At 70.2% G+C, this 115,343-nt stretch carries 91 protein-coding genes, 3 tRNA genes and 1 pseudogene (1 of these 95 only partly in view); 46 read left to right on the top strand and 49 right to left on the bottom strand.

Translation table 11 applies throughout. The features are described 5' to 3' along the window. The first annotated feature begins 402 nt into the window (after nt 1–402). Together uvrA and ABKA19_RS12875 are read left to right on the top strand one after the other, a co-directional pair. Nucleotides 403–3,351 (top strand): excinuclease ABC subunit UvrA, encoded by a 2,949-nt coding sequence (gene uvrA, locus ABKA19_RS12880; protein WP_353689234.1) that lies wholly within the window; start codon nt 403–405, stop codon nt 3,349–3,351. Next, nucleotides 3,348–3,767, top strand: a complete 420-nt coding sequence (locus tag ABKA19_RS12875) for an acyl-CoA thioesterase (RefSeq protein WP_162378347.1) — start codon at nt 3,348–3,350, stop codon at nt 3,765–3,767. The genes uvrA and ABKA19_RS12875 overlap by 4 nt, the downstream gene beginning before the upstream one ends. A 93-nt stretch (nt 3,768–3,860) precedes the next feature. Here the strand turns inward: ABKA19_RS12875 and ABKA19_RS12870 are convergent, their stop codons facing one another. Then, nucleotides 3,861–4,319, bottom strand: coding sequence for a copper chaperone PCu(A)C (locus ABKA19_RS12870; RefSeq protein ID WP_353689233.1), 459 nt, complete (start codon nt 4,317–4,319; stop codon nt 3,861–3,863). Between the two features lie 45 nt (nt 4,320–4,364). Here ABKA19_RS12870 and ABKA19_RS12865 point away from each other — a divergent pair, with 45 nt between their 5' ends. Beyond that, nucleotides 4,365–5,141, top strand: coding sequence for an enoyl-CoA hydratase/isomerase family protein (locus ABKA19_RS12865; RefSeq protein ID WP_353689232.1), 777 nt, complete (start codon nt 4,365–4,367; stop codon nt 5,139–5,141). A gap of 143 nt (nt 5,142–5,284) precedes the next feature. Here ABKA19_RS12865 and ABKA19_RS12860 read toward each other — a convergent pair whose 3' ends face one another. From ABKA19_RS12860 to ABKA19_RS12850, 3 genes are all read right to left on the bottom strand, one after another. Further along, nucleotides 5,285–6,151: a sulfurtransferase gene (locus ABKA19_RS12860; RefSeq protein WP_353689231.1), complete on the bottom strand. Its 867-nt coding sequence runs from the start codon at nt 6,149–6,151 to the stop codon at nt 5,285–5,287. Continuing rightward, nucleotides 6,148–6,978, bottom strand: a complete 831-nt coding sequence (locus ABKA19_RS12855) for a CoA pyrophosphatase (RefSeq protein WP_353689230.1) — start codon at nt 6,976–6,978, stop codon at nt 6,148–6,150. The genes ABKA19_RS12860 and ABKA19_RS12855 overlap by 4 nt, the downstream gene beginning before the upstream one ends. A gap of 125 nt (nt 6,979–7,103) precedes the next feature. Further along, nucleotides 7,104–7,805, bottom strand: coding sequence for an FKBP-type peptidyl-prolyl cis-trans isomerase (locus tag ABKA19_RS12850; protein ID WP_162378342.1), 702 nt, complete (start codon nt 7,803–7,805; stop codon nt 7,104–7,106). Nucleotides 7,806–7,978: 173 nt separating this feature from the next. Between ABKA19_RS12850 and ABKA19_RS12845 the strand changes: the two genes are divergently transcribed. The 3 genes from ABKA19_RS12845 (at nt 7,979) to nth (ending at nt 9,953) form a co-directional block, all read left to right on the top strand. Continuing rightward, a complete protein-coding gene (locus ABKA19_RS12845) occupies nt 7,979–8,761 on the top strand; it encodes an enoyl-CoA hydratase/isomerase family protein (protein ID WP_353689229.1) in 783 nt (260 codons plus the stop codon). A 14-nt stretch (nt 8,762–8,775) separates the two neighbouring features. After that, nucleotides 8,776–9,198, top strand: a complete 423-nt coding sequence (locus ABKA19_RS12840; protein WP_353689228.1) for a hypothetical protein — start codon at nt 8,776–8,778, stop codon at nt 9,196–9,198. Nucleotides 9,199–9,317: 119 nt separating this feature from the next. Next, nucleotides 9,318–9,953 (top strand): endonuclease III, encoded by a 636-nt coding sequence (gene nth / locus ABKA19_RS12835; RefSeq protein ID WP_162378340.1) that lies wholly within the window; start codon nt 9,318–9,320, stop codon nt 9,951–9,953. 64 nt (nt 9,954–10,017) lie between these two features. Here the strand turns inward: nth and ABKA19_RS12830 are convergent, their stop codons facing one another. Further along, nucleotides 10,018–11,313 (bottom strand): OprO/OprP family phosphate-selective porin, encoded by a 1,296-nt coding sequence (locus ABKA19_RS12830; RefSeq protein ID WP_353689227.1) that lies wholly within the window; start codon nt 11,311–11,313, stop codon nt 10,018–10,020. Between the two features lie 212 nt (nt 11,314–11,525). Between ABKA19_RS12830 and pstS (ABKA19_RS12825) the strand changes: the two genes are divergently transcribed. The 10 genes and pseudogenes from pstS (ABKA19_RS12825) to rnt all read left to right on the top strand — a co-directional run bounded on the left by pstS (ABKA19_RS12825) (nt 11,526) and on the right by rnt (nt 20,555). Then, the gene (pstS, locus tag ABKA19_RS12825; RefSeq protein ID WP_502945785.1) at nt 11,526–12,620 is read left to right on the top strand and encodes a phosphate ABC transporter substrate-binding protein PstS; all 1,095 of its coding nucleotides are present in this window, start codon (nt 11,526–11,528) and stop codon (nt 12,618–12,620) included. Between the two features lie 197 nt (nt 12,621–12,817). After that, nucleotides 12,818–13,909: pseudogene (pstS, locus tag ABKA19_RS12820) on the top strand (phosphate ABC transporter substrate-binding protein PstS); the annotation flags it as partial. Nucleotides 13,910–14,047: 138 nt separating this feature from the next. Further along, entirely contained in the window at nt 14,048–15,022 is a 975-nt protein-coding gene (pstC, locus tag ABKA19_RS12815; RefSeq protein ID WP_162378336.1) for a phosphate ABC transporter permease subunit PstC, read from the top strand. Beyond that, nucleotides 15,022–15,921, top strand: a complete 900-nt coding sequence (gene pstA / locus ABKA19_RS12810) for a phosphate ABC transporter permease PstA (protein ID WP_353689225.1) — start codon at nt 15,022–15,024, stop codon at nt 15,919–15,921. Before pstC ends, pstA begins: the two co-directional genes overlap by 1 nt. Beyond that, nucleotides 15,914–16,768: a phosphate ABC transporter ATP-binding protein PstB gene (pstB, locus tag ABKA19_RS12805; protein ID WP_374317595.1), complete on the top strand. Its 855-nt coding sequence runs from the start codon at nt 15,914–15,916 to the stop codon at nt 16,766–16,768. The genes pstA and pstB overlap by 8 nt, the downstream gene beginning before the upstream one ends. A 127-nt stretch (nt 16,769–16,895) precedes the next feature. Continuing rightward, the gene (gene phoU / locus ABKA19_RS12800; RefSeq protein WP_353689224.1) at nt 16,896–17,612 is read left to right on the top strand and encodes a phosphate signaling complex protein PhoU; all 717 of its coding nucleotides are present in this window, start codon (nt 16,896–16,898) and stop codon (nt 17,610–17,612) included. 131 nt (nt 17,613–17,743) lie between these two features. Then, entirely contained in the window at nt 17,744–18,154 is a 411-nt protein-coding gene (locus tag ABKA19_RS12795) for an HvfA family oxazolone/thioamide-modified RiPP metallophore (protein ID WP_353689223.1), read from the top strand. Nucleotides 18,155–18,257: 103 nt separating this feature from the next. Further along, nucleotides 18,258–19,121, top strand: a complete 864-nt coding sequence (locus ABKA19_RS12790; protein WP_353689222.1) for an HvfB family MNIO-type RiPP peptide maturase — start codon at nt 18,258–18,260, stop codon at nt 19,119–19,121. Then, nucleotides 19,114–19,860: an HvfC family RiPP maturation protein gene (locus tag ABKA19_RS12785; RefSeq protein ID WP_353689221.1), complete on the top strand. Its 747-nt coding sequence runs from the start codon at nt 19,114–19,116 to the stop codon at nt 19,858–19,860. The genes ABKA19_RS12790 and ABKA19_RS12785 overlap by 8 nt, the downstream gene beginning before the upstream one ends. A 98-nt stretch (nt 19,861–19,958) precedes the next feature. After that, entirely contained in the window at nt 19,959–20,555 is a 597-nt protein-coding gene (gene rnt / locus ABKA19_RS12780; protein ID WP_502945798.1) for a ribonuclease T, read from the top strand. Nucleotides 20,556–20,561: 6 nt separating this feature from the next. On the opposite strand, the gene ABKA19_RS12775 is transcribed toward rnt, so the two are convergent. From ABKA19_RS12775 to rnr, 4 genes are all read right to left on the bottom strand, one after another. Beyond that, nucleotides 20,562–23,606 carry a diguanylate cyclase gene (locus ABKA19_RS12775; RefSeq protein WP_502945784.1) on the bottom strand — a complete coding sequence of 1,015 codons (3,045 nt, stop codon included), beginning with the start codon at nt 23,604–23,606 and terminating at the stop codon, nt 20,562–20,564. 41 nt (nt 23,607–23,647) lie between these two features. Next, nucleotides 23,648–24,394 carry a 23S rRNA (guanosine(2251)-2'-O)-methyltransferase RlmB gene (gene rlmB, locus ABKA19_RS12770; RefSeq protein WP_353689218.1) on the bottom strand — a complete coding sequence of 249 codons (747 nt, stop codon included), beginning with the start codon at nt 24,392–24,394 and terminating at the stop codon, nt 23,648–23,650. Between the two features lie 66 nt (nt 24,395–24,460). After that, nucleotides 24,461–24,949 carry a GFA family protein gene (locus ABKA19_RS12765; protein WP_353689217.1) on the bottom strand — a complete coding sequence of 163 codons (489 nt, stop codon included), beginning with the start codon at nt 24,947–24,949 and terminating at the stop codon, nt 24,461–24,463. Nucleotides 24,950–24,955: 6 nt separating this feature from the next. Continuing rightward, the gene (gene rnr / locus ABKA19_RS12760) at nt 24,956–27,268 is read right to left on the bottom strand and encodes a ribonuclease R (RefSeq protein ID WP_353689216.1); all 2,313 of its coding nucleotides are present in this window, start codon (nt 27,266–27,268) and stop codon (nt 24,956–24,958) included. 250 nt (nt 27,269–27,518) lie between these two features. Here rnr and ABKA19_RS12755 point away from each other — a divergent pair. From ABKA19_RS12755 to ABKA19_RS12740, 4 genes are all read left to right on the top strand, one after another. Beyond that, nucleotides 27,519–27,603 (top strand) — tRNA-Leu (locus ABKA19_RS12755). Between the two features lie 128 nt (nt 27,604–27,731). After that, the gene (locus ABKA19_RS12750) at nt 27,732–29,549 is read left to right on the top strand and encodes an SLC13 family permease (RefSeq protein ID WP_162378326.1); all 1,818 of its coding nucleotides are present in this window, start codon (nt 27,732–27,734) and stop codon (nt 29,547–29,549) included. A gap of 53 nt (nt 29,550–29,602) precedes the next feature. Beyond that, nucleotides 29,603–31,849 (top strand): DNA topoisomerase IV subunit A, encoded by a 2,247-nt coding sequence (gene parC / locus ABKA19_RS12745; protein ID WP_353689215.1) that lies wholly within the window; start codon nt 29,603–29,605, stop codon nt 31,847–31,849. 206 nt (nt 31,850–32,055) lie between these two features. Then, entirely contained in the window at nt 32,056–32,712 is a 657-nt protein-coding gene (locus tag ABKA19_RS12740) for a thiopurine S-methyltransferase (RefSeq protein WP_353689214.1), read from the top strand. Nucleotides 32,713–32,790: 78 nt separating this feature from the next. On the opposite strand, the gene bfr is transcribed toward ABKA19_RS12740, so the two are convergent. Next, the gene (gene bfr, locus ABKA19_RS12735; protein ID WP_162378323.1) at nt 32,791–33,282 is read right to left on the bottom strand and encodes a bacterioferritin; all 492 of its coding nucleotides are present in this window, start codon (nt 33,280–33,282) and stop codon (nt 32,791–32,793) included. A 176-nt stretch (nt 33,283–33,458) separates the two neighbouring features. Here bfr and ABKA19_RS12730 point away from each other — a divergent pair, with 176 nt between their 5' ends. Together ABKA19_RS12730 and ABKA19_RS12725 are read left to right on the top strand one after the other, a co-directional pair. Further along, complete coding sequence (locus ABKA19_RS12730) at nt 33,459–35,837, top strand: penicillin acylase family protein (RefSeq protein ID WP_353689213.1); 2,379 nt, start codon at nt 33,459–33,461, stop codon at nt 35,835–35,837. A 109-nt stretch (nt 35,838–35,946) separates the two neighbouring features. Continuing rightward, nucleotides 35,947–36,261, top strand: coding sequence for an I78 family peptidase inhibitor (locus tag ABKA19_RS12725; protein ID WP_353689212.1), 315 nt, complete (start codon nt 35,947–35,949; stop codon nt 36,259–36,261). 99 nt (nt 36,262–36,360) lie between these two features. Here ABKA19_RS12725 and asnB read toward each other — a convergent pair whose 3' ends face one another. Further along, nucleotides 36,361–38,055, bottom strand: coding sequence for an asparagine synthase B (gene asnB, locus ABKA19_RS12720; protein ID WP_353689211.1), 1,695 nt, complete (start codon nt 38,053–38,055; stop codon nt 36,361–36,363). A 377-nt stretch (nt 38,056–38,432) separates the two neighbouring features. Here asnB and ABKA19_RS12715 point away from each other — a divergent pair, with 377 nt between their 5' ends. Next, on the top strand, nt 38,433–40,106 hold the full coding sequence (locus ABKA19_RS12715; protein WP_353689210.1) for an ABC1 kinase family protein: 1,674 nt from the start codon (nt 38,433–38,435) through the stop codon (nt 40,104–40,106). Between the two features lie 101 nt (nt 40,107–40,207). Here ABKA19_RS12715 and dapE read toward each other — a convergent pair whose 3' ends face one another. From dapE to map, 5 genes are all read right to left on the bottom strand, one after another. After that, nucleotides 40,208–41,335 carry a succinyl-diaminopimelate desuccinylase gene (gene dapE, locus ABKA19_RS12710; RefSeq protein WP_353689209.1) on the bottom strand — a complete coding sequence of 376 codons (1,128 nt, stop codon included), beginning with the start codon at nt 41,333–41,335 and terminating at the stop codon, nt 40,208–40,210. A 172-nt stretch (nt 41,336–41,507) separates the two neighbouring features. Next, on the bottom strand, nt 41,508–41,867 hold the full coding sequence (locus ABKA19_RS12705) for an arsenate reductase (protein ID WP_353689208.1): 360 nt from the start codon (nt 41,865–41,867) through the stop codon (nt 41,508–41,510). 135 nt (nt 41,868–42,002) lie between these two features. Next, on the bottom strand, nt 42,003–42,902 hold the full coding sequence (dapD, locus tag ABKA19_RS12700; protein WP_353689207.1) for a 2,3,4,5-tetrahydropyridine-2,6-dicarboxylate N-succinyltransferase: 900 nt from the start codon (nt 42,900–42,902) through the stop codon (nt 42,003–42,005). Beyond that, nucleotides 42,902–45,571 (bottom strand): [protein-PII] uridylyltransferase, encoded by a 2,670-nt coding sequence (gene glnD / locus ABKA19_RS12695; protein WP_353689206.1) that lies wholly within the window; start codon nt 45,569–45,571, stop codon nt 42,902–42,904. Before glnD ends, dapD begins: the two co-directional genes overlap by 1 nt. Nucleotides 45,572–45,579: 8 nt before the next feature. Further along, nucleotides 45,580–46,380: a type I methionyl aminopeptidase gene (gene map / locus ABKA19_RS12690; RefSeq protein WP_353689205.1), complete on the bottom strand. Its 801-nt coding sequence runs from the start codon at nt 46,378–46,380 to the stop codon at nt 45,580–45,582. Nucleotides 46,381–46,728: 348 nt separating this feature from the next. On the opposite strand from map, the gene ABKA19_RS12685 reads away from it, so the two are divergent. The 16 genes from ABKA19_RS12685 (at nt 46,729) to bamA (ending at nt 64,754) form a co-directional block, all read left to right on the top strand. After that, the gene (locus tag ABKA19_RS12685) at nt 46,729–47,235 is read left to right on the top strand and encodes a Csu type fimbrial protein (protein WP_353689204.1); all 507 of its coding nucleotides are present in this window, start codon (nt 46,729–46,731) and stop codon (nt 47,233–47,235) included. Between the two features lie 88 nt (nt 47,236–47,323). Continuing rightward, nucleotides 47,324–48,082 (top strand): fimbrial biogenesis chaperone, encoded by a 759-nt coding sequence (locus ABKA19_RS12680; RefSeq protein ID WP_353689203.1) that lies wholly within the window; start codon nt 47,324–47,326, stop codon nt 48,080–48,082. Continuing rightward, nucleotides 48,033–50,480, top strand: a complete 2,448-nt coding sequence (locus ABKA19_RS12675; RefSeq protein ID WP_353689202.1) for a fimbria/pilus outer membrane usher protein — start codon at nt 48,033–48,035, stop codon at nt 50,478–50,480. The genes ABKA19_RS12680 and ABKA19_RS12675 overlap by 50 nt, the downstream gene beginning before the upstream one ends. Continuing rightward, the gene (locus ABKA19_RS12670) at nt 50,477–51,463 is read left to right on the top strand and encodes a Csu type fimbrial protein (RefSeq protein WP_353689201.1); all 987 of its coding nucleotides are present in this window, start codon (nt 50,477–50,479) and stop codon (nt 51,461–51,463) included. The genes ABKA19_RS12675 and ABKA19_RS12670 overlap by 4 nt, the downstream gene beginning before the upstream one ends. A 180-nt stretch (nt 51,464–51,643) precedes the next feature. Next, nucleotides 51,644–51,937 carry a hypothetical protein gene (locus tag ABKA19_RS12665; protein WP_353689200.1) on the top strand — a complete coding sequence of 98 codons (294 nt, stop codon included), beginning with the start codon at nt 51,644–51,646 and terminating at the stop codon, nt 51,935–51,937. 62 nt (nt 51,938–51,999) lie between these two features. Next, on the top strand, nt 52,000–52,674 hold the full coding sequence (locus tag ABKA19_RS12660) for a fimbrial biogenesis chaperone (RefSeq protein WP_353689199.1): 675 nt from the start codon (nt 52,000–52,002) through the stop codon (nt 52,672–52,674). Between the two features lie 314 nt (nt 52,675–52,988). Then, nucleotides 52,989–53,807, top strand: coding sequence for a 30S ribosomal protein S2 (gene rpsB / locus ABKA19_RS12655; RefSeq protein ID WP_162378308.1), 819 nt, complete (start codon nt 52,989–52,991; stop codon nt 53,805–53,807). A gap of 162 nt (nt 53,808–53,969) precedes the next feature. After that, nucleotides 53,970–54,845 carry a translation elongation factor Ts gene (tsf, locus tag ABKA19_RS12650; protein ID WP_162378307.1) on the top strand — a complete coding sequence of 292 codons (876 nt, stop codon included), beginning with the start codon at nt 53,970–53,972 and terminating at the stop codon, nt 54,843–54,845. Between the two features lie 164 nt (nt 54,846–55,009). Then, a complete protein-coding gene (locus ABKA19_RS12645; protein ID WP_353689198.1) occupies nt 55,010–56,491 on the top strand; it encodes an HDOD domain-containing protein in 1,482 nt (493 codons plus the stop codon). Between the two features lie 78 nt (nt 56,492–56,569). Continuing rightward, nucleotides 56,570–57,292 carry a UMP kinase gene (pyrH, locus tag ABKA19_RS12640; protein ID WP_162378305.1) on the top strand — a complete coding sequence of 241 codons (723 nt, stop codon included), beginning with the start codon at nt 56,570–56,572 and terminating at the stop codon, nt 57,290–57,292. Between the two features lie 99 nt (nt 57,293–57,391). Continuing rightward, a complete protein-coding gene (gene frr, locus ABKA19_RS12635) occupies nt 57,392–57,949 on the top strand; it encodes a ribosome recycling factor (RefSeq protein ID WP_162378304.1) in 558 nt (185 codons plus the stop codon). 16 nt (nt 57,950–57,965) lie between these two features. Beyond that, on the top strand, nt 57,966–58,721 hold the full coding sequence (gene uppS, locus ABKA19_RS12630; RefSeq protein WP_353689197.1) for a polyprenyl diphosphate synthase: 756 nt from the start codon (nt 57,966–57,968) through the stop codon (nt 58,719–58,721). Next, entirely contained in the window at nt 58,718–59,590 is an 873-nt protein-coding gene (locus tag ABKA19_RS12625) for a phosphatidate cytidylyltransferase (protein WP_353689196.1), read from the top strand. The genes uppS and ABKA19_RS12625 overlap by 4 nt, the downstream gene beginning before the upstream one ends. A gap of 32 nt (nt 59,591–59,622) precedes the next feature. Then, nucleotides 59,623–60,825 carry a 1-deoxy-D-xylulose-5-phosphate reductoisomerase gene (gene dxr / locus ABKA19_RS12620; protein WP_353689195.1) on the top strand — a complete coding sequence of 401 codons (1,203 nt, stop codon included), beginning with the start codon at nt 59,623–59,625 and terminating at the stop codon, nt 60,823–60,825. Nucleotides 60,826–60,867: 42 nt separating this feature from the next. Then, nucleotides 60,868–62,226 carry an RIP metalloprotease RseP gene (gene rseP, locus ABKA19_RS12615; RefSeq protein ID WP_353689194.1) on the top strand — a complete coding sequence of 453 codons (1,359 nt, stop codon included), beginning with the start codon at nt 60,868–60,870 and terminating at the stop codon, nt 62,224–62,226. A gap of 71 nt (nt 62,227–62,297) precedes the next feature. Further along, nucleotides 62,298–64,754, top strand: coding sequence for an outer membrane protein assembly factor BamA (gene bamA, locus ABKA19_RS12610; protein ID WP_162376829.1), 2,457 nt, complete (start codon nt 62,298–62,300; stop codon nt 64,752–64,754). Between the two features lie 130 nt (nt 64,755–64,884). On the opposite strand, the gene truD is transcribed toward bamA, so the two are convergent. The 7 genes from truD to ABKA19_RS12575 all read right to left on the bottom strand — a co-directional run bounded on the left by truD (nt 64,885) and on the right by ABKA19_RS12575 (nt 71,503). Then, entirely contained in the window at nt 64,885–65,922 is a 1,038-nt protein-coding gene (gene truD / locus ABKA19_RS12605; protein WP_353689193.1) for a tRNA pseudouridine(13) synthase TruD, read from the bottom strand. After that, nucleotides 65,919–66,410 (bottom strand): 2-C-methyl-D-erythritol 2,4-cyclodiphosphate synthase, encoded by a 492-nt coding sequence (ispF, locus tag ABKA19_RS12600; RefSeq protein WP_353689192.1) that lies wholly within the window; start codon nt 66,408–66,410, stop codon nt 65,919–65,921. Before ispF ends, truD begins: the two co-directional genes overlap by 4 nt. Before the next feature lie 129 nt (nt 66,411–66,539). Further along, complete coding sequence (gene ispD / locus ABKA19_RS12595; RefSeq protein WP_502945783.1) at nt 66,540–67,235, bottom strand: 2-C-methyl-D-erythritol 4-phosphate cytidylyltransferase; 696 nt, start codon at nt 67,233–67,235, stop codon at nt 66,540–66,542. Then, on the bottom strand, nt 67,235–67,582 hold the full coding sequence (ftsB, locus tag ABKA19_RS12590; RefSeq protein WP_353689191.1) for a cell division protein FtsB: 348 nt from the start codon (nt 67,580–67,582) through the stop codon (nt 67,235–67,237). Before ftsB ends, ispD begins: the two co-directional genes overlap by 1 nt. A 13-nt stretch (nt 67,583–67,595) precedes the next feature. After that, nucleotides 67,596–68,888 carry a phosphopyruvate hydratase gene (gene eno, locus ABKA19_RS12585; RefSeq protein ID WP_353689190.1) on the bottom strand — a complete coding sequence of 431 codons (1,293 nt, stop codon included), beginning with the start codon at nt 68,886–68,888 and terminating at the stop codon, nt 67,596–67,598. A gap of 552 nt (nt 68,889–69,440) precedes the next feature. Then, nucleotides 69,441–71,102, bottom strand: coding sequence for a CTP synthase (gene pyrG, locus ABKA19_RS12580; protein ID WP_353689189.1), 1,662 nt, complete (start codon nt 71,100–71,102; stop codon nt 69,441–69,443). Between the two features lie 137 nt (nt 71,103–71,239). After that, entirely contained in the window at nt 71,240–71,503 is a 264-nt protein-coding gene (locus ABKA19_RS12575) for a hypothetical protein (RefSeq protein WP_353689188.1), read from the bottom strand. Between the two features lie 221 nt (nt 71,504–71,724). Between ABKA19_RS12575 and parE the strand changes: the two genes are divergently transcribed. After that, entirely contained in the window at nt 71,725–73,614 is a 1,890-nt protein-coding gene (gene parE, locus ABKA19_RS12570; protein ID WP_353689187.1) for a DNA topoisomerase IV subunit B, read from the top strand. 518 nt (nt 73,615–74,132) lie between these two features. Here the strand turns inward: parE and ABKA19_RS12565 are convergent. From ABKA19_RS12565 to araD1, 9 genes are all read right to left on the bottom strand, one after another. Then, the gene (locus ABKA19_RS12565; protein WP_353689186.1) at nt 74,133–76,892 is read right to left on the bottom strand and encodes a tetratricopeptide repeat protein; all 2,760 of its coding nucleotides are present in this window, start codon (nt 76,890–76,892) and stop codon (nt 74,133–74,135) included. A 24-nt stretch (nt 76,893–76,916) separates the two neighbouring features. Next, complete coding sequence (locus tag ABKA19_RS12560; RefSeq protein WP_353689185.1) at nt 76,917–77,474, bottom strand: ECF-type sigma factor; 558 nt, start codon at nt 77,472–77,474, stop codon at nt 76,917–76,919. A 109-nt stretch (nt 77,475–77,583) separates the two neighbouring features. Then, nucleotides 77,584–79,734 carry a glycoside hydrolase family 43 protein gene (locus ABKA19_RS12555; protein WP_353689184.1) on the bottom strand — a complete coding sequence of 717 codons (2,151 nt, stop codon included), beginning with the start codon at nt 79,732–79,734 and terminating at the stop codon, nt 77,584–77,586. Further along, a complete protein-coding gene (yjfF, locus tag ABKA19_RS12550) occupies nt 79,731–80,741 on the bottom strand; it encodes a galactofuranose ABC transporter, permease protein YjfF (protein WP_353689183.1) in 1,011 nt (336 codons plus the stop codon). Before yjfF ends, ABKA19_RS12555 begins: the two co-directional genes overlap by 4 nt. Next, complete coding sequence (locus ABKA19_RS12545) at nt 80,738–81,793, bottom strand: ABC transporter permease (protein ID WP_353689182.1); 1,056 nt, start codon at nt 81,791–81,793, stop codon at nt 80,738–80,740. The genes yjfF and ABKA19_RS12545 overlap by 4 nt, the downstream gene beginning before the upstream one ends. Next, a complete protein-coding gene (locus tag ABKA19_RS12540; RefSeq protein ID WP_353689181.1) occupies nt 81,790–83,313 on the bottom strand; it encodes a sugar ABC transporter ATP-binding protein in 1,524 nt (507 codons plus the stop codon). The genes ABKA19_RS12545 and ABKA19_RS12540 overlap by 4 nt, the downstream gene beginning before the upstream one ends. Before the next feature lie 64 nt (nt 83,314–83,377). Next, nucleotides 83,378–84,355: an ABC transporter substrate-binding protein gene (locus ABKA19_RS12535; RefSeq protein WP_353689180.1), complete on the bottom strand. Its 978-nt coding sequence runs from the start codon at nt 84,353–84,355 to the stop codon at nt 83,378–83,380. Nucleotides 84,356–84,450: 95 nt separating this feature from the next. Beyond that, on the bottom strand, nt 84,451–85,890 hold the full coding sequence (locus ABKA19_RS12530; RefSeq protein WP_353689179.1) for an aldehyde dehydrogenase family protein: 1,440 nt from the start codon (nt 85,888–85,890) through the stop codon (nt 84,451–84,453). Nucleotides 85,891–85,944: 54 nt separating this feature from the next. After that, on the bottom strand, nt 85,945–86,952 hold the full coding sequence (araD1, locus tag ABKA19_RS12525; RefSeq protein WP_353689178.1) for an AraD1 family protein: 1,008 nt from the start codon (nt 86,950–86,952) through the stop codon (nt 85,945–85,947). A 153-nt stretch (nt 86,953–87,105) separates the two neighbouring features. Here araD1 and ABKA19_RS12520 point away from each other — a divergent pair, with 153 nt between their 5' ends. Then, entirely contained in the window at nt 87,106–88,068 is a 963-nt protein-coding gene (locus ABKA19_RS12520; protein WP_502945782.1) for a LysR family transcriptional regulator, read from the top strand. 44 nt (nt 88,069–88,112) lie between these two features. Here ABKA19_RS12520 and ABKA19_RS12515 read toward each other — a convergent pair whose 3' ends face one another. Together ABKA19_RS12515 and ABKA19_RS12510 are read right to left on the bottom strand one after the other, a co-directional pair. After that, the gene (locus ABKA19_RS12515) at nt 88,113–89,054 is read right to left on the bottom strand and encodes a Gfo/Idh/MocA family protein (RefSeq protein WP_353689177.1); all 942 of its coding nucleotides are present in this window, start codon (nt 89,052–89,054) and stop codon (nt 88,113–88,115) included. A gap of 79 nt (nt 89,055–89,133) precedes the next feature. Continuing rightward, nucleotides 89,134–90,192, bottom strand: coding sequence for an aldose epimerase family protein (locus tag ABKA19_RS12510; protein ID WP_353689176.1), 1,059 nt, complete (start codon nt 90,190–90,192; stop codon nt 89,134–89,136). A gap of 228 nt (nt 90,193–90,420) precedes the next feature. On the opposite strand from ABKA19_RS12510, the gene ABKA19_RS12505 reads away from it, so the two are divergent. Together ABKA19_RS12505 and ABKA19_RS12500 are read left to right on the top strand one after the other, a co-directional pair. Continuing rightward, on the top strand, nt 90,421–92,145 hold the full coding sequence (locus ABKA19_RS12505) for an IlvD/Edd family dehydratase (RefSeq protein WP_353689175.1): 1,725 nt from the start codon (nt 90,421–90,423) through the stop codon (nt 92,143–92,145). 72 nt (nt 92,146–92,217) lie between these two features. Next, the gene (locus ABKA19_RS12500; RefSeq protein ID WP_353689174.1) at nt 92,218–94,665 is read left to right on the top strand and encodes a glycoside hydrolase family 127 protein; all 2,448 of its coding nucleotides are present in this window, start codon (nt 92,218–92,220) and stop codon (nt 94,663–94,665) included. A gap of 96 nt (nt 94,666–94,761) precedes the next feature. On the opposite strand, the gene ABKA19_RS12495 is transcribed toward ABKA19_RS12500, so the two are convergent. From ABKA19_RS12495 to uvrB, 3 genes are all read right to left on the bottom strand, one after another. Next, nucleotides 94,762–96,312, bottom strand: coding sequence for an alpha-N-arabinofuranosidase (locus ABKA19_RS12495; protein WP_353689173.1), 1,551 nt, complete (start codon nt 96,310–96,312; stop codon nt 94,762–94,764). Between the two features lie 402 nt (nt 96,313–96,714). Further along, nucleotides 96,715–96,789: transfer RNA gene (locus tag ABKA19_RS12490), tRNA-Val, on the bottom strand. 233 nt (nt 96,790–97,022) lie between these two features. Beyond that, nucleotides 97,023–99,053 (bottom strand): excinuclease ABC subunit UvrB, encoded by a 2,031-nt coding sequence (uvrB, locus tag ABKA19_RS12485; RefSeq protein WP_353689172.1) that lies wholly within the window; start codon nt 99,051–99,053, stop codon nt 97,023–97,025. 365 nt (nt 99,054–99,418) lie between these two features. Between uvrB and ABKA19_RS12480 the strand changes: the two genes are divergently transcribed. Both ABKA19_RS12480 and ABKA19_RS12475 read left to right on the top strand, forming a co-directional pair. Continuing rightward, on the top strand, nt 99,419–99,961 hold the full coding sequence (locus ABKA19_RS12480; protein ID WP_353689171.1) for a GspH/FimT family pseudopilin: 543 nt from the start codon (nt 99,419–99,421) through the stop codon (nt 99,959–99,961). A gap of 93 nt (nt 99,962–100,054) precedes the next feature. Then, nucleotides 100,055–100,131, top strand: a tRNA-Asn gene (locus ABKA19_RS12475). Nucleotides 100,132–100,219: 88 nt separating this feature from the next. On the opposite strand, the gene ABKA19_RS12470 is transcribed toward ABKA19_RS12475, so the two are convergent. The 11 genes from ABKA19_RS12470 to grxD all read right to left on the bottom strand — a co-directional run bounded on the left by ABKA19_RS12470 (nt 100,220) and on the right by grxD (nt 113,868). Beyond that, nucleotides 100,220–100,630, bottom strand: coding sequence for a type IV pilin protein (locus ABKA19_RS12470; RefSeq protein ID WP_353689170.1), 411 nt, complete (start codon nt 100,628–100,630; stop codon nt 100,220–100,222). A gap of 41 nt (nt 100,631–100,671) precedes the next feature. Further along, a complete protein-coding gene (locus tag ABKA19_RS12465) occupies nt 100,672–104,340 on the bottom strand; it encodes a pilus assembly protein (RefSeq protein WP_353689169.1) in 3,669 nt (1,222 codons plus the stop codon). A gap of 10 nt (nt 104,341–104,350) precedes the next feature. Beyond that, the gene (locus ABKA19_RS12460) at nt 104,351–104,878 is read right to left on the bottom strand and encodes a pilus assembly PilX family protein (RefSeq protein ID WP_353689168.1); all 528 of its coding nucleotides are present in this window, start codon (nt 104,876–104,878) and stop codon (nt 104,351–104,353) included. 4 nt (nt 104,879–104,882) lie between these two features. Beyond that, on the bottom strand, nt 104,883–105,944 hold the full coding sequence (locus ABKA19_RS12455) for a PilW family protein (RefSeq protein ID WP_353689167.1): 1,062 nt from the start codon (nt 105,942–105,944) through the stop codon (nt 104,883–104,885). Further along, entirely contained in the window at nt 105,941–106,429 is a 489-nt protein-coding gene (gene pilV, locus ABKA19_RS12450) for a type IV pilus modification protein PilV (RefSeq protein WP_353689166.1), read from the bottom strand. The genes ABKA19_RS12455 and pilV overlap by 4 nt, the downstream gene beginning before the upstream one ends. Then, nucleotides 106,426–106,932 (bottom strand): GspH/FimT family pseudopilin, encoded by a 507-nt coding sequence (locus ABKA19_RS12445; protein WP_353689165.1) that lies wholly within the window; start codon nt 106,930–106,932, stop codon nt 106,426–106,428. The genes pilV and ABKA19_RS12445 overlap by 4 nt, the downstream gene beginning before the upstream one ends. Before the next feature lie 143 nt (nt 106,933–107,075). Next, a complete protein-coding gene (ppnN, locus tag ABKA19_RS12440) occupies nt 107,076–108,461 on the bottom strand; it encodes a nucleotide 5'-monophosphate nucleosidase PpnN (RefSeq protein WP_353689164.1) in 1,386 nt (461 codons plus the stop codon). A gap of 131 nt (nt 108,462–108,592) precedes the next feature. Next, nucleotides 108,593–111,943, bottom strand: coding sequence for a TonB-dependent receptor (locus tag ABKA19_RS12435; RefSeq protein ID WP_353689163.1), 3,351 nt, complete (start codon nt 111,941–111,943; stop codon nt 108,593–108,595). Between the two features lie 259 nt (nt 111,944–112,202). Beyond that, nucleotides 112,203–112,796 (bottom strand): YhgN family NAAT transporter, encoded by a 594-nt coding sequence (locus ABKA19_RS12430; protein ID WP_162376799.1) that lies wholly within the window; start codon nt 112,794–112,796, stop codon nt 112,203–112,205. Then, nucleotides 112,793–113,545 carry an SDR family oxidoreductase gene (locus ABKA19_RS12425; protein WP_353689385.1) on the bottom strand — a complete coding sequence of 251 codons (753 nt, stop codon included), beginning with the start codon at nt 113,543–113,545 and terminating at the stop codon, nt 112,793–112,795. The genes ABKA19_RS12430 and ABKA19_RS12425 overlap by 4 nt, the downstream gene beginning before the upstream one ends. A 2-nt stretch (nt 113,546–113,547) precedes the next feature. Then, nucleotides 113,548–113,868: a Grx4 family monothiol glutaredoxin gene (gene grxD, locus ABKA19_RS12420; protein WP_162376798.1), complete on the bottom strand. Its 321-nt coding sequence runs from the start codon at nt 113,866–113,868 to the stop codon at nt 113,548–113,550. 115 nt (nt 113,869–113,983) lie between these two features. Between grxD and ABKA19_RS12415 the strand changes: the two genes are divergently transcribed. Further along, the gene (locus ABKA19_RS12415) at nt 113,984–114,562 is read left to right on the top strand and encodes a superoxide dismutase (RefSeq protein ID WP_353689162.1); all 579 of its coding nucleotides are present in this window, start codon (nt 113,984–113,986) and stop codon (nt 114,560–114,562) included. A 187-nt stretch (nt 114,563–114,749) separates the two neighbouring features. Here ABKA19_RS12415 and ABKA19_RS12410 read toward each other — a convergent pair whose 3' ends face one another. Further along, nucleotides 114,750–115,343: the 3' portion of a 5-(carboxyamino)imidazole ribonucleotide synthase gene (locus ABKA19_RS12410; RefSeq protein WP_353689161.1), read on the bottom strand. It continues 552 nt past the right edge of the window; the window shows 594 of its 1,146 coding nt (coding positions 553–1,146); its start codon lies off the right edge, out of view; the stop codon is at nt 114,750–114,752.

Raw genomic sequence — 115,343 nt, 5'->3', positions numbered from 1 at the left:
TATTGTGGTCGCTCTGCCGCCATCGAGGACGGACAGGAGCGGGATTATAGGTAATTCAGCGACTTGGGCGCAACCGACCCAGGCGGCCAGTCCATCGCCCCTCCCCCCTCCCCTTGAGCCGGCGGGCCGACCCCCACTCCCCGGCGGCCTGCCAGGGCCGGCGGCCGGCCGCACACATTCGCCTTTCATCCGGAGCGTATGGAGGCACCCTGGATTTGCGACCCTGCCGGGTACCCCGCCCCGTTCCGGCTCCCCGCCGACGCCGCGATCCGACGCGCAACTGAACGTCGCGCATCCTGCGACTGGCATCCAGTCCAATTGCCCCCAAATCGGCAGGCCGGTAGGCTGATCGATTGGTCGTCCTGCACGACCTCCCCCGCCCCCCAACGGACCCCCTGCCCGATGGCGATGGACACGATCCGCATCCGCGGCGCCCGTACCCACAACCTCAAGAACATCGATCTCGACCTGCCGCGCGAAAAGCTGATCGTGATCACCGGCCTGTCCGGCTCCGGCAAGTCGTCGCTGGCCTTCGACACGATCTATGCCGAAGGCCAGCGCCGCTACGTCGAATCGCTGTCGGCCTACGCCCGGCAGTTCCTCAGCGTGATGGAGAAGCCCGACGTCGACCACATCGAGGGCCTGTCGCCGGCGATCTCGATCGAGCAGAAGTCGACCTCGCACAACCCGCGATCGACCGTGGGCACCATCACCGAGATCTACGACTACCTGCGCCTGCTTTACGCCCGCGTCGGTACGCCGCGTTGCCCGGACCACGGCTATCCGCTGGAAGCGCAGACGGTGGGCCAGATGGTCGACCAGGTGCTGGCGCTGGACCCGGAGCAGCGCTGGATGCTGCTGGCACCGGTGGTGCGCGACCGCAAGGGCGAGCATGCGCAGGTGTTCGAGCAGCTGCGCGCGCAGGGCTATGTGCGGGTGCGGGTGAATGGCGAACTGCACGAGATCGACGCGGTGCCGGCGCTGGCGCTGCGCCAGAAGCACACCATCGAGGCGGTGATCGACCGCTTCCGCCCACGCGAGGACATCAAGCAGCGGCTGGCCGAATCCTTCGAGACCGCGCTCAAGCTCGGCGACGGCATGGCCATCGTGATGTCGCTGGACAATGCCGGCGCGCCGCCGCAGCTGTTTTCGTCCAAGTACTCCTGCCCGGTCTGCGACTACTCGCTGCCCGAGCTCGAGCCGCGCCTGTTCTCGTTCAACGCGCCGATGGGCGCGTGCCCGTCGTGCGACGGCCTGGGCGTGGCCCAGTTCTTCGACCCGGCGCGCGTGGTAGCCCACCCGGAGCTGTCGGTGGCCGCCGGCGCGGTGCGCGGCTGGGACCGCCGCAACGCCTACTACTTCCAGCTGGTCAACTCGCTGGCCAAGCACTACCGGTTCGACGTGGAGGCGCCGTGGCAGAGCCTGCCGGAAACCGCGCGCCAGGCGGTGCTGTTCGGCAGCGGTGATGACGTCATCACCTTCTCCTACCTCACCGAGAGCGGCGGGCGTACCCAGCGCAAGCACCGCTTCGAGGGCATCATCAACAACCTCGAGCGCCGCTACCGCGAGACCGAGTCGCCGGCGGTGCGCGAGGAGCTGGCCAAGTACATCAGCGAGCGCCCCTGCCCCGATTGCGGTGGCGCGCGCCTGAACCGCGCCGCGCGCAACGTGTTCGTCGCCGACAAGCCGCTGCCGGCGCTGGTGGTGCTGCCCGTGGACGAGGCCCTGGCATTCTTCCAGGGCCTGAAGCTGGCCGGCTGGCGTGGCGAGATCGCGGCCAAGATCGTCAAGGAGATCAACGAGCGGCTCGGCTTCCTGGTCGACGTCGGCCTGGATTACCTGACCCTCGAGCGCAAGGCCGACACCCTGTCCGGCGGCGAAGCGCAGCGCATCCGCCTGGCCAGCCAGATCGGCGCCGGCCTGGTCGGGGTGATGTACGTGCTCGACGAGCCGTCCATCGGCCTGCACCAGCGCGACAACGAACGCCTGCTGGGGACCCTCACCCGCCTGCGCGACCTGGGCAACACGGTGATCGTGGTCGAGCACGACGAGGATGCGATCCGCGCGGCCGACCACATCCTGGACATCGGACCCGGCGCCGGCGTGCACGGCGGCGAGATCGTCGGCGAAGGCACGCTGGCCGACATCCTCAAGGCGCCGCGCTCGATCACCGGCCAGTACCTGTCCGGCAAGCGCGGCATCGAGGTCCCGGCCAAGCGGCACAAGGCCAACCCGAAGATGACCCTGCGCCTGCGCGGCGCCTCCGGCAACAACCTCAAGGACGTGGACCTGGAGATCGGCGCGGGCCTGATGACCTGCGTCACCGGCGTCTCCGGCTCGGGCAAGTCGACCCTGATCAACGACACGCTGTACGCGCTGGCTGCCAACGAGATCAACGGCGCCTCGCACGCGCCGGCACCGTACCGCGACATCGAGGGCCTGGACCTGTTCGACAAGGTCGTGGACATCGACCAGTCGCCGATCGGGCGCACGCCGCGCTCCAACCCGGCGACCTACACCGGCCTGTTCACGCCGCTGCGCGAGTTGTACGCGCAGGTGCCCGAGGCGCGTGCGCGCGGCTACTCGCCGGGCCGCTTCAGCTTCAACGTGCGCGGCGGCCGCTGCGAGGCGTGCCAGGGCGACGGCCTGATCAAGGTCGAGATGCACTTCCTGCCCGACGTGTACGTGCCCTGCGACGTCTGCCACGGCAAGCGCTACAACCGCGAGACGCTGGACATCCTCTACAAGGGCCACAGCATCCACGACGTGCTGGAGATGACGGTGGAGGACGCGCTGAAGCTGTTCGAACCGGTGCCGGCGATCGCGCGGAAACTCGAGACGCTGGTCGACGTGGGCCTGAGCTACGTCAAGCTCGGCCAGAGCGCGACCACCCTGTCCGGCGGCGAGGCCCAGCGCGTGAAGCTGTCCAAGGAACTGTCCCGGCGCGACACCGGCCGCACCTTGTACATCCTCGACGAGCCGACCACCGGCCTGCATTTCCACGACATCGAGCACCTGCTCGGCGTGCTGCACCGCCTGCGCGACGAGGGCAACACGGTGGTGGTGATCGAGCACAACCTGGACGTGATCAAGACCGCCGACCACGTGGTCGACCTGGGCCCGGAGGGTGGCCACCGTGGCGGCCAGGTCATCGCCACTGGCACGCCCGAGGAGATCGCCGCCAACCCGGCTTCGCATACGGGGCGCTTCCTCGCCCCGCTGCTGCCGGCGTCGAAGGCGGCCAAGGGCAGCAAGCCGGCGGCGGTGGCCAGGCCCGACGTGCTTCCGCCGCGCAAGTCCGCAACCAAGGCCGCGGCCAAGCCGGCGGCGAAGAAGAAGGCGACCCGATGAGCGATACCTCCCCGGCCGCGCGCAAGCAGCTGGCCCGCATCCCCATGAGCGTGCGCTGGCGCGACATGGACGCCATGGGCCACGTCAACAACGCCAAGTACGTCTCCTACCTGGAAGAGGCGCGCGTGCGCTGGATGCTCGGCGTGCCCGGCGCGTCGATGACCGACCGCATCGCCCCCGTCGTGGCCGCGACCAACGTCAACTACCGCGCGCCGATCGTGTGGCCCAACGACATCGTCGTGGAGCTGTTCGTCGAGCGCCTGGGCAACAGCAGCGTCACCATCGGCCACCGCATCGTCGACCAGAAGGACGAGCGCGTGCTGTACTCCGACGGGAATGTCGTCGTCGTGTGGATGGATACGCAGACCGGCAAGAGCGCGCCGCTGCCCGACGCCATCCGCAACGCCTCGACCTGATCGCGCGGCGGGCCGCGTAGCCGGCACCGGTCCCGTGGCGGACATCGGGATGCTCGCCACGGCACCGCCTTACAGATCCGCCGGGCGAGCCGCCTAGGGCGCGGCCTTGCGCACCGCCAGCGTCGCCGGCACTTCGCTGCCATCGGCCAGCACCAGCACCAGCGGCACGCGCTCACCCTCGACCAGGGTCGCATCGGGCTGCATCAGCATCAGGTGCAGCCCGCCGGGCTGCATTACCGCTTCGCCGCCGGCGGCGACAGGCAGGCGCTCGATCCCGCGCATCCGGCTGACGCCGTCGACCATGCGCGTCTCGTGCAGCGATACCTCGCCGAAGCGCGGGCTGCGCACCGCGACCAGCTCGCGTGCGCCGGCGCAGCGGTTGATGATGCGACCGAAGCCGGCCAGCATCGGCCGCGGCGCCGGCGGCAGCCGGACCCAGCCATCCTCGATGGAAAGGCACATGGCCTTGGGCGTCGACGCCGCCGGCGCCGCCCATGCCGACGGGGCCAGCAGCAGCAGCGGGAGGGCCAGCAGGATCGGTCGGATGCGCATGCGCCTATGATAGCGGCCACGCTCCAGGCCGCGACCGGACAGGACATGAACACCTACGTGCAGACCATCGACCACGGCCGGATCCGCGAGGTGCGGCTGGCCCGCCCGCCGGTCAACGCGCTCGACCCGGCTCTGTGCCGCGGCCTGATCGCCGCACTGGATGCTGCGGTGTCCGGGGAGGCCGAGGCGGTCGTGCTGTCCGGGGCGCCGGGCATCTTCTCCGCCGGCCTGGACGTCCCGCACCTGCTGTCGCTGGGCCAGGACCGGCACGCGCTGCACGCCGCCTGGGGCGCGTTCTTCGGCGCCGCGCGCACGCTCGCCGCGCTGCGCATCCCGGTGGTGGCCGCGATCACCGGCCATGCGCCCGCCGGCGGCTGCGTGCTGGCGCTGTGCTGCGACTACCGGGTAATGGCGCGCTCGACCGATCCGCAGAAGCCCTACGCGATCGGCATGAACGAAACCCAGGTCGGGCTCGCGGTGCCGGAGGGCGCGCAACAGCTCATGCGGCGGGTGGTCGGCCAGCATCGCGCCGAGCGCCTGCTCGTGGCCGGCGACATGATCCCGGCCGAGGAGGCGCTGCGGATCGGGCTGGTCGACGAACTCGCCGACGCCGGACACGTGGTTCCGCGCGCGATTGCCTGGCTGGAGCCGTTGCTGCGTTTGCCGCGTGCGCCGATGCTGCAGACCCGCGCGCTGGCGCGCGCCGACCTGGTGCAGGCGCTGGAGCCGGACCGCCTGCACCTGGATCGCTTCGTCGAGGCCTGGTACGAGCCGGACACGCAGGCCGGCCTGCACGCGCTGCTGGCAAAGCTGCGCAAGTGAGTAGAGCGGGGCTTGCCCCGCTGCTTCCGGGAGCTCGGACGTAGAGCGGGGCTCGCCCCGCTGTCCCGCCCTTTGCCCGCGCACTGGTAAAGCAGCGGCGCAAGCCCCGCTCTACGGGCGCGCGGTCGAACGTGATGCGGCGGTCATGCCGCGCCGGTGGCCACCGGGCGCGCCGGATCGGCGATCCAGCCGCTCCACGAGCCGGCGTAGACGCGGGCGCCGTGCAGGCCGGCATGCTCCATCGCCAGCAGCAGGTGGCAGGCGGTCACGCCCGAGCCGCAGCTGAGCACCACCTGCGACGGATCGTTGCCCTGGAGCAGCGCTCGCAGCTCGGCGCGCAGGACGTCGGCGGAGCGGAAACGGCCCGCTTCCACGTTCTGCGTGTATGGACGGTTGAGGGCCCCGGGAATGTGCCCGGCGACCGGGTCGATCGGCTCGACCTCGCCGCGGAAGCGCTCGCCGCCGCGCGCGTCGAGCAGCCAGCCCGGCGCCTGGCCGAGTCTGGATTCGACCTCGGCCGCGGTGGCGATCCGGCTGCGGTCGAAATCGGCAACGGGATAGGGCGGCAACGCCGGCGGTGGCTCGACCGCCGCAGTCTCGGGCAGGCCGGCCGCGCGCCACGCCGCCAGGCCACCGTCGAGCACCGCGACCTGGCGATGGCCAAGCAGGCGCAGCAACCACCAGAACCGCGCGGCGGCCATGCTGCCGTCGCCGGCGTCGTAGACGACCACCCGGTGCTGCGGCCCGATGCCCCACTCGCCCAGGCGACGCGCGAAGTCGCCGGGCGAAGGCAACGGATGCCGGCCCTGCGCGGGCACCGAATGGTCGGACAGGTCGCGGTCCAGGTCGGCGTGTATCGCGCCGGGCAGATGCGAGGCCTCCCAGGCCGCACGCCCGGCTGCCGGGTCGGCCAGCACGGCGCGCGCGTCGACCAGGCGCAACGCCGGATCGCCCAGCACCGCAGCCAGGGCCTCGACCGGTACCAGCGTCCCCGCGGTGGTGATCGTCATGCCGCCTCCTCCAGCCGTCGCCTCAGGTTGTACAGGATCGCCGCGGTCGCGCCCCAGATGCGTTGGCCGGGCCAGTCGTATTCGAGCACGCTGCGGCGGCGGCCGCGGAACTCCATCTCGACCTGGTGCAGGTGCGAGGCCGACATCAGGAACTCGAACGGCACCTCGAACACTTCTGCCACCTCGTCCGGATGGGGCTGCGGCACGTAATCGGGATCGATCGCCGCGACCACCGGCGTGACCCGGAACCCGCTGACGGTCAGGAACGGGTCGAGATAACCCAGCGGCGCCACCTGCACGGCGGCCAGGGCGATCTCCTCGTGGCTTTCGCGCAGGGCCGCACCGAGCACGCCGGCATCGTCGCGCTCCACGCGGCCGCCGGGGAAGCTCACCTGGCCGCCGTGGTGGCGCAGCGCGTCGGTGCGGCGGGTCAGCAGTACCTGCGTACCGGCCTGGCGCGGCACCAGGCCCACCAGTACGGCCGCTTCCGCCAGCGCGCCCGCGTCCGGCAGCAGGTCGTCGAGCTCGGAGCGGTTCCAGCCGTCGCCGGCGGGCGGGTGCCGCAGCGGATGGAGCACGCCCCCCACCCGCTCGCGTTCGCGCAGGCGGTCGAGGAAACGGTAGCGTTCGCGCTTGCGGTCGGCCAACACGGTCTCCATCAGGTGCCGCCGTTCCGCCTCGCCGAGGCGGGACCAGCAGGCGATCTCGTCGCCGGTGCGCAGGCAGCCGCGGCACAGGCCGTCGCCGTCGATCCGGCATGCGCGGATGCAGGGACTTGTTGGCGCGGCGGGATCGACGCTGACAGGCGGTAACGGGATCGACAGCACGGCAGTGGCGGAACCTGGAAGGAGCAAGCGTAGCGCGTCCGGTGCCGTGCAGGGCGCGAGCCACCCCGCAAACGACTGCGCCGGCATCGAGCCGGCGCAGAAGGACGATCATGCAGCGGAGGCGATTACTTGATCGCGACCAGCTTGATCTCGAACACGACGGCCACGTTCGGCGGGAACGGCGTGCGCGGGTCGGCACCGTAGGCCTTGTCCGCCGGCAGCGCCACTTCCCACTTCGAGCCGGCCGGCATCTGCAGCAGCACTTCGCGCATGGCGGCCATTTCCACTTCGCTGACCTTGATGCTCGGGATCTGCTGCGCCGGACGGGCCTGCTCCGGACGCTGGCCGAACGGGAACGGACCGGCCACTTCCAGCTGCACGTTGCTGGCCTGGGTCGGCTTGGCGCCGGTGCCGGTCTCGAGGATGCGGTACTGCACGCCGCTGGGCAGGGTCTGCACGCCGGCCTTGGCCTTGTTCTGGGCCAGGAACTGGTCGGACTTGGTCTTGTTCTCGGCGGCGGCCTTGTCGTACTGGGCCTTGGCCTGCTGGGCGCGGGCCTGCTCGCGCTTCTGGAACGCCTCCAGGGCCGGCTTGAGCTGGTCTGCCGTGATCGCCGGCTGCTTCTTGGCCAGCGCGTCCTGCAGGCCCTTGACCACCGACGCGGCGTCGATCTGCTCTCCGCGGCCCTGCAGCTCGGCAAGGTTGTTGCCGTAGTCGTAGCCGAAGTAGTAGCTCAGCTTGCCCTTCTCGGACGTGGTGTCCTGGGCGAAGGCACTGCCGGCCAGGGCCAGGGCCGCAATGGCGACAGCGATAGGACGCAACTTCATCTGGATCGTTCTCCGGAAGGGTGGCGCCGGGACCTCGGGTCCCGGCAGTAGCGGACGCGCTAGGATAGCCGCCGCACCGGCGGCCCGCCAGCGCGGGTCAGGGCTTCGGACCGCCCGCCGGACGGGAAGTTCCAGCCCCGTGCCTTCACATTCCCGACCAGGAGTTCACCGCCATGACGGCCAGCCCCGTCCTCAGCCGCGACGCCGACGGCGTCCGGGTCCTGACCATCGACCGCCCGGACAAGCTCAACGCCCTGAACCGGCAGACCCTGGAGGCCCTCGACGCGGCGTTCGCCGCCGCCGGCGAGGATCCCGCCGTCCGCGCCGTGGTCCTCACCGGCAGCGGCGGCAAGGCTTTCGTCGCCGGCGCCGACATCGCCGAGATGAATGCGCTGACTGCGATCGAGGGTCGCGAGTTCTCCCTGCTGGGCCAACGCCTGATGCGCCGGATCGAGCGCCTGCCCAAACCGGTCATCGCGATGGTGAACGGCTACGCACTGGGCGGCGGCCTGGAACTGGCCATGGCCTGCCACCTCCGCGTGGCCGCCGACAGCGCCCGCCTCGGCCAGCCGGAGGTGAACCTCGGCCTGATCCCCGGGTTCGGCGGCACCCAGCGCCTGCTGCGCCTGGCCGGCCGCGCGGCCACCCTCGAGCTGTGCCTGCTCGGAACGCCGATCGATGCGGCCCGTGCGCTGCAGCTGGGACTGGTCAACCGGGTCGTGCCGGCCGCGGACCTCGAGTCGGAAACGCTGAAGCTGGCGGCGCAGCTGGCCTCGGCTGCTCCGCTGGCCCTGCGGGGCGTGCTCGACGCGGTGGTGCTGGGCGGCGAATGCGGCATCGAGGAAGGACTGCAGTTCGAGACCGCGCAGTTCGCGCTGCTGTTCGCCAGCGAGGACATGCGCGAAGGCACCGACGCGTTCCTCGCCAAGCGCAAGCCGCAGTTCCAGAACCGCTGAGCCACGCCCCGGCCATGGCCCCGTCCACCGAAGTGACCGCCGCACGGGCTGCACTGCGCCAGCGGTTGCTGGCGCTGTTGCACGCGAGCGACCTCGATGGCGCCTTGGAGGCCGGCCTGATGGACTACGCCCCCGGGGACGACGAGGGGGATGCGCCCATCGCCGAAACGCAGGCGCGGCTGCGCAGCGCCTGGGCGGCGCGCGAACGCCATCGCGCACGCGAATCCCGGCTGGCCGGGCGTGCGGCCGCGCGCGCCGCGCGACGTTCGGCCACGAGGCCCGCGGCCACCACCAGCGACGCGCCGGGCGCGCAGGCGTCGGCGGCTGTTCCGCCCGCGGCCGGCGCGCCGGCCGCCGCAGGACCGGCCCTGCCCGCGGCCGCCGCCGCCGCGCTGGCGCGTGCGCGTGCACGCGCAGCCGGGAAACCAGCGGAATGAGCGTGCGCAAGAGCGATGGCGGCCGCCGCCACGCAGGCAAGCCGGGCGCGCCTGCGACGAAGTCCGCCGCCGGCAGGCCGGCCGGCGCACGCAGGCGCGCCGCGCCGCGGGTCGCCCCGATGAAGGCCGCCGAGATCGAGGAGATGTTCGCGCGCCTGCAGGAGCTCAACCCGCATCCGACCACCGAGCTGGAATACACCACGCCGTTCGAGTTGCTGGTCGCGGTGATCCTGTCGGCGCAGGCCACCGATGTGGGCGTGAACAAGGCCACCCGCCGGCTGTATCCACTGGCCAACACGCCGCAGGCGATCCTGGCGCTGGGCGAGGACGGGCTGAAGAAGCACATCGCCACGATCGGCCTGTTCAACGCCAAGGCGAAGAACGTGATCGCGACCTGCGCGATCCTGGTCGAACGGCACGGCGGCGAAGTGCCGCGCGACCGCGCCGCGCTGGAGGCGCTGCCCGGCGTCGGCCGCAAGACCGCCAACGTGGTCCTCAACACCGCGTTCGGCGAATCCACCATGGCGGTGGATACGCATATCTTCCGCGTCGCCAACCGCACCGGCCTGGCGCCGGGCAAGGACGTGCGCGCGGTCGAGGACGCGCTGTTGCGCCGGGTGCCGCCGCCATACCTGCAGGACGCGCACCACTGGCTGATCCTGCACGGCCGCTACGTGTGCAAGGCGCGCAAGCCCGATTGCCCGCAGTGCGTGGTCCGCGACCTGTGCCACTGGCCGGACAAGACGCCCGCCTGACCCGCGAATAAAGAAAAGCGCCCCGCGTTGCGGGGCGCTTCCGTGGCGGTGAGCCGTGGGCGGCTTACCAGGCGAACTGCGTGCGCAGCGCGTACTGGCCGGTCTCGTCGCCGGTCACCTCGTTCTCGCCCTGCGTGTAGTTGAACATGAAGCGCAGGTTGGCGTTGACGTAGTAGTTGACGCCGAGGATCACGCTGGTCGCCTCGCGGTCGGCGATGTCCTTGTTCTCGATGGTGTCGTAGCGCGCGGTCAGCTCCCACAGGCCCTTGTCGACCTTCGGCGAACCGAACACGCCGGTAGCCGCCTTGTACGGCTTGTGGCCGCCGTTGAGCAGCCAGCTGCCCTGCAGGTACCAGGTGGACACGTCCTGGTCGCCGCCGATCGGCTGGCCGAAGGTGGCGTTGGCGTACTCGCCCTGGAAGAACAGCGGGCCGAAGGCGCCGGCCGCTTCCAGGCCGTAGGCGGTGATCGTGTTGCGGCTGGCGCCGGTGGTGGTGGCGATGGCCTGCGAGGGGCCGCGCCGGCCGGCGTAGTTGGCCACCGCCGACATGTCGGCCGAGCCCTGGTTGGCGTTCTCCTGGCTGGCCCAGCCACCGAAGTGCAGGGTCTCGTTGTCGTTGTTGATCGGCGCCCAGGTGACGCGGCCCGATGCGCCCATGCCCTCGTTGCGGGTGCCCGAGGCGCCGCGCAGGTTGAACACGGTGAAGCCGGCGGTGTAGTTGTCGCCCGAACGCTGGTAGCCCACGCCCTGCTGGAACTGGCGGCCGCTGAACAGGCCGGTGGCCGACGCGAACGGACGCTCCATCATCAGGATCTCGTTGGAGCTGGTCAGCTCCTCCATCGAGCGGTAGGGCTTGAAGTGGCCGATGGTGGCCTTGCCGCCCCACAGGCCGGTGGCGATGTAGGCATCGCGCAGGCCGTCGAGGTTGGTGCCGGCGGAGAAGTCCTGCTCGAGCTTGTAGTCCCAGCCCAGCGCCTTGCCGGCCAAGGTCAGGCGGGCGCGGCGGAACTCGCTGGTGCCGGTGGTGTCGGCGATGTCGCGGTCGAAGGCGTAGGCATCGAAGTGGATGCGGCCGCCGATGGAGGCCTCGAACTTCTTGTCCGGCGAGGTGATCTTGATGCCGCCCTTGGTCTCGACCTTCGGCGTGGTCGCCGCGATGTTCTCGATGCTCTGCTGGGTGCCCACGTTGATGTCGGACTGGGCGTCGGTGCGCGTCTCGAGCTCGGCGACCTTGGCCTGCAGCTCGGCCAGCTGCGCCTTCAGCGCGGCCAGTTCGACGTTCTCGGCGGCGGCCGCATCGAAGGCGGCGGTGGTGCCCAGGGCCGCGGCGAGGGCGACGGCCAGATAGGAATAACGCATGGAGGAACTCCGGTGGGTGGTGGTCTGGCGTGAGCGGTGCCGTTCCGCCTGGGGAACGTGAAGCACCCGTTAAACGCCGCGCAGCTTGCGACCGCGATCTGACAGGGACGCGACGGCGACATGACAGAACGGTGACCGGCCGCTCGCCGCCGCCCGCAGCGCGGTGTCACCCCGCGGTCACGTGGATTACGCGGCGCTGTCACGGATCGGTTATGGAATGGCCGCCGCTGGATGCGTCGGCTTCGCGTCCGCCACCACCCACCCGCTGCTTACGGAGTTGCCCCGTGAACTTCACGTTCAAGACCCGCGCCGCCGCTGCACTGATCGCGGCCGCTTCCTCGATCTCCCTCGCCCACGCCAACGACGTGACCGGCGCCGGGGCTTCCTTCATCTATCCGGTCATGTCGAAGTGGTCGGCCGACTACAAGGGTGCGACCGGCAAGCAGGTCAACTACCAGTCGATCGGCTCCGGCGGCGGCATCGCCCAGATCAAGGCGGCCACGGTCGACTTCGGCTCGTCCGATGCGCCGCTCAAGCCCGAGGAGCTGGCCAAGTACGGCCTGGCGCAGTTCCCGTCGGTGATCGGCGGCGTGGTGCCGATCGTCAACGTGCAGGGCGTGGCCCCGGGCGCGCTGAAGCTCGACGGCCCGACCCTGGCCAACATCTTCCTGGGCAAGATCGCCAAGTGGAACGATCCGGCCATCGCCGCGCTCAACCCGGGGCTGGCCCTGCCCGACCAGAAGATCACCGTCGTCCACCGCTCCGACGGCTCGGGCACCACCTTCAACTTCGTCAACTACCTGTCCAAGGTCAGCCCGGAATGGAAGGACAAGGTCGGCGAAGGCACCTCGGTGCAGTGGCCGGCCGGCATCGGCGGCAAGGGCAACGAGGGCGTGACCGCCTACGTCAAGCAGGTCAAGGGCGGCATCGGCTACGTCGAGCTGTCCTACGCGCTGCAGAACAAGCTCTCGCACGCGGCCCTGAAGAACGCCGCAGGCCGCTTCGTGCAGCCCAGCGAAGAGAGCTTCGCCGCCGCAGCCGCCAGCGCCGACTGGGCCAAGGCCAAGGATTTCTACCTGGTGATGACCAATGCGCCGGGCGAGAACTCCTGGCCGATCACCGCCACCAACTTCATCCTCATGTACAAGCAGCCGAAGGACGCGGCCGGCGCCAGGAACGCGAAGACGTTCTTCCAGTGGGTCTATGCCAACGGCGACGCCCAGGCGCGCCAGCTCGACTACGTGCCGCTGCCCGATGCGCTGGTCAAGCAGATCGAGGCGTACTGGGCGCAGCACATGAAGTACTGAGCGGCGGGCTCTCTCCCCTCGCCGTTCACCCGGGAGCGCGGACTTCGGTCCGCGCTCTTTTTTCTTGAAATACAGTCGGTTGCAATGCAACCGGGGGCGGCCGGGCAGAACGCCGGGGGCGCGTCATACGGTTGTCACAAAAACATCATTTCATGTGCCCATCCGCCGGCCCGCCGGCCCAGCCCAGAAACGAGCCCATGAAGCCCTTCCCGCTCCGCCCCCTCGTCCTGTCCCTGGCCGCCAGCCTCGCCCTGGCCGCGTGCTCTGCCGGCGGCGACGCCGACAACGCCGCCACCGCACCGGCCACGCAAGGCGCCGACGCGCCGGCGGCCGGCGAGCAGGTGGCCGCGCAGATCTCCGGCGCCGGCGCGTCGTTCATCTACCCGCTCGTGTCCAAGTGGTCGGCCGACTACAACGCGGCCACCGGCAACAAGGTCAATTACCAGTCGATCGGCTCCGGGGGCGGCATCGCCCAGATCAAGGCGGGTACGGTGGACTTCGGTTCCTCCGACAAGCCGCTGCCGAGCGACGAGCTGGCGGCCGCGGGCCTGGGCCAGTTCCCGTCGGCCATCGGCGGCGTGGTGCCGGTATTCAACCTCGAAGGCATCCAGCCCGGCCAGTTGCGCCTGACCGGCCCGCTGCTGGCCGACATCTTCCTCGGCAAGGTCGCCATGTGGAACGACCCGGCCATCGCCGCGGCCAACCCGGGCGTCGCGCTGCCTGCCGAGAAGATCACCCTGGTGCACCGTTCCGACGGTTCCGGCACCACCTTCAACTTCAGCAACTACCTGTCCAAGGTCAGCGGCGAGTGGAAGGAGAAGGTCGGCGAAGGCACCTCGCTGCAATGGCCGGCCGGCGTCGGCGGCAAGGGCAACGAGGGCGTCGCCGCCTACGTCCAGCAGATCAAGGGCGGCATCGGCTACGTCGAGCTCGCCTATGCGCTGCAGAACGCCATGCCCTACGCTTCCCTGCAGAACGCGGCCGGCCAGTGGGTGCAGCCCAACGCGGACACCTTCGCGGCCGCGGCCGCCAGCGCCGACTGGACCAGCGCCAAGGACTTCAACCTGGTGATCACCAATGCGCCGGGCGAGCAGGCGTGGCCGATCACCGCCACCAACTTCATGCTGATGCCCAAGCAGCCGAAGGATCCGGCACGCAGCCAGGCCACGCTCGCCTTCTTCAAGTGGGCCTTCGAGCAGGGCCAGCCGCAGGCACAGGCACTGCACTACGTGCCGCTGCCGCCGGAGCTGGTGCAGCAGATCGAGGCCTATGGGGCTGCCGAGTTCAAGTACCGGGACAGATCCGGGGCGGCTTCGACGGAAGCCGCCCCTCCACGCGCCGCGGAGCCGGCGGTCCGCACTCCCTCCCACCGGACCGCCGCGCTCCGCCGCTTCCCGCAGCGACGCCCGCCCCGCGCCGAAGACCCGATGAACACGACGACATTCGAAGCTGCACCGGCCGCCCCCGCCGGGCGCGACCTGCGCGACGCCCGCAACGACCGGCTGTTCCGCTACGCGCTGGTGGCATGCGTGGTGTTCGTCCTGGTCGCGCTGGCCAGCGCCGCCCTGTCGATGCTCTGGGGTGGTCGCCACGCCCTGGAGATGCAGGGCCTGAGTTTCTTCTATTCGGCCGAGTGGAACCCCGTCGAGAACAAGTTCGGCGCGCTGGCGCCGATCTACGGCACCCTGGTCACCGCCCTGATCGCGATGGTGATCGCCGTCCCGGTCAGCTTCGGCATCGCCTTCTTCCTCACCGAAGTGGCGCCTCGCTGGCTGCGCGGCCCCGTCGGCACCGCGATCGAGCTGCTCGCGGGCATCCCCTCGATCATCTACGGCATGTGGGGCCTGTTCGTGCTCGTGCCGGTGATGACGGAGTACGTGACCCCGTTCCTCAACGACACCCTGGGTGAATGGCCGCTCGTCGGCCCGTTGTTCCAGGGCCCGCCGCTCGGCATCGGCATGCTCACCGCCGGTTTCGTGCTGGCGATCATGGTGATCCCGTTCATTTCCTCGGTGATGCGCGAGGTGTTCCTGACTGTGCCCACGCGCCTGAAGGAGTCGGCCTATGCACTCGGCTCGACCCGCTGGGAAGTGAGCTGGGACATCGTCCTGCCGTATACCCGCTCGGCGGTGATCGGCGGCATCTTCCTCGGCCTGGGCCGCGCCCTGGGCGAAACCATGGCGGTGGCGTTCGTGATCGGCAACAGCGTGCGCCTGTCGCCGTCGCTGCTCGAGCCGGGCACCACCATCGCCGCGCTGATCGCTAACGACTTCGGCGAGGCGACCGAAACCTACCGCTCCGCGCTGCTGCTGCTGGGCTTCGTCCTCTTCATCGTCACCTTCGTGGTGCTGGCCATCGCCCGCCTGATGCTGATGCAGCTCTCGCGCCGGGAGGGCAACTGATGGCCGCCCCCGCCGCTTCCGCTTCCGCTTCCGCTTCCGCTTCCGTTGCCGGGCGCCTGTACCTGAAGCGTCGCATTGTCAACGTGCTGGCGCTGGTGCTGTCCTGCGCCACCGCGTTGTTCGGCCTGTTCTTCCTGGGCTGGATCCTGTGGACCCTGGTGGCCAAGGGCATCGCCGGGATCGACTGGAACCTGTTCACCCGGATGACGCCGCCGCCGATGGAAGAAGGCGGCCTGGCCAACGCGTTCTTCGGCAGCGCGGTGATGTGCGTGCTGGCCATCGCCATCGGCACGCCGCTGGGGATCGCCGCGGGCACGTGGCTTGCCGAGTACGGCAACGCGCGCAAGGCGGGCACGGTGGTGCGCTTCGTCAACGACATCCTGCTGTCGGCGCCGTCGATCGTGCTTGGCCTGTTCGTCTACACCCTGTACGTGATGCAGACCGGCGGCAACTTCTCCGCGTTCGCCGGCGCGCTCGCGCTGGCGTTCATCGTGCTGCCGGTGGTGGTGCGCACCACCGACGAGATGCTGCGCCTGGTCCCGGTGCAGATGCGCGAGGCGGCGCTGTCGCTGGGCATCCCGCAGTGGAAGGTGACCGTCCAGGTGCTGTACCGCAGCGCCTCGGCCGGCATCGTCACCGGCGTGCTCCTGGCCCTGGCCCGCATCTCCGGCGAGACCGCGCCGCTGCTATTCACCGCGTTCGGCAACCAGTACTGGAACACGAACATCTTCCAGCCGATGGCGTCGGTGCCGGTGGTGATGAACCAGTTCGCGGCCAGCCCCTACGAGTCCTGGCAGGTACTGGCCTGGGCCGGCGCGCTGGTACTGACCGTTTTCGTGCTGCTGGTCAGCCTCGGCGCTCGCGCCCTGCTGTTGCGCAACAGGATCACCCATGACTGACCTTTCCCGGAACCCGGCCATGACCGACCACGCCTCCGCCGCACCGATGCAGCGCATCGCGGTGACCGCACACGCCGAGCCGGCCACCGCCGCGCCGGTCAAGCTCGCCGCGCGCGGCCTGGACTTCTATTACGACAAGTTCCACGCGCTCAAGGGCATCAACCTGGAAATACCCGAGAAGCGGGTGACCGCGCTGATCGGTCCCTCCGGCTGCGGCAAGTCCACCCTGCTGCGCATCTTCAACCGCATCTACGCGCTGTATCCCAAGCTCGAGGCGCGCGGCGAAGTGCTGCTGGACGGGGAGAACATCCTCTCGCACAAGTATCCGATGAACCGGCTGCGCTCCAAGGTCGGCATGGTGTTCCAGAAGCCGGTGCCGTTCCCGATGACCATCTTCGAGAACGTGGCCTACGGCATCCGCCACCACGAGAAGCTGTCCAGGGGCGAGATGGCCGACCGCGTCGAGCACGCGCTGCGCCAGGGTGCGCTGTGGGACGAGGTCAAGGACAAGCTGGGCCAGAGCGCACTGGGCCTGTCCGGCGGCCAGCAGCAGCGCCTGTGCATCGCGCGCGCCGTGGCGCTGCGCCCGGACGTACTGCTGCTGGACGAGCCGACCTCGGCGCTGGATCCGATCTCGACCAGCCGCATCGAGCAGCTGGTCGAGGAGCTGAAGAAGGACTACACGATCGTGATCGTGACCCACAACATGCAGCAGGCCGCGCGCGTGTCCGACTACACCGCCTTCATGTACCTGGGCGACCTGATCGAGCACGACCGCACCCAGGTGATCTTCTCCAGTCCCTCCAGGCAGCAGACCGAGGACTACATCACCGGACGGTTCGGTTGAGGCGCGCCGCGCGGCACCGCCGCGCGACGTGCCCAACGCCCGGCCGTCGATCGCCGGGCCGGGCGATCCGGAGCCTGCGCCGTCGCGCCAGGGACGGCCACCACAACCCAACGATGCGGACAACACCATGACCACGACCCCTCCCCACGAGCACATCGTCAAGAGCTACGACGAGGAGCAGCGCCACCTGGTCGAGGAAATCGTGCAGATGGGCCACGTCGCCGTGGTCCAGCTCGAAGCCGCGCTGGACGTGGTCGACCGCCGCGACGACAGCGCCGCGCGCCGGATCGTCGCCAACGACGAGTCCATCGACGCGGCCGAACGCCGGATCAGCCACGACGTGATGCTGCTGGCGCTGCGCGGACCGATGGCGCGCGACCTGCGCGAGATCCTCGCCGGCCTGCGCATCCCGGCGGACATCGAGCGCATCGGCGACTACGCCGCCAACGTTGCCAAGCGCTCGATCGCGCTCAACGCCGCGCCCCCGCTCCCCCACACCTCCGGCCTCCGTGCCCTGGGCATGCTGGCCGCCGGCCAGGTCCGGCTGGCGCTGCGCGCCTACCAGACCAGCGACAGCGAGCTCGCCCTGCAGGTCCGCGAGAACGACGCACGGCTGGACGAGCAGTACACCGCGCTGTTCCGCGAACTGCTGACCTACATGATGGAGGACCCGCGCAACATCACTCCGTGCACGCACCTGCTGTTCATGGCCAAGAACCTGGAGCGGATCGGCGACCACGCCACCAACATCGCCGAGAACGTGTGGTTCCTGGTCCATGGCGAACAGCCGCTGCCGCCCCGCGAGAAGCGCGACGACACCAGCACCACCGTCAGTGCGCCCTGAGCCGCCGCCCGGGCGCCGCCTTCCCCGGCGCCGGGCCCGCCACGCCGTGATAACGAACCGGGGGTAGACTTGGGGACCCCCCGGCGGCGGGCGCGCCGCTTCCCGCGCCCCAGACTTCACGGAGCACAGCCATGTCCAAGCAGAAACCCGCCGCCATCGCGCTCGGTACCGCGCTCGCCGGCCTGACCTTCACCGGCGCCGCCTTCGCCATGGAGCCGCTGGCGCAGGGCTACATGCTCGCCGCCGGCGAGACCGCGAAGGCGCAGGAAGGCAAGTGCGGCGAGGGCAAGTGCGGCATGGACAAGGTCGACGCCGACAAGGACGGGCGCGTGTCGCAGGCCGAGTTCGTCGCCGCCCACCCCGCCAAGGCCGACCAGTTCGCGAAGATCGACGCCAACCAGGACGGCTTCATCGACGAGGCCGAGCGCAAGGCGCACCACGCCGCCAAGGGCGCCGAAGGCAAGTGCGGCGAGAAGAAGGCCGGCGAAGGCAAGTGCGGGGAAGGCAAGTGCGGCGAGGGCAAGTGCGGCGGCGCGGCATAGGCGCCAGTCCTCGATGCGAGCCACTCACGGGAGCCCGCACATCCAGGTGCGGGTCATCAAGGGATCGGATTCCTTTGCCTGGTGGGACTGCTCCTGACCTCCGATGACTTTGCCTGACGCCAGCGCTGGCCTGGGCCTGCGGCGCGCGATGCTCGACGAGCTCCGCGCCGCACCGGCAGGCGCGTTCGATTTCCTCGAATGCGCGCCGGACAACTGGATCGGCGTCGGCGGGCGGCTGGGGGAGGCGCTGGACGAGCTGTCCGATCGCCATCCCCTTACCTGCCACGGACTGTCCTTGTCGCTGGGCGGGACCGAACCGCTGGACGACGTGTTCCTGGGCCGGACCCGCCGGTTCCTCGACCGCCACCGGGTGCGCCTGTACAGCGAACACCTGAGCTGCTGCACCGACGACGGCCACCTCTACGACCTGATGCCGATCCCGTTCACCGACGAAGCGGTGGCCCATGTCGCCGCGCGGATACGCCAGGTGCAGGACGCGCTCGGCCGCCGCATCGCGGTGGAGAACGTCTCGTACTACGCCGCCCATCCACAACCCGCCGGGACGCAGGCGATGGACGAGGCCACGTTCGTCGCCGCTGTGCTCGCGGAAGCCGGCTGCGACCTGCTGCTCGACGTGAACAACGTCTACGTCAACGCGGTCAACCACGGCTACGACCCGCACGCGTTCCTGGCGCGCATGCCCGGCGACCGGATCGCCTCCTACCACGTCGCCGGCCATTACGACGAAGCCGTGGACCTGAAGGTCGACACGCACGGGGCGCCGGTGAAGGGCGATGTGTGGGACCTGCTCGCCGAGGCCTACCGCCTGCACGGCGTGCGCCCCACCCTGCTCGAGCGCGACTTCAACCTGCCGCCGCTGGCGGTGCTGCTGGAAGAGGTCGAACGCATCCGCCAGCTGCAGCAGGCGGCCGCCTCCGGCGTGGCGACGGGCAGGCTCCATGCCTGACCTGCGCCAGCAGCAGTCCGCCTTCGCCGCGCACCTGCGCGATCCGGCCGCGAATCCGCCGCCCCCGGGGATCGAGCCGCGGCGCATGGCCATCTACCGCGACCTGTTCTTCAACAACATCGCCGGCCTGCTCGCCGCGAATTTCCCGGTGATCCGGCGCACGCTCGGCGAGGACGCCTGGCGGGCCCTGGTACGCCGCTTCTACTCCACGCACCGCAGCCGCACGCCGCTGTTCCCGGAGCTGGCGCGCGAGTTCATCCGCTTCCTCGAGCAAACCCCCGATCCTGGCGATCCACCGTGGCTGCGGGAACTGGCGCATTACGAGTGGATCGAGCTGGCGGTGCAGATCGACGACAGCCCGGTGCCGGCGCATGACCCGGCGGGCGACCTGCTGGACGGCATCCCGGTGCTGTCGCCCTGGATGCGCGCGCTGGCCTACGACTGGCCCGTGCACACGATCGGCCCGGACCACGTTCCGCCCGCGGCGCCGGCCGCACCGACCCTGCTCCTGGTCCGGCGCGACGGCGATGGTAGCGCGCGTTTCGCCGCGATATCGCCGCTGGTGTACCGCCTGCTGGAGCTGCTCGGCGAAGGCGGCCACAGCGGCCGCGCCCGGCTGCAGGCGCTCGCGGCCGATGCCGGCGTCGATGCGGATGCCGGGTTCCTCGCGCAGGGCGCGGCGATGCTCGAGCGGATGCGCGCGGAAGGCACCATCAAGGGCACCGTGCCGCGCGCCTGATCCGTCGGCCACGCGCGCTCTGCTACCCTTCGCGCATGAGCGACGCCGATCTGGAAGATCCCTCCCGCGCCGAACCGCCCGCCGCGCCGCCCGGCGCGATGGCCCGCCGCTTCCGCGGCTTCCTGCCCGTGGTCGTGGACGTGGAGACCGGCGGCTTCGACTGGAACCGGCACGCCCTGCTGGAAATGGCCGCCGTGCCGATCGAGCTCGACGAGCAGGGGCTGTTCGTGCCCGGGCAGACCGCGAGCGCGCACTTCATCCCCGCGCCCGGCACCGAGATCGACCCGAAGTCGCTGGAGATCACCGGCATCGACCTCGACCACCCGTTCCGGCTGGCCAAGCCCGAGCGCGACGCGCTCGGCCACGTGTTCAACCAGGTCCGCGCCGCGGTGCGCCGCCACGGTTGCCAGCGCGCGATCCTGGTCGGCCACAACGCCCACTTCGACCTCAACTTCGTCAACGCCGCGGTGGCGCGCACCGGCCACAAGCGCAACCCGTTCCACCCGTTCAGCGTGTTCGATACGGTCACCCTGTCCGGCATCGCCTACGGCCAGACCGTGCTCGCGCGCGCGATGCACGCCGCCGGCTTCGACTGGAACGCCGAGGATGCGCACTCGGCGGTGTACGACGCCGAACAGACCGCGCGGCTGTTCTGCCGCATCGCCAACGCCTGGCCGTCGCCACTGCAGGGCTGAGCGCCTTCAACCGGCCTGCAGGCGGTCGCGGCCTTCGTCCTTGGCCCGGTACAGGGCCGCGTCGGCGCGTTCGAGCAGCGAAGCGGCGGTGTCGGTCGGCCGGCAGGCGACCACGCCCAGGCTGAAGGTGACCCGCAGGCCCTCGATGCCCGCCCACCCCACCCGCTCGCGGAAGGTCGAATGCAGGCGCCCGCAGACCAGCAGCGCCTCGTCCAGCAGCGTGTCCGGCAGCAGCACCGCGAACTCTTCGCCGCCCAGCCGCGCGAGCAAATCGCAGGCGCGACTCTCGGCGGCGAGCACCTGCGCGGCCTCGCGCAGCACCGCATCGCCCACGCTGTGCGACCAGGTGTCGTTGATCCGCTTGAAGTGGTCGATGTCGAGCAGGGCCAGGCACAGCGGATGGCCGCCGCGACGGACCAGGGCCAGGTCGCGGGCCAGCACTTCGTCGAAGTGGCGGCGGTTGGGCAGCCCGGTCAGCGCGTCTTCGCGCGCCTGGCGGCCGTAGGCCTCGGCCTGCTCGCGCAGTTTCTCCAGCAGTTCGCTGCGCTCGCGGTCGGCGGCCACCAGCCGTTCGGCCTGGGCCTGCAGGTCGGCGGTGCGCTCCCGGACCAGGCGCTCGAGGCGGCGGTTGCGCGCGTGGTAGCGGCGCAGGCGCCAGCGGTACAGCGCGAACAGGCCACCCAGCACCGCCAGTGCCGCCAGCAGCCGCACGTACGGGCGCTGCCACCACATCGGACGCACGCTGAAGCTCCAGCGCGCCGGCCGCGGACTCCAGGCCCCGTCCGGATGTGCGGCGTCCACCTCGAGGGTGTAGTCGCCGGGCGGCAGGCCGATGAACTCGACATTGCGCTGGGTGCCGCGCTCGATCCAGTCGCTGTCCAGGCCCAGCAGGCGCGTGCGATAGCGGATACGCTCGGGCAGCAGGTAGCTGAGACCCGCGTAGCTGACGGCGATGCGGCCGCCACCGGCGAGCGCGTGCCGGGTGGTCCAGTCCACCGGCTGCCCGTCGCGATGGACCGATTCGATCACCGCCGGCGGCGGCTGGCGATCCAGGTAACGCGGCAGGCGCGCCGGATCGGCGCGCGCCACGCCGGCGGCCGTGGCCAACCACAGCGTGCCATCCCGGCGCAGGATCGCCGGCGGCGAGGAGCTGCCGTTGCCCTGCGCGCTGGGCAGGCCGTCGATCTCGGTATGCAGGCGCGCGCGCGGCAGCATCGGCAGGCGGCCGTCCGCGACCAGTTGCAGCGCATCCATCGGCACGCGGATCACCCCGCGATTGCTGCTCAGCCAGGCCTCGCCCTGGCGGTCGGGGACCAGCTGGAACACCGCGTCCACCGGCAAGCCTTGCTCCAGTCCCACGCGCGAGACCCGTCCATCGCGGTAGCGGTACAGGCCGCGATCGGTGGAGATCCATACCGCATCGTCCACCTGGCGGAACCCGAACACCGAGCGCGCGCCGCCGCCGGCCGCGTCCAGGTCGATCTTCTCGACCCGGCCGCCACGCAGCACGCTGGCGCCCTCCACCGAGCCGATCCACAGGTCGGCACCGATGCCCGCCAGCGCGGTCACCAGCCCCTGCGGCAACCCCGGCACCGCGGGCGGCGGCTGCACGCCGTCGGCACCGGCCTCCGCGTCGATCCTGACCACCCCGCGCCGACTGCCGATCCAGACCGTGCCGTCGGCGGTGACGCCGATCGCGCGCACGTGCCCGCTGGGCAGGCCATCGGCCTGGGTGTAGTGGCGCAGCAATCCATCGCCGCGCACGCGGTAGACACCGTCGGCGAAGGTGCCGACCCACAGGTCGCCGGTAGTGCCCTCGGCCAGGCTGAGCACCGAAGGTTCCTCGCCGCCGGCTCCCGGCAAGGCCACGTGGTCGAAGCGGCCGTCCCCGGACTGCCGGTCCAGGCCGCCGCCATTGCCCACCCACAGCACGCCATCGCGATCCTCCAGCACCGCGCGCACGTAGTCGCTGGCGAGTCCGTCGCGCCGCGTGAAGCCGGTGAACAGCGTCTCGCGCAGGCGGAACAGGCCGCCGTTGGCGCCGACCCAGATGCTGCCCTCGGCATCCTCCAGCAGGCTGGCGATGCGCCCCCGCGGCAGCACGCCTCCCGGCGGCAGCCAGTCCGCGCCCCTGCCGTCGATGCGGGCGATGCCCCGGTTCTCGGTGCCGACCCACAGCGCGCCGCTGCGGTCGACCAGCATCGTGGTGACGTGGCCCGAGTCGGGCAGCGCGTGCGCGGCGACGATGCGATCGCCATCCACCCGGAACAGCGCGCCTTCCGCTGCGAGCCAGACCGTGCCATCCGGCGCCAGGTAAGGCCAGACCAGGCCCGCCGGCAGGCCCTCGCCCCGGCCGAAACGGTGCCACGTGCCCGCGGCATCGAGCATCACCAGGCCATCGAGCGTGCCGATCCAGACCCGTCCGCGCGCATCGACCGCCATGTGCGGGAAGCTGGCCCGCAGCGGAATCCCGGCCGGGGGCGGGATGTACGCGAGGCGGCCATCCGGCTCCACCCGGCCCAGTCCATGGCCTTCGAACAGCAGCCACATGCGCCCCTGCCCGTCCATCGCCATGTCGTGGACCAGCGCCTGCGGCCATTGCGGCATGCGCTCGACGTAGGCCCAGCGACCGTCCGCCTCCAGCCGCCCGACATTGCCGCGCGAATCGCTGATCCACAGCCGGCCGCGCGGATCCACGTACAACGCACCGACGCCGTTGTCGCGCAGGGCCTGCTCGCTGCCGCGGTCGAACACGGTGAACGCCACGCCGTTGTAGCGGACCACGCCTTCCCAGGTCGCGAACCACAGGTAGCCATCCGGGGTCTGCGCGATGTCGCGCAGGGAGTTGTGCGGCAGCCCGTTGCGCGTGGTCCAGGCATCGATGGCGTAGTCGCGCAATGCCGGCGCATGTGGCGCCCCACTGCCGGCGGCCGCCGCAGCCGCAAGCCAGGGCAGCGAGGCAAGCAGCAACGCCACCACGAAGCGCCAGGCCCGCACCCTCCGGCGCCGTCCCGCCGGCCGCGACCGGCATCCCGCTTCCGAGTCCGACATTCCCGCTCCCCCGAGCCGCGAGCCCCCGCGCCGCACGGCCGTCAGGCGCGCTGGCGCACCGCCTCGAACAGGCAGACGCCGGCGGCCACCGACACGTTCAGGCTTTCGATGTCGCCCGGCATCGGGATGCGCACCAGCCCGTCGCAGTGCTCGCGGGTCAGCCGGCGCAGGCCTTCGGCCTCGCCGCCCAGGACCAGGGCCACGTTGCCCTTCAGGTCCAGCGAATAGAGCGATGGCTCCGCCTCGCCGGCCAGGCCGTAGATCCACACGCCCAGCTTCTGCAGCTCGCGCAGCGTGCGTGACAGGTTGGTCACGGACACCACCGGCAGCCGGTCGGCCGCACCGGCCGATGTCTTGCGCACGGTGGCGTTCACCGGGGCGGACTTGTCCTTGGGAATCACCACCGCGGTCGCGCCGGCGGCCGCGGCGCTGCGCAGGCAGGCGCCGAGGTTGTGCGGATCCTGCACGCCATCGAGCACCAGCAGCAGCGCCTTGCCCGCGGCGGCCTCGACCAGGCCGGCCAGCTCGTGCTCGTCCCAGGTCTTCGCCGCGGCATAGCGCGCGGCCACGCCTTGGTGGCGGACGCTGCCGCCGATGCCGTCCAGGGCCTGGGTGGCGACCTTGCGTACGTCGATGCCGCGGCGCCGCGCCTGCTCTTCGATCTCGACCAACCGCGGGTTGCGCGCACCGGACTCGACCAGCACCTCGCGCACGTGCTCGGCGTCGTTCTCGACGGCCGAGGCCACCGCATTGACGCCGACGATCCACTGGTTCTGCTTGCTGCTCATGCGCGGGGCCGCCGAAGGGAAGCCGGCATTATCGCATCCGGGAGCCGGCACGAGCCGGCCTCGCGTTCACGCCCCGGTGCGCGGCGGCCAGTGTCCGGTGTCGTGGTCCGGATGCTGGAAGGACACGATCCGCGACAGGAAGTCCGCGACCGCCTCGTCCTCCTCGGTGCGACGGGCCGGCAGGGCGGACAGCCCCTGGACATACGGCAGGCGACCCTCGATCCCGTACTGGATCCATGGCGCCAGCCCCGCCGGGTCGTCGAACGCGCCGGCGGCCAGCGCCACGCCATCGGGGGCCTCGTAGGTCAGCGGGGTCCCGCAGTCGCCGCAGAACCCGCGCCGGACCAGGTTCGAGGACTGGAACCGCTTCGGCTCGCCGCGGGTCCATTCCAGCCGCGCGCCGCGGGTGGACACCAGCGGCGCGTAGTAGGCGCCGAACGCCTTCTGGCACATCCGGCAATGGCAGATCGAGGCGTCGTCCAGCGGGCCGGTGACGCGGAAGCGCACCGCCCCGCACTGGCAGCCCCCCGTATGCACCGCCGGTTCGCTGGCCACGGCGACTCAGTACTTCTGCTTGGTCCGCTTCGCCGGCTGCCCGCGCGGCGGCAGCGGCGGCAGGCCGGTGTCGCGCTCCTTGTCCTCGACCAGGCGGAAGTCGATCTTGCGCTCCTCCAGGCTGGCCTTGAGCACGATGATCCGGACCCGGTCGCCGAGCCGGAACTGCATGCCGCGGCGTTCGCCGGACAGGGTCTTCCGCACCGGGTCGAAGTGGTAGTAATCGTGCGGCAGCTGGGTGACGTGGACCAGGCCGTTGACCTTGGACTGGTCCAGCTCGACGAACAGGCCGAAGCTGGTCACGCCGCTGATCACGCCGTCGAACTGGCCGCCGACGTGCTGCTCCATCCAGGCGGCGCGGTAGCGCTCGTCCACCTCGCGCTCGGCCTCGTCGGCGCGGCGTTCGCGCTCGGAGCACTGCAGCGCCAGACCCGCCATGTCGCGCGGCGCGTAAAGGAAAGCGTCCGGCTTCCGCCTCGACAGCGCGTGCTTGATCGCGCGGTGCACCAGCAGGTCCGGGTAGCGGCGGATCGGCGAAGTGAAGTGCGCATACGCCTCCAGCGCCAGGCCGAAATGGCCCGCGTTGTCCGGCGAGTAGACCGCCAGGCTCTGGCTGCGCAGCAGCACCGACTCCAGCAGTGCCGCGTCGGGGCGCTCGCGGACCTTCTTCAACAGGCGGGTGTAGTCGCCGGGCTGGACCTTGCCCCATGGGGGCAGGCTGAGCTTGAATTCCTTGAGGAACTCGAGCAGGTCCGCGTACTTGCCTTCCGGGGGCTTCTCGTGGATGCGGTAAGGCGCCGGCACGCCGGCCTTGATCAGGTGCCGCGCCGCCTCGACGTTGGCGGCGATCATGCATTCCTCGATCAGCTTGTGCGCGTCGTTGCGCACCAGCATGCCGGCCTGGGTGACCTCGCCGCGGTTGTCCAGGACGAAGCGGACCTCGGAGGTCTCGAACTCGATCGCGCCGCGCTTCGCGCGCGCCTTGGCCAGGACCTGGTAGAGCTGGTGCAGGCGCTCGACGTGCGGCAGCACCGGCGCGATCTCGGCACGGGCGTCGTCGTCATCCTCGCCCACCGCCTTCCACACCTGAGTGTAGGTCAGGCGCGCATGCGAGTTCATCACCGCCTCGTAGAACTTCGACCGCGTGACCTGGCCGTCGTGGTCGACCTGCATGTCGCAGACGAAGCACATGCGGTCGACGCGCGGGTTCAGCGAGCAGATCCCGTTGGACAGCGTCTCCGGCAGCATCGGCACGACGAAGCCGGGGAAGTAGACCGAGGTGGCGCGCTTCTGCGCCTCGTCGTCGAGCGGCGTGCCCGGCCGCACGTAGTGCGACACGTCGGCGATGGCCACCACCAGGCGGAAGCCATGCCTGTTGGCCTCGCAGTAGACCGCGTCGTCGAAGTCCTTGGCGTCCTCGCCGTCGATCGTCACCAGCGGGGTGGCGCGCAGGTCCACGCGGTCGCCGACCATCGACGGCTCGACGGTCAACGGCACCGCCGTGGCTTCGTCCAGCACCTCCGGCGGGAACTCGTGCGGCAGGTTGTGGCCGTGGATCGCCGCCTCGACCACCAGCGACGGGGTCAGGCTGTCGCCGAGCACCGCGATCACCTTGCCGATCGGCGGACGCCGCGCGTCGGGGGCCTGGACCAGTTCGCAGACCACCAGCTGGCCGTCGCGCGCGCCGCCGGTGGCGTCCTGCGGCACCTGGATGTTGCGCTGCAGGCGCTTGTCGTCCGGAACCACGAAACTGATCCCGGCCTCGGTGCCGAAGCTGCCGATCAGGCGGCTGATGCCGCGCTCGAGCACGCGCGCGATGCTGCCCTCGCGGCGTCCGCTGCGGTCGATGCCGGTGACATTGGCCAGCACGCGGTCGCCGTGCATGGCCTTGCGCATCTCGTACGGCGGCAGGAACAGGTCGTCGCCGCCGCCGGCATCCGGGCGCAGGAAGCCGAAGCCGTTGGGATTAGCGATCACCGTGCCGGGGATCAGGTTGGTGTGTTCGACCGGGGCGAAACCGCCGCGGCGGTTCTGCACCAGCTGGCCGTCGCGGACCATCGCGCCCAGGCGCTTGCCCAGCGCGTCGAAGCGGTCCTCCGCGGTCAGGCCGAGGGTCTGCGCCAGCTCCTCGGCGGTCTGCGGCCCGCCTGCGTCCTCCAGGGCGGCGAGGATCGCCTCGCGGCTGGCGATGGGGTTGGCGTAGCGCTCGGCCTCGCGCGCCGCATGCGGGTCATGGTGCCTCTTGCGGGGCGCCGCCTGGTGCGCGGTCCCGGCCGGGGCTGGCGGCCGGCCGCCAGCCCGTGGCGGCGGCTCCGGCATCCACGGCGGCAGCTTGCGTGACGCCGCGGGTTTGCCTGGGGTCTTCTTCGTCCGTGACGCGTCCCCGCCAGCCCTGCCGGGGCCGGCGTCCTTGCGGCCTGAGCCGCCCGCGGCCTTCCCGCCGCGCTTGCCTGTGTTTTTCATGCGCGGATCGTACACCCCACCCGGCTCACGGCCGCGTGCAGGCATGCGGGCGCCAACGGGGCGTTGACAAGATTTCGGCCACCCTCCAGAATGCGCGGCCTCACCTGCCCAGGTGGCGGAATTGGTAGACGCACTAGTTTCAGGTACTAGCGGGTAAAACCGTGGAGGTTCGAGTCCTCTCCTGGGCACCAGACATCGCAGGCACGCCTGCCTGAAGACCCCCGCCAGACGCGGGGGTTTTTCTTTTCCGGCCGCCAACGCAGGCCCGTGCCCTCCCACCGGCTACGATGCGGATCGGTCACCGGACGCCCCGCCGCGCATGGATACGCAACAGATCCTCTTCCTGGCCATCCTCGCCACCACCCTCGCGCTGTTCATCAGCGGCCGGATGCGCGTGGACGTGGTCGCGGTCCTGGCCCTGCTCGCGCTGGCGCTCACCGGCATCCTCGATGCGAAGCAGGCCCTGGCCGGGTTCTCCAGCGAGCCGGCGATCATCGTCGCGGCGGTGTTCGTGCTTTCGGCCGGGCTGGCCGCCACCGGGATCACCGACCGCATCGGCGCGGCGATCGGCCGGGCCGCCGGTGGCAGCGAGTGGCGCACGGTCGCGGTGGTGATGCCCGCGACCGCAGCGCTGGCCGCCTTCTCGCACCACCTGATGGTGACCGCGATGATGCTGCCGATCCTGATGCGCCTGGCGCGCGAGCAGAAGCTGGCGGCCTCGCGGCTGCTGATGCCGATGTCGCTGGCCGCCTCGCTGGGCACCACCCTGACCCTGTTCAGCGCGCCCGCCTTCCTGCTGGCCAGCGACCTGCTCAAGCGCGACGGCGGCGCCGGGCTGGACATCTTCGCCATCACTCCGATCGGCGCGGTGCTGGTCCTGCTCGGCACGGCCTACATGCTGCTGGGCCGCTGGCTCCTGCCGCGGCGCATGGGCGAATCGCCGCAGGGCGACTACCTGCGCCTGGAGCGCTACTACACCGAACTGCTGGTCGAGCCGGACTCGCCCTGGGTCGGCCGCACACGGCAACAGTTCGAGGACGCCTTCGCCGAGCGCCTGCAGGTGGTGGACTGGCTGCGCCACGGCATGCGCCGCCGGCAGCAGGCCGGCGACCGGCCGCTGGCGGCCGGCGATGTCCTGCTGGTCCGCGCCTCACCCGACGAGATCGCCTCGATCAAGGACGAGCCAGGGCTGGCCCTGCACGCGGTCGCCAAGTACGGCGACAAGCCGCGCGAGGACCCCGAGACCGAAGTGCTGGGCGAGGAACGCCTGGTCCAGGCGGTGGTCGCCCCGAATTCGGAGTTCATCGGCCGCAGCGTGGCCGGGATCGACTTCCTGCGCACCCTGGGCGTGGTAGTGGTCGGCCTGTGGCGGCGCGAGGGCTGGCTGCACGGCGAGCTGTCGGAGATGCGGCTCGAGGAAGGCGACCTCCTGGTGCTGTGGGGCCGCGAGCAGGACCTGCAGCCGCTGGCCGCGCACCACGGCTTCCTGATGCTGATGCCGTTCCAGGGCCAGCAGAAGAGCCGGCGGCGTGCGCCGATGGCGCTGGCGATCATGGCCGCCACCGTCGCCGCGGCCGCCACCGAACTGCTGCCGCCGCAGATCGCCTTCCTGGCCGGCGCGGCGGCGATGGTGCTGACCCGCTGCGTGGCGATCGAACAGGCCTATGCGCAGATCGACGTGCGCATCTTCGTGATGATCGCCGGCGTGATCCCGCTGGGGATCGCGATGGAGCAGACCGGCACGGCCGCACTGGTGGCGCAGTTCCTGCTCGCCCATTCCGCCGAGTGGCCGGTTTTCGTCCTGCTGCTGGTGATGTTCGGCACCGCGGCGCTGCTGACCCAGATACTGTCCGACGCCGCGACCACGGTATTGCTGGCGCCGATCGCGCTGGCGCTCGCGCATGGCCTGGACCTGCCGCCCACGCCGTTCGTGGTGTGCACGGCGATGGGCGCCGTGGCCTCGTTCCTGACCCCGATCGGCCACCACGGCAACCTGCTGATCCTCAATCCCGGCCAGTACACCTTCGGCGACTTCCTGCGCGTGGGCATCCCGCTGACCATCGCCATCGCCCTGGCCACCGCCTGGATGGCGCGCGCGCTCTGGCTGGGCGGCCCGCTGCTGCCCTGGGCGGGCTGATCCGGGGGCAGGCGGACGGGTAGAATCGTGGCCTGTCCCCCGCAGTGCCCGCAATGACCGAGACCATCCGCCCCACCTTCCACGGCTTCGAACAGATCCCGCTGCGCGAGTACGCCGAGCGCGCCTACCTGGATTACTCGATGTACGTGGTGCTGGACCGCGCCCTGCCCTTCGTCGGCGACGGGCTCAAGCCGGTGCAGCGGCGCATCGTCTATTCGATGAGCGAGCTCGGCCTGAACGCGGCGGCCAAGCCGAAGAAGTCCGCGCGCACCGTCGGCGACGTGATCGGCAAGTACCACCCGCACGGCGACAGCGCCTGCTACGAGGCGCTGGTGCTGATGGCCCAGCCGTTCTCCTACCGCTACCCGCTGATCGAGGGCCAGGGCAACTTCGGCTCCACCGACGACCCCAAGTCGTTCGCGGCCATGCGCTACACCGAATCCAGGCTCACCCCGATCGCCGAGGTCCTGCTCGGCGAACTGGGCCAGGGCACGGTCGACTGGGTGCCCAACTTCGACGGCACCCTCGAGGAGCCGAGCTGGATGCCGGCGCGGCTGCCGCACCTGCTGCTCAACGGCACCACCGGCATTGCCGTGGGCATGGCCACCGACGTGCCGCCGCACAACCTCAACGAGGTGGTCAGCGCCTGCGTGCGCCTGCTCGACGACCCCGACGCCACCGTCGCCGACCTGTGCGAGCACGTGCGCGGGCCGGACTATCCCACCGCCGCCGAGATCATCACCCCGGCGACCGACCTGCGCACGATGTACGAGACCGGCAACGGCAGCGTCCGCGCCCGCGCGACCTGGCTCAAGGAAGGCACCGGCAACTTCGTGGTCACCGCCCTGCCCTACCAGGTGTCGCCGTCGAAGGTGATCGAGCAGATCGCCGCGCAGATGCGCGCCAAGAAGCTGCCATGGCTGGAAGACATCCGCGACGAATCCGACCACGCCAACCCGGTCCGGGTGGTGCTGGTGCCGCGCTCCAACCGGGTCGACGCCGAGCAGCTGATGGGCCACCTGTTCGCCACCACCGACCTGGAGAAGAGCTACCGGGTCAACCTGAACGTGATCGGCCTGGACGGGAAGCCGGCGGTCAAGAACCTCAAGGCGATGCTGGACGAGTGGCTGGTGTTCCGCACCGACACCGTGGCCCGCCGCCTCAAGCACCGCCAGGAGAAGGTCGAGCGCCGCCTGCACCTGCTGGAAGGCCTGCTGGTCGCCTTCCTCAACCTGGACGAGGTGATCCGCATCATCCGCACCGAGGACGAGCCACGGGCCGCGCTGATCGCGCGCTTCGCCCTGTCCGAGGAGCAGGCCGACTACATCCTGGAGACCCGGCTGCGGCAGCTGGCGCGACTGGAGGAAATGAAGATCCGCGGCGAGCAGGACGAGCTGGCGAAGGAACTGGAGCGCATCGTCGCCATCCTCGGCAGCAAGGCCAAGCTCAAGAAGCTGGTCAAGGACGAACTGCTGGCGGACGCGAAGAAGTTCGGCGACGAGCGCAGCTCGCCGCTGGTCCAGCGCGGCGCCGCGCAGGCGATCGACGAGACCGAGCTGGTGCCCAGCGAGCCGATGACCGTGGTGCTGTCGGAGAAGGGCTGGATCCGCGCGGCCAAGGGCCATGATGTCGATGCCGCCGGGCTGTCGTACCGCGAAGGCGACAGCCTGCTGGGCGCGGTGAAGAGCCGCAGCACCCAGCAGGTGGCGTTCCTGGACTCGACCGGCCGCAGCTACTCGACCGCGGTGCACACCCTGCCGTCGGCGCGCGGCAACGGCGAGCCGCTGACCGGCCGCTTCTCACCGGCCGCGGGCGCCTCGTTCCAGGCGCTGGCCAGCGGCGACAACGACACCCGTTTCGTGCTGGCCTCCTCGCACGGTTACGGCTTCGTCACCCGTTTCGAGAACCTGACCGGCCGCAACAAGGCCGGCAAGGCGATGCTCAACCTGACCCCGAACGCGCGCGTGTTGCAGCCGGCGGCGGTGGCCAGCGTCGAGACCGACCGGATCGTGGCGGTGACCAGCGCCGGCCACCTGCTGGCCATCGCCGCGAGCGACCTGCCGGAGCTGGACAAGGGCAAGGGCAACAAGCTGATCGACATCCCCAAGGCCAAGCTCGGCACCGAGCGCGTGGTCGCGGTGGCCGCGGTGGCACCGGGACAGAAGCTGCAGGTGCTCAGCGGGCAGCGCACGATGACGCTGTCGTTCAAGGAACTGGACGAGTACCTGGGGGCGCGGGCAACGCGGGGCGGCCTGCTGCCGAGGGGCTGGCAAAAGGTGGATAGCCTCGCTGTCGAGTGATCCGTTGATGCCGCAGCGCGCGGCGGCGCGTCAGAAGCCGTCGCAACCGACTCGCGCAGGGGCGCGGCAGAAGGTGGATGGACTGGCGGTCGAGTGACTTGCGTAGAGCGGGGCTTGCCCCGCCGCGCAGGTGCCGCAATCAGGCAGGAAGAAGCGGGGCGAGCCCCGCTCTACGGGCACCGGCGGTGCCTGCACCGGAGTGACGGATGGACGCTGATTTCTGGCTGCAACGCTGGCGGGAAGGCCAGATCGGATTCCATCGCGGCGAAGTGATGCCGCTGCTGGAGCAGTACTGGCCCTCGCTCGCCGTACCGGCCGGCAGCCGCGTGTTCGTGCCGCTGGCGGGCAAGACGCTGGACATGCACTGGCTGGCCGCCCAGGGCCTGCAGGTGCTGGGTTGCGAACTGTCGCCGCTGGCGGTGGAGGCGTTCTTCGCCGAGGCCGGCATCACCCCGCAGGTCCAGCGTGACGCCGACGGACTGCACCATCGGGCTGGCGCCATCGACCTGGTCCAGGGCGACGTGTTCGCGTTGCGCGAGCAAACGCTGGCGACGATGGATGCGTTCTACGACCGCGCCGCGCTGATCGCGCTGCCGGCCGGCATGCGCCGGCGCTACGTGGACGAGGTCTACGGCAGGCTGCCGGCGGGTTGTCGCGGCCTGCTGATCACCCTGGAATACCCGCCCGGCGAGAAGGACGGCCCGCCGTTCCCGGTTCCCGAGGCGGACGTGCATGCGCTGTTCGCGCCGCACTGGGACGTCGAACGACTCACCCGGCGCGACATCCTCGCCAGCGAACCGCGCTTCATCGCCGAGGGCGTGACCGCGCTTGCGACCGCCGCGTACCGGCTGCAGCGGCGCTGACCGCCGGTCGCCGCCGGCTGCGCCGCGACCGGCACCGGCAGGGGCAGCGGGGCGAGCCCCGCTCTACGGAAAAGCGGCTCAGCCGTGCGGTGGCGCGCCGTCGCCGCCGATCTTCGACAGCTGGTAGTTCTCCAGGCCGATGCGCTTGATCAGGCCCAGCTGCTGCTCCAGCCACCAGGCGTGGTCTTCCTCGGTGTCCTTGAGCTGGGCCAGCAACATGTCGCGGCTGACGTAGTCCTGCTTCTGCTCGCACAGCTTCATCGCCGCGGCCAGGTTGGCCCGCACCTGGTACTCCACCCTGAGGTCGGCCTCGAGCATCTCCACCACGGTCGTGCCCGGGGTGAACGCATGCGGGCGCATGTCCGGGTCGCCTTCCAGGAACAGGATCCGGCGCAGGATCGCGTCGGCATGCTCGGTCTCTTCCTGCATCTCGTGGCCGATGCGCTCGTAAAGCGCCTTCAGGCCCTGGTCCTCGTAGCGCCGCGAATGCAGGAAATACTGGTCGCGCGCGGCCAGCTCGCCGCGCAGCAGCTCTTTCAGGCAGTCGATGACTTCGGGATGGCCTTTCATGGGTCGGTGCTCCGGACTGGCTTGCGGGGCGCAGTGTGCCGCAAGCCGGCGGCCGGTGTTCCAATCGGAATCAGTCGCATTGGGCCGCGGCCGCCACGCCGCGGCATGGAATAATCCGCTGCGGCGGCGCGATCGGGCGCCGCGCCATCCACACCTAGCCACTGAAGGGGAAATGCATGCTTCGCTGGATCCGACGCCTGGCGGTGCTGGCCGCGCTGCTGGCCGCCTGTGCGGCGCTGCTGGCCTGGTGGCTGCTGCGCGGCAGCCTGGCCCCGCTGGACGGCGAGCTCGCCGTTCCGGGCCTGGCCGCGCCGGTGTCGGTCGAGCGCGATTCGCTGGGCGTCGTCACCATCCAGGCCGGCAGCGAGGCCGACGCCATGCGCGTCCTGGGATACGTGCATGCGCAGGAGCGCTACTTCGAGATGGACCTGATGCGGCGCAATGCGGCCGGGGAGCTGTCGGAGCTGTTCGGGGCGGTGGCGCTCGATGTCGATCGCCAGCAGCGCGTCCATCGCATGCGCGCCCGGGTCGACGCGCACCTGGACGCGTTCGCCGGCGACCGCCTGCCGCAGCTGCAGGCCTACACCGACGGCGTCAACGCCGGGCTCGGCGCGCTGAGCGTGCGGCCTTGGCCGTACCTGCTGCTGCGGCAGGCGCCGCGCCGCTGGCAGGTGGCCGATTCGGCGCTGGCCGGCTACGCGATGTACTTCGACCTGCAGGATGCGCAGAACCTGCGCGAGCTGCGCCTGTGGAAGCTGCGCCAGCACGTGCCGGCGGCGCTGTTCGGCCTGCTCGCGCACGATGGCACGCAATGGGACGCGCCGCTGTTCGGCGTTGCGCGCGGCAACGCGGCGCTGCCGGGCCCGGCGCAGGTCGACCTGCGCACGCTGCCGGTGCCCGATGGCGACCGGCCCAGCCGGCTGGCCGACAAGGGCACCCCGGGCAGCAACAACTGGGCCGTGGCCGGCGCGCTCACGGCCGATGGCCGTGCCATCGTCGCCGACGACATGCACCTGGGCCTGCGCGCGCCGAACATCTGGTTCCGCGTGCGCCTGCGCTATCCCGACAGCCGCGCGCCGGATGGCCGCGTCGACGTGTCCGGCTTCAGCCTGCCCGGCCTGCCGGCGGTGATCGTCGGCAGCAACGGGCACGTGGCCTGGGGCTTCACCAACAGCTATGCCGACACGGCCGACTGGCAGCCGGTCCGGCCGTGCGCGGCGGCGGGCGGGCCCGGGTGCGAACCAGTCGTGCGCCACGACGAGACGATCCGCGTCGCCGGCGCCGATCCGGTGGCGTTCCCGGTCGAGGAGACGCGCTTCGGCCCGATCCTGCATCCGGCCGATGCGCAGGGAACCGCACTGGCGCTGCGCTGGGTCGCCCACCAGCCCGGCGCGCTGAACTTCGGCCTGGCCGACCTGGCGATCGCCTCGGACCTGGACGATGCGCTGGCGATCGCCGCCGGCGCCGCGACCCCGGCGCAGAACCTGGTGCTAGCCGATCGCGGCGGGCGGATCGCCTGGCGCATCCTCGGGCCCCTGCCGGTACGCGATGGCCGCTGCCCGGCACCGTTGCAGGACGCCGTCTCCGCACCCGCGACCGACTGCGCGCCGTGGAGTATCTCGACCACGCGGTCGCCGGTGCTGGCCGATCCCGAAAACCATCGCCTGTGGACGGCCAACGCCCGCGTCCTGGATGGAGAGCCGCTGGCGGTGGCCGGCGACGGCGGCTACGCCCTGGGCGCCCGCGCCGCGCAGATCCGCGATGGCCTGCTGGCGAAAGACCGGTTCGACGAAACCGACCTGCTGGCGATCCAGCTCGACGACCGCGCCGTGTTCCTGCGGCGCTGGTGGCAGCTGCTGCAGGACGAGGCCAAGGGTGCGCCGGCCGGCTCGGCGTTGCATGGCCTGGCCGAGGCGGGCGCCACCTGGCAGGGCCGCGCCTCGGTCGATTCGGTGAGCTACCGCCTGGTGCGGGCATGGCGCCTCGCCGTGCACGCGCGGATCGCCGACGGCCTGGCGGCCCCGGCGCAGGCCGCGCTGGGCGATGAGTTCGCCATGCCCGACCTGCCGCAGCTGGAGGGCGTGGCCTGGCCGCTGCTGGAGCAGCGTCCGCCCCACCTGCTGTCGCGTCGCTACGACAGCTGGAGCGCGCTGCTGGAGGATGCGGCGCAGGAAGTGCGCGACGAACTGGCCGGGAAGGGCCCGCTGTCCGAACGTACCTGGGGCGAGCGCAACACGGCGCGGATCTGCCACCCGCTCGCCAACGCCCTGCCGGGCTTCTTCAGGACCCGCCTGTGCATGCCCGGCGCGCCCCTCCCGGGCGACGGCTCGATGCCCCGCGTCCAGGGCCCGGCGTTCGGCGCTTCGCAGCGGATGGTGGTCTCGCCCGGCCACGAGGCGGACGGCATCGTGCACATGCCCGGCGGACAGAGCGGCCATCCGCTGTCGCCGTTCTGGGGTGCCGGCCACGACGACTGGGTAGAGGGCCGGGCCACGCCCTTCCTGCCCGGCCCGGCAAGGCATACCCTGACCCTGGCGCCGGCCGCCCCGCAGTGACGCCACGCCGGGAGCTGGCCCCTGCTCGCTACTTTCGCTACCCGGCTGGCAAGAACCAACGCGCAAACCGATCGCCACATGCCGATCGCCACCACGGAGAACCGCCGCGATGACCCTGCGTTCCGCTGCTTCCTTCGCACTCCTGGCCAGCATCGTGCTGGCCGCCTGCAGTTCGGTCCAGCCGGATCCGGGCACGCCGGGCCGCAACGCGGCCGCCGCCGGCGCCTGCAATGCAGGTCCGGTCGCATGGGCGGTCGGCCAGCAGGCCGAACAGGACGTCATGGCCCGGGTCTGGCGCGAAAGCGGCGCCGGGCTGATCCGTCCGATCGGCCCGGGCCAGGTCGTGACCCGCGACTTCCGGCCCGACCGGGTCAACGTCGAGATCGACGCCAACAACACCATCACCCGCATCACCTGCGGCTGAGGGCCCGCCGTAGGAACCGGTTCATCGGCGACACGGGCGTCGGAATCACGAACGGGTCGCCTGTGTCGACGGCGTCGCGTCGCCGATAAGGATCGGCTCCTACGAAGCGTGCGCGGCCTCGTGCACGCCGGCCACCGCCCGCCCCGACGGGTCGGCCATCTTCGCGAAGCTCGCGTCCCAGGCGATCGCCGCCGGCGAGGAGCAGGCGATCGACTTGCCGCCCGGCACCGTCTCGGCCGCGGCCGGCGTCGGGTAGAAGCGCTCGAACACCGTCCGGTAGAAGTACGCCTCCTTGGTCTGCGGCGGATTGACCGGGAAGCGCTTGTCGGCCGCGGCCAGCTCGCGGTCGCTGACCTGCGCTTCGGCATGCGCCTTCAAGCCGTCGATCCAGCCATAGCCCACGCCATCGCTGAACTGCTCCTTCTGCCGCCACAGGATCTGCTCGGGCAGGTAGCCGTCGAAGGCCTGGCGCAGCACGCCCTTCTCCATCCGCTGGGGGCCTGCCTCGCCCTTGCGCACCATCTTGTGGCTGGCGTCCATGCGCATGGCCACGTCCAGGAACTCGCGGTCCAGGAAAGGCACGCGCGGCTCCACGCCCCAGGCCATCATCGACTTGTTGGCGCGCAGGCAATCGAAGTTGTTGAGCGCGTCGAGCTTGCGCACGAGCTCCTCGTGGAACTCGCGCGCGTTGGGCGCCTTGTGGAAGTACAGGTAGCCGCCGAACACCTCGTCGCTGCCCTCGCCCGACAGCACCATCTTCACCCCCATCGCCTTGATCCGCCGCGCCAGCAGGAACATCGGCGTGGAGGCGCGGATCGTGGTGACGTCGTAGGTCTCGATGTGGCGGATCACTTCCGGCAGTGCGTCCAGGCCTTCCTCGAAGGTGTATTCGAAACCGTGGTGCACGGTGCCCAGGGCCTCCGCCGCGATCTTCGCCGCCGCCAGGTCCGGCGAACCCTTCAGGCCGATGGCGAACGAATGCAGGCGCGGCCACCAGGCTTCCGTGCGGTCGCCATCCTCGATGCGGTGGCGGGCGTAGCGCGCGGCGACCGCGGCGACCAGCGAGGAGTCCAGGCCGCCGGACAGCAGCACGCCGTAGGGCACGTCGGTCATCAGCTGGCGGTGCACGGCCGCCTCGAACGCTTCGCGCAGTTCCCGCGGCGATACTTCCACGCCTTCGACCGCCTCGTACTTGCGCCAGGGGCGCTCGTAGTACTTCGCCAGCGTGCCGGTCGCGGTGTCGTACCAGTGGCCGGGCGGGAACTGGGCCACGTCGGCGCAGTCGTCCACGAGCGATTTCATTTCCGAAGCCACGCGCAGCCGGCCCTCGCGGTCGTGGCCCCAGTACAGCGGGCAGACCCCGATCGGGTCGCGGGCGATGATCGCCCGGCCCTTCGCCTTGTCCCACAGGGCGAAGGCGAAGATGCCATTGAGCCGGTTGAGGAACGAAGCCGGTTCGTCCTCCACGTACAGCGCGTTGATCACCTCGCAGTCCGACGCGGTCTGGAACGCATAGGGCCGGGTGAGTTCATCCTTCAGCGCGCGGTGGTTGTAGATCTCGCCGTTCACCGCCAGCGCCAGCTGGCCGTCTTCGGACAGCAGCGGCTGCGAACCGCCGGCAGGATCGACGATGGCCAGGCGCTCGTGCACGAGGATCGCGCCGTCGTCGACGTACACCCCGCTCCAGTCCGGGCCGCGGTGGCGCTGCCGCTGCGACAGGTCCAGCGCCTGCCGGCGCAGCGCCTGCAGGTCGTCGCCCGGCTGCAGGCCGAAGATGCCGAAGATCGAACACATGGGAAGCTCCTGGGTCTGGTGGGGTGTTACGGATTCCTTCGCGGATCGCGGCCAGGCGCCCGGCCCTGGCCGGCCAGCCGCCGGGCACAAAAAAACCCGCATCGGCCGGATGCGGGTTCGATGGTGGCCGGGCTGTGCTGCTCTAGCTCCGGTCGCGCTCCCGCATCGGTCGCGCACGGTTATTGGCCGCATTGTTGTTGCGGTTGCAATTGGCCGTGTTGGCGAGGCGGAACGGGTGCATGGGCCGACGTTAACCCGCTGCGCGGACCGCGCGCAACCGTTGCCGCGGCAACTGACACCCCGCTCACGCGGGCCGGCCAATACTCCCCGTGCCCCTCATCCCAGCGCGGATTTCCGCCGTCACCGGAGAGCCGACCTTGCCCGACACCACCCAACGTCTGACCCGGACCGGCCAGGTCCTGGCCCGCCTGGCGCGCCATCGCCGGATCCTGACCGGCCTGGACTGGAGCCACGCCCCGCCGGCCGAGCCGACCATCGCCCACGCCTCGGGGATCGCCGAGGCGCAGGCCTTCGCCGCCGACCTCGAATCGCTCGGCCCGGCCTTCATCAAGCTCGGGCAATCGCTGTCCACGCGACCGGACCTGGTGCCCCCGGCCTACATCGACGCACTGGACCGCATCCAGGACGAAGTCGCGCCGGTACCCACCGAGGTGATCGAGAAGATCATCGAGGAGGAACTGGGCGCCAAGATCAGCCGCCTGTTCGCTTCTTTCGACCCGGTGCCGCTGGCGGCCGCTTCGCTGGCCCAGGTCCATCGCGCGGTACTGCGCGACGGCCGCGAAGTCGCGGTGAAGGTGCAGCGCCCGGGCATGGACGCGGCCATCCGCCTGGACCTGGAGGTGCTGTCCGGCTTGGCCGGCACCGCCGATGCGCTGACCGAGACCGGGCGTCGCCTGCATTTCGCCGGCTGGATCGCCGAGTTCCGCAAGATCCTGCTGCTGGAGCTGGACTACCGGCGCGAGGCCGAGAACCTGGAGCGCTTCGGCGAACGCCTGTCCGCCTACCCGATGCTGTACGTTCCGGCGCCGGTGTGGGGCCTGTCGACCCAGCGCGTGCTGACGATGGAGCTGGTGCATGGGGCCAAGGTGACCACCGTCACCGGCCTGCGCCGCACCGAGACCGACCTGGCCACGCCGGCCGGCCAGCTGATGCGCGCCTACCTCGACCAGGTGTTCGTGCACGGCGACATCCACGCCGACCCGCACCCGGGCAACGTGCTGCTGTGCCAGGACGGAAGGCTGGCGCTGATCGACCTGGGCATGGTGGCGCAGGTACCGCCGCGCATGCGCGAACGCCTGCTCAAGCTGCTGTTCGCCGCGGTGGACGCGCGCGGCGAGGACGTGGCCCGCGAACTGGTGGCCATCGGCACGCGGCTGGAGCAGTTCGACGACGCCGCCTTCAGCCGCGACACCGGGCAACTGGTGGCGCGCTATGCCACCGGCGGCCGCCGCACCTCCGAAGGCCGCCTGCTGCTGGAGCTGGTCGGCTGCTCGGCCGAGCACGGACTGCGGGTGCCCGCCGAAATCAGCCTGCTCGGCAAGACCCTGCTCAACCTGGAACGGGTGGCCGACGCCCTGGATCCGCAGATGGACGTGCGCGAGCTGGTCGAGTCGCACCTGCAGTCGATCATGCGCGCGCAGCTGCGGCGATCGTTCTCCACCGCCAACCTGGCCAGCGAGGCGCTGGAGGTACAGGCCCTGCTGCGCGACGCGCCGCGCAAGATTTCCGACACCCTGTCGCTGCTGGCCGAGAACCGGCTGCAGGTGCGCCTGGACGGGCTGGAGAATTCGCGGTTGCTGGAGAACATGCAGAAGATCGCCAACCGCATCGCCGCCTCGGTGGTGACCGCCGCGCTGCTGCTGTCCTCGGCGATGCTGATGCGGGTGGAAACCAAGGCCCAGCTGTTCGGCTATCCCGCCCTGGCGGTGCTGCTGTTCCTGGTGGCGACGGCGCTGGGCCTGACCATCGCTCTGAGCGCGTTGCTGAGCGACCGCAAGGCCAGGCCCAACGAGCAGCGCGGGCCGCACTGAGCCTGCGCACGGGTGGATCGCAGGAGGAACATTCGGCCGCGTAGAGCCGGGCTTGCCCGGCTGCCGGCACCACGAACGAAGGCAGCGGGGCAAGCCCCGCTCTACAGGAGCAGGCGCTCGATCAGGCGCACATAGAGGTCAGGCAGCGCCTCCAGCTCGTCGACCCGGACATGCTCGTCGACCTGGTGGATGCTGGCATTGACCGGGCCGACCTCGATGCACTGCGCACCCAGCGGCGCGATGAACCGCGCGTCGGAGGTGCCGCCGCCCGTGCTCTCCTCCGGTGGCGCTCCGGCGAACTGGCCCAGCACTTCGCGCGCCACCGCGCGCAGCGTGCCTTCGGGCGTGTAGAACGGCTCGCCGCTGCGATGCCAGCGCAGGTCGTAGTCCAGGCCATGCCGGTCCAGCAGCGCGGCGACCTCCGCTTCCAGCGCCGGGGCGTTCCAGTGCGGGTTGTAGCGCAGGTTGAACAGCACCTGCAGCTCGCCGGGGATGACGTTGTTGGCGCCGGTGCCGGCATGGATGTTGGAGACCTGCAGCGAGGTCGGCGGAAAGCTCTCGTAGCCGTCGTCCCACACCTTCGCCGCCAGTTCGGCCAGCGCCGGCGCGGCCTGGTGGATCGGATTGCGCGCCTTGTGCGGGTAGGCCACGTGGCCCTGCACGCCCTTGACCGTCAACGTGCCGGACAGGCTGCCGCGGCGGCCCACCCGCAGCAGGTCGCCGAGGCGCGCGGTCGAGGACGGCTCGCCCGTGACGCACCAGTCTATGCGCTGGCCGCGCTCGCGGAACGCCTGCGCGACCTTGCGCACGCCGTCGATCGCATCGCCTTCCTCGTCGGCGGTCAGCAGGATCGCCAGGGTACCGGCGTGCGCCGGGTGCGCGGCGACGAAACGCTCGGCGGCGACGACGAATGCCGCCACGCTGCCCTTCATGTCGGCCGCGCCGCGCCCGTAGAGCACGCCGTCGCGCACCTGCGGGACGAACGGGTCGCTGGTCCACGCCTCGCGCGGGCCGGGCGGCACCACGTCGGTATGGCCCAGCAGCACCAGCACCGGCGCGCCGCTGCCGTGGGTGGCCCACAGGTTCTCGACCGCGCAGAAGCGCAGGTGCTCGCAGGCGAACTCGGCGCGTTGCAGCCGCCCGGCGAGCAGCATTTGGCAACCAGCGTCATCCGGGGTCACCGAAGGACGGGAAATCAGATCGCAGGTCAGGTCCAGCACTTCGCTCATGGTCGGCCGTTGCTCCTTGTGCAACGCAGGATACGTCAGCGGATCAGCCGCGCGTACGCCACGCCCTCGTAGAGCGTGGCTTGCCCGCTGATTCCTGCATCGTGGTCGGGAGAAGCGGGGCAAGCCCCGCTCTACGAACCCACCACACTCGCAGCAACGGCGCGCGTGCCGCTCAGCCGACGCCGAACAGCTTCTTGAAGCCGTTGTCGGAGAAGCCCTGGCTGAAGGTGCCGTCGTCCCTGACCACCACCGGGCGCCGCACCAGCTGCGGGTGCTCGCGCAGCAGCAGCTTCCACTCGGCCTGGCTGCCGGGCGCCTTGCGACCGTCGGGCAACTGCCGCCAGGTGGTCGACGACTTGTTGACCAGGGCATCGAAGCCGCCGGCCTTGCCGGCCCACTCCACCAGCGTTTCCGGTGACGGCCTGTCGTCGCGGTAATCGACGAATGCGTAGGGCACGCCGAAGCGGTCCAGCCACTTCGTCGCCTTCTTGCAGGTGTCGCAGTTCTTCAGGCCGTAGATCGTCGTGGTCATGTCTTCTTTTCTTCCAGGCCGAGGGTTGCCATCCATGGCGCTAGGTCGCCAGCTTCGGCGAGCCGGCCCGGCCATTGATGGTCGCGTTCGCTGCCCTGCCGACCGTCGACAGGACGGTCGCCAGGCGAGCGCAGCTCAGCCACGCAGGAGGTCGTTGATGCTGGTCTTGGAACGCGTCTTCGCGTCCACCTGCTTGACGATCACGGCGCAGTAAAGCGAGTGGCTGCCGTCGGCGGCCGGCAGCGAGCCGGAGACCACCACGCTGCCCGGCGGGACGTAACCGTAGGAGATCTCGCCGGTGGCGCGGTTGTAGATCCGGGTCGACTGGCCGATGAACACGCCCATGCCGATCACGCTGTGGTGGCCGACGACCACGCCCTCGACCACTTCCGAACGCGCGCCGATGAAGCAGTGGTCTTCCACTATCGTCGGGCTGGCCTGCAGCGGCTCGAGCACGCCGCCGATCCCCGCGCCGCCGGAGATGTGGCAATGCTTGCCGACCTGGGCGCAGGAGCCGACGGTGGCCCAGGTGTCGACCATGGTGCCCTCGCCCACATGCGCGCCGATGTTGATGAAGCTCGGCATCAGCACCACGTCCTTGCCGAAATGGGCGCCGCGCCGGGCGATCGTGCCTGGCACCACGCGCACGCCCAGCTTGCGGAACTCGGCTTCGCCGTAGTCGCCGAACCGGGCCGGCACCTTGTCCCAGAATGGCGCCGGCTGGCCGTCCATCACCACCATGTCGTTGACCCGGAAGTAGAGCAGCACGGCCTTCTTCAGCCACTCGTTGACCTGCCAGCCGCCCTTGCCGTCCGGCTCGGCCACCCGGAACTCGCCCGACTCCAGGCCACCGATCACGCGCTCCACCAGCGGCCGGGTGGAGCCGTCGATCTCGTCCAGGGTCAGGGCGGCGCGGCGCGCGAACGCGCTTTCGATCGAGAACTTCAATTCGTCCAGGCCGGGGCCGGCAGGCGCAGCCGGGCGCTTGCGCGCGGTCTTGCGGGCAGGGGTCTTCTTCGGCTTCTGCGCGGCCATCAGCGGGGGGCTCCTCGGTTCGGGTTTTCGGGATCGAGCCGTGCACGCAGTTCGGCGCGCAGGACGTCCTGCGCGGCAGCGTCCAACGGCCGGTCGTGTTCGTCGGTGATCTGGAACAGGTCTTCGGCGCGCTCGCCGAAGGTGGCGATGCGGGCGTCATGCACCCGCAAGTGGCTGGCACGCAGCGCCTGGGCGACATCGGCCAGCAGCCCGGGGCGGTCGGGGCAGACCAGGCCGAACAGGCTGCGGCGCCCGTCGGCCGTGGTGCTGAAATCCACCCGCGGCGGGAAGCGGAAATGCCGCAGCTGCCTTGGCGCGGCGCGGCGCGGCGCGCGCACCTGGTCCAGTGCGCCCGACAGCGCCCCGCGCAGCGCCAGCTCCAGTTGCGCCGGCTCGCCACAGGCGTAGCTGTCGGCCGGCAATATCTCGAACGTGTCGAACACGGTGCCATGCGGGCCCATCAGGATCCGCGCCTGGTGCACGGCGTAGCCGTGGCGGTCGAGGGTGGCCACGATCGCGGCGAACAGGCCATCGCGGTCGGGCGAATGCACGAACACCTCCAGCGCGCCGCCGTGCTCGCCGGCGGCACCGCCGATCGGCCTGACCACGACCTGGGTCTCGCCCATCCGCACCTCGACCAGCGCCGCTGCCTGCCAGGCCAGCTGCTCGGGGCGGAAGCGCAGGAAGCTCTCGTCCGGCATCTCGGCGAACTGCCGCTCGATGGTGGCGTCGTCATGGCCTTGTTCGCGAAGCAGGAGCCGGGTGGCTTCGCGCGCCTCGGCCACGCGTGCCTCGGCGTCGACCGGCGCTTCCAGGCCTTCGCGCAGCACCCGGCGCGTCGCCAGGTAGAGGTCGGCCAGCAAGCGGTCCTTCCAGGCATTCCAGAGCTTGGGACTGGTGCCGGCGATGTCGGCGCAGGTCAGCAGGTAGAGGTAGTCCAGGCGCTCGCGGTCGCCGACCAGGGTGGCGAAGGCGCGGACCACTTCCGGGTCGGAGATGTCCTGCTTCTGCGCGGTCACCGACATGCGCAGGTGCTGCTCCACCAGCCAGACGACCAGCCCGGTGTCGGCCTCGCTGAGGCCGTGGGCGGCGCAGAAGGCGCGCGCGTCGACCGCGCCCAGTTCGGAATGGTCGCCGCCGCGTCCCTTGGCGATGTCGTGGAACAGGCCCGCCAGCAGCAGCAGCTCCGGCTTGCGCAGGCGCGGCCAAACTTCGTGAGCGATCGAGAAGCGCTCGTCGCCGTCGCCGGCGCCCGCGCTGGCGCTGGCGAAGCCCTCGATGTTCCGCAGCACCATCAGCGTGTGCTGGTCCACGGTGTAGACGTGGAACAGGTCGAACTGCATTCGCCCGGACACCTGCGCGAACGCCGGCAGGTACTGGCCGAGCACGCCCAGCCGCGCCATCCGCGTCAGTGTCTGCACCGGTCGCGGGCCGCGCAGCAGCGCCATGAAGCGCTCGCGCGCCGCCGGGCCTGCATCGGCATAGGCCGGCAGCTGCCGCAGCGACTCGGCCAGCGCGCGCGCGGTCTGCGAATGCAGGCCACGCACTTGCGGATGGGCGGCCCAGGTCGAGAACAGCGCCAGCACTTCGCGCAGGTCGCCCTCGGGCCAGTAGCCGGCCGCCGCGGCCAGGTAGCCGCGGCGCAGGACGAAGTCCGGGTTCAGCGGCTCGGGCTTTGCTTCACCATCGAAGGTCTCTTCGAAGCGCTGCAACAGGCGGTCGCTGATCCGGCGGACGATCGCCGCGCTGCGGTAGAAGCCCTGCATCATCTTCTCGACGCCGAGGCTGTGCTCGTCGTCGTCGTAGCCCAGCCGCTGCGCCAGCGCCTTCTGGTAGTCGAAGCGCAGCCGCTCTTCCGGTCGCCCGGCGACCAGGTGCAGTCCGAAGCGCAGCCGCCCGAGCGAGCGTCGCTCGCGGGCCAGCGCCGCCGCCTCGTCGGCGCCCAGGTGGCCGAGGCCGACCACCGCCTCCAGTTCGCGCACGCCGAACGCGCGCTCGGCCATCCACCCCAGCGTATGCAGGTCGCGCAGGCCGCCGGGGCCGTCCTTGATGTTCGGCTCCAGGTTGTCCGAGGTATCACCGTGGCGACGATGGCGCTGCTGCAGCTCCTCGCGCTTGGCCAGGAAGAAATCGCGCGGCGGCCAGATCCGGCCGGGTGCGATCGCCGCGGCGAGCGCGGCCATCGCCTCCGGCCCCGCCGCGACCGGACGCGCCTCGAGCAGGGCGGTCATCACGGTCTGGTCTGCCGCCGCCGTCGTGCATTCCTGCGCCGAGCGCACCGCGTGCCCGATGGGCAGGCCGGTGTCCCAAAGCAGGGCGAAGAACCGCGACAGCGAGGCCTGGTGCGCCTGCTGCGCGTCCGGCTCTGCCAGCACCAGCAGGTCGATGTCCGAGCGCGGGAACAGTTCGCCGCGGCCATAGCCGCCCACGGCGATCAGCGACAACCCCGCGCCTTCCGGGATGCAGTGGTGCCAGGCGCGGCGCAGCAGGTCGTCGACCAGGCGTGCGCGCAATGCGAGCAGGCGGTCGATGTCGACGTCGCGGCCGTACCGCTTGAGCAGGCGCGCGTCGCCATGGGCGAGCAGTTCGCGCGCGCGCGCGGCCCAGCCGGCATCGTCGGCCGCGCCGCCGTCGCCGTGGACATCGGCCCCCGTCGGATCGACGCCCATGCCGGCGCTCACGCCGGCGGCGTCTGGCCGGAGGCCGGTGGCGGCACGTCGTCGGCGCCCAGTGTCAGCACGTCCACGCCATCCTCGGTCACCGCGACCATGTGCTCCCACTGCGCCGAAAGCTTGCGGTCCTTGGTCACCACGGTCCAGCCGTCGGGCAGCACCTTGGTGTAGCGGGTGCCCTCGTTGATCATCGGCTCGATGGTGAAGGTCATGCCCGGCCGCAGCACCAGGCCATCGCCCGGGCGGCCGTAGTGCAGCACCTGCGGTTCGTCGTGGTAGACCTTGCCGATGCCGTGCCCGCAGTACTCGCGCACCACGGTGAAGCGCTCGGCCTCGGCGTAGCTCTGGATCGCATGGCCGACGTCGCCCAGGGTCGCGCCCGGCTTCACCGCGCGGATGCCGCGCCACATCGCCTCGAAGGTGGTTTCGACCAGGCGCCTGGCCATGACCGACGGGGTACCGACGTAGTACATGCGGCTGGTGTCGCCATGCCAGCCGTCCTTGATGACGGTGACGTCGATATTGAGGATGTCGCCTTCCTTGAGGACCTTGCCGGGGCTGGGGATGCCGTGGCAGATCACGTTGTTGACCGAGGTGCAGACCGTCTTGGGGTAGCCGCGATAACCGACGTTGGCCGGGATCGCGCCCTGCACCTTGACGATGTGGTCGTGGCAGAGCCGGTCCAGCTCCTCGGTGGTCACGCCCGGCTTCACGTGCGGGGCGATCATCTCCAGCACTTCGGCGGCCAGGCGGCCGGCGATGCGCATCTTCTCGATTTCCTCGGGGGTCTTCAGGTGCAGGGTCATGCGCGGATTATCGCCGATCCCGCCCGTTCCTGAACGCGCGCGCTTCCGGTCGCGGGCCAAGCCGGCGGATTGACTCGAATCAACGCCTGCGACCCATCGGCCAACCATACTGTGCCGAATCCTAAACCGTTCACGCCAATGAACTGACGCGACGGGTCACTTTTTGCGGTCCGTGCCCGCCTTAATACGCGCACCGTGTCACAATATCCCCATTCAGGAAGGTGGCGATCCCGTCAAATCCTGCTTCCACGGACCGGAAGGCCCTGCGTCGGAGAGCTGGCACGCTTCCTGCTCAATCCCCTGCCAGTACCACCACCCATCCAACACCAGACACTTCCGGAGTCCCCGATGAACCTGTTCAAGAGCACCCTGATCGCTACCGCCCTGGTCGCCGCCGGCGTCGCGGGCACCGCCAACGCCGCCACCGTCAACAGCACGTTCCAGGCGAAGATCGTCATCACCGAATCGTGCGCCTTCAGCTCCGCCGCCACCGACGTCGACTTCCTCACCAAGGCGCGCGGGTCGGCCGGCAACGCCGACGCCACCGGCACCCTGGTGGTGACCTGCACCAACGGCACCCCGTACACGATCGCCCTCAACGCTGGCAGCTACCCGTCGGCCACGGTCACCTCGCGTCGCATGAGCAGCGGCGCCAACAGCATCCCGTACGGCCTGTACCGCAACGCCGCCCGCGACCAGAACTGGGGCAACACGCAGGGCACCGACACCGTCGCCGGCACCGGCAACGGCAACCCGCAGAGCGTTTCGGTCTTCGGCCGGGTGCTGAGCGCCGACACCGTCGCTGCGCCGGCCGGCACGTATACCGATACCATCCAGGCAACGATCACCTACTGATCGACGGGCGAGGTCGGGAATGGGCCCGATGACATGGCAGGACAGGGGGCGCTCCCGGCGGGTGCGCCATCCGCGGATCGGACGCTGGATGCTGGTTGCCGCCCTGGCGGCGGCGGGCACGGCCGCACAGGCGGCCGACCTGCAGGTGAACCCGATCATGGTCGAGTTCGCCACCGGCGAGCAGTCGCAGGCCATCTGGCTGACCAACACCGGGACCGAGCCCCTCAAGGCCCAGGTCCGGGTGTCCAGCTGGTCCCAGGCTGATGGCACCGACCGGCTCACGCCCACGCGCGACCTGATCGCCAGCCCGGCGATCCTCGAGGTCGCGGCAGGCGAGCAGCAACTGGTACGGCTGATCCGGCCGCGCACCGAGGCCTCGCAGTCCGAGCTCGCCTATCGCCTGGCGATCGACGAGTTGCCGGCCGACGCGGCGGCGCCGCGCGACCCGGGCCTGCAGTTCCTCCTGCAGTACTCGGTGCCGGTGTTCGTGCTGGCCGAGGGAACCGAGCCGCTGAGTCCATCGCGCCGTACCGCGACGACGCCGGAAGCGGCCGGCGCCCCGGCCGGGTTGTCCGCCAGCCTCGCGTCCCAGGGCGATGCCAGCCTGCTCAGCATCGCCAACCCCGGGCGACAGCGGGTCCGGTTGAGCAACCTGGCGTGGGTCGACGGGACCGGGAAGCGCACCGAGCTGGTGCCGGGTCTTTTCGGCTATGTGCTGGCCGGCCAGCGGATGCAATGGGAAATCCCGCTGTCCCCACAGCTGCGAGCGGGTGGGGGCAGCCTGAAGGTCAGGTTCAATGACGATCCGAACGACCAGACATTGCCGCTGGAAACTCCTGGCAGCTAGCATCGCCGCGGCCTGCGCGCCCGGCGCGCTGGTGGCCGCCCCCGCTCCCAATCCTTCGCCCGCGGGCTATGCGGCCCCGGGCAACCTGGACCTGGTCCAGTCGGGTGAAGCCGATATCGAAGCCTCGGCGGGTTCCCAGGAGCTGTACCTGGAAGTGTCGCTCAACGAGTTCGCGACCGGGCGCCTGGCGCGGTTCGTGATGGTCGACGGGCGCCTGCATGCCAGTGTCGCCACGCTGCGCGAACTCGACCTGCGGTGGCCGGGAAGCGAAAGCGCCGACGGCCTGGTCGCGCTGGACGACATCCCGGGACTGCAATCCCGCTACGACGCCGCCAGCCAGCAGCTCGCGCTGACGGCACCGCTCGAACTGCTGGCCGGGGAGCGCGAGCTCTTCAGCGAGGGCGAGCAGCCGATTCCGCGCATCGACCCGGCTACCCGCGCGCCCGGCCTGCTCCTCAACTACGACCTGTACGCCCAGGGCGACAGCGACTACCGCTCGTTCAGCGGCTGGACGGAGCTGCGCCTGTTCGGCGCCGGGCCTGGCGTCTGGAGCAACAGCATGGTCAGCCGGCTCGACAGCGCCCCGGGACGCGGCGACGAGCACGACATGGTCCGCCTGGATACCTTCTGGCAGCTGGACCTGCAGGACAGCATGGTCTCGGTCGTGGCCGGCGATACCTTCAGCGGCTCCCTGGGCTGGACCCGGACCACGCGCATCGGCGGCGTGCGCGCGTCGACGAATTTCGCGCTGCAGCCGTACCGCGTCACCACGCCCCTGGCGTCCTTCGCCGGCGACGCTGTGCTGCCCTCGACCGTGGACCTCTACATCAACGGTATCCGGCAGTCGAGCCAGCAGGTCCGGCCCGGCCAGTTCCAGATCGACACGATCCCGACGGTCAACGGCGTCGGCCAGGCGCAGATGGTGGTCACCGACATCAACGGCCAGAGCCGGATCGTGAACTTCTCGCTCTACAACACCGGGCAACTCCTGCAGCAAGGATTGACCGACTGGTCCGTCGAGGCCGGCAAGGTGCGACGCGACTACGGCCTGCGCTCGTTCTCCTACGGCGACGACACGATGGGCAGCGCCTCGGTCCGCCACGGCCTGAGCAACCAGGCCACGCTGGAGGCGCACGCCGAGGCCACCAACGGCCTGCAGATGGCGGGCGCCGGCGGCGTCTGGCTGCTCGGCGACCGCGGCGGCGTGCTCGACGCCTCCCTGGCCGGAAGCCGTTACCAGGGCGAATCCGGCCACCAGTACGGCTTGGGCTACCAGTGGAACTCCTCGATATTAAACGTGGGCCTGGCCACGCTGCGGCGCACCGCGGATTTCGCCGACGTCGCCAGCCTCGAGGAGGCGGTGCTGCCGCGGCGCATGGACAGCGGCTTCGCCGGAATCAACTGGGGCGTCGCCCAGATCGGCGCCAGCTACGTGCGCCAGGACATCGTGGGCCAGCCTTCGGCGCGCTACGCCAGCCTGACCTGGTCCCGGCAGTTGCCGCACAACGGCTACCTCAGCCTGAGCGTGAGCCGTGACCTGGAGAACCGCGACGCCGACAGCGCCTTCCTGTACTGGTCGATGCCATTGGACCGCAGCACCTCGCTGTCGGCCTCGGCCCGGCACAGTCGCAGCGCGGACAACCTCAGCGTGGAGGCCAACCGCCAGGTGGACAGCGACCTCGGCGGACTGGGCTGGCGGGTCCAGTCCACCGTCGGCGACCGCCCGGCGGCGCAAGCCCAGCTTTCCGGCCTGGGCAGGTACGGTGCGTGGAATGCCGGCCTCCTGTACCAGCGCGGCGAAGGCGCGATCCCCGACAGCACGACCGGTTTCGCCGGCGCCAGCGGCAGCGTGCTGCTCATGGAGAAGCACCTGTTCGCGATGCGGCGGGTCGATGACGCCTTCGCACTGGTGTCCACGGACGGCGTGGCCGGCGTACCGATCCTGCAGGAAAACCGCCTGGTGGGATTCACCGACGAAGATGGCCTGCTGCTGGTCAACCGCCTCAATGCCTGGCAGAACAACCGCCTCTCGATCGATCCCCTGCAGGCGCCGACCGACGTGCGCCTGGGGCGCACCGACATGCTGGCCGTACCGGCGAGCCGCAGCGGCATGCTGGCCCGGTTCCCGATGCGGCCGACCCTTTCGATCCAGGCCACCGTCACCGACGTCGACGGCCGGCCCATCGCCGCGGGCAGCTCGGTGTGGACCGCCGACGCCGACCCGGCTACGGCACCGGCACTGACCGTCGTCGGTTACGACGGCCTGCTGTACCTGCAGGACCTGACGCCAGGGGCCGGCATCAGGATCCGCCACAATGGCGGCTACTGCGAAGTGGCCCTGCCCGAGCTGGCGAAGCCGACCGGCTTCGTCGAACTGGATGGAGTGGTCTGCCGATGAACCGCAATCCCGATGCCACAGCGACAGGATCCTGCCTGGCCAGCGCCGCCCTGGCGCTGGTCCTGGCCTTGGCCGGCTTCTGGCCGGCGCCGGCGCGGGCCGACAACGAGTGCAACATCGACGGCTCCAACCCGATCGCCTTCGGCACGGTCGGCGCCGGCGGCGCGACCACCACCGGCTCGGTCCGCTTCTACTGCCAGAACGACGGGCCGGCGGTGCGCACCTTCCGTGCGTGCCTGTACATGAATCCGCAGGTGCTACCGGGCGTGGATCCGCGCCGGATGATCCAGTGGTGGCCGCTGGACACCCTGGATTACGACCTGTACGCGGACCCGGCCATGACCCAGCTGATCGGTTCGACCACCAGCGGCCATGCGGTCTACAGCATCACCATGACCACCACCAGCGTCGGCCGGACCTACAGCTCGATGCCGGTCTACGCGCGCATCCCGCCGCAGAGCGTGACCGCCGGCAACTACATCTCGCAGATCAGCACGCAGATGCGCAGCACCTCCAACAGCGGCTCCGCGGCGCCGACCGTCGCCCAATGCGCCACCGCCCCCATCACCGGCACCAACTACACCGAGGTCAGCGCGACCTTCGCCAACACCTGCTACATCAGCACCGCCACCGACATGGACTTCGGTTCGGTGGTCAACCTGGGCGCCTCACGCGACCAGACTTCGACCATCAGCGTGCGCTGCCCGACCGGCAGCAGTTACCGGATCGCGCTCAACTTCGGGGTCAATACCACTGGCGGAGCCGTGCGGCGGATGGCCGGCCCCGGCGGCAACTTCCTGGACTACCAGCTGTACCGCAACTCCGGCCGCAGCCAGGTCTGGGGCAACACCAGCGGCAGCGATGTCAGCGGCACCGGCAACAACACCATCCAGAACTACACCGTGTACGGACGGGTGCCTGCCCAGCCGGTCGGCGCGGCGGGCGCCTACGCCGACACCATCACGGTGACCCTCACCTACTGAGGGCCCCGCCGCCGGGAGTCGTGGACGCGGCGCCTGACCGTGGCGACGCGCCGTTTGCGTGATCCAGAGCACAGATCACGCCGCGCAAACGCCAGCGGGCGAACAATCGGCTCAACTTACCGAGGCATTTGCCGAAAGCGTGGCTGAAGACCGGTCTCCCAGACCGGGGAGGAGCCGCCGATGCACGCCTGCAGAACATTACTGGCCGTGGCAGGCCTGGCCCTGGCGATGGGCGCCGTGCAGGCGTCCAGCCAGCGGTCCACGCTGCGGATATCGCTGACCATCGTCGACCGTTGCGATGTCAGCGGCGCCAGCGCCCGACCGAGCGTCGACTGCTCGGCCGGCGTGCCCTGGACCGTGGCCCCGCCGGGCGCGGCGCCCTCGCTGGTCGCCGATGGAACCTCCGCCCGGCACTACCCCGTTCCACATAGCGGCCCGGTGGACGAGGCCCGGGTCACCACCATCGTCTTCTGATGATGGCGCGGCGCTGGCCCCGGTCCTGGCTGGTCGCGCCGTTGGCGTGGCTGGGCTTCGCCATGTCCGCGGCCTCGGGCGAGCTGCGCCTGGAGCCGGTGTCGCTGGCACTCCAGCCGGACGAACAGGCCACCACGTTCTGGCTCAGCAATACCGGCCGGGAGCCTTTGCAGGCACAGGTGCGCGTGTTCTCCTGGACCCAGGACGATGGCGGCGAAGTGCTGGCGCCGACCCGCGACGTGGCCGTCAGCCCACCCCTGCTGGAAGTGCCTCCGCTCGGCCGGCAGAGGGTGCGGGTCGTGCGCCTGGCGGCCGACCCACCTTTCGCGGAAACCGCCTACCGGCTGGTCGTGGACGAGTTGCCGCAGACCGCCGCTGCGGCGGGGGAGCAGCCGCTCCTGCGTTATTCGATACCTGTCTTCCTGCTGCCCGTCCCCGCCCCCGCGGGCCCTCTGCTGAGCGCGCGGATCGAGGAGGACGCCAGCGGACAGCGCCTGCTGCGCCTGGAGAACAGCGGCGACCGCCATGCCCGGGTCGCCGCCCTGCGCTACATCGGCACCGGCGGGCGCCGCCATGAGCTGGCACCGAGCCTGGCCGGCTATGTCCTGGCCGGCCGGTACAAGCACTGGCCATTGCCCGAAGACGCCGGCCGGCCGCCTTACGGACGCTTCGAGGCCGAGGTGAACGGCCAGGCGCAGGTCCTGGTCCCGGCCGCGGACCTGCTCTCGGGCCGCTGACCGGTTTGCCCGGCACCGCCGCGCCGGCTATACTCCCGCGGCTGTCCTCCGCCCTGCCTCCTGGCCGGGCCGCCCACGCCGGGCGGGACGGCGCCGGCTTCGACCGGCCCAGGCGAATACACACCTGACGCCACCCCCCGTGCCGGGGTGCCCGGGCTGGTTTTCCAGCCGCGGGTTCGGACACGGAAGCGCCAGGGAGGCCCAACCCCGGAATCGTTGGTGCGCGCCCTTCGCAAGGGCCCGCATGTTCCACGCGCGGACCTACCAAGAAAAGCCGCGCCTGCGAAGCGATTCCACCACCAGGAGTTACAGCAATGCCCCAGATCACCATGCGCCAGATGCTCGAAGCAGGCGTCCACTTCGGCCACCAGACCCGTTACTGGAACCCGAAGATGGCCCCGTACATCTTCGGCGCGCGCGGCAAGATCCACATCATCAACCTCGAGAAGACCGTTCCGCTCTTCTCCGACGCGATGAACTTCATCTCGGCCATCGCCCAGAAGCGCGGCACCATCCTGTTCGTCGGCACCAAGCGCAGCGCGCGCGAGGCGATCAAGGAAGAAGCCGAGCGTTGCGGCCAGCCGTACATGACCCAGCGCTGGCTGGGCGGCACCCTGACCAACTTCCGCACCGTCAAGCAGTCGGTGTCGCGCCTGAAGGAGCTGGAAGCGGCCGAGACCGACGGCACCTTCGAGAAGCTGGTCAAGCACGAAGTGCTGGGCCTGCGCCGCGAGCGCGAGAAGCTGGAAGCCTCGCTGGGCGGCATCAAGGAGATGAACCGCCTGCCCGACGCGCTGTTCGTGATCGACATCGGCCATGAAGACATCGCCATCAAGGAAGCCAAGAAGCTCGGCATCCCGGTGATCGCGGTGGTCGACACCAACTACGACCCGGCCCTGGTCGACTACGCCATCCCGGGCAACGACGACGCCATCCGCGCCGTGCAGCTGTACGCACGCGCCGCCGCCGATGCGGTGCTGGAAGGCAAGGCCGCCGCGCCGCACGCGGCCACCGTCACCGAGGGCGACTTCGCCGAAGGCGACGCCGAGAAGGCCCCGCGTCGCGCCCCGGCCAAGAAGGGCGCGCCGCGCAAGGACAAGGCCGAAGGCGGCGAAGCCGCGGTCGCCGAGTGACCCACCCCGGCGGCCGCCACGCGGCCGCCACTCCGCCGGGCGGCCGCACCTGCGCGCCGTCCGCGGCCCGGGCCTGGCGCCCGGTACGCGCCGCAGGCGCTGCCGGCCGCCGGCCCCGCTCCGCGCCGCGGAGCCACATTCATCACATAACGAGGTAAACCCGTGGAAATCACTGCTTCCCTGGTCAAGGAACTGCGCGAGCGCACCGGCGCCGGCATGATGGAGTGCAAGAAGGCGCTGACCGAGAACGGCGGCAACATCGACGCCGCCGGCGAGTGGCTGCGCAAGTCGGGCCTGGCCAAGGCCGACAAGAAGGCCGACCGCGTCACCGCCGAAGGCCGCATCGCCGTGGCCCAGGCCGGCGGCAAGGCCGTGCTGGTCGAGATCAACTCCGAGACCGACTTCGTCGCCAAGGACGCCAACTTCATCGCCTTCACCGACGCCGTCGCCGCGGCGGCGCTGGCTGCCGGCGCCAAGGACATCGAATCGCTCAAGACCGCCAAGCTGCCGTCGGGCGAGACCGTCGAAGAGGCCCGGGCGGCCGCCATCGCCAAGCTGGGCGAGAACATGCAGGTCCGCCGCATCGTCGCCATCGACAGCGCCCACAACGTGGCGGCGTACGTCCACGGCGGCCGGATCGGCGTTCTGGTCGAGGTCAACGGCGGCGACGCCGAGCTGGCACGTGGCATCGCCATGCACGTGGCCGCGATGAACCCGCCGTACAACAAGGCCGCCGACGTGCCGGCCGAGTTCGTGCAGAAGGAGAAGGAGATCGAGCTGGCCAAGATGTCCGAGAAGGACAAGTCCAAGCCGGCCGAGATCCTGGAGAAGATCATCTCCGGCAAGATCAACAAGATCGTCAACGAAGTGACCCTGTACGGCCAGCCGTACGTGCTGGACGGCGACAAGACCGTCGAGCAGGCGGTCAAGGCCGCCGGTGCCGACGTGGTCGGCTACCAGCGGCTGGTGGTCGGCGAAGGCATCGAGAAGGTGGTGGAGGACTACGCCGCCGAAGTGGCCAAGGCGATGCAGGTCTGACCCGAGCCGCGACGTCCAGCCGCCGCAAGCAAGCGAGGAAGGCCGCGGGAATCCCGCGGCCTTCCTGCTTTCCGGCCCGGGCGACGCGCGGCGCCGGCAAAACTGCTGACTGACGCACGCTTTTGCCGGCATACTCCGGCTGATTACCGTCCCGATCGCACCTGATGCACCCCGACCTGGAAGCCCACCTCCTGCATTGCCGCAACCTGCCGTCACCGCCGGCAGTGGCCTTGCGGATCATCGAACTGGCGCAGGATCCGGGGGCGGACCTCAATGCGACGGCGCAGGCCATCGGCGTGGACCCGGCGCTGACCGCGCGGATGCTGCGGGTCGCCAATTCGCCGCTGTACGCGGGCAGGCGCCGGGTCGACAACCTGCCGCAGGCCCTGACCCTGCTCGGATTGAACGCCACCATCAGCCTGGCCCTGGGCTTCTCGCTGGCCCAGGGAATGCGCGGTACAGGCGACGCCCGCGACCAGGAGCGCATCTGGCGGCGCAGCGTGCTGGCCGCGCTGGCCGCGCGCCTGCTGGGCAACCACGCCGGCGTCAAGCGCCTGGAAGACCTGATGCTGGCCGGCCTGCTCCAGGACATCGGCGCGCTGGCCCTGCTCCAGGCCAAGCCGGAGGAGTATCCGGCGCTGCGGGCGCAGGCGGACGGCAACGACGCGCTGCTGTCGCTGGAACGGGCCGCGTTCGGCGCCGACCACGCCGAGGTGGGCGCGTGGCTCGCACGCCACTGGCGCCTGCCCGCGTACCTCGCCGATGCGATCGACGGCAGCGAGTCGGCGCCGGTCGCCGACGACGCTTTCCAGGCCTGCGTGCAGGCCTCCGGCGTCATCGCCGACCTCTGGCTGGCCGAAGGCGACGTCGACGCGCTGCGCGAACGCGCGCTCGCGCTGGTATCGGCCTGCGCCGCCGACGGCACCCGGCTCGACGACCTCCTGGTACGGATCGCCACCGCGCTGCCGGAAATCAGCGCGATGTTCGACGTCCACATCGCCCATCCCGGCCACCTGGCCGCGATCGCCGACCATGCCAAGGAGCTGCTGATCCTGCGCAATTTGCGCGAGATCCAGGATGCCGCGCGCGCGCGCAGCGAGGCCCAGGCATCGGAAGCGCAGGTGCGCCAGCTGACCGAGCAGTCGCGGCGAGACCCGCTCACCGGCGTCTACAACCGGCTGCAGATGGAGGAGGTGCTCGAACGCGAGTTCGCCACCGCCGTCGCCCTGCAGCAACCGCTGTCGATCGCGTTCATCGACCTGGACGACTTCAAGCACATCAACGACCGCCACGGCCACCTGGTCGGCGACCGGGTCCTGCACCAGTTCGCGCAGACCCTGCAGCGCATGCTGCGCAGCACCGACCTGGTCGCGCGCTACGGGGGCGAGGAATTCCTGGTCGTGCTGAGCCATTCCAACGAGGCCTCCGCGTCGCGGGTGCTGCAGCGCATCCTCGAGGAAACCTCGCGGATGCCCATGGCGGAGGTCGACGGCAAGCCGCTCTACGTGACCTTCTCCGCCGGGCTGGCCACGCACGGCACCGGTCGCCAGTTCGCCGATGCGCGCAGCCTGCTGGCGGCCGCCGACGATGCGCTCTACGGCGCCAAGCGCGAAGGCCGCAACCGGGTCAGCCAGCACGGGCAGTGAACGGCCGCGCACGAAGCGAGCCGCACCCCGGGCCTTTCCGCTAGAATTCCCGCGCCCCCACCCGCCCCCGAGACCGCCATGTCCGAGCTCGCCTACCGCCGTGTCCTGCTGAAGCTGTCGGGGGAGGCGTTGATGGGGGCGGAGGACTACGGCATCGATCCGGTCGTGATCGGCCGCATCGCCCGCGAGATCATGGAAGTACGCGAGGCCGGCGCCGAGATCGGCCTGGTGATCGGCGGCGGCAACATTTTCCGCGGTGCCGGCCTGGCCGCCTCGGGCATGGACCGGGTGACCGGCGACCAGATGGGCATGCTGGCCACGGTGATCAATGCGCTGGCCATGCAGGACGCGCTGGAGAAGCTCGGCGGCAAGGTCCGGGTCATGAGCGCGCTGAAGATCAACGACGTGTGCGAGGACTACATCCGCCGCCGCGCCGTGCGCCACCTGGAGAAAGGCCGCATCGGCATCTTCGCCGCCGGCACCGGCAACCCGTTCTTCACCACCGACTCGGCCGCCGCCCTGCGGGCGATCGAGATCAACGCCGACCTGCTGCTCAAGGCGACCAAGGTCGACGGCGTCTACGACCGCGACCCGAAGAAGCACTCCGATGCGGTCCGCTTCGAGGAGCTGGACCACGACGAAGTCATCGCCCGCGACCTGCAGGTGATGGACACCGCCGCCTTCGCCCTGTGCCGCGACCACGGGATCCCGCTGCGGGTCTACGACATCTCGGTGCCCGGCAACCTGATGCGGATCCTGCGCGGCGAACGCGTCGGCACCCTGGTCCGTTCGCGCCGCTGAGCCGCGGCGTCGGCGGACCGCGGGCGGTCGCCGCCCGCGCCGCGCCGCGGGCGATCCCCGTATAATCGGCCGATTAACGCGAACGGACGGAATACGGCGATGATCAACCAGATCAAACAAGACGCGCAGGCCCGCATGACGAAGAGCATCGACGCCCTTCGCCACAACCTGGTCAAGGTCCGCACCGGCCGCGCCTCCACCGGACTGGTCGACACCATCCGCGTCAGCGCCTACGGCAGCGAAGTGCCTTTGTCCCAGGTCGCGGCGGTGTCGGTCTCCGACGCGCGCTCGCTGGTGATCACCCCGTGGGACAAGGGCATGGTCGGCGCGGTCGAGAAGGCGATCCTGGCCTCGGACCTGGGCCTGACCCCGAACACCGCCGGCACCACCATCCGCCTGAACCTGCCGGCGCTGACCGAGGAACGCCGCCGCGAGCTCACCAAGGTCGTGCACGCCGAGGGCGAGGACACCAAGGTCGCCATCCGCAACATCCGCCGCGACGCCAACCAGCACGTCAAGGACCTGCTCAAGGAAAAGCAGGTCACCGAGGACGAGGTGCGCAAGGCCGAGGACGACATCCAGAAGATCACCGACAAGGCGATCAAGGACGTCGACGAGGTGGTCAAGGCCAAGGAACAGGAACTGATGGCGGTCTGAGCGGTCTGCTCACGGCATGACTGCCTCTCCCGCCACCGCCGGCGCGCCCGTCCCCCGCCACCTGGCGGTGATCATGGACGGCAACGGCCGCTGGGCCCAGCGCCGGCGCCGCCCGCGCGCGATCGGCCACCGCGCCGGTGCGCGCGCGGTCAACCGGGTGATCGATTTCTGCCTGGAGCGCGGCATCGGCGCGCTGACCCTGTTCGCCTTCTCCAGCGAGAACTGGGGCCGGCCGGAAGAGGAAGTCGGCGCGCTGATGAAGCTGTTCCTCAACGCGCTGGAGCGCGAGGTCGACGAACTGGACCGGCGCGGCGTGCGGGTGCGCTTCATCGGCGAGCGCGGTCCGTTCGCCGAGCCGATCCGCGCGCGGATGGCCGCCGCCGAGGCACAGACGCTGCGCAACGACCGCCTGCACCTGGCCATCGCCGCCAGTTACGGCGGACGCCAGGACATCGCCGCCGCCGCGCGGGCGCTGGCCGTCGAGGTGGCCGCCGGCCGGCTGCGCCCGGAACAGGTCGACGAGGCGGCCGTGGGGGCGCGCATGGCCCTGGCCGACCTGCCGCCCCCGGACCTGTTCATCCGCACCGGTGGCGACCACCGGGTCAGCAACTTCCTTCTCTGGCAGCTGGCCTACACCGAACTGTGGTTCACCGAGACCCTGTGGCCGGACGTGGATGCCGGCGTGCTGCAGCAGGCCTTGGACGACTATGCCGGGCGCGAACGCCGCTTCGGACTGACCAGCGCCCAGATTGGCGCGGAGACGACTCCATGACCCGCACCCGGGTGATCGCCGCGCTGGTCATGGCGCCCGCCGCGATCGCGGCGATCCTGCTGCTCCCCACCCCCTGGCTGGCGGCGCTGGCCGCGCTGGTGATGCTCGCCGGGCTGTGGGAGTGGCTGCGGCTGGCCGGGATCGACGACAGCCTGCCGCGGACGGTGCTGGTGGGCCTCAACCTGCTGCTGATGGTGCTGCTGGTGTGGGCCTCGCGCGGCGATGACGGGTTCTCGCCGGCGCTGTTCCAGATCGTCACCCTCGCCGGCGCCCTGGCCTGGCTGCTGGCCTTGCTGTGGCTGTGGCGGCCGGGCTTCACCGCTGGCGACCGTCCCTGGACCCGGGCCTTCAAGCTGGCCGCCGGCACGGTCGCAGTGGTGCCGGCCTGGTGCGCGCTGTGCCTCGTCCACTCCGGCGGCTTCACCGAGCTGGCGCCTGCCGCGGCCGCCATCGATGCCAGCGGCCACCGCTGGCTGCTGGCCGCCCTGGCCCTGGTGTGGGCGGCGGACTCGGGCGCCTATTTCGCCGGTCGCCGCTTCGGCCGCCACAAGCTCGCCCCGACCATCAGCCCGAACAAGACCATCGAAGGCGCCATCGGCGGCCTGGTCGCCGGCGTCGCCGTGGCGCTGGCGTTCGGCGCCTTCGCCGGCGCGACCGTGGCGCAGCTGCCCGCACTGGCCCTGGTGGCGGTGGCGACGGTGCTGGCCTCGATCGTGGGCGACCTGGTCGAGAGCCTGCTCAAGCGCCAGGCCGGGGCGAAAGACTCGGGGACCCTGATCCCGGGCCACGGCGGCGTCCTCGACCGCATCGACGGCGTGCTGGCAGCCCTGCCCGTGTTCGCGATCGGCAAGGAGATGCTCGGCTTCTGAAGCCGGCCACCGCCATGCCGCCCGTCGCCGACATGACACCCGCCGCAGGCCTCCGCCAGGTCGCCGTCCTCGGCGCCACCGGCTCGATCGGCGCCTCGGCGCTGGACGTGATCGCGCGTCATCCGCAGCGCATGCGTGCCAGCGTGCTGGCCGCCGGAAGCAACACCGGGGCGCTGCTGGCGCTGTGCGCTGCCCACCGGCCGGACCATGCGGTGATCGCCGATCCGGCCGGGCTCGCGCCGCTGCGCGACGGCCTGCGCGCGGCCGGCCTGGCGACCCGGGCCCACGCCGGCGACGAGGCGCTCGAGGCACTGGTGGCCGGACCCGCCTGCGACACCGTCGTGGCCGCGATCGTCGGTGCGGCGGGGTTGGGTTCGACCCTGGCCGCCGCGCGCGCCGGCAAGCGCCTGCTGCTGGCCAACAAGGAGTCGCTGGTGCTGGCCGGCGAACTGGTGATCACCGCCGCGCGCGCGTCCGGCGCGGAAATCGTGCCGATCGACAGCGAACACAGCGCCGTGTTCCAGTGCCTGCGTTCGTGCCGGGCCGAGGGCGTGCGCCGGCTGGTGCTGACCGCCTCCGGCGGCCCCTTCCGCGGCTGGGACAGCGCGCGCCTGGCCACGGTGACCCCGGCACAGGCGGTGGCGCATCCGAAGTGGTCGATGGGGCCGAAGATCTCGGTCGATTCGGCCACCCTGATGAACAAGGGCCTGGAAGTGATCGAGGCCCACCACCTGTTCGGCCTGGCGGGCGACCGCATCGACGTGCTCGTGCATCCGCAGAGCCTGGTCCATGCCCTGGTCGAGTACGTCGACGGCTCCACCCTGGCCCAGCTCGGCCTGCCTGACATGCGCACCGCACTGGCGGTGGGCCTGGGCTGGCCCGAGCGCATCGACTCGGGCGTGGCCGGCCTGGACCTGCTGGCCCAGGGCAGGCTCGAATTCGAAGCCCCGGACCTGGCGGCCTTCCCCTGCCTGCGCCTGGCCCGCGAGGCGCTGGTCGCCGGCGGAACCGCGCCGGCGGTGCTCAACGCGGCCAACGAGGAGGCGGTTTCAGCCTTTCTTCAGGGCCGGATCGGTTTCCTAGGCATCCCCGCGCTGGTCGAGGACACCCTCGCCGCATTGCCCGCGGCGCCAGCCGGTTCGCTCGAAGCGCTGCTGGCCGCCGATGCGGAAGCGCGCCGCTTCGCCCGCCAGCACCTGCCCCCCATACCCTCCGCCGGGATCCGCACCGCATGAGCGCCACCCCGTCACCCGGCGTGCCACGCCAGAACCGCGCCCATGGGTGATTTCATCGGCTCCATCTGGTGGCTCGTGGTCAGCCTGGGCGTGCTGGTCACCTTCCACGAATACGGCCACTACTGGGTCGCGCGCCGCTGCGGCGTGGACGTGCTGCGCTTCTCGGTGGGTTTCGGCAAGCCGCTGTGGTCGCGCCACAACCGCGCCGGGACCGAATTCGCCATCGCCGCCATCCCGCTCGGCGGCTACGTGAAGATGCTCGACGAGCGCGAGGGCGAGGTTCCGGTCGACCGCCAGGCGCATGCGTTCAACCGCCAGGGCGTATGGCGCCGGATCGCGATCGTCGCCGCCGGACCGGCCGCCAACCTGCTGCTGTGCGTGGCCCTGCTCTGGGTGATGTTCATGGTCGGCCGGCAGGACTACGCCCCGGTCGTGGGCCAGGCCACCGGCATCGCCGCCCAGGCGGGATTCCAGCCCGGCGACCGCCTGGTCGAAGTGGATGGCCGCGGGGTCGGCACCTGGACCGAGGCCGCCATGGCCATGGCCACGCCCGCGCTGGACCGCCGCGACATCGACGTCACCGTGGAAAGCGCCACCGGCGACACCCTCGTCCGGACGCTGCGCCTGTCGCAGCTGCCGGCGGACCTGGACGAACGGCGGATCCCGGAGCAGACCGGCTTCACCTGGCGTTTCCTGCTCGCCCCGGCCCGGATCGACGCGGTCCGCGAGGACGGTGCCGCGGCGGGGGTGCTGCAGCCCGGCGACCTGCTCATGGCCGTCGACGGCGTCCGGGTGGACTCGGCCGGCGAGGTCTCGCCCCAGGTGCAGGCGCTGGGCCGCCGGGGCGGCCCGGGGATGGTCGAGGTCGAGCGCGACGGCGACCGGCTGGCGCTGGAGCTGCAGCCCCGGGCCAGCACCGACCCGGCGCGCGCCGGCCAGTGGGAGCTGGGCATCGTCCTGGCCGCGCCGCAGGCCCCGGCCTACGACGCCGTGCAGCGCTACGGCCCGCTGGCCGCCCTGCCCGCGGCGCTGCGCGAGACCGGCCGGCTGGCGTCCGATTCGGTCGGCATGATGCGGCGGATGCTGACCGGGCAGGCCTCGGTGCAGAACCTGTCCGGGCCGGTCACCATCGCCCGCGCCGCCAACGCCTCGGCCAAGCGCGGCGCCGACTGGTTCCTGTATTTCCTCGCCCTGCTCTCGCTGAGCCTGGCGATCATCAACCTGCTGCCGATCCCGATCTTGGACGGCGGTCACCTGCTGTATTACCTTATCGAGTTGGTCAAAGGCAGCCCATTGAGCGAACGCGCGATGGCGGCCGGGCAGTACGTCGGCCTGGCCTTGCTGGCCGGACTGATGGGACTGGCCTTCTACAACGACATTCTGGGCCTGTTGCCGCGATGACCGACCGCCAGACCGGCTCCCGCCCCCACCCGCGGCTCCTGCCCGACCCCCTGTTTTCCACCGGATGTGACATGACGCGATACCCCGTGCGCCGCCTGCTCGCCCTCGCCCTCGCCTCGACCCTGTCCCTGCCGGCGATGGCGCAGTCGGTCGAGCCGTTCACCGTGAGCGACATCCGCATCGACGGCCTGCAGCGGATCGCGGCCGGCACCGTGTTCACCTACCTGCCGGTGGAACGGGGCGAGACGATGGACCAGGCCGCCGCCGGCGAGACCATCCGCGCGCTCTACCGCACCGGCTTCTTCGAGGACGTCGCGGTGGACCGCCAGGGCGACATCCTGGTGATCACGGTCAAGGAACGCCCGGCGATCAACAAGCTGACCCTGACCGGCAACAAGGACATCAAGACCGAGGACCTGACCAAGGGCCTGCAGGACATCGGCCTGGCCGAGGGCGAGACCTTCGACCGGCTGGCCCTGGACCGGGTGACCCAGGAACTGACCCGCCAGTACAACAACCGCGGCAAGTACAACGTCCAGATCACCCCCACGGTCTCGCCGCTGGACCGCAACCGCGTCGACGTCACCATCGACGTCAAGGAAGGCAAGGCGGCCAAGATCCGCCACGTCAACGTGATCGGCACCGACTCCTTCTCGAACGAGGACATCCTGGCCAACTGGGAGTCGCGCGAGAGCGGCTGGCTGTCCTGGTACCGGCGCGACGACCAGTACTCGCGCGAGAAGCTCTCCGGCGACATGGAAAAGCTCAACTCCTGGTACCTGGACCGCGGCTACATCGACTTCAGCATCGATTCCACCCAGGTCTCGATCAGCCCCGAAAAGCGCGACATGTACCTCACCGCCAGCGTCACCGAGGGCGAGGTCTACACCATTTCCGAGATCAAGGTCACCGGCGATACGGTCCTGCCGCAGGACCAGATCGAGCGCCTGGTGATCCCCAAGGCCGGCGACACCTTCTCGCGCGTGCTGCTCGAGCTGTCGGCCGACTCCATCACCAACACCCTGTCCAACATCGGCTACGCGTTCGCGCGGGTGAACCCGGTGCCGACCACCAACCGCGAGGACCGCACCGTCGCGATCAACCTGCAGGTGGTGCCCGGCCCGCGCGTCAACGTGCGCCGGATCGTGTTCAAGGGCAACACCCGCACCTCCGACGAGGTGATCCGCCGGGAGATGCGCCAGTTCGAGAATGCCTGGTACTCGCAGGCGGCGATCGACCGCTCCAAGATCCGCCTGCAGCGGCTGGGCTACTTCGAGACCGTCGAGGTCGAGACCCCGGCCGTGGCCGGCACCAGCGACCAGGTCGACGTGGTGTTCAACGTCAAGGAAACCACCTCCGGCAGCTTCGTGTTCGGCCTGGGCTACTCGCAGCTGGCCGGCATGACCGCCTCGATCCAGCTGTCCCAGAACAATTTCCTCGGCGGCGGCAACCGGGTGTCGGTGGAGGCGCAGCGCAGCGACTACATGCAGCGCTACGCGTTCTCCTACCTCAACCCGTTCTTCACCGACGAGGGCCTGTCGCTGGGCTACAACCTGTGGTGGCGCGAGCTGGACTACTCGGACTTCAACACCGCCCAGTACAACAGCACCAACGCCGCGGCGCAGGCGGTGCTGGGCCTGCCGATCACCGAACACAGCTCCATCTCGCTGCTGGGCGGCATCGACAGCAACCAGATCCAGACCTATCCGGGCAGCACGCCGCAGTCGATCATCGACTACGTCAACGCGGTCGGCCAGCGCACCTTCCACGCCTGGCGCACCGAGCTGGGCTGGGCGCGCGACACCCGCAACGACTTCTTCATGCCGACCCGCGGCATGTACCAGCGGATCGGCCTGGAAACCACGCTGCCGGGTTCGACCGTCGAGTACTTCAAGATCAACTACGAGTTCTCCCGGTACTGGATGCTGCATCCGGCGTTCGTGCTGCGCACGGGCCTGGACCTGGGCTACGGCGACAGCTACGGCGACGACACCGTGCGCAACCTCTGCTGGACCCCGGGCTCCTACGTGGACAGCGATGGCGACGGGCAGATCGACACCTACGTGCCGGGTCCGGCGCCCAGCGAGCCCTGCCTGCCGAGCTCGCCGGACTACGACAAGACGGTGGTCGCCACCGGGCTGCCGTTCTTCGAGAACTTCTACGCCGGCGGCACGCGCTCGGTGCGCGGTTTCCGCGACAACACCCTGGGCCCGCGCTCGGAGCCGACCGGCGGCTACTCGCGCGGCCAGCCGCTGGGTGGTTCGCTGAAGACCGTCGGCCAGATCGAGATGGTCTTCCCGCGCCTGTTCGACAGCAAGGCGGCGCGCGTGTCGGCGTTCGTCGACTTCGGCAACGTGTACGACGGCTGGGACAACTTCGACGCCAACGAGCTGCGCGCGTCGGCCGGCGTGGCCCTGCTGTGGCGCGCGCCCGTCGGCCCGATCTCGATCAGCTACGCCTACCCGTTCAAGAAGAAGGACGGCGACGAGATCGAACGCCTGCAGTTCACCTTCGGCGGCGGCTTCTGACCGGACCGCCAGCGACCACGAAACCCGGACGGCCCCGCAAGGGGCCGTTCTTTTTTCCGTAGAGCGGGGCTTGCCCGGCTGCCCGCGCACGGCGAAACGACGCCCCCGACGAAGCGGGGCAAGCCCCGCTCTACGGCGCCGCGTCGGCGATGTCGCCCAGCTGCGCCAGCACCGCGGTGGCATAGCTGCCCGGCGGCAGCGAGAACGCCAGCCGCAGGCTGGCCGGATCCGTCCACTCCCACGCCAGCCCGTCGGCACGCACGCGCAGCGCACGGCGCTCCTGCTCCAGCCCCCCCCGTTCCAGCCCGTCGCGCAATGCGAGCGACTCGGCGTCGGCCAGCGCGGCGAGTTCCAGCTCGCGGCACGGCCCCTCGCTGCGCAGATCGCCGCGTCCCCACAGCGGTCCGCTGGGATGGATGTCGAAACCGGCCAGCCGCTCGGCCAGCGCATCGCTCCACGGTTCCGGCCCGAATACGCTGCGGCTGCCGGCCAGCATCCATACCTCGCCATCCATGCCCCGCTCCCAACTGCCATCGGCCACGCGCGCGTCCAGCACGCGGTTGAACAGCACCGAACGCGCCGCCGACAGCAGCAACGACCGCTGCTCGCGCCCGACCCGGCGCCCGGCGAACATCGACAGCGCCTTGTTGACGTTGCCGCCCCCATGGCCGAAGCGCTGCTCGCCGAACGCGTTGGGAACGCCATGGGCGGCGACCTGCGCCAGGCGCTCCTCGATCGCGGCGCGGTCGCCGGCCACGTCCCGAAGCACCAGCTCGAACCGGTTGCCTGCCAGCGCGCCGCGCGGGAGCTTGCGGCGGTGCCGCTCCTGCGCCAGCACGCGCAGGCCGTCGCGCTCCAGGGAGGCGACATCGGGCGCCTCGCGCCCGGGCAGTTGCACGCTGAAGCGCTGCCGGGTGACCGCGTGGCGGTCCTTGAGCCCGGCATAGCCGACCGCGTGCTCGGCCACGCCTGCCCAGTGGGCGATCTCGCGCGCGACGAAGGCGGTGTTCATGCCGCGCTTTTCGATGGTCAGCAGCAGGTGCTCGCCCTCGCCGCTGGCCTCGAACCCGTCCAGTTCCTCGACCCGGAAATCCTCGGCCTGCGCGCGGATGCGCGCCGCCAGCACCGGCGCGCCGAACGCGCCGCGCAGCGCGACCGGTTCGTTCACGACTTCACCAGCAGTGCGACCGCCTGGGCGGCGATGCCCTCGCCGCGGCCGGTGAAGCCCAGCTTCTCGCTGGTGGTGGCCTTGACGCTCACCGCGTCGATGCCCACCCCACAGGCCTGCGCGATGCGCTGGCGCATGGCCGCCGCATGCGGCCCGACCTTGGGACGCTCGCAGACCACGGTGATGTCGGCATTGCCCAGCGTCCAGCCGCGGTCGCCGGCCAGCGCCACGCAGTGGCGCAGCAGCTCCACGCTGTCGGCGCCGCGCCAGCGTTCGTCGCTGGGCGGGAAATGCACGCCGATGTCGCCCAGCGCCAGCGCGCCAAGGATCGCGTCGCACAGCGCGTGCAAGGCCACGTCGCCGTCGCTGTGCGCAACGACGCCGCTATCGTGCGGCACGCGCACGCCGCCGAGCATGACGTGGTCGCCGTCGCCGAAGACATGCACGTCGTAGCCCTGGCCGATGCGGAAGGGAGGAAGGTCTGCCATGGAAATCCTTGGGCAAGCGGTGGCCGTGGCGCTATTGTAGGAGCCGATCCTCATCGGCGACGCGACGTCCGTCGACACAGCCGACACCATCACGACTCCGACGCCGGTGCCGCCCCTGGGGCTGTGCTCCTACGACGGCCGTCGTGAGAGCTCGAACTCGAATCGTGCCAGGTCCGCGGGCGTGGTGACCTTGAAGTTGTCCTCGCGCCCCTCGACCAGCAGCGGGCGCGCACCCTGGCGCTCCAGCGCCATCGCCTCGTCGGTCACCTCCACGCCGGCGTCCGCGGCGGCCTGCAGGGCGCGGGCCAGCTGCAGGCGGCGGAACAGCTGCGGCGTCAGCGCGCGCCACAGCCGCTCGCGCGGCTCGGTGCGGTCGATGCCGCCGTCGTCGCCGGCGCGCTTGAGGGTGTCGCGGACCGGGGCGGCCAGGATCGCGCCGACCGGATCGGCACGGCCCTGTTCCAGCAGGCGGTCGAGGTCGGCCGGCGCCAGGTTCGGCCGCGCGGCATCGTGCACCAGCACGAAATCGTCGGCGCGCACCGATTCGGGCAATGCCGCCATCGCCGCGAGCACGGACGCGGCGCGACTGGCGCCGCCGGTGCACGTGAGCACCGGCTTGCCTGCATGGTCGCTCCAGCCCGGCCACCACGGGTCGTCGGCCGCCAGAGCCACGACCACGCCGGCCACCGCCGGATGGGCCAGCAGAGCGTCGAGCGTGTAGGCCAGCAGCGGGCGTCCGCCGACCTGCAGGTACTGCTTGGGTACCTCGCCACCGAAGCGCGTGCCGCGCCCGGCGGCGGGGACGACCGCCCAGACCGACGCCATCAGTCGGCCTCCCCGGCGTTCGCCTCGCCCGTGGCGTCGGGGTCGGGCGCCGGCGCGCGCTGCGCCGGATCCTCCACCACCCGGTAGAACAGTTCGCCCGGCTTGATCATGCCCAGCTCGCTGCGCGCGCGCTCCTCGACCGCGGCCACGCCTTCCTTCAGGTCGCGCACCTCGGCGGCCAGTGCTGCGTTGCGTTCCTTCAGGCCGCCGTTCTCGCGGCCCTGGTGTTCGACCTGGGCCTCCAGCGCCGCGACCTCGCCCGCGCTGCCGATGCCGAACCAGAGCCGGTACTGCAGCCATCCCAGCAGCAGCACCAGCCCCAGCAGCACCCAGCGCATCGCGCGCATCGCGGCTCCGGCGTCAGCGCTTGAGCGAGACGAAGGCGCTGCGGCCGGCGTAGCGGGCCGATCCGCCCAGCGCTTCTTCGATGCGCAGCAGCTGGTTGTACTTGGCCACCCGGTCGCTGCGGCACAGCGAGCCGGTCTTGATCTGGGTGGCGGTGGTGGCGACCGCTATATCGGAGATCGTCGTGTCCTCGGTCTCGCCGGAGCGGTGCGAGACGATCGCCGCGTAGTTGGCGTGGTGCGCCATGGCGATGGCTTCCAGGGTCTCGGTCAGGGTGCCGATCTGGTTGACCTTGATCAGGACCGCATTGGCGGTACCCGACTCGATGCCCTGCTTGAGGATCTTCGGGTTGGTCACGAACAGGTCGTCGCCCACCAGCTGCACCTTCGAACCGATGCGCTCGGTGATCAGCTTCCAGCCGGCCCAGTCGTCCTCGGCCAGGCCGTCCTCGATGGTGATGATCGGATACTGCGCGGCCCAGTCGGCGAGGAAGTCGACGAACTGCTCGGACGACAGGCGCTTGCCCTCGCCGACCAGGTGGTACTTGCCGTTGTCGTAGAACTCCGAGGAGGCCACATCCAGGCCCAGCATCACGTCCTCGCCCGCGGTGTAGCCGGCCTTGCCGATCGCCTCGAGGATGGTGTCCAGCGCTTCGACATTGCTGCGGAAATCCGGGGCGAAACCGCCCTCGTCGCCGACCGCGGTGCTCAGGCCATGGCCCTTGAGCACCGACTTGAGCGAATGGAAGATCTCGGTGCCCGCGCGCAGCGCCTCGGAGAACGAGGCGGCGCCGACGGGCAGGACCATGAACTCCTGGAAGTCGACGTTGTTGTCCGCGTGCGCGCCGCCGTTGATGATGTTCATCATCGGCACCGGCAGGGCCACGTCCGACTCGGTGATCGTGGACAGGTACTGCCACAGCGGCTGCTTCTTCGAGGCGGCCACGGCATGGGCGTTGGCCAGCGACACGCCCAGCAGCGCGTTGGCGCCCAGCCGGCCCTTGTTCTCGGTGCCGTCCAGGTCGATCAGGCGGCGGTCCAGGCCCTGCTGGTCGGCGGCATCGAAGCCGGCCAGCGCGGAGGCGATCGCGCCGTTGACGTTGGCTACCGCGTTCTTCACGCCCTTGCCCAGGTAGCGGGTCTTGTCGCCGTCGCGCAGCTCCACCGCCTCCTTGGTGCCGGTCGAGGCGCCGGACGGCACCGCGGCGCGGCCGAAGGAACCGTCGGCCAGGGTGACCTCGGCCTCGAGGGTGGGATTGCCGCGGCTGTCGAGGATTTCGCGGGCGTGGATCTTGGCGATGCTGGTCATGGAAGCGCAAACGTCCGGTGGGTGGAGTCGGGCAGGAGTTTAGCGGACCGCGGCCGGTCCTGCCTTGGTTTGCCCCTGTTTTCCAAGACTTGCGGGTTCCGGGTCGGTTGCCGGGGAAAGCATCGGGCGGTGACCGGGTCGTGGTCGCGGGACGGCGTAGCGGACGCGACGTTGCGGAGGCGTGGCTAAGGCGTCATGGCGAGGGGGTTCCCACCCTCCATGTCCCCCGGCACCGGTGAAGCCGGTGCCTCCTCCTTTACTTACGGGTGGGAACCCCCTCACCACGACGTGCGGAACTGGCGAACCTGCATGGAAGAGCAACAACCCAACAATGCGCACAGACAGCGTGCCCATGTGTGCGTACGACGGCAGGGCGTGGAGGCGCCGGCGCTTGCGCTTTCGTAGAGCCGGACTTGTCCGGCCGCTTCCGCCTTGAAGGAGCTATGCCCGGGAACTGGCTGCATACGACAGGGGCGCCGTTACGGCGCCCCTGGCAGGAGGTAAAGGAAGCGCCGGACTCAGCGGCGCCCTCCCTCGGGAAGCGCTACGGGCTCAGGCCCGCGCTTCCTTGAGCAGCTTGCCGCCGGCCTTCTTCTCGCGCGCGGCGCGGATGAAGCCGACGAACAGCGGATGGCCCTCGCGCGGCGTGGACAGGAACTCCGGGTGCGCCTGGCAGGCCAGGAACCACGGATGGACCTCGCGCGGCAGCTCGACCATTTCCACCAGCAGGTCGTCCATCGACTTGGCCGAGATGACCAGGCCGGCGTCTTCCAGCTGGGTGCGGTAGCGGTTGTTGAACTCGTAGCGGTGCCGGTGGCGCTCGGCCACCACGTCCTTGCCGTACAGCTCGCGGGCCAGGGTGCCCGGCTTGAGCCGCTGCTCCTGCAGGCCCAGGCGCATGGTGCCGCCCAGGTCCGACTTTTCGTCGCGCTTTTCGATCTCGCCGCTGTTGGTGCGCCACTCGGTGATCAGCCCGATCACCGGATGCTCGCACTGCTTGTCGTTCTCGGTGCTGTTGGCGCCTTCCAGGCCGGCCTTGTGGCGGGCGTAGTCGACCACCGCCGCCTGCATGCCGTAGCAGATGCCGAAGTACGGCACGCCGTGCTCGCGCGCGAACTGCGCGGTCATCACCTTGCCCTCGAAACCACGGTCGCCGAATCCGCCCGGCACCAGGATGCCGTCGACGTCGCCGAGCAGGGCTTGCGCGCCCTCCTCCACGTCCTGGGACTCCAGCCACTTCAGGTTGACCCGGGTGCGCTGGCGCAGGCCGCCATGCTTGAGCGCCTCGCCCACCGACTTGTAGGCGTCCTTGTGGTCCACGTACTTGCCGACCACGGCGATGGTGACCTCGTCGACCGGATGCACGGTCGCATCGACCGCCGCCTCCCATTCCGAAAGGTCGGCCGGGCGGGCCACCGGCAGGCGCAGGCGGTCGGCGACCAGGGCGTCCAGGCCCTGTGCGTGCAGCTCGATCGGCAGCTTGTACAGCACGTCCACGTCCTGCACCGAGATCACCGCGCGCTCGGGGACGTTGGTGAACAGGGCGATCTTGCGCCGCTCGCCATCGGGCAGCGGCTGCTCGCTGCGGCAGAGCAGCACGTCGGGCTGGATGCCGATCGAGCGCAGTTCCTTGACGGAATGCTGCGTGGGCTTGGTCTTCAGCTCGCCAGCGGCGGCGATCCACGGCACCAGCGTCAGGTGCATGAACAGCGCCTTGTCCGGGCCGCGCTCGGCGCGGATCTGGCGGATCGCCTCCAGGAACGGCAGCGACTCGATGTCGCCGACCGTGCCGCCGATCTCGACCAGGGCCACGTCGAAGCCCTCGGTGGCCTCGTCGATGCAGCGCTTGATCTCGTCGGTGATGTGCGGGATCACCTGCACGGTCGCGCCGAGGTAGTCGCCGCGGCGTTCCTTGCGGATCACGCTCTCGTAGATGCGGCCGGTGGTGACCGAGTTCCTGCGGCTCAGGCGCGTGCGCACGAAGCGCTCGTAGTGGCCCAGGTCCAGGTCGGTCTCGGCGCCGTCGTCGGTGACGTACACCTCGCCGTGCTGGAACGGGCTCATCGTGCCCGGGTCGACGTTGATATAGGGGTCCAGCTTCATCATCGTGACCTTCAGGCCACGGGTTTCGAGGATGGACGCAAGCGAAGCCGCGGCGATGCCCTTGCCAAGCGAGGACACGACGCCGCCGGTAACGAAAATGAGGGGAGTCATGGGCGGGGCTCCGGAAACCCATAGTCTACCGGCTCGCCCGGCCGCGCCCAAGCCATGCCCACCGCAACGGCCCGTTCCGGGCCGGAGAGGCCTGGCGGGGTTCCGCCGGGCCGGGTGCTATACCGCGAACCGCCGGTTCAGCGCGGGTCGCGCTGTTCTTCCTCTTCCTCTTCCCGCTGCGGGCGCTGCTTGTCGCGCCCGTCCTGGCCGGCCCGGGCGGCCTCGCGGCGCTTGGCGCGCTCGGCGGCCTCTTCGCGTTCGCGCTGCTCCTGCGCCTTGTGCTCGGCGAGCGCCGCATTCTGCTGGGCCTTGGACTGGCCGCGATCCTGGGCCAGCAACGGCACCGCCGCCGCGAGCGCCACCACGCCGGCGGCTACCGTCCAGAAAAATCGTCGATTCATCATCGTCCTCCTGCTGCCCTGGCCGGCGGGGCCGGCCGTGGTCTCGATCGCCAAGTGGGGCCGTTGCGCTGGATTTTCCAGCACCGGACCGCTCTGGCACACCGGTTATACCCTCCGGGCACCCTAGCCCCCCTGAACGGGGGGCCGGCGCAGGGATGGGGTGCAAAAAGCGGGGCCAGGCCGCACACTTCCGCGTCGCATCCGCGCCTTCGCAAGGTTCCATGAGCAGCCGCTACAACGCCGCCGATATCGAAGTCCTCTCCGGCCTGGATCCGGTCAAGCGCCGGCCGGGCATGTACACCGACACGTCGCGCCCGAACCACCTGGCCCAGGAGGTCATCGACAACGCCGTGGACGAGGCCCTGGCCGGCCACGCACAGGCGATCGAGGTCACGCTGTTCAGGGACGGCAGCTGCGAGGTGTCCGACGACGGCCGCGGCATGCCGGTGGACATCCACCCCGAGGAGAGGATCCCGGGCGTGGAGCTGATCCTCACCCGCCTGCACGCCGGCGGAAAGTTCAGCAACAAGAACTACACCTTCTCCGGCGGCCTGCACGGCGTGGGCGTGAGCGTGGTCAACGCGCTGTCCACGCTGGTGGAAGTGCACATCAAGCGCGAGGGCAGCGAGCACCGCATCACCTTCCGCAACGGCGACCGCGCCACCCCGCTGGAGGTGGTCGGCAGCGTCGGCAGGAAGAACACCGGTACCCGGGTGCGCTTCTGGCCCGACCCGAAGTATTTCGACAGCCCCAAGATCAACGCCCGCGCCCTGCGCCACCTGCTGCGCGCCAAGGCCGTGCTCTGCCCCGGCCTGACCGTGACCCTGTTCGACGAGGCCACCGGCGAGCGCGACACCTGGCATTACGAGGACGGCCTGCGCGATTACCTCAAGGGCGAACTGGCCGGCCGTGAACTGCTGCCGGCGGACCTGTTCACCGGCGCGCTGAAGAAGGACACCGAAGTGGTGGACTGGGCGGTCGCGTGGATCGCCGAGGGCGAGCTGGTGCAGGAGAGCTATGTCAACCTGATCCCGACCGCCCAGCACGGCACCCACGTCAATGGCCTGCGCTCGGGCCTGACCGATGCGCTGCGCGAATTCTGCGACTTCCGCAACCTGCTGCCGCGCGGCGTGAAGCTGGCGCCCGAGGACGTATGGGACCGGGTCGCCTTCGTGCTGTCGCTGAAGATGACGGACCCGCAGTTCAGCGGCCAGACCAAGGAACGTCTGTCCTCGCGCCAGGCCGCCGGCTTCATCGAAGGCGCCGCGCACGACGCCTTCAGCCTGTGGCTGAACCAGCATGTGGAACTGGGCGAGAAGATCGCGCAGATCGCGATCGAACGCGCCAGCGCGCGCCTGAAGACCGAAAAGCAGGTCGTGCGCAAGAAGGTCACCCAGGGCCCGGCGCTGCCGGGCAAGCTGGCCGACTGCATCAGCCAGGACCTGTCTCGCACCGAACTGTTCCTGGTGGAGGGCGACTCGGCCGGCGGCAGCGCGCGGCAGGCGCGCGACAAGGATTTCCAGGCGATCCTTCCCTTGCGTGGGAAAATACTCAACACCTGGGAAGTGGCCAGCAGCACCGTGCTGGCCTCCGAGGAAGTGCACAACCTGGCCGTGGCGATCGGCTGCGACCCGGGCAAGGACGACATCGGCGGCCTGCGCTACGGCAAGGTGATCATCCTGGCCGACGCCGACTCCGACGGCCTGCATATCGCCACCCTGCTGGCGGCGCTGTTCCTGCGCCACTTCCCGGCGCTGGTCGCGGCCGGCCACGTGTTCGTGGCGATGCCGCCGCTGTTCCGCGTGGACGTGGGCAAGCAGGTGTTCTACGCGCTGGACGAAGAGGAAAAGCGCCTGCTGTTGGAGAAGATCGCCCGAGAGAAGATCAAGGGCCAGGTCAATGTCACCCGCTTCAAGGGCCTGGGCGAGATGAACCCGGAGCAGCTGCGCGAGTCGGCGATCCATCCCGACACCCGCCGCCTGGTCCAGCTGACCGTGGACGATGGCGAGCAGACCCGTGCGCTGATGGACATGCTGCTGGCGAAGAAGCGGGCGTCGGATCGCAAGGCGTGGCTGGAGACCAAGGGCGACCTGGCCTCGCTGGAAGTCTGAGCGTCGCGCTTCAACACCGCTGGGCCGTGGCGACGGCCCCACCGTCGTCGCACCCCGGTTCGGCGGGGGCGCGGCTGGAGACCAAGGGCGACCTGGCCTCGCTGGAAGTCTGAGCGTCGCGCTTCAACACCGCTGGGCCGTGGCGACGGCCCCACCGTCGTCGCACCCCGGTTCGGCGGGGGCGCTGCTGGAGACCAATGGCGACCTGGCCTCGCTGGAAGTCTGAGCGTCGCGCTTCAACACCGCTGGACCGTGGCGACGGCCCCACCGTCGTCGCACCCGGGTTCGGCGGGGGCGCTGCTGGAGACCAAGGGCGACCTCGCGTCGCTGGAAGTCTGATCCAGGCGCTTCAAGTCCGCCGGGCCGTGGCGACGGCCTGAACGCCGTCGCACCCGGCGCTCGCGGGGCGCGGCGATGGCCCGGTTGCCTTGTAGGAGCCGATTCATCGGCGACCCGACGCCCCTGACTGCACGCGACTCCATACCCATGCCCGGACGCCGCAGCCCGCCGATGAACCGTCAACCCTTGCCCAGGCTGCTTTCCAGCGCGTCCAGGCGAAGCGGCAGCTCCGAGCCGGGCACCAGTTGCGCACGCAGCACCGGCGCCGCCTGGCGCACCTGCGCACGCGCCTGGTCCACCTGGCCCGCCTGCAGCAGCGCTTCCGCATAGGGGACCCGCCAGCGCGCGGTCGAGATGCTCTCGCTGCCGAACTGGGCTTCGGCCTGCGCCAGCGCCAGCGCCCAGGCCTCCACCGCCTCGGCCGCGCGGCCGCGGCGCTGCAGCAGTTCGGCGACCAGCGCCTGGTGGCGGAACACCAGCGCCGGTGGCTTGCCCGCGAACAGCGGCCGCAACGCCTCGAGGGTGGCGTCGGCAGCCTCGAACCGTCCCGCGCGCAGCTCCCATTCCGCCCAGCCCAGGCGCGTGCGCAACATGTCCGCCGCATCCGGCTCCAGCCTCGTCGCCCAGGCGGCCATCGCGCGCGCGATCAGCGGCTCGGCCTCGGCCAGGCGGCCGACGCGCATCAGCGCCCGCCCGAGGTTGACCTCCGCGCGCAGGGCGCTCGGGTTGTCCGGGCCCAGGCTCGCGCGCCGGTACTCGAACGAGCGGCGGAACAGCTGCAGCGCGCGCTCCGGGTCGCCACGCGACTCCTCCAGCGTGGCCAGGTTGTTCAACGTGACCATGTAGCTGACGCTCTGCTCGCCGGACACTTCCGCTTCGACCGCGAGCGCGCGATCGTAGTACTCGGCAGCCAGCGCGTACTCGCCGAGGTCCTGGTTGAGGCTGGCCAGCTCGTTGTAGGCGGTGGCGGTATGGTCGCTCGCCTCGCCGAACAACTCGCGCGCCAGCGCGAGGTTCTGCCGCTGGAGCCTTTCGGCCTCCGCCAGGCGGCCCTGCTCGGCCAGGGTCATGGCCAGCACATGGCGCGTGCTGAGCACTTCGTAGGAACGCTCCCCGCTGAGCTCGCGCTTCATCGACAGCGCTTCCTCCAAAGCGGCCTCCGAACCGGCAAGGTCGCCGCGCCGGCGGTAGAGCAGGCCGAGGTTGTGCTTGGCCACCGCGAGCATCCGCGGCGCGTCCGGCAGCAGCCTGCGCATCTCCATCGAACGCAGCAACGCGGCTTCGGCGTCGTCGAAATGCTCCTGCTCCATGAGCGCCAGGCCGAGCGAGTTCCAGGCATGCGCCGCGGCGGCGCCGTCCGCGGCGGCCTCGCCGTCGAGCACGGCAAGCGCGCGCCGGGCCATCGCTTCGGCTTCCGTGCCCCGCCGGTCGTTGGCCAGCAGCGTGGCCAGGTCGCTCATCGCGCCGGCAGCCAGCATCGGCTCGTCCACCCCGTCGGCCAGCAGTCCCTCCACCGCCGCGCGCAGCAGCTCCTCCGCCCGCTGCGGCTGGCCGATGTTCTTGTAGGCCAGGCCGATCACCTGCTGCACGCGCGCGCGGATGGCCGGCGAGTCGGCCAGTTCTGCATCGATGCGCGCGGCACCGGCGTCCAGCACCTCGCGGGCCGAGGCCTCGGTCTCGCCCTTGCCGCGCTTGCGCGGATCGGCCGCCTCGAAGGCCGACAGCATGAACTGTCCGACCTGTTCGGCCACCTGCGCCTCGCGCTGTGCGCGCGCGCGCTCTTCGCCGAGCCGCCACACGAACGCCACGCTGAGGCCGAGCATCACCGTCGCCACGCCCGCGGCCTGCCAGTGCCTGCGCAGCCCACGCCCGAGCCGGTAGAGGCGCGATCCCTGCCGCGCGCCGACGGCGCGATGGTCGAGGTAGCGCTGGACGTCGTTGGCCAGGGCTTCGACCGACGCGTAGCGCCGGCTTGGGTCTAGAGCGCAGGCCCGGGCGGCGATCGCATCCAGGTCGCCGCGCAGGCGCCGGCGCCACCGGCAGTCGGCGCCCGCCCACTGGCTGGGCGCGACCACCGGGAGCGCGCTGTCGTCGGCGCCGCGCTCGATCCGCCGGTCCGCCAGCAATTCCACCAGCAGCACGCCGAGGCTGAAGACATCGCTCGCCACGCCCACCGGGCGTCCAGCCACCGTTTCCGGCGCGGCATAGGCGGGCGTGCAGAACATCGCGCCGGCGCCCTGCCCGTCCTCGTCCATCAGACGCGCGATGCCGAAGTCCAGCAGCACCGGTTCGCCGTCCCCGCGCACCAGGATGTTGCTCGGCTTGAGGTCGCAGTGCACCACCAGGTGCGCATGCGCGGCCTGCACCGCGCGGCAGGTGCGCACGAACAGCGCCAGCCGCTGCCGCAGGTCCGGCCGGTGCGTGCCGCACCATGCGTCCAGCGGTTCGCCTTCGACGAACTCCATCACCAGGTACGGCAGCCCGGCGGCCGTGGTGCCGCCGTCGTACAGCCGCGCGATGTTCGGGTGCTGCAGGCCGGCGAGGATGCGCCGCTCCTCGGCGAGGCGTTCGGCGGTGCGCGGGTCGGACAGGCCGCGCAGCAGCTTGACCGCGACCTTGCGCGCGTAAAGGTTGTCGGCTCTCTCGGCGGCATAGACCACGCCCATGCCGCCCGATGCCAGCCGTTCGGCCAGCCGCCAGGGGCCGAGGGTGTCGCCCGGCTGCAGTTCCGGCGCGGACATCCGCGACAGCAGGCCGTCCAGCGGCGCGCGGGCGCGCTCCAGGGCGACCGTCTGCGCGCCCAGCAGTTCCAGGGTCTCGCGCAGCAGGTCCGCATCGCCGGTCAGCCGCTCGAGCTCGCCGCGCCAGGACTCGGGCGGAAGGTCGCACACCGCGTCGAACAGTTCGCGCAATTGCTGCCAGCGCTCGTTACCGGCCATCCCCTTCCCCCAGATTTCGACGCCTCAGCCCAGCTGCCGGTTGAGCCACGCCCGCGCGAAGCGCAGGTCGCGGTCCACGGTCGGCACGGATACCTCGAGCACGGTGGCTATCTCCTCGTGCGACATGCCGCCGAAATAGGCCAGTTCCACCGCGCGCCCGGCACGCTCGTCGTGCGAGCCCAGCTGCTCCAGTGCCTGGTGCAAGGCCAGCACGTCGTAGTCGCCGACATCCTCGTTGTGCGCGCCGCTGTCGACGTGCGAGAGCGTCACGTTGATGGCGCCACCGCCGCGCTTGGCAGCCACGTTGGCGCGGGCGTGGTCGACCAGCACCGCGCGCATCTTGAGTGCGACCAGGGCGAAGAAGTGCGCGCGGTCGACGTAGCCGACATCACGGCCAAGCATGCGCAGCAGCGCCTCGTGGACCAGCGAGGTCGGGCGCAGGGTGACGTCGCCGCGGCCACCGCCCAGGCGCGACACCGCCATCTCGCGCAGCGCCTCGTACACGGCGTCGAACAGGTGCTCGCGGGCCTGCAGGTCGCCTGCACGCCACGACAGCAGCAACCGGGTGATGTCGTCCGACACGCCTGTTCCCCCATTGGCCGGCCGGCGGCACGGGCCGGCAACAGGTCGCCGATTATAGGCAATGTTGCCGCGCGCGCCGGAACCGCCGCCGCGCGAAGCGCTGAACCGCTCAGCGCGCCGCGCGCCAGGCCAGCACCGTCCCGTCGCGGCGGTCCGGCCGCGTGCCCGGCCGGTCGGCCGCGTAGGGCTCGCCCGAATCCGGCGAGAAGCCGAGGTAACGATGGGTCCGCAAGGACAGCAGCATGGCTTCGCCGCGCAGCATGTCCTGCCACATGAACAGGCTGTCCGCGGACTCGTGCGCCGCCACGCGCACGTCCGCTGCAAGCCCGGCGCCGACCACCGTCAGGAAGCCGCCGCCATCCACCACCTCCAGCGCCACCCGTCCCTGGCCGCGGTCGTGGACTCGGAAGCGCGTCCCCTCATCGCCGGCACCCTCGCGGGTGGAGCGCAGCATGCCCAGCGGACTGATCCAGGCCAGGCTGCCATCGGCCCGGTTCGACAGCTGCACCACCTGTCCGAAGGGAACGTTGCGCGAGCGGTCGGCCAGCGGTTCCTCGACCCTGAAATCGTCGAAATCCGCATGGCCTCCCGCGGCGCCCGGGGCGCTGTACGCGAACAGCGCATAGCGCACGCCCTGGAATGTCTTCAGGCCGTAGGGCGTGCGCAGCGGATCGCCGAGTGGGATGAACCGCTCGCCATCGAGGCTGTACGCGAGCTGCGCCATATCGTCGTCGAAATCGGCGCTGGCGCGCAGGTGCACCCGCGCCGCCGGCAATGGCACGTCGAGATGCCGGTCGCCCTCCTGCGCATACCAGCGCAGGGTCGGGCCAGCCTCCTCGCGGACCACGCCGATCCACGCCGCGGGGATGTTCAACAGGCCCAGCCCGGCGGTATCGCCCGGGCGCAGTCCCGAGGCGTCCAGTTGCACGGTCGCCGAGGATTCGGGCCCGATGGCACGCTGGGTCAACGTGTTGCGCGCCCACAGGAACCCGTCCGCCGGCATGCTGTGCAGGCGCAGCGCGCCCGGGCGTTCGGACAGCGACCAGCGGCCCGGCACCGGTTCGTGGTTCCACTGCCAGAGCGGCTTGAGCGCGGGCGCGGAGAAATCGTCGCTGCGCTCCCAGGTCGCCGACGGCGTGGTCGCCATGCCGACATCGGGCTTGGTCCAGGTGCGCGGCGAGCGGCCGAGGTTGCCCGGCAGGCCGAAGTACGGCCAGCCGTCGTGCCAGGTCACCGGCGAGAGGAAGGTCGTGCGCCCGACCGACTTGAGGTCCATCATCGAGACGCCCCACCACTGGCCATTGGCCAGCTGCACGATGCCGCCCTGGTGCAGCGGCACCGCGCCCAGGGCATTGTCGCCGGGCTTGTGCATGCGGAACGGCGTGGCACCGGTGGGCAGCGGATCGCGCTGGCCGATGTTGTCCAGCCACCAGCCGCGCTGGGTGCCCATGGTTTCGCCGGCGCTGATCACCACCGTTTCGTAGGGACCCTCGACCCGGTCCGCGCGCGCCGCCTGCATCCGCCCGACCGGCGCGTAGTTGGCGCTGATGATGTAGTAGCGGCCGTCGATCTTGTAGAAGTGGTGGCCTTCGCCCATCGCCTGGCCGGCGGGAATGAGCACCCGGTCGCTGCCTTCGACGACGCCGCTCAGGTCCGGCTTCAGCTCGACCATCCGCACCTGCTGGTAGTCGTAGACCGCGTACACGCGGCCGTCGTCGTCGAACAGCACCGAGAGGTCGTGCAGGCTGCGGCCGAGCGAGCGGTGCTGCCAGGGACCGGCCGGATCGCGCGCGGTGAACACCTGCACGCCATGGCCGTTGATGTTGGAGAAGATGTAGAACGTGCCGTCGTGGTAGCGGATGCACGGGGCCCAGATGCCCTGCCCGTAGCTCTCTTGCCCGTTGGCGAGGCGGAACGCGTCGCCCGGCCCGAAGCCGGGCATCGCGTACGACAGGAAGCGCCAGTTGACGAGGTCGCGCGAGTGCAGCACCGGCAGGCCCGGCACCGCGTGCATGGTGGTCCCGACCATGTAGAAGTCGTCGCCGACCCGGATCAGGTCGGGGTCGGAGAACTCGTCGTAGAAGAGCGGGTTGGTGAAGCTGCCATTGCCGTTGTCGGCCATCCAGGTGGTCGCGGGCGCGGCCAGCGCCGGCCACAGGCCCGGCGGGCAGGCCGCCAGGGCCAGCAGGAGCAGGCACGCGCGCCAGCGGCGCCGTGCCGGCGCGCCGGCGGCGTTGCGCGGTGGAGCGTGGGCGTTCATCCGGCCTGCCGTCGCTGCGATGTGCGAAGCAGCAGCCGCTGCAGCACGCAGAACACGAGCAGCAGCGCGCCAATCGCGATCCGCGTCCACCACGAACTGAGGCTGCCGTCGAACACGATCAGGGTCTGGATCAGGCCCAGCACCAGCACGCCGACCAGGGTGCCCAGCACGTAGCCGCTGCCGCCGGCCAGCAGGGTGCCGCCGATCACCACCGCGGCGATCGCGTCCAGTTCCAGGCCGTTGCCATGCAGGCTGTAGCCGCTGAGCATGTAGAAGGTGTAGACCACGCCGGCCAGGGCCGAGCAGAAGCCGCTCAAGGCATAGACCCGCACCAGCGTGGCGGCCACCGGCAAACCCATCAGTGCGGCCGATTGCTCGCTGCCGCCGATCGCGTACACGGCGCGACCGAACCGGGTCATGCCGGCCAGGACCGCGCCGCCGGCCACGACCAGCAGTGCGACGAGTGCGCCGAACGAGAGGGAGGCGCCGCCACCGAGCGGAATCCGCAGGTTGGCCAGGGCCACGTGGAAGGCGTGGTCGATGCCGATCGACTCCACGCTCACCAGCGTGGCCGCGCCGCGGGCCAGGAACATGCCGGCCAGGGTGACCACGAACGGCGGCAGCCGGTAGCGCTGGATCATCACGCCCATCGCCGCGCCGAAAGCCGTGCCCAGCGCCAGCACCAGCGCGATCGCCGCCAGCGGATGCCAGCCGTGGTGCTGCACCAGGCTGGCCAGCAGCACCGTGCTGAAGGCGACCACCGCCCCCACCGACAGGTCGATGCCGCCGGTCAGGATCACGAAGGTCATTCCCACCGCGACGATCAGCAGGAAGGCATTGTCGATCAGCAGGTTCAGGAACACCTGCGGCGACAGGAAGCCGTCGTACAGCACGCCGCCGGCGACCGACATCGCCACGAACAGCGCCACCGTCACCGCCAGCGACACGTGGCGTGGGTCGCGCCACAGCCGCGGCAGCCATCCGGCGCGAACCGGCACCGCACTCATGCGCCGCCTCCATGCCCGGCCGGGCGCGAGCGCGCGCGCAGCTGCGCGCGGAACGCCGGCGACTGCAGCAGCAGCACCACCAGCACCAGCAGGGCCTTGACCACCAGGTTCACCTGCGGCGGCACGCCGATCGCATAGATGGTCGTGGTCAGGGCCTGGATGATCAGCGCGCCGACCAGGCTGCCGGCGAGGCTGAAGCGGCCGCCGGCCAGGGCGGTGCCGCCGAGACTGACCGCCAGGATCGCGTCGAGCTCGAGCAGTTGGCCGGCGTTGTTGGCATCGGCGCTGGCGACGTTGGAACTGACCAGCAGCCCGGCCAACCCCGCGCTGAAGCCACAGAACACGTAGGCCGCCCAGGTGATGACGCGGGCGCGCACCCCGGCCACGTGCGCCGCGACCGGGTTGTGGCCGATCGCGCGCACGAACAGGCCCAGTGCACTGCGCTCCAGCAGCAGCTTCAGGCCCACGAACACCAGCGCGACCACGAACAGCGAGAACGGCAGCCCGAACAGGAAGCCGTTGCCGAGGAAGGCGAACGGTTCGTAGTAGATGGTCAGGATCTGGCCATCGCTGAGCAGCTGGGCGATGCCGCGGCCGGCCACCATCAGCACCAGCGTGGCGATGATCGGCTGCAACCCCAGCTTGACCACCAGCAGTCCGTTCCACAGCCCGCATGCGGCCGCGGCGGCCAGCGCCGCGGCGATCGCGGCGAACAGCGGCAGCAGGCCCTCGGCGCCGGCGGCCTGGGTGCGCGCGATCGTCCAGGCGGCGACCGTGGCCGCGATCGCCAGCACCGCACCCACGGAGATGTCCAGGCCGCGCACGGCGATCACCAGGGTCATGCCCAGCGACACCAGCACCAGCGGCGCGGCGCGGTTGGCGATGTCGACCAGGTTGCCGTACAGGTGCCCGTCGCGCCATTGCAACGCCAGGAAGCCCGGGTTGAACAGGCCGTTGCCCAGCAGCAGCAGGCCCAGCGCCAGCAACGGCCAGAACAGCGGATGCGCCAGCGACCATCGCAGCACGCGCCGCGTCGCGCCATCCGCGCTCATGCGGGGCCCTCCACCCCGGTTCCGGCTTCACCGGCGATCAGCGCCAGCACCTGCGCTCCGCTGCTGCCGCCGGGCAGTTCGCCGGCGAGGTGGCGATCGCGCATCACCGCGATGCGATCGCCCAGGCGGGTCAGCTCCTCGATCTCGGCCGAAATGAACAGCACCGCCATCCCCTCCCGCGCCAGCCGCACCACTTCGCCCATGATTTCCTGCTTGGCGGCGATGTCGATGCCGCGGGTGGGTTCATCCAGGATCAGCAGCCGCGGCGCGGTGGCCAGCCAGCGCGCCAGCACCACCTTCTGCTGGTTGCCGCCGGACAGGGTGCCGGCGGCGGCTTCGATGTCGCCGGCCTTGATGCCGAGCAGGGCGACGAAGCGCCGCGCCAGTTCGCGTTGCCGCGACGGAGCCAGCGCGCGCCGCCAGCCGAGCCGCGCCTGCAGCGCCAGCACGATGTTCTCGCGCACCGACAGTCCCGCGACGATGCCCTCGGTCTTGCGCTCTTCCGGGCACAGCGCCAGGCCGTGCGCCACCGCTTCGGCCGGATGGCGCAGGTCGACCGGCGCGTCGTCGATGCTCAGCCGGCCCTGGTCGGCGCGGTCCAGGCCGAACAGCAGCCGCGCCAGCTCGGTCCGGCCCGAACCCAGCAGCCCGCCCAGCGCCAGCACCTCGCCGGCCCTCAGTTGCAGGTCCACCGGTCGCAGGCTGCCGCGCCGCGCCAGTCCGCGCGCCTCCACCAGCACCGCGCCTTCGCCGGCGCCGGCACCGCCCGGGTCGCGGCCCGCGGCCATCCCGACCTCGCGCCCGACCATCGCCGTGACCAGCGCGGCATGCGGCAGCTGCGCCGGCAGGAACTCGCCCACCAGGCCGCCGTTGCGCAGTACCGTGATCCGGTCCGACACGGCGTAGACCTGGTCCAGGAAATGTGTGACGAACAGGATCGCCATGCCGCGTTCGCGCAGCCGGCGCATCACCGCGAACAGCTCGCGCACCTCGCCCTCGTCCAGGCTGGAGGTGGGCTCGTCCAGCACCAGCACCCGCGCCGACACGCCCAGCGCGCGCGCGATCGCCACCATCTGCTGCACCGCCACCGGATAACCCGACAACGGCCGGTCGACATCGATGTCCAGGTGCAGTTCGCGCAGCAGTGCGCGCGCGCCGGCGCGCACCTGCTTCCAGTCGACCAGGCCCAGGCGCCCGCGCGGGTAGCGGCCGGCAAACAGGTTCTCGGCCACCGACAGGTTCGGGCACAGGTTCACTTCCTGGTAGACGGTGCTGATGCCCTCGCGCTGCGCATCCAGCGGCGTGGCCGGCGCGATCGTGCGCCCGTCGAGGGTGATCGTGCCCGCATCCGGCGCTTCCACGCCGGTGAGCAGCTTGATCAGGGTCGACTTGCCGGCGCCGTTCTGGCCCATCAACGCATGGATTTCGCCGGCACGCAGCGACAGCCCCGCACCGTCCAGGGCCACCGTCGCGCCGAAGCGCTTGCGCAGGCCGGTGGCCTCGAGCACCACCGCGCTCATGCGCGAACGCCCGGCGCCAGCGCGCGGGGCTGACACCGCGAGGCCTCGATCGCCATCACGACGCTCAGTACTTGCGGCGCGGCAGCTCGGCGGCCGCCTGCTCGCGGGTGAACACGCCCTCCTCCACCTCGACCCGGCGCGGCACCGGCCGGCCCGCATGCACGTCGCGCACGAGGTCGGCCAGCTGCGGGCCCAGCAGCGGGTTGCATTCGATCGTGGCGTTGAGCTTGCCGGCCTTCATCGCCTCGAACGCGCCGCGCACGCCATCGATGGATACGATGCGGATGTCCTCGCCCGGCTTGAGTCCGGCGGCTTCGATCGCCTGGATCGCACCGATGGCCATGTCGTCGTTGTGCGCGAACAGCACGTCGATGCCACCGGGGCCCTCGGCCTTGAGGAACGCCTCCATCACTTCCTTGCCCTTGGCCCGGGTGAAGTCGCCGCTCTGCGAGCGGACGATGGTGAAGCGCGGATCCTGGCCGAGGATCTCCTTGAAGCCCTTCATGCGGTCGTTGGCCGGGGCCGAGCCGACCGTGCCCTGCAGCTCGACGACGCGGACCGGCCCGGCCTGGCCTTCGCTGTCCTCGATCAGCCAGCGCGCGGCCTTGCGGCCCTCCTCGACGAAGTCCGAACCGATGAAGGTGGCGTACAGCGACTCGTCCGAGACCGCCACGGCACGGTCGGTCAGCACCACCGGGATGCCGGCGGCCTTGGCTTCGCGCAGCACCGTCTCCCAGCCCGACTCCACCACCGGCGAGAACGCGATCACGTCCACGCCCTGGGCGATGAACGAGCGCAGCGCCTTGATCTGGTTCTCCTGCTTCTGCTGCGCGTCGGAGAACTTGAGGTTGAACTCCGGCGCGGCCAGCGCCTCCTTCACCGAGCGGGTGTTGGCGGTGCGCCACTCGCTCTCGGCCCCCACCTGGCTGAAGCCGACCGTGATCGCGCCATCCCCGGCCGCCGCCCCACCGTCGCCCTTGCCGCAGGCGCCCAGCACCGCCGCGCACAACACCGCCACGGCCAGCTTCAAACCCTTGTTCATCGCTCCTCCCTCGATGCATATGGTGGTGCCGCGGCCAGGGGCTGCCCCGGCGGATGCCGCGCGCCCTCCAGCGCGCGGCCGCGGATGTGCGGCGGTCAGGCCGCGGTGTAGGCGGTCTTGACCGTCGTGTAGAACTCCACCGCGTAGCGACCCTGCTCGCGCGGACCGTAACTGGATGCCTTGCGCCCGCCGAACGGCACGTGCGGATCCACGCCCGCGGTCGGCAGGTTGACCATCACCATGCCCGCCTGGGCATGCCGCTTGAAATGTGTGGCGTGCTTCAGCGAGGTGGTGCAGATGCCCGCGCACAGGCCGAACTCGGTGTCGTTGGCCAGCGCCAGCGCCTGCTCGTAGTCGTCGGCGCGCAGCAGCGCGGCCACCGGGCCGAAGATCTCCTCGCGCGCGATCCGGTCCGAGGGCTTGGCCGCGAACAGCGTCGGCGCCAGGAAGTGGCCCTGGGTCTTCCACTCCACGCGCCCGCCGCCGGCGAGCAGCTCGGCACCGTCGTCGTGGCCGGCCTGGATGTAGGACAGGTCGGTCTGCAGCTGCGCGCCGCTGGCGACCGGGCCGATGTCCACGCCCTGTTCCAGCGGATCGCCGACCTTGATCCTGGCCAGGCGCGCCTGCACCTTCGCCACGAACTCGTCGTAGACCGCGCTTTCCACGATCAGCCGGCTCGAGGCGGTGCAGCGCTGGCCGGTGGAGAAGTAGGCGCCGTTGACTGCGCACTCCACCGCCTGGTCCAGGTCGGCGTCGGCGAGCACCACCAGCGGGTTCTTGCCGCCCATCTCCATCTGCACCTTGAGCGCGCGCGCGGCGGCCTGTTTGAGCAGCGCGTGGCCGGTCGGCACCGAGCCGGTGAAGGTCAGCGCGTCCAGGCGCGGATGTTCCACCAGCGCCTGGCCGACCACCCGGCCGCTGCCCAGGACCATGTTGAACACGCCCTCGGGCAGCCCGGCGCGCGACAGGATTTCGGCGATCGCCCACGCGCAGCCCGGCACGATCTCGGCCGGCTTGAACACCACCGTGTTGCCATAGGCCAGCGCCGGGGCGATCTTCCAGGCCGGGATCGCCAGCGGGAAATTCCACGGCGCGATGATGCCGACCGTACCCACGGGTTCGCGGGTGATCTCCACGTCGACGCCGGGGCGGGTCGAGGCCAGCTTCTCGCCGGGGATGCGCAGCGCCTCGCCGGCGAAGAACTTGAAGATCTGCCCGGCGCGGGCGGCCTCGCCGATGCTCTCGGCCAGGGTCTTGCCCTCCTCCATCGCCAGCAGCCGGCCCAGCTCCGCCTTGCGCGCCAGGATCTCGCTGCCGACGAAGTCGAGCACGTCGGCGCGCTGCTGCGGGGTGGTGAAGGCCCACTTCGGCAAGGCGGTGGCAGCGGCATCGACCGCCTGCGCGGTGCGCGCGGCGTCGAGCACGCCGTAGCCGCCGACCGGGCTGGCCAGGTCGGCCGGGTTCTCGTCGGCATGGCTGCCGTCGCCTTCGACCCACTGGCCGGCGATGTAGCTGCTGAAACGCTGTTCGCTCACGGTAATGCTCCCTGGATCATGGTCCGCCCGCGGGCGGCGACTGCCTGCGCCACCCTACAGGCTGCGGACCCCGCCGGGGGCGAAGCCGGCGGCGACGGTGCGCAACGGATTGGCCAGCGGCGCGCCCAGCTCGGGCAGGTCGACCTCGAACACGTCGCCGGGCTCGGCGCGCACGCCGTCGGCGAAGCTCAAGGTGGCGGTGCCGAAGAAGTGCAGGTGCACGTCGCCCGGCCGGCGATGGGCCGCGTACTTGAAGTGGTGGTACTCGAGGTTGGCCAGCGAATGGCACATGTTCGCCTCGCCGGTGAGGAAGGGCTTCTCCCACAGCACCGCGTCGCCGCGGCGGATCCGGCTGGTGCCGCGCAGGTCGCGCGGCAGCGGGCCGGTGCGCAGCTCCGGACCGACCGCGCAGGCGCGCAGCTTGGAATGGGCCAGGTAGAGGTAGTTCTGGCGCTCGGTGACGTGGTCGGAGAACTCGTTGCCGATGGCGAATCCGAGCCGGTGCGGCGTGCCGTCCGGGCCGATCACGTACAGGCCGACCAGCTCCGGTTCCTCGCCGCCGTCCAGGGCGAAATCCGGCGACGGCAGCGGCGCCCCGGGCGCGACCACGATGCCGCCATCGCCCTTGTAGAACCACTCCGGCTGCGCACCCGCTTCGCCGGCCGCCGGGATCCCGCCCTCCACGCCCCACTGGAACATGCGCATGGAGTCGGTGAGGGTGCCGGCCTGTGCCTGCTGCTGCAGGTTCTGGTGCATGGCGTCGCGGGCCGCGGCGCTGCCCAGGTGGGTCAGGCCGGTGCCGGTGACCCGGCAGTGCGCCGGATCGGGGTGGTGCAAGGGCACCAGCACGCGCCCCTCGCGCAGCAGCGCGGCGTAATCGAGCCGGGTGTCGCCGGGAAGCGCGGCTACTTCCGCATCGAGGCTGCGTCCGGCGTCGATCGCGGCCGTCGCCAGGGCGTGCATGCTCGCCGGGCCTTCGAGCAGGCGCACCTGCGCGCCGCCGGCGTCGACCTCGCCGACCCGGGTCGCCCCGTCCTCGTCCACCAGCTGGATCAGTCGCATCGCTTCGGTCCGCCCTCGCAGGTTTGGCAGGCACGCGCGCCCTGCGGGCGGGCATGCGGGCCTCTGCCGGCATTCTGCCGGCTACCGCCATATGCATCCAATACAAATTGGTGCATAACATATACGCACATTCGTATCGCCGAGGTGACCTGCTTGGCCCAGACCCTGCCGTGGTTCGTCCGTGCCCGATTGAAGACGCGGCAATTGATGCTGCTGATCGCGATCGACGAGGAAGGCAACATCCACCGCGCCGCCGAGACCCTGGCGATGTCGCAGCCCGCCGCCTCCAAGCTGCTCAAGGACCTGGAGGAGATGCTGGGCGTATCGCTGTTCGAGCGCCTGCCGCGCGGCATGCGGCCGACCTGGTACGGCGAGAGCATGATCCGCCACGCGCGCATCGCCCTGGCCAGCCTGGGCGAGGCCGGCGCGGAGATCGAGGCGCTGAAGGGCGGCTGGGCCGGCAGCGTCGCCATCGGCGCGATCGCCGGGCCGGCGATGACCCTGCTGCCGACCGCCCTGGCCCGGATCACCCGGCAGCACCCGGAGCTGCGCATCTCGCTGCTGGTGGAGAGCAGCGACGTGCTGCTGGAACGGCTTGAGCAGAACCGCCTCGATTTCCTGCTGGCGCGGCTGTTCGAACGCCACGACAAGCGCCACCTGCACTACCAGGCCCTGGCCGAGGAGGAGGTCTGCGCGATCGCGCGCCCGGGCCATCCGCTGCTGGCACCGGGCGCGGCCGACCTGCGCCAGCTCGCCCAGGCGCGCTGGATCGTGCCGCCGGAGGGCAGCGTGCTGCGCCATCGCTTCGAACTGATGTTCCGCGCCGCCGGGCTGCAGCCGCCCCGGCACGTGATCGCCACCGCCGCGCTGGTGTTCATGACCAAGATGCTCGAGGAGAGCGACTACGTGGCGGTGGTGCCGGTGGACGTGGCCCGCCACTACGCCGCGCATGGCGTGGTCGCGATCCTGCCGCTGCAGCTGTCCTGCCGCATGGACTCGTTCGGGATCATCACCCGCACCGACTGGCTGCTCTCGCCGGGCGCGCGCACCGTGCTGCAGGCGCTGCAGGAAGCCGCCGCGGCGGTCTACGGGACGCCGCCTACGACGCAGGCGTGAGCTGCCCGGCCACGGCACTGTGCGCCCCGGCGCACCGTCGAGGTTCAGTCGTGGAAGTCGGCCACCAGCGTGCGCCGGCCGAGCATGAAGGCATCGGCGACATGGCGCAGCGGCGCGGTGTCCACGTCCGAGCGGCCGCTGGCAACCAGTTCGGCGAAGCGGCGGTACAGCATCGGATACTCCTGCTCGGGCTCGTCGTGCACGCGCACGCCATCCACCGACAGCCTCGCGCCGCCCTCGGAGAGCATCATCTCCCCGGCGTCGGTACGGGCGACGATGTCCCATTGCTGCCGACCGGTCTGGCGCCAGTCGAACTCGGCGACCAGGTCCAGGCCCTGCGCGTCGGTGAAGGTGATCGAGGCGGCGATCGGCGCCTCGCGGTTGCCGGGGAACTCCAGCGTGGCGCCAGTGGCGAACACCGGCCGCGGCAGGATCCGGGTGACGATCGACAGCGCATTGATGCCCGGGTCGAACACGCCCAGTCCGCCGGCGCGCCAGATCCATTCCTGATTCGGGTGCCACTGGCGCACGTCCTCCTTCCACGCCACCCGCATCGAACGGATGCGGGTACCGGCGAGGAACTCGCGGGCGGCCTCCACCGCCGGCGCATAGCGCGAATGCCAGCTGGCGAACAGGGTCAGGCCGCGTGCGTCCGCCATCGAAGCCAGGTCCTCGACCTCCGAGAGCGTGGCGCCCGGCGGCTTCTCCAGGAATACATGCTTGCCCGCCGCCAGCGCCTTGGCCGCGGCCTCGTAGCGGTACTGCGGCGGCATGCACAGCGAGACCGCCTGGATCGCGGGCACGGCCGCCAGCATCTCGTCGATCGAAGTGAAGTTGTCGATCCCGTCGACCTTGCCGTGACGGCTGGCCGCGGCAACCAGCCGGTAGCCGGCGTTGGCGGCGACCGCCGGCAGGTGCTGGTCGCGCACGATCTTGCCGACGCCGACGATCGCGAGGTTGATGGCTGGCACGGATGCAGTCTCCATGGAATGGGGTCGGGGACGCGAAAGCCGGAGTGCTCCCGGCCGTCGCCTTTTTTTCAAGATAGCAATGCGGCGAGGCGGCTCAGGCACGCGCCAGCGCGGCGGCGACCTCGTCCCAGCCGCAGGCACGGCCCGGCAAGGCGAAGCGGTAGTCGATGCGGCGCCGGAACACCGTGCCCGGGCGCAGGATCGAATCGGGGAACCCGCTGCGGTTGGGCGCGTCGGGAAAGCCCTGCGGCTCCAGGCACAGGCCACGGCCGATGCCCGGGTGCTGGCGATCCAGGGCCTGGCCGCCGTAGAGCTGCAGCGCCGGGGCGTCGCTGTCGATGCGCAGGGCGATGCCGCTGTGCGGCGAGTACAGCATCGCCGCGTGGTCGCGGGCGGCGTCGAGCACCAGGCAATGGTCGTAGCCGCCGCCGTGGCGCAACTGCGGATGGTCGCCGTCGAAGGCCGCCTCCAGGGTCCGCGCCACGCGGAAGTCGAACGGCGATCCGCCCGCGTCGGCCACCTCGCCGAGCGGGATCAGCGCCTCGTCCACCGGCAGGTAGCCGCTGGCCGGCACCTGCAGCCACTGCGCCGATGCCGCTACCGCCGGATCGCCGGCGAGGTTGAAGTACGGGTGGTGGGTCGGATTGAACGGCGTCGGCGCGTCGGTGGTCGCTTCGAAGTCCAGCTGCAGGTGCGCGCCGTGCAGGCGGTAGGTCGCCGAGACCTCGAGGTTGCAGGGATAGCCCTCTTCGCCATCGGGCGAGCGGTAGCGCAGCGCAAGCAGGTCCTGTTCGTGCGCCTCCACCGTCCACAGTCGCCGGCCGAAGCCGAGCATGCCCCCGTGCAGGTGGTGGCGACCTTCGTTGGCGCTGATGCGGTGCTGGCGACCGTCGAGCTCGAAGGTTGCCCCGGCGATGCGGTTGCCGAACCGGCCGACCAGGATGCCCAGGTACGCCGGATCGCGGAAGTAGGCCTGCGCGTCGGCCAGGCCGAGGACCAGGGGCGTTCGCCCCTGCGCTCCGGAAAACTCCAGGCCGGCCAGGATGCCGCCGAGGTCGAGGATCTCCGCCGTCAGCCCGTGCCCGCCGCCGAGCCTGAACGCCTGCACCGCAGTGCCATCCTCGAGCCTTCCGAAGGGCCTGGTCCGGGTCATGGATGCCGCCGCCTGTTGCCATCGGCCGCGATCCGGCCGCGCGCAGCATAGCCGCCTTGCGCGGACGCGCCACGCGGGCGGTCGACATTGCAATACCGGTATTGATCTGCGTCCGTTTGTTATTTTTCGAGCATATCCCTGCCGGGTAGCATCGCCCCCGACAACCGGCCGGCCGCGCCAGGCGCCACCGCACCGGTCGACCCCCAACCGGGCAGGGATCCCGCGCGCATGAGCGACTCCAGCAAGCCCCCCTTCCGCAGCCGCCGGTGGTTCGGCCGCGAGGGCAAGCAGGGCTTCTACTACCGCAGCTGGCTCAAGGGCCTGGGCCTGCCGCACGACCTGTTCGACGGCCGCCCGGTCATCGGGATCTGCAATACCTGGTCGGAACTGACCCCGTGCAACAGCTCCTTCCGCGAGCTGGCCGAACACGTCAAGCGCGGGGTGTACGAGGCCGGTGGCTTCCCGCTGGAATTTCCGGTGATGTCGCTGGGCGAGACCCAGATGCGGCCCACCGCCATGCTGTTCCGCAACCTCGCCTCGATGGACGTGGAAGAGTCGATCCGCGCCAATCCCATCGACGGCGTGGTGCTGCTGATGGGCTGCGACAAGACCACCCCGTCGCTGTTGATGGGCGCGGCCAGCGTCGACCTGCCGACGATCGGCGTCTCCGGCGGGCCGTCGCTGTCGGGCAACTGGCGCGGCCGGCCGCTCGGCTCGGGCACCGGGGTGATCGAGATGTCGGAAATGGTCCGCGCCGGCACCCTGTCCCAGGACGAATTCACCGAGGCCGAGGCCTGCATGCAGCGCTCCAAGGGTAGCTGCATGACCATGGGCACGGCCTCGACCATGGCCAGCATGGTCGAGGCGCTGGGCATGTCGCTGCCGGAGAACGCGGCGATCCCGGCGGTGGATTCGCGCCGCTTCCGCCTGGCGCACCTGTCCGGCCGCCGGATCGTGGAGATGGTGCGCGAGGACCTGCGCATGTCCAAGGTCCTCACCCGCGCCGCCTTCGCCAACGCGATCCGCGCCAATGCGGCCATCGGCGGCTCGACCAACGCGGTGATCCACCTGCTGGCGATCGCCGGGCGCCTGGGCGTGCCGCTGTCGCTGGACGACTGGGACGAACTCGGCTCGCGCCTGCCCTGCCTGGTCAACCTCAGGCCATCGGGCGAATACCTGATGGAGGATTTCTTCTACGCCGGCGGCCTGCCGGCCGTGCTGCGCGAGGTATCGCAGCACCTGGACCTGGACGCGATGACGGTCAACGGCCGCACGCTGGGCGAGAACATCGCCGATGCGCCGTGCTGGAACCGCGAGGTGATCCGCCCGCTGCAGCAGCCGCTGCGCGCCGAGGCCGGCATCGCGGTGCTGCGCGGCAACCTGGCGCCCGACGGCGCGGTGATCAAGCCATCGGCCGCCTCGCCGCACCTGCTGCGGCACCGCGGCCGGGCGGTGGTGTTCGAGAGCATCGAGGATTTCAAGGCGCGCATCGACGACGAGACGCTGGACATCGACGAGACCTGCGTGATGGTGCTGAAGAACTGCGGCCCGCGCGGCTACCCGGGCATGGCCGAGGTCGGCAACATGCCGCTGCCGCCGAAGCTGCTGCGCCGCGGCGTCACCGACATCGTCCGCATCTCCGACGCGCGCATGAGCGGCACCGCCTACGGCACCGTGGTCCTGCACGCTTCGCCGGAGGCGGCCGCGGGCGGGAACCTGGCCCTGGTGCGCGAGGGCGACTTCATCGAACTGGACGTACCGGGCCGGCGGCTGCACCTGGACGTGGACGACGCGGAACTGGCGCGCCGGCGCGCGCAGTGGTCGCCGCCACCGGCACCGGTGCGCGGCTGGGCCAAGCTGTACGTGGACCATGTGCAGCAGGCGCACCTGGGCGCCGACCTGGACTTCCTGGTCGGCGGCAGCGGCGACGGGGTCGACCGTGATTCGCACTGACGCTTCTCCCACCCCTTCCGCGGCCGTCCGGGGGGCATCGCCGCGGCACGGAAGGGGGCTTTTTCTTCGGCCATGAGCGCGGCCAAGCCCGGCCCGGCAGTCGGCCGCCGCGGCTTCATCGCCGCGCTCGGCACCGCCGCACTGGCGCCCTGGCTCCCGCGGCAGGCATGGGCGGCGCCGCCGGCGACGGTGGCAACGGTGGCCGCCGAGCCGTTTCCGCTGTCGGCGATCACCCTGGGCGATGGCGCCTTCGCCCACGCCAGCGCGCTGAACCTGCGCTACCTGGCCGCGCTCGACATCGACCGCCTGCTGGCGCCGTACCGCGCCGCGGCCGGGCTGCCGCGGCGCGCGGACAACTATCCCAACTGGGAATCGATGGGGCTGGACGGCCACACCGCCGGCCACTACCTGAGCGCACTGTCGCAGCAGGCCGCGCAAGGCCACGCCGGCATGCGCCAGCGGCTGCAGGCCATGCTCGCCGGCCTGGCCGAATGCCAGCGCGCGAACGGCGACGGCTACCTCGGCGGCGTGCCGGACGGACGCCGGCTGTGGGACCGCATCGCCGCAGGCGACTTCCAGGCCGAGGCGTTCTCGCTGGAGGGCGCCTGGGTGCCGTTCTACAACCTGCACAAGATGTACGCGGGCCTGCGCGACGCGTGGTGGGTCGCCGGCGAGGCATCGGCGCGCAGCATGCTGGTCGCCTTCGCCGACTGGGCCGATGCGCTGGTGGCCGGCCTGGACGACGTGCAGCTGCAGCGCATCCTCGACACCGAGCACGGCGGCATGAACGAGGTCCTGGCCGACGTTGCAGCGATCACCGGTAACCGGCGCTATCTGGCCCTGGCCCGGCGCTTCAGCCACCGCGCGATCCTCGAGCCGCTGCTGCGCGGCGAAGACCGCCTGGATGGCCTGCACGCGAACACCCAGATCCCCAAGGTGATCGGCTTCGCCCGCATCGGCGAGCTGGACGGCGATGCGGCCTGGATCGACGCGGCGCGCTTCTTCTGGGATACGGTGGTGCAGCGGCGCAGCATCGCCTTCGGCGGCAACAGCGTGCGCGAACACTTCAACCCGGCCAGCGACTTCGCGCCGATGGTGGCCTCGCGCGAGGGCCCGGAAACCTGCAACAGCTACAACATGCTGCGCCTGACCCAGCTGCTGCACCGGCTCGGCCCGCAGCCGCGCTACGCCGACTTCTACGAGCGCACGCTGTACAACCACATCCTGTCGACCCAGCATCCCGGGCACGGCGGCCTGGTCTACTTCACCCCGGTGCGGCCGCGCCACTACCGGGTGTATTCGCAGCCCCAGGAATGCTTCTGGTGCTGCGTGGGCAGCGGCATCGAGAACCACGGCCGGCACGGCGCCTTCGCCTACACCCGGGGCAGGGACGGATTGGCGGTCAACCTGTACATGGCCTCGCGGCTGCACTGGCGCGAGCGCGGGCTGCAGCTGGAACAGGCGACAGGCTTTCCCGAGCAGCCGCGCAGCGTGCTGCGCCTGCGCCTGGACGAGCCGCAGGCGTTCGCGCTGGACCTGCGCCATCCGCACTGGCTGGACGGGCCCATGCGGGTCAAGGTGAACGGCACGCCGTGGCCACTTTCCTCGACGCCGGCGTCGTGGGCGCGCATCGAGCGCCGCTGGAGCGACGGCGACACCGTCGAGGTCGAACTGCCGATGCGCACCCGCATCGAGAACCTGCCCGACGGTTCGGACTGGGTGGCGGTGATGCACGGCCCGCTGATGCTGGCCGCGCGTACCGGCACCGAGGACCTGGAGGGACTCGTCGCCGATTCCGGCCGCGGCAGCCATATCGCCCCCGGGCCGTACCAGCCACTGGACCGCGCGCCGATGCTGGTCGGCGAGCGCGATGCGCTGGCCGCCGGCATCGTGCCGGTGGCGGGCGAGCCGCTGGTGTTCAGCGCCGACGCCCTGGTCCGCCCGGCCGGATCCGGCACGCTGCGCCTGGAGCCGCTGCACCGCGTGCACGACGCGCGCTACATGGCCTACTGGCGGACCACGACCGCCGCCGGGTACCCGGCGGTGGTCGCCACGATCGAGGCTGCGGAGCGCGAACGCCAGGCCCTGGACGCCCGCACCCTGGACCGGGTGCAGCCCGGGGAACAACAGCCGGAGGTCGAGCATGGCTACCGCGGCCGCGACTCGGCCACTGGTATGCACCTGGGCCGGCACTGGCGCGATGCGGGCGACGCATTCGCGTATCGCCTGTCCGTGCCACCCGGCCGCGGCGGCGACGCCCCGCTCGCGCTGCAGCTGACCCTGTTCGGCGGCGAGTGGCAGGCGGCGATGGACGTGCAGGTCGACGGCGCCACCCTGGCCACGGTGCTGCTGGACGGGTCGGGCGTGGACGACTTCATCGAGCGCCAGGTCGCGCTGCCACCGGCGCTGGCCGAGGCCGCGCGCGAGGGCGGTATCGAGGTACGGTTCGTCGCCCGCGACGGCCGCCGCACGCCACGGCTGTTCGACCTGCGGCTGCTGCGCGTCGACGCTTCGCCCTAGCGGTTCGCGCCTGGCGGACGTGCCGCAAGGCGCGCGGCACTGACTGATCCTGTACGCCGCGGCCGGTCGCGATGCACCGCGACCGGCCGACGTCGATCAGCGCGGCTTCAACCCCACCACCGCCACCGAATGCGGCGGCAGGCGCAGCGTCGTGCCCTCGAGTTTCGCCGGCGCAGGCGCCACGGTCCGCGCCGCATCGAAGGTGTTGACCGAATCCATGCGCGGCGCGGCCAGCAGCTGGCCGGTGGCCGATGCGGCATCGAAGCCGGGCACGTCCAGGCCGATCTCCACCGGGCGCGTCGCGTCGACGTTGGTCACCGCCACCCACAGCATGCCCTGCGCGTCCTTCGCCGCGATCGCGTCCACGCGTGGCAGGACGATGTCGCCGACCTTGTAGCTGCCCTTGTCGAAGGCCACCGGTACGAAGGTCGCGTCCTGGAACGGTACGTACATGTGGAACACGTGGTAGGTCGGGGTCAGCAGCATCTTCTCCTTGTCGGTGAAGATCATCGCCTGCAGCACGTTGACCATCTGCGCGATGTTGGCCATGCGCACGCGCTCGGCGTGGCGGGCGAAGATGTTGATGTTGAGCGCGGCCAGGATCGCGTCGCGCATCGAGTTCTGCTGCACCAGGAAGCCGGGCGTGCTGCCTTCGGTGGGCGCCAGCCACGAGCCCCATTCGTCCACCACCAGCGCGACCTTCTTCTCCGGGTCGTACTTGTCCATGATCGCCGAATGGGTGCGGATCAGCTGGTCCATGCCCAGTGTTTCCTGCAGGAACTTCGCGTACTCGGCCTCGCCGAAGCCGGTGGCCTTGACGCTCGGCGGCCAGCCGTTGACGGTGTAGTTGTGCAGCGACAGGCCGTCGAGGTTCCAGCTCCAGACCCGCTCGGACCAGGCCTTCATCACCGCCTCGGTGTACTCGGTCTTGGCGCCATCCGGACCGACCGCGATCTGCTTCATCTTCTGCGACGGGTCGTAGTTGCGCGTGTAGCGCGCGAACACCTTCATCAGGTCGACGTAGTAGTCGCCGGACATGGCCCCGCCGCAACCCCAGTTCTCGTTGCCCAGGCCGACGAACGGCACCTGGAACGCTTCCTTGCGGCCGTTGGCGATGCGCTCCTTGGCCAGCGCGGTCGGGTGCACCGCGGTCATGTACTCCAGCCAGTCCGCCGCTTCCTGCACCGTGCCCGAGCCGACGTTGACCGATATGTAGGCGTCGGCGCCGACCTGCTCGATGAAATCGAAGAACTCGTGGGTGCCGAACTCGTTCGGCTCCATCACCCCGCCCCAGTTGGTGTTGACCATCGCCCGGCGCTGGTCCTTCGGGCCGATGCCGTTGCGCCAGTGGTACTCGTCGGCGAAGCAGCCGCCCGGCCAGCGGATGTTCGGGACCTTGAGGTCGCGCAACGCGGCGACGACGTCGTTGCGGACGCCGCGGGTATTGGGGATCTTCGAATCCTTGCCGACCCAGATGCCCTCGTAGATGCCATGGCCGAGGTGCTCGGCGAACTGGCCGAAGATGTGGCGGTCGATCTTCGCGCCGGGCTTGCCGGCGTCGACCTTCAGCACCACGTCCTGGGCGAAGGCGGGAACCGCCGCGATGCTGGCGATGGCGATGGCCAACAGGGTCGAACGGATGCGCATGGACCTCTCCTCTGGACTCGGCGGATGCAGCGGCAAGCGGCGCGGCTGCGAAGCGGGAACCGGAGGGGCATGGGACAACGCGGTATACCGCCCCGGCGGGCGGTGGCCGTCGGATCACGCACGCAACGGCCACCAGGTGGGTCCGACGCGCCAGGCGATCCGGTCCGGTCCGTCCCGCCCTCTCCCCGGGCCCGGACCGCTCCGCGACAATGCGTGATCCCGCCAATACGATCCAATGACAATTGCCCGGTTTTCGATATCCGGATTGCTATCGAAGAGGCGGCAGTTCCATCGCGCAAGGACGGCATCCGCAACGCATCCGCCCGCGGCCATGCCGCCGGGACGGCGACCCGCTCGAAAACAGGGGATGAAATCCACCGCGCCCGCGAAGGGGGACCGCAGTGGTGGGCGGTACAGGGTTCGAACCTGTGACCCCTACCATGTCAAGGTAGTGCTCTACCGCTGAGCTAACCGCCCGGTGCTGCACACGCTGCGCGGATTGCCCGCGACAGGGGCGCGCATTCTACCCCGCCGGCGTGCCCGGCCACAACCGGAGCCGGCCACCCGTCCAAGCCCGGGCCAAACGGCCCGTAGAGCCGGGCTTGCCCGGCTACCCACGCCTGCCGGAGAAGAGGGACGGGGAAGGCAGCGGGGCGAGCCCCGCTCTACGGGTTGATCGCGGGTGGCGCGGAACCACGGGCGCAGGCGCCTCAGCCGGCGAGGCTGGCTTCCTTCAGCCGCCGGATCTGGTCGCGCACGCGGGCGGCGTCCTCGAACTCCAGGTCGCGGGCGTGCTGGTACATGCGTTGCTCCAGCTCCTGGATCCGCCGCGCGGCCTGGACCGGGTCCATCGCCGCGTAGTCGGCCGCCTGCTCGGCCACCTGGCGCGCGGCCGCCTTGCCGCGCGACTTCCCGCCCCGGGACTCCCCGGGCTCGGCCCGGGCGCCCTCCATCACGTCCATGATCGGCCGCACCACCTGCCGCGGCACGATGCCGTGGGCGGCGTTGTACTCCTCCTGCTTCTCGCGGCGCCGGTTGGTCTCCTCGATCGCCGCCTGCATCGAGCGGGTGATCCTGTCGGCGTACAGGATCGCGGTCCCGCGCAGGTTGCGCGCGGCGCGGCCGATGGTCTGGATCAGCGAGCCGGTCGAGCGCAGGAAGCCCTCCTTGTCCGCGTCCAGGATCGCGACCAGCGAGACCTCGGGCATGTCCAGGCCCTCGCGCAGCAGGTTGATGCCGACCAGCACGTCGAACCGGCCCAGGCGCAGGTCGCGGATGATCTCCACCCGCTCCACCGTCTCCACGTCCGAATGCAGGTAGCGGACCTTGATCCCGTGCTCGGACAGGTAGTCGGTCAGGTTCTCGGCCATGCGCTTGGTCAGGGTGGTGACCAGCACGCGGTCGCCGTCGGCCACGCGCTTGTTGATCTCGCCCATCAGGTCGTCGACCTGGGTGGCAACCGGGCGGATCTCCACGCGCGGGTCGACCAGGCCGGTCGGTCGCACCACCAGCTCGGTCACCTGGTCGCCGGCCTCGCGCTGCTCGTACGGGCCGGGCGTGGCCGATACGTAGATCGCGCGGGGCGCGCGCGCCTCCCACTCCTCGAACTTCAGCGGCCGGTTGTCCAGCGCCGACGGCAGGCGGAAGCCGAACTCCACCAGCGTTTCCTTGCGCGAACGGTCGCCCTTGTACATCGCGCCGATCTGCGGGATGGTCACGTGCGACTCGTCCACCACCAGCAGCGCGTCGGCCGGCAGGTAGTCGAACAGGGTCGGCGGCGGCTCGCCGGGCGCGTGCCCGGTCAGGTGCCGCGAGTAGTTCTCGATGCCCGAGCAGTAACCGACCTCGGCCATCATCTCCAGGTCGAACTGGGTGCGCTGGGCCAGGCGCTGGGCCTCGACCAGCTTGTTCTGCGCGTAGAGCTGCTCGAGCCGCGCCTTGAGCTCGACCTTGATCGTCTCGATCGCGGCCAGCACGCGCTCGCGGGTGGTCGCGTAGTGGGTCTTCGGGTAGATGGTGAAGCGCGGCAGCTTGCGCAGTACTTCGCCGGTAAGCGGGTCGAACAGGGCGATGTTCTCGATCTCGCCGTCGAACAGTTCGATCCGCACCGCCTCGGCGTCGCTTTCGGCCGGATGCACGTCGACCACCTCGCCGCGCACGCGGAAGGTGCCGCGCTGCAGCTCGTACTCGTTGCGGGTGTACTGCAGCTGGGTCAGGTGGCGCAGCAGCTCGCGCTGGTCGATGCGCTCGCCGCGCGACAGGATCAGCCGCAGCGACAGGTAGTCCTCGGGCGCGCCCAGGCCGTAGATCGCCGACACAGTGCCGACCACCAGCGCGTCCGGGCGCGACAGCAGCGCCTTGGTCGCGGCCAGCCGCATCTGCTCGATGTGGTCGTTGATCGAGCTGTCCTTCTCGATGAAGGTGTCGGTCGAGGGGACGTAGGCCTCGGGCTGGTAGTAGTCGTAGTAGCTGACGAAATACTCGACCGCGTTGTGGGGGAAGAACGCCTTGAACTCGCCGTAGAGCTGGGCGGCCAGGGTCTTGTTCGGCGCCATCACCAGGGTCGGCTTCTGCACCGCCTGGACCACGTTGGCGATGGTGTAGGTCTTGCCGGAGCCGGTCACGCCGAGCAGGACCTGCTTGGCCAGCCCGGCTTCGAAGCCGGCTACGAGCTTGTCGATTGCCTGCGGCTGGTCGCCTGCCGGGGCGTACGGGGACACCAGCTCGAACCGCTCGCTCATGCGCGGGGCGCTACCGTCTTGGGGAGAACGCCAGTATAGACGTGGTGCGTGTCCACGCCGGGTGCAGCCAGTAGGCGGGCGCACGCGCCGGTACCCGGCGCCAGCCCCCTTCAGTCCGGCGCTTGAGCACTCGCCCCGCTCGGGATGCGACCCCGTGCCATCACCGTGGCGCGGTGCCTCTCGCCGCTGCAGGAAGCCTCGTCGTGGCTGGTCGGCGTACCAGCCGCTGTTGCCTGCCGCGCGCTCCGCACGTTCGCGTTCGCGAGGATCGGCGCGTATTCCTACAGCCACCCGCGGCGGCGCCCGATTCCAGGGCCCACCAGGCATCGCCATGCTGAACTCCCCGAGCGAAAAGGAATTCGCCCATGCGCAAGGATGCGCCGGGGCCCGGGGCAGGATTGAGCCTGGTCGAATTGCTGGCCAGCACGGCGGTGCTCGCCATCCTGCTCGGGCTCTCCATGCCCACGTTCAGTGAAACCCTGCGGCGGATGCGCGTTGCGTCGGCCATGCACCAGCTGGGCGCGCAGCTCGCACAGGCCCGCAATACCGCGATCACGCGGCGCACCGTGGTCACCCTTTGCCCGTCGGCTGGTGGTGCCAGGTGCCGGCAGGACGCCGACTGGAGCAGCGGCTGGTTGCTGTACCGCGATCCCGCGCGCGGAGACCATCCACGCAGCGCCGACGACGTCCTGGCCGAGGTGCGCACGCCCTTCCACGACTCCGTGCGCGTATCCGCCAGTGCCGGGCGCCTGCGCGTCCGGTTCCAGCCCGACGGGCGGAGCGGCGGGAGCAATCTCACCTTGAAGGTATGCTCCGGCAGCGAGCTGCAGGGCGAAGTCATCGTCAACAATGTCGGGCGTGCGAGGTCGCACCGCATCGCATCGGGCCTGCCCTGCCCAGCGTCCTGAACGGACCGATTGGACAGGCCAGGCGGTCCGGGCCCCACCTGGGGCCCGGCCGCTTGCCCGTCGGCATGGCCTGCCCCTACAATGTGCGCCCCCGCCCGAATAGCTCAGCCGGTTAGAGCACTTGACTGTTAATCAGGGGGTCGTTGGTTCGAGTCCAACTTCGGGCGCCAGATTCAGGAAAGGCCGCGAGCGATCGCGGCCTTTTTTTGGTCGGTCAGCGACCCTTCCACGGGGCAAGTCATGCTGCCCCGAGGCGAACTACCAACACTCGGCCAGCGACGCAGCCCCACTCTCGGTCTTCAGTCCGGTATTGCTGACCGACAGATTGCCGCAGCGGTCGTCCGCCTGGGCGCCGACCGCAGTCGCCGTCACGACAAGCTGGGTCGCATTCTGCGTTGTCAGAGCGAGCGTGTAGCGGGCTGCCGCGCCAGGCTCACGGGGCGACTGCAGGGTGGGCAGCGCATATCCGACATAGGTGTTGTTGACTGTGAAGAAGCGCTCCGCGCCCTGCATGTACTCCGCCAGGTCCGCCTTGGCCTGCGCCCGTCGCGACTTGCGGACCTGCTCTTGATAGGACGGAACCGCGATAGACGCCAGGATCGCCACCACTGCGATCACTATCATCAGTTCAAGCAGGGTGAAGCCGGCGGCGGCGTTCGAACGCTTCATCAATTGAGTTCCTTTTCGCACGGGGCTTTCTTCTACAGGGATCATCGCACCTGCCTCCAGGACTGCCGCCCGCAGGGCCTTGGCAGGTACATCGCAGGTGCGCCGGCAACACGGATCACCATCGAACACTGAGCTGCCAGCGCACTGTCAATCTCGGCCTGGGTGGCCCCGGCGCCCAGCGGCTGCACGCGCGGTGAGGTCATCACAGCCACGTCCTTCACCGGAGCCGAGCCACCCGTATTAAGCGCCACCGCGCCCGTGGTCGAGCTCGGGGAGCCGCCGGTGGGCGAACCCATTCGGACGGAGGTCATCGCCGCCCCGCCGCTGAGCGCATTCAGGCCATAAAGCCAATTCGTACCGTTCACCGAACAGTCGTCCGCTCCGGTCGCCGAGGGCTCATAAGTAGGGAAGAACACCACCCCGCTCTCGATCCTGGGGTAACCCACCATCCGCTCGCCGGCCGGAAGGTCGATGTACCAGCCGGACTTGCCCGCACCCAGCGCGTCGTTGGTCGTCTGCCGGAACCCGCCGCCATCGGCTCCTACCGTCTGCTGCTGCAGCGACGCGCGCCCAGCGACCGGGAGGCCGCGGTCAAGCACCCCGTACATAGTTTGGATATCCGTGTTCAGCGGATCACCGGTGAAGATGAAACTGCCGGTGCCGAAATAAACCATCACGCCCCCGCCGGGGCCAGTCGCTGCGGTCAGTCCGCCCGTAATGGGCTGGCGCGCCCCGCCGTTCTGAGCGATGAACAGGGGCTCCCCACCCAGATCCACGCTGGCGGTGAGCAGGTCGAACTTCCAGACCGCGCCATTCTGATCGGCCGCATACACCGTATCGGCAAAACCATCGCGGCCGCCAACCCACGCATCGTTCGCCAGGTTGCGGCGTTTGACGTCGACCACTGCGACGTTACCGAGACCATTGTAGGCCGGAGCGGTGGCCTCGCTAGCCACGATCGTGGTCGTGGCGCCGGTGGCGACGTCCACCACGAAGAGGCTCGCCTGCTGGCCGCCGCTGTTGTAGCCGTTGCCGAATATCGCCTTCCAGCTGACCCCACCCGCGGCGGTCTTGAACGGCACGATAACGGGCTGGCCGAGCACATAACCGATGTTGTTCGAGATGCCCGGGTTGCCGGTGATCCGGTCGTTGACCTCCCAGAGCACCTGGATCGAGGACGGGTCGGTAATGTCCAGCGCGAACACGCTGCGGCCACCAGCGCCGGAAGACACCACGGCCACGGTCTTCCACCCCCCCCCCATGTAGACGTCGGACACCGCAATCTGGCCGTCAACGAAGTAGCGGTGATCGAAGTCCTGGTTGCTCTTGTCGTCCGGATCGTACGGGAAAAGCAGGTTTCCCATATGGCTCAGCGACGTAGCCGGTATATAGGCGAACACCTCGTCGCCGCCGCTACCGGTGGCGCGCCCGTCAAACACGTGCAGCATGCCGTCGTTGGCACCGACAAGCACCAGCGGACGGGCCGCGGATGCCTTGGATGCCAAGTAGGTCTCGTAGCTTGAAGCCAAGCTACCGCCGAGGCTTCGGTAGCCGTAGTCGTCTGTGGGTGCGGAAATGACCGGCGACGAGTTGACGATGTCACCGAGGACCGTGGTACGTGTACGGAGGTCTCCTTCGTCGGTGCGATCACCACGAAGGTAGGCGACTGCACGGTCGACCGTCATGGAGCCACCATCCAGCGCGGCAATGCCCGAGGCCGAACAGGCCACCACCTTCAGTGCGTCAGACGCGCCGCACAGGTCGGCCAGCGTCAAAGTGCCGGGAACGAAGCTGCGCACGTCAGGATTCACGCTCGTGGTCGTGACGCCGTAATGGATGTTGCGCGCCGCCGCGCCCTGGGCTTCTATCTTCGCCGCAGCTTCCCAGGCGTTAGCGAAACTGGCCTCTCCAGTCAGCGAATTGGCGGTAACTGTGTAGGCCTGCAGCCTTCCGTACCAGTCGGTGCCATTGTTGGTGGACTCGTAGCGGGGCTCGACGGTGAGCGATCCCGTCCCCACTCGCGACCCGGTAACGCCGATCGTTCCCGAAGGCGACGCACCCTCGTTGACAGTCGCCAGGATGCGCCGCATCGCGGCGGTGATCTCCGCAGGAGAGTTGGCGTTTATGAACTCGCCACGCGAATTGAGCGATGCGTGCCAGATGTCGTCGACGTTCCGTGGATCAAGGTTCATCCCACCGGTCGCGCCCCAGCTTGGCGGGTTGGCATAGGGATCGGCGGTCGCGGCCGCATTCACGTCATAGATCGCGCCGCGCGCGCCCAGGGTCACGCCGTAGAAGTTAACGTGCAAGTTCTCGTTGCAGTCCACGCCATCGGCCGGGGCCCCATCGCACTCGTTGGGCACGGGCACGAAGCCCGCGGGGAGATCCGGCCGCGGGTTGGTGTTGTAGCCGTACATCGCGTAGTCGGCGATCGTGTTGGTCGAGGCGACGCCACCACCATAGGGCGCCGGCTCGCCATTGTCGGCGTCACCCACGTTGAGGATGCCGGTCAAGCCGCTGTTGTTGTCGTTGGTGTAGCCATCCGTGAACAGCATCGCAGCATTCTTCTGGCACTGCAGCGTGATCGGCGCCGCGTCGTCCGTGCGCTGGAACTGCTTGATCATGTAGGCGGTGGCGCGGCGCGTCGGGGTATTGCCGGAAGCGTCGAGCCCACGCATTGCCGCGTACAGGGCATCTCGGTCTGCCTGCACGTTCAGATCGCGCATCGCCACGTCTCCGGTGGGAGGCGAGGGATTGATGCGGAACACACCTACGCGCATGCGCGAGAAGTCGGCCAGCGAATGGGTCATCGCCGCGATCATCGCGCGGTTGCGGTTGCCGTAGTACGTCCACCAGTTCGCGAAGTTCTGGACCGCCTCGGCACCACCCGTGGTGAAGTTCGATGCCAGGTAGTCGTAACGGTACATGTCAGCACCGTTGGGACCAGCCCCCCGCACCAGCACGCGCTTGGTGATGTCGAAGCCGGCCGGGGCTGGCGCAGTGGTATCCAGGTACACGCGCGCCGGGTAATAGCGGAACTGGATGTTGCAGTTCGAGTCCAGCGTCTTTTCGCTGGTGTACTGCACCCAAGCGTTCTCTGTGGTCGTGCTGCCCGGCGCGCGGTCGCAAGCATCGTTGTTGTAGACCCACGTGCCAGCGGGAACAACCTTGCCGTTCAACCAGTTTTCGCTGGTCGTCAGATAGTTCGTGAAGTCGTAGGTGGTAAACGGATTGGCGGCGCCAACCCCTGCTCCACGCGGATCCTCCGCTGCGGCAGCGGGATCGGCGTCTGCTTCAAGCGCCTCGGTCGAAGTGTGCCAAGGCAAGTACTGCACGGTCGGATCAAAGAAGGCACGGTTGTAGGTGGGGTTGCGAAGCGCGCCGTAGTAGTCGGCGTTGTAGCCGCCATCCATGTGCTTGGTGATGGCGGTGCCGCCCGACTCGCGCAGGTCCGCGCCATTGAAGAAGCTGCCGTTGTTAAAGTAGCCGGGGCCGGTAGCCGTCCTGAACAGCGTTTCGTCGGTACTCATGGAGCCTGAGTTATCCACCCCCATGATGAACGCGGGCGGGATCACGTTGGTGATGTTCATCGGCGCCTGCGCCAACTCCGGCGGCACCGCCTGCGCGGTCAGGTACAGCCCGTAGCCACCGGCGAGGACGGCGACCATGGCGGCGGAAATTGCTGCGATTTGCGTGCGACGGAGCGCCATGGCTGGCTCCTCAGGGCCGGAAGATGGTGTCGACCGCCGCATTCGCGGTGGCTGCGGCGTTGGTGGCGTAGACGGTCACTTGGTAAACGGGGTTGGGGTCCTCGTTCACCGGACCTGTGCCCATGCTCAACTCGGAATTGCCCGAGATGCAGGGCCCGATGGCACGCACGTTCACGCGATTGACTTGGGGCACGTCCGTGGACATCTCCGCTGCCCAGTTGGTCGCGTCGAAGCCGTCATCGCAGATCTGCTGGATGGCGGTCGCACCCGCGGCGCATGCGCCGTCGCGGTTCACCACGCCCTCGATGAAGCATTCGCGCAGGCGCACGTCGGCCTCGGCGGCCTGGAAGGCCTGGTTGACGCCCAGGTAGTTGGCCGCCATGCGTTCCTGCAGGCCCGCCACCTGCATGCCGGCGATACCGAGCAGCGCGAGCAGGATCAGGATCATCAATGCAACGTACAACGCCGCACCGCCCTGCTTGCCTGGCCTGGAAGTGGTGGTGCGGCGCTCGCGCCGGATGGGAAGACTTGGGTGCATGGTGTCAGTTCCCGTAGAGGCGGTTGCGCAGGGCAATCGAACTTTCGTAGGCGACGCGATAGCGGCCATCGGCCGGTGTGGCCGCGACGACGCCGAACAGCGTCGGCGCATTTGCTGCCTGCGCCTGGGCGGATGCGGCGGGATTCGGGCTGACCGCCAGCAGGGCAACCTGTACCTGGCCCACCCGCCGCCATTCCGCTTCGCTCGCGCCCACGCCGCCCGCCGCCGCCTGGGTCAGGATGTAGCCTGCGGGATTGGTGGCTGGATTGCGGTCCAGGCCATAGCGGAATTGCAGGTCCTCGATGCCTTCCACCAGTTCCTCAGCCGTGGTGGAACCGTCGGTATTGATGCGCGCGCGCCACAGCGAAGGCCGCCCGCCCGCGCCCAAGCCAATGTAGTAGACCACCGCTTCACCACGATAGAGCATCGTTGGCCCACCCTCCGGGCTGGCACCATAGCGCGCGAGGTCAACGGTCGCAGGCAGCGTGACGCGACCCGCACCAGCGTTGATGGCGGTTGCCGCGAACACATCGGCGAACGCGCAATCCGCGACGCCGAACACGGTCGGGGCGGCGACGCCACTGTCGGTGAGGACGTTCCACTTGGCCGGATCCACGTCCACCGTGCCGGCAGCCGCATCGATCCCGGTGATCGGGATCCCGTTCCCGCTCATGAAGCGCAACACCAGCGAGTCGGTACCGGCGACACGCGCAGGTGCCAACACCACGCCGGGCGGGGAGGCATTGTCGTAACCCCGCACCGAAAAACCGAAGTCCATTGGACCGTTGGCTACGAAATGAGAGGTCAGCGCGCCAGCGATCTGCCGCCGGGCCTGGTCATTGACGCACCCGAAGTGGCCGGCCATGCGTACGTCGCGCTGCAGATAATCAAGCGCGAAGCGCGCATTCTCCTGCGTTCGCGACATGCCCTCTGACAGCTGGTAGGCCGCGCGGGACGCGCTGAAAACCTGGACCACGCCGAGCATCAGGATGCTGCCGATCAGCAGCGCGATCATCAGTTCGATCAGCGACAGCCCGCTTTCGTGCCATGGGTTAATCTGCTTCACAGGCGGGTCACCGTGGTAAATGTCTGGTTGCCTTCGGCGGCCGAAACGGTGCCGTCGCGGTCGGCGTCGTTCCAGCGCTCGTCGCCCCAGGTGATCGCAACGGTGACCTGCCCCGCATTGACCGCAACGTTAGCCGTGGAGCCGGCGCCGAGCGCCTTGCCGAGCCGACATTCCCAGACCGTCCGATACGCATCGGCCGAGACCGCGCCCGTAGGCGTGCAGCCGGCCGTGGTTCCGGTGTAGTTGCCCACGTACTGCACCGCCGCGAGGCGATTGACCCGGATCTGGTCGAGCATGTCGTAGGCCAGGTTCGTGGCCTGGGTCCGCTGATTGGCGCTCTGGGTGAAACGCACGCTCATGGTCTGCAGCAGCGCGAAGCCGAGCAGGCCCAGCCCCAGCACCAACACCGCCACCATGACTTCGACCAGGCTGAAGCCGGCCACCTGACGACGACCCAACTGCCCCGACCGCCCACGCCGACTCATGCGCATGCTCCCTGGGTGACCCGGCTCTGGCCGGTGGTGTTGACCAGCAGGCAACGGGCCACGCCAGCGTCATCCGAGGCGGCGACGGCGATCTGCGTGGCGCCGTTCTGGGTGCGGCCCTGGGTGGTGAACTGCACCCCGGCATTGGGCCCGGTAATAGCCATGCGCTCCTTCGGCTGGATGTACCGCACCACCGTCCTGACTACGACGCCACCGGCAGCCCGGTCGTCGCGCCAGACGATCCAGCCGCTCGCCCAATCGGTGGTTCCCGCGCACGTCGCGCCATCAGCACTGGCACATATGCCGGCCGGACCGAGGCCACGGATCGCCTCGGTCCTGGCAAGAGAGAGCGAGGCGAGCAGCTCATTGCTGGTGGTGACCACCCGGTTGGACCTGAGGCTGGCCTGGAAACTCGGCAGTGCCAACCCCATCAGGACCGCCACCACGGCGACGGCGATCATCAGCTCGACCAGGGTGAAACCGGACTGGCGCGTGGATGGCATGCGGACGTTCCCCAACGTGACCCCGCCGAGCCTATCCGGCTACCGGGCAGAATCAATGGGGTCCGGGATGAACGGTCAGTCTGGCGGGAGGGACGGAGGCACGCGCGCCGCCTCGCGGCGGCGGCGTCAGGCGCTGTCCCGCCTCAGGCCACCACCCGGTAGCAGGGACGGTAATCCCCGGCGATCTTCATCCGCCGCTGTTCGACGAACGCCCGCAGCAAGCCGTCCAGGGCCTGCATCATGTCCGGCGCGCCGTTGATCTCGAACGGGCCGTGCTCCTCGATCCGGCGCATGCCCTCCTCCTTGACGTTGCCGGCGACGATTCCGGAGAAGGCCCGGCGCAGGTCGGCGGCCAGCGCCGACGGCTGCCGGCCGTGGTGCAGGTCCAGCGCCGCCATCGCCTCATGGCTGGGCACGAACGGCTGCTGGAACTCCAGCGGGATCTGGATGCCCCAGTTGAAGTAGAACGAATCCTTGTGCGCGATGCGTGCCTCGCGCACCTTGCGGATGCCGGCAGTCATCTTCTTCGACACCGCGGCCGGGTCGCCGATCACGATCTCGTAGCGCGAGGTGGCCGCCTCCCCCAGGGTCAGGCGCAGGAACCGGTCGATCTGCTCGAAGTACGGTGCGGCGATCGTCGGCCCGGTCAGGATCAGCGGGAACGGCAGGTCCGCGTTCTCCTCGCGCAGGAGGATGCCGAGCAGGTAGAGGATCTCCTCGGCCGTGCCGACGCCGCCGGGGAACACGATGATGCCGTGGCCCAGGCGCACGAACGCCTCCAGCCGCTTCTCGATGTCCGGCATGATCACCAGGTGGTTCACGATCGGGTTCGGCGACTCGGCGGCGATGATCCCCGGCTCGGTGATGCCGATGTAGCGCGTACGGCTGCGGCGTTGCTTGGCGTGGGCGATGGTCGCGCCCTTCATCGGCCCCTTCATCGCGCCCGGGCCGCAGCCGGTGCAGATGTCCAGCCCGCGCAGGCCCAGCTCGTAGCCGACCTGCTTGGTATAGATGTACTCGTCGCGCGAGATCGAGTGGCCGCCCCAGCACACCACCAGGTTCGGATCGGACGGCTGCAGGATGCGCGCGTTGCGCAGCAGGCCGAACACCGAGTCGGTGATGCCCGCCGAGCTGCGCAGGTCGGCACCCTTGCAGTCCTCGCCCAGCTCGATCGCGGTCCAGGCCAGGTCGCGCACGGTCGCGAACAGCAGCTCGGCCACGCCGCGGATGATCTCGCCATCGACGAACGCCATCGCCGGGGCGTTCACCAGGTCGATCCGCACGCCGCGGTCCTGCTGGGTGACCTGGATGTCGAAGTTCGGGTACAGGTCGCGCGCGGCTCGCGGGTCGTCGCTGGCGCTGCCGCTGGTCAGCACCGCCAGCGCGCAGCGCCGCAGCAGCTCGTGCATGCCGCCGGCCGAGGCATCACGCAGCCGGGCCACCTCCGTGCGCGAAAGGATATCCAGCCCGCCGCGCGGGTAGATGCGTGCATCCTGCACGGGCAGCGTGCTCGAAACAGTTTCGTTCATGGGCCTTGCGAATCCGTGGAAACCGGCCGCCGACTCTACTCCAGCGGGCGTCGCAACGCACCGTGCCGCGCAAAAGGAAACGGCCGGGTTGCCCCGGCCGTTCCTGGTCATGCGTTCAACCGATCAGAAGATCAGAAGTCGTAGCGCAGGCCCACCGACAGCGACCACTGCGAGATGCCATTGGTCTGACTGTCGGAGTTGGTCGGAATGCCCTCGGCCGAGGTTTGGCCGAACTCGGGGACGCCGTTGTAGTTGCCGCGGTAGCTGTAGACATACTGGCCGTTGTAGATGCCCTGCAACGTGGCGACCGCGTTGTTGGCGTTGAAGCCATAGTCGATGACATGGCCCCAGTCCTTGTTGATCAGGTTGCCCACGTTCTGGATGTCCAGCCAGATCTTCGATTTGTGGCCTTCGAAGAAGCCCGGCAACTCCTGGCTGATACGCACATCGAAGGTGTTGACCCAGCCAGCGCGGAAGGCATTTTCGGGCGCGTAGCTGCCGCGATAGCGCGCCAGCTCCGGGTTCTCGGCCATCCACGACCAGAACGCCTGCTCCATCGCCGCGTTCGGCGTGAACGCACCGGTCGAGCTGAGGGTACCGAACAGCACGTCGCCCGGGCCGGACGGCACATAGAACAGGTCATTGAAGGTACGGCCGTCGCCATTGGCGTCGCCGGTGAAGATGTAGCTGTACGGTCGGCCGCTGCGGCCCTCGTAGAACAGGCCGACCTGGGTGGCGTTGTCGCCGAAGAACTTGTGCGACCAGTTCAGCGCGCCGCTGAAGCGGTCCCGGATCTCGTAGCGGGCAGTGGTGCTGGACGGCTCGTTGATGTTGAAACCGTACTGCGAGCCGAAGCCGGAACCGGCGGTCGAGCTGGTCAGCGCGCCCACTTCCTCGGCCTGGGTGTAGGTATAGCCAACGGTCCAGGACCAGTCGCTCTCTTCGCTGAACGGCTTGCTCAACGACAGGGTCAGCTGCTGGCCCTTGCCCTTGTTGGTGTTCTCCAGCAGGTAGACGTCACCGAAGTAGGCGTTGCGGCCGTAGCGGGAATTGGCTGTGTACACCGAGCCGGTGCCTCCGGTCGGAAGCTGGCCCACGAACGCCGGATTCCAGTACAGCACGCGCCCGTCCGGACCGATGTAGCCCGGGCCGACGTTGAGCGTGCGGTAGAACAGGCCATTGTTGATGTCGGTCAGCAGCAGCTCGGCCGATGCGACGGTGCCCCACCACGGGGTCTCGACGTCGATGGCCAGGTTGGCCTTCCACACCGAGGGCAGCTCGAAGTCGCTGCTGATCGCGTTGACGTTGCGCACGCCCGTGCCGCCCGGCGGGATATTCTGGTTGAGGCCATCCGCGCTGAATGGAACCGTCTGCCAGGCGGTGGTGTTCTGGTAGGAGATGTAGTTCATGCCGGTGCTGCTGTAGGCATTGCCGACCCACACCTGCGGCGCGTCACCCTGGAACAGGCCGACGCCGCCGCGCAGCTGGGCCGGACGCTCCCAGTCGAAGGTGTAGTTGAAGCCGAAGCGCGGCTGGACGATGAAGTCGCCGTTATAGGTGTTGGTGTTGTCGATGCCGAAGCCACCGGTGTATCCACTGCCGCAGGCGGCGTTGGCGGTACCCGGCGCGGCGGCGAAGCAGGCGTTGTACGGCGGGTTGGGGCTGGCGTCGGGCTTGTCGGCTCGCAGGCCGAAGGTCAGGGTGAGGTTGGTGTTGACGTACCAGGTGTCCTGGATGAACAGGCCGGTGTTCTTGTTGGTGTAGCGGGCTGCGATCGCATCCGGATCGGCCGGGTTGGTCTGCAGGTCGTAGTCGAAGTACTGGCCGCGGATCAGGTTGCCGAAATCGTTCACTCCGTTCAAGCGCGGTACGTAGAAGCTGTAGTTGCCCCACGAATCCTGCAGGAAGTAGTTGTAGATCTCGTTCTCGCTGTACTCGGCGCCGAACTTGATGTCGTGGTCGCCGACCGTCCACACGCCGGCGCCGTAGTAGCTCCAGGTCTCGGTCAGCAGAGTGTTGCCGGGCGAGCTGCGCTCGGTTCCCAGGCGGATCAGGTCGCCGGCGGTGACGGCGTTGGCGGCATTGCCGTCGTCGAAGTAGACCTGGATGGTCGGCGCGGTGGTCGGGCTGACGCGGATGGCCGAGTAGTCGCGGTAAGACACCTTGAATTCGGTGGAGAACGTGTCGGACCAGTCGCTGAACAGCTGGCCGACGTAGCTCTCTACCGTCTTGACGTGGTTGAACCAGTTCGAGCTCAGCGCGAGCACGCTGTTGCTCGAGGCCTCAGGGCGGATGCGGTTCTGCTCCAGCTTGCTGTAGCGCAGGTTGGCGCGGTGGTTCTCGTTGATGTTCCAGTCCAGCTTCAGCGCATACTCTTCCAGCTCGGTGTCGCCGCTGCCGCTCAGCTCGCCCGGCTCGAAGTCCCAGACATCGCGCGCGATGCGCTGCACTTCGGCCACATCGGCCGCACCGAAGTCGGCGCCACCGGCGGTCAGCGGGGTGCTGCCCTGGCTCTGGCCAGCCGGGCCGATGTCGGTCTGCTTCATCTTCTCGTAGTTGGCGAAGAAGAACAGCGTGTCCTTGACCAGCGGGCCACCCAGCGTCATGCCCCAGGTCGACTCCTTGCTGTATTCATCGAACGGAAGCCCGGTGACGTCGGTGTTGCTGCCGGCCACGCGCGCCGGGTAGTCGCCGAACCAGTCGCCATCGCGGTAGCTGCCGTACACCGAGCCGTGGAACTCGTTGGTACCGGACTTGGTCACCGCGTTGACATTGGCGCCGGCAGCGCCCGAAAGGCCCACGTCGTAGTTGGACAGGTTGATGTCGATGGCCTCGATGGCCTCCATCGACACCGGCTGGCGCATGGTCGGCATGTTGTTGCCTTCCAGGCCGAAGGTGTCGCTGGCCGAGACGCCGTCGATGGTGATCTTGTTGAAGCGCGGGTTCTGGCCGCCGGCAGTCATGCTGCCCGAGGCGCGGTCGGTGAAGGTCACGCGCGGATCCAGGCGCATGAAGTCCTGGATGTTGCCGTTCATTGACGGCAGGGCGTCGATCACCTGGCGGTCGACGCTGGTGCCGGCGCCCATGTTGGTGGCGCTGAACACCACCGAGCCGCCGGAAACTCCGGTTACCTGCACTGCGCCCAGCGTGGTCACGTCGCCGGCCAGCTCGGCATTGACGGTGCTGACCTGGTTCAGGGCCAGATAGACGTTGTCTTCGGTCTTGGTGCCTTCACCGGGCTTGGTGATGGTGATGGTGTACGGACCGCCGACGCGCAGGCCGCGCGAGTTCCAGCGGCCAGTGGCGTCGGTGGTGGCGCGGCTGACCGTGCCCGACTCGACGTGGGTGATGGTCACTTCGGCGCCAGCCACCGGCTGGCCGCTGCCGCTGGTCACGAGACCGCCCACACCGGACGAGGTGCTCTGGGCGAAGGCGGGGGCGGCGGCAAGCGCGGCGACCAGGCCCAAGGTGAGTTTGGACATCCGAAGTCGGCGGGAATCAGTCATTGGGAAAGGCCTCGGGATTGAGTTGGCGTTCAGGCGTGGAGCCCGGTGCTGAAGGCGAATTGGCTTCCCTGCGATGCTCATCACAGGGGTTAACACCAGATTAACATGCTAGGGTCGCCATGTGACCAAGACATGACAAATTTCTATTGCGTCGCAACACATCGCAACCCCATACGCCACAAGGAATTTTGGTCTGGCGGGAGCGCCGCCGAGGGCGATCCGGGATATCCGGGCCTTACGCCGAACTCTTGAGGTAGGCCGTCAGGCCATCCATCAGCATCTGCACCGAGATGGCGACCAGCAGCATCCCCATCAGCCGCTCGATGGCGGTCAGCGCGCGCCGGCCGAGCAGCCGGTAAAGCAGCGGCGCCGCCAGCAGGATGGCGGCGGTGGCCGCCCAGGCCAGGAACAGGGCCAGGCTCCAGTCGCCGAGCCGGTGCGGTTCGTTGCTGCCCATCAGCATTACAGCCGCCATGCCGGACGGACCGGCGACCAGCGGGATGGCCAGGGGGACGATGAACGGCTCGCCATCCGGGATCTCGCCCATCAGTCCTTCCGGGCGGGGGAAGATCATGCGGATGCCGATCAGGAACAGGACGATGCCGCCGGCGATGGACACCGATTCCTGGCGCAGGTGCATCAGCTCCAGGAAGTACTTGCCGCACCACAGGAACAGCATCAGCACCGCCAGCGCGATCAGCAGCTCGCGGACCAGCACCACGCGCTGCCGCTTCGGCGGCAGCGGCTTGAGCACGCTGAGGAATACCGGGACGTTGCCCAGCGGGTCGAGGATCAGGAAAAGCAGCAGCGCCGCGGAGAGGATGGTCATTCCGACCCTCCCGCCGCCGCGTCCCAGACCTGGCCACGCCAGGCCGCGCCGGCAGGCGACAGCAAGGTGACGCAGGCTCCGGCGTAGGCCTCCGGATCGCGCAGGTCCTCGCCCAGGTCATCGGCATAGGCGCGCGCCCGCAGGGGCGTGCGCATCGGGCCGGGCTGCAGGCCCGCCACCCGCACCGTCGTGGCGGCCAGTTCGGTAGCCAGCATGCCGACCATCGCCCGCAGGCCATGCTGGGCGATGCCGTAGCCGCCCCAATACGCCTGGCCGACCCGCGCCGGGTCGTCGACCGCCAGCACCACCGACGCATCCGCCGACTGGCGCAGCAGCGGCAGGCAGGCCTGCAGCAGCCACCAGGGAGCGGTCAGGTTGACGTGGATCGCGCGGGCGAAAACGGCCGGGTCCAGGTGCTCGAGCGGGGTCAGGCCGCGGAACTCGGCGGCGCAGTGCAGGACCCCGTCGAGCCGGCCCAGTTCCGCGTGCAGGCGGTCGGCCAGCTCGGCGTAGTCGTCCGGCGAGGCGCCCTCCAGGTCGAGCGGATACAGCAGCGGCTCATGGCCAGCCTGGGCCACCGCGTCGTAGACGCGGTTGAGCCGGGGCAGGCGGCGACCGAGCAGGACCAGGGTGGCGCCGGCGGCGGCACAGGCCTGGGCCGCGGCGGCACCCAGGCCGCCATGGGCACCGCTGATCAGGACGACGCGGCCGGCCAGCGGCTGCGGGGCGGCGGACGGCAGGGCGAACAGGCTCACTGCGACAGCGCTTCCTGGACCATGCGCTGCAGCTCGCCGGATTCCAGCAGCTCCAGGGTGATATCGCAGCCGCCGATCAGCTCCCCGTGCAGGAACAGCTGCGGGAACGTCGGCCAGTTGGAATAGCGTGGCAGGTTGGCCCGGATCTCCGGCTCCTCCAGTACGTTGACCGTGTGCAGCTGTTCGGCGCCTGCGGCCTGCAGCGCCTGCACCGCGCGCGCGGAAAAGCCGCACATCGGGAACGCCGGCGTGCCCTTCATGAACAGCACGACCGGATGGCCTTCGACCTCGGCCTGGATGCGCTCCATTACCGCCATTACCCATCTCCTGGACGCCGGGGCCGTGCCCGCCATCGTCTAAACTGAAGCGGCAATTGTAAGCCCTGCGCCGCCGCACCGACGCCGGGCCCCGCATCGAACCGCCCGAGAACGCATGGCCATCGAACTGCCCGCCCTGCCCTACCCGCGCAACGCGCTGGAGCCGCACCTGTCCGCCGCCACGCTGGACGAGCACCACGGCAGCCACCACCGTGGCCACGTCGAGGCGACCAACCGCCTGCTCGAAGGCAGCGGACTGGAAGGCCTGGCGCTGGAAGAAATCGTCCGCCGGGCCCGCGGCCGGCTGGCCGACGAGGCGGCGCAGGCCTGGAGCCACGGCTTCTACTGGACCTGCCTGTCGCCACGCGGCGGCGGCGATCCCGCCGGACCGCTGGCCGAACGGCTGGCGCGCCAGTACGGCGACTTCATCCGGTTCCGCGAGGAATTCACCCGGCAGGCCCTGGGCCTGTTCGGCTCAGGCTGGGTCTGGCTGGTGCAGCGCCCGGATGGGACGCCGGGAATCGTCGCCACCCGCGGCGGCGGCACCCCGCTTACCGGCTCCGACACCCCGCTGCTGGCCTGCGACGTGTGGGAGCACGCGTACTACCTGGACCGGCAGAACGCCCGCGCGGACTACCTCGAAGCGTTCTGGAAAGTCGTGGACTGGCAGGCGGTCGGCGCACGCCTGCGCTGAGGGCGGGACTGCGTGATGCGTCGCTGCGCCCGCAGGTACCGACTTCTGCTGCAAGCGGCACGGCTCCCGTAGAGCGGGGCTTGCCCCGCTGCACCTGGCCTTCGCGCCCATTACCGCAAGCAGCGGGGCAAGCCGCGCTATACGAAAGCAGCCGCGCCGGTGCGAGAGACGGGGCGACAGCGGGCCGCTACGGCGTGCGCAGCGCCGCGACCGGTGGCGCGACCTGGGCCTGTCGGCCCAGGGCCAGGCCGACGCGCTCCAGCGCCTCGGCCAGCACCGTGGCCTGGTCGGCGCGCAGCGTCGCGTGGCCCACCTTGCGCCCCGCGCGCGGTTCCTTGCCGTAGTCGTGCCAATGGCCGCCGGCTTCGCCCAGCACCGCGGCCGCGTCCGGCATCTCACCGATCCAGTTGAGCATGCAGGCATGACCGCGCGCGTGGGTGGCGCCCAACGGCAATCCGAGCACCGCGCGCAGGTGGTTCTGGAATTGCGAGGTTTCGGCGCCCTCGAGGGTCCAGTGCCCGGAGTTGTGCACGCGCGGGGCCAGCTCGTTGGCCAGCAGCGCACCGTCGCGGCAGAACAGCTCAAGGGCGAACACACCCACGTAGTCGAGCCGCTCCGCCAGGCGGCGCGCGTAATCGATGGCCGTCCGTGCCAGCGCCGGGTCGACCTGCGCCGGCGCCAGGCTGGCCGACAGCACGCCATCGACATGCCAGTTCTCGGTCAGCGGCCAGGTGCGGAAGCCGCCGTCGCGGCCGCGCACCGCGACCACGCTCAGTTCGCG

The sequence above is a fragment of the Pseudoxanthomonas sp. Soil82 genome (assembly GCF_040446535.1).
Lineage (GTDB): Bacteria > Pseudomonadota > Gammaproteobacteria > Xanthomonadales > Xanthomonadaceae > Pseudoxanthomonas > Pseudoxanthomonas kaohsiungensis.
The sequence above is the reverse complement of the archived record's forward strand: the minus strand, read 5'-3'. Positions and strand labels throughout refer to the sequence as shown.

Bases quoted from the DNA above. Each gene is read 5' to 3' on its own strand.
- uvrA (WP_353689234.1), top strand. From the start codon at position 403: ATGGCGATGGACACGATCCGCATCCGCGGCGCCCGTACCCACAACCTC.
- ABKA19_RS12875 (WP_162378347.1), top strand. From the start codon at position 3,348: ATGAGCGATACCTCCCCGGCCGCGCGCAAGCAGCTGGCCCGCATCCCC.
- ABKA19_RS12870 (WP_353689233.1), bottom strand. From the start codon at position 4,319: ATGCGCATCCGACCGATCCTGCTGGCCCTCCCGCTGCTGCTGCTGGCC.
- ABKA19_RS12865 (WP_353689232.1), top strand. From the start codon at position 4,365: ATGAACACCTACGTGCAGACCATCGACCACGGCCGGATCCGCGAGGTG.
- ABKA19_RS12860 (WP_353689231.1), bottom strand. From the start codon at position 6,151: ATGACGATCACCACCGCGGGGACGCTGGTACCGGTCGAGGCCCTGGCT.
- ABKA19_RS12850 (WP_162378342.1), bottom strand. From the start codon at position 7,805: ATGAAGTTGCGTCCTATCGCTGTCGCCATTGCGGCCCTGGCCCTGGCC.
- ABKA19_RS12845 (WP_353689229.1), top strand. From the start codon at position 7,979: ATGACGGCCAGCCCCGTCCTCAGCCGCGACGCCGACGGCGTCCGGGTC.
- ABKA19_RS12840 (WP_353689228.1), top strand. From the start codon at position 8,776: ATGGCCCCGTCCACCGAAGTGACCGCCGCACGGGCTGCACTGCGCCAG.
- nth (WP_162378340.1), top strand. From the start codon at position 9,318: ATGAAGGCCGCCGAGATCGAGGAGATGTTCGCGCGCCTGCAGGAGCTC.
- ABKA19_RS12830 (WP_353689227.1), bottom strand. From the start codon at position 11,313: ATGCGTTATTCCTATCTGGCCGTCGCCCTCGCCGCGGCCCTGGGCACC.
- pstS (WP_502945785.1), top strand. From the start codon at position 11,526: ATGGAATGGCCGCCGCTGGATGCGTCGGCTTCGCGTCCGCCACCACCC.
- pstC (WP_162378336.1), top strand. From the start codon at position 14,048: ATGAACACGACGACATTCGAAGCTGCACCGGCCGCCCCCGCCGGGCGC.
- pstA (WP_353689225.1), top strand. From the start codon at position 15,022: ATGGCCGCCCCCGCCGCTTCCGCTTCCGCTTCCGCTTCCGCTTCCGTT.
- pstB (WP_374317595.1), top strand. From the start codon at position 15,914: ATGACTGACCTTTCCCGGAACCCGGCCATGACCGACCACGCCTCCGCC.
- phoU (WP_353689224.1), top strand. From the start codon at position 16,896: ATGACCACGACCCCTCCCCACGAGCACATCGTCAAGAGCTACGACGAG.
- ABKA19_RS12795 (WP_353689223.1), top strand. From the start codon at position 17,744: ATGTCCAAGCAGAAACCCGCCGCCATCGCGCTCGGTACCGCGCTCGCC.
- ABKA19_RS12790 (WP_353689222.1), top strand. From the start codon at position 18,258: ATGACTTTGCCTGACGCCAGCGCTGGCCTGGGCCTGCGGCGCGCGATG.
- ABKA19_RS12785 (WP_353689221.1), top strand. From the start codon at position 19,114: ATGCCTGACCTGCGCCAGCAGCAGTCCGCCTTCGCCGCGCACCTGCGC.
- rnt (WP_502945798.1), top strand. From the start codon at position 19,959: ATGGCCCGCCGCTTCCGCGGCTTCCTGCCCGTGGTCGTGGACGTGGAG.
- ABKA19_RS12775 (WP_502945784.1), bottom strand. From the start codon at position 23,606: ATGTCGGACTCGGAAGCGGGATGCCGGTCGCGGCCGGCGGGACGGCGC.
- rlmB (WP_353689218.1), bottom strand. From the start codon at position 24,394: ATGAGCAGCAAGCAGAACCAGTGGATCGTCGGCGTCAATGCGGTGGCC.
- rnr (WP_353689216.1), bottom strand. From the start codon at position 27,268: ATGCCGGAGCCGCCGCCACGGGCTGGCGGCCGGCCGCCAGCCCCGGCC.
- ABKA19_RS12750 (WP_162378326.1), top strand. From the start codon at position 27,732: ATGGATACGCAACAGATCCTCTTCCTGGCCATCCTCGCCACCACCCTC.
- parC (WP_353689215.1), top strand. From the start codon at position 29,603: ATGACCGAGACCATCCGCCCCACCTTCCACGGCTTCGAACAGATCCCG.
- ABKA19_RS12740 (WP_353689214.1), top strand. From the start codon at position 32,056: ATGGACGCTGATTTCTGGCTGCAACGCTGGCGGGAAGGCCAGATCGGA.
- bfr (WP_162378323.1), bottom strand. From the start codon at position 33,282: ATGAAAGGCCATCCCGAAGTCATCGACTGCCTGAAAGAGCTGCTGCGC.
- ABKA19_RS12730 (WP_353689213.1), top strand. From the start codon at position 33,459: ATGCTTCGCTGGATCCGACGCCTGGCGGTGCTGGCCGCGCTGCTGGCC.
- ABKA19_RS12725 (WP_353689212.1), top strand. From the start codon at position 35,947: ATGACCCTGCGTTCCGCTGCTTCCTTCGCACTCCTGGCCAGCATCGTG.
- asnB (WP_353689211.1), bottom strand. From the start codon at position 38,055: ATGTGTTCGATCTTCGGCATCTTCGGCCTGCAGCCGGGCGACGACCTG.
- dapE (WP_353689209.1), bottom strand. From the start codon at position 41,335: ATGAGCGAAGTGCTGGACCTGACCTGCGATCTGATTTCCCGTCCTTCG.
- ABKA19_RS12705 (WP_353689208.1), bottom strand. From the start codon at position 41,867: ATGACCACGACGATCTACGGCCTGAAGAACTGCGACACCTGCAAGAAG.
- dapD (WP_353689207.1), bottom strand. From the start codon at position 42,902: ATGGCCGCGCAGAAGCCGAAGAAGACCCCTGCCCGCAAGACCGCGCGC.
- glnD (WP_353689206.1), bottom strand. From the start codon at position 45,571: ATGGGCGTCGATCCGACGGGGGCCGATGTCCACGGCGACGGCGGCGCG.
- map (WP_353689205.1), bottom strand. From the start codon at position 46,380: ATGACCCTGCACCTGAAGACCCCCGAGGAAATCGAGAAGATGCGCATC.
- ABKA19_RS12685 (WP_353689204.1), top strand. From the start codon at position 46,729: ATGAACCTGTTCAAGAGCACCCTGATCGCTACCGCCCTGGTCGCCGCC.
- ABKA19_RS12680 (WP_353689203.1), top strand. From the start codon at position 47,324: ATGCTGGTTGCCGCCCTGGCGGCGGCGGGCACGGCCGCACAGGCGGCC.
- ABKA19_RS12675 (WP_353689202.1), top strand. From the start codon at position 48,033: ATGACGATCCGAACGACCAGACATTGCCGCTGGAAACTCCTGGCAGCT.
- ABKA19_RS12670 (WP_353689201.1), top strand. From the start codon at position 50,477: ATGAACCGCAATCCCGATGCCACAGCGACAGGATCCTGCCTGGCCAGC.
- ABKA19_RS12665 (WP_353689200.1), top strand. From the start codon at position 51,644: ATGCACGCCTGCAGAACATTACTGGCCGTGGCAGGCCTGGCCCTGGCG.
- ABKA19_RS12660 (WP_353689199.1), top strand. From the start codon at position 52,000: ATGTCCGCGGCCTCGGGCGAGCTGCGCCTGGAGCCGGTGTCGCTGGCA.
- rpsB (WP_162378308.1), top strand. From the start codon at position 52,989: ATGCCCCAGATCACCATGCGCCAGATGCTCGAAGCAGGCGTCCACTTC.
- ABKA19_RS12645 (WP_353689198.1), top strand. From the start codon at position 55,010: ATGCACCCCGACCTGGAAGCCCACCTCCTGCATTGCCGCAACCTGCCG.
- pyrH (WP_162378305.1), top strand. From the start codon at position 56,570: ATGTCCGAGCTCGCCTACCGCCGTGTCCTGCTGAAGCTGTCGGGGGAG.
- frr (WP_162378304.1), top strand. From the start codon at position 57,392: ATGATCAACCAGATCAAACAAGACGCGCAGGCCCGCATGACGAAGAGC.
- uppS (WP_353689197.1), top strand. From the start codon at position 57,966: ATGACTGCCTCTCCCGCCACCGCCGGCGCGCCCGTCCCCCGCCACCTG.
- ABKA19_RS12625 (WP_353689196.1), top strand. From the start codon at position 58,718: ATGACCCGCACCCGGGTGATCGCCGCGCTGGTCATGGCGCCCGCCGCG.
- dxr (WP_353689195.1), top strand. From the start codon at position 59,623: ATGACACCCGCCGCAGGCCTCCGCCAGGTCGCCGTCCTCGGCGCCACC.
- rseP (WP_353689194.1), top strand. From the start codon at position 60,868: ATGGGTGATTTCATCGGCTCCATCTGGTGGCTCGTGGTCAGCCTGGGC.
- bamA (WP_162376829.1), top strand. From the start codon at position 62,298: ATGACGCGATACCCCGTGCGCCGCCTGCTCGCCCTCGCCCTCGCCTCG.
- ispF (WP_353689192.1), bottom strand. From the start codon at position 66,410: ATGGCAGACCTTCCTCCCTTCCGCATCGGCCAGGGCTACGACGTGCAT.
- ispD (WP_502945783.1), bottom strand. From the start codon at position 67,235: ATGGCGTCGGTCTGGGCGGTCGTCCCCGCCGCCGGGCGCGGCACGCGC.
- ftsB (WP_353689191.1), bottom strand. From the start codon at position 67,582: ATGCGCGCGATGCGCTGGGTGCTGCTGGGGCTGGTGCTGCTGCTGGGA.
- eno (WP_353689190.1), bottom strand. From the start codon at position 68,888: ATGACCAGCATCGCCAAGATCCACGCCCGCGAAATCCTCGACAGCCGC.
- pyrG (WP_353689189.1), bottom strand. From the start codon at position 71,102: ATGACTCCCCTCATTTTCGTTACCGGCGGCGTCGTGTCCTCGCTTGGC.
- ABKA19_RS12575 (WP_353689188.1), bottom strand. From the start codon at position 71,503: ATGAATCGACGATTTTTCTGGACGGTAGCCGCCGGCGTGGTGGCGCTC.
- parE (WP_353689187.1), top strand. From the start codon at position 71,725: ATGAGCAGCCGCTACAACGCCGCCGATATCGAAGTCCTCTCCGGCCTG.
- ABKA19_RS12565 (WP_353689186.1), bottom strand. From the start codon at position 76,892: ATGGCCGGTAACGAGCGCTGGCAGCAATTGCGCGAACTGTTCGACGCG.
- ABKA19_RS12555 (WP_353689184.1), bottom strand. From the start codon at position 79,734: ATGAACGCCCACGCTCCACCGCGCAACGCCGCCGGCGCGCCGGCACGG.
- yjfF (WP_353689183.1), bottom strand. From the start codon at position 80,741: ATGAGTGCGGTGCCGGTTCGCGCCGGATGGCTGCCGCGGCTGTGGCGC.
- ABKA19_RS12545 (WP_353689182.1), bottom strand. From the start codon at position 81,793: ATGAGCGCGGATGGCGCGACGCGGCGCGTGCTGCGATGGTCGCTGGCG.
- ABKA19_RS12540 (WP_353689181.1), bottom strand. From the start codon at position 83,313: ATGAGCGCGGTGGTGCTCGAGGCCACCGGCCTGCGCAAGCGCTTCGGC.
- ABKA19_RS12535 (WP_353689180.1), bottom strand. From the start codon at position 84,355: ATGAACAAGGGTTTGAAGCTGGCCGTGGCGGTGTTGTGCGCGGCGGTG.
- araD1 (WP_353689178.1), bottom strand. From the start codon at position 86,952: ATGCGACTGATCCAGCTGGTGGACGAGGACGGGGCGACCCGGGTCGGC.
- ABKA19_RS12515 (WP_353689177.1), bottom strand. From the start codon at position 89,054: ATGGAGACTGCATCCGTGCCAGCCATCAACCTCGCGATCGTCGGCGTC.
- ABKA19_RS12510 (WP_353689176.1), bottom strand. From the start codon at position 90,192: ATGACCCGGACCAGGCCCTTCGGAAGGCTCGAGGATGGCACTGCGGTG.
- ABKA19_RS12505 (WP_353689175.1), top strand. From the start codon at position 90,421: ATGAGCGACTCCAGCAAGCCCCCCTTCCGCAGCCGCCGGTGGTTCGGC.
- ABKA19_RS12500 (WP_353689174.1), top strand. From the start codon at position 92,218: ATGAGCGCGGCCAAGCCCGGCCCGGCAGTCGGCCGCCGCGGCTTCATC.
- ABKA19_RS12495 (WP_353689173.1), bottom strand. From the start codon at position 96,312: ATGCGCATCCGTTCGACCCTGTTGGCCATCGCCATCGCCAGCATCGCG.
- uvrB (WP_353689172.1), bottom strand. From the start codon at position 99,053: ATGAGCGAGCGGTTCGAGCTGGTGTCCCCGTACGCCCCGGCAGGCGAC.
- ABKA19_RS12480 (WP_353689171.1), top strand. From the start codon at position 99,419: ATGCGCAAGGATGCGCCGGGGCCCGGGGCAGGATTGAGCCTGGTCGAA.
- ABKA19_RS12470 (WP_353689170.1), bottom strand. From the start codon at position 100,630: ATGAAGCGTTCGAACGCCGCCGCCGGCTTCACCCTGCTTGAACTGATG.
- ABKA19_RS12465 (WP_353689169.1), bottom strand. From the start codon at position 104,340: ATGGCGCTCCGTCGCACGCAAATCGCAGCAATTTCCGCCGCCATGGTC.
- ABKA19_RS12460 (WP_353689168.1), bottom strand. From the start codon at position 104,878: ATGCACCCAAGTCTTCCCATCCGGCGCGAGCGCCGCACCACCACTTCC.
- pilV (WP_353689166.1), bottom strand. From the start codon at position 106,429: ATGAGTCGGCGTGGGCGGTCGGGGCAGTTGGGTCGTCGTCAGGTGGCC.
- ABKA19_RS12445 (WP_353689165.1), bottom strand. From the start codon at position 106,932: ATGCCATCCACGCGCCAGTCCGGTTTCACCCTGGTCGAGCTGATGATC.
- ppnN (WP_353689164.1), bottom strand. From the start codon at position 108,461: ATGAACGAAACTGTTTCGAGCACGCTGCCCGTGCAGGATGCACGCATC.
- ABKA19_RS12435 (WP_353689163.1), bottom strand. From the start codon at position 111,943: ATGTCCAAACTCACCTTGGGCCTGGTCGCCGCGCTTGCCGCCGCCCCC.
- ABKA19_RS12430 (WP_162376799.1), bottom strand. From the start codon at position 112,796: ATGACCATCCTCTCCGCGGCGCTGCTGCTTTTCCTGATCCTCGACCCG.
- grxD (WP_162376798.1), bottom strand. From the start codon at position 113,868: ATGGCGGTAATGGAGCGCATCCAGGCCGAGGTCGAAGGCCATCCGGTC.
- ABKA19_RS12415 (WP_353689162.1), top strand. From the start codon at position 113,984: ATGGCCATCGAACTGCCCGCCCTGCCCTACCCGCGCAACGCGCTGGAG.